The sequence below is a fragment of the Streptomyces sp. NPDC033270 genome, from assembly GCF_055576575.1.
This window is the reverse complement of sequence record NZ_JBVIRA010000001.1, coordinates 108,545-220,252: the sequence shown is the minus strand read 5'-3', so window position 1 is coordinate 220,252 and position 111,708 is coordinate 108,545. Positions and strand designations below refer to the sequence as shown.

The following is a 111,708-nucleotide window of genomic DNA, read 5'->3' as shown; positions in this document are numbered from 1 at the left end:
TCTTCCCCAGCAACGCCAATCGGGAGGGGTTTTGCTGCTCCCCCGGGGGTCGGACCGGGTCCGGACCAAAGGCCCCGCGGGGGGGACCGGCGGGTGTTCCCCGGCCGTCCCGCCGCTCTCACCGGGTGGTCCCGTTCTTCAGGCTCACCGGCCGGTCGTCGTTGAGCTCGCTGAACAGCCGTGCCGCCCGGGTCCGGTCCCAGAGCACGGCGCTGCCCTTGGAGGTGGGGATGCCGACGGCGGACACGGGGACGTTGACCTGTTTGCCGCGGCCGGCCGTGACCCCGCGGACGGCCTGGAACAGCGAGGCGAGGTCCAGCAGGCCGGTGTTCCGGTCGACGACCAGGGTGTCCAACCCCGCGTCCAGCGCGGGAAAGACGGCGAACGGGTTGAGCACGGTCCCCGGCGTCCCGGCCCGATGGGCGAGGGCGGACAGGAACTTCTGCTGGTTGCGGGTACGGCCCAGATCGCCCTGGGCCTCCTGGTGGCGCTGGCGGACGAAGGCGAGCGCGGCGGTGCCGTCGAGGGTCTGGCAGCCCTTCCGCAGGTCGGCGCCGGACTTGTCGTCCTTCAGGTCCCGCTCCAGGCACATCGGGACGCCGCCGACCGCGTCGACGAGGTTCACAAAGCCCGCGAAGCCGACCTCCACGTAGTGGTCGATCGTCAGGCCGGTGTTGTGCTCGATCGTGCGCACCAGCATTTTGGGGCCGCCGAGCGCGAACGCCGCGTTGAGTTTGTTCTTCGCGGGGGCGTGGCGCTTGCCCGTCATGGGGCTGGTGTAGGCGGGGACGGTCAGCCACGAGTCGCGTGGCAGGCTCACCATCGTGGTGCCGCCCGCGCCGGTGTGCAGCAGGATCATCGAGTCCGTGCGACGGCCGCCGGCCGATCCGGTGTGCAGGTCCCGTTTCTCCCGGTCGGTCAGGCCGCTGCGGCTGTCGGACCCGACGAGGAGGTAGTTGGTGCCCTTGCCGGTGTGCCGGCGGGCTTCCGGTGCGCCGAGGTCGATCTGACTGTTGAGCTTGCCGCCGGCCCAGGCCAGGGCGCCGGCGGGGACGGCCAGGAGGATCACGAGCAGCGCGAGGGCCGCCCGCAGCAGGGGCCGCCGGCGCCGGGAGCGGTGGGACCGGGGCCTTGGGGGCGGCTGCCCGGGCCCGTGGGGATACGGGCCGCCGCCGTCGGATATGCCGCTGCCGGCCCTGCGGCCTGGCGAGTCGCTCATTTCTCACTCTCCTCGGTCACTTCGGCACCACGCCGCTCAGATGCGGCACGGGCTCCGAGAGCAGGTGCTGGTTGGCGGTGCCGGTACGGTGCATGCGGTGCCACTTCAGCCGGGTGCCGAGCAGGGCGGTGACCACGGACTGGATGACCACGAGGTACAGCAACTGCCGGTAGAAGAACAGCTGGAGCGGTAGCGCCCACAGCGCGCTGAGCCGTTCGCGGTCCAGGTGCAGCGCGTACGCCGCGGTGATCAGCTGGACGACGAGGAAGCCGAGCCAGACCCCGACCGCCTGCGCGGTGTCGCCGAAGCACAGCCCGTACAGGGCGAAGACGTCGACGACCGGCGCGAACAGCGGCAGGACGATCTGGAACAGGGTGAGATAGGTCAGCCCGCGACGGCCGAAGCGCCCGGCCGGGCCGACCTCCAGGACGGCGTGGCGGTGCTTCCACATCGACTGCAGGGTGCCGTAGCACCAGCGGTAGCGCTGCCGCCACAACTGGCTGAAGGTACTGGGCACTTCGGTCCAGGCGATGGCCGTCTCCTCGTAGACCACGCGTCGGCCCACCCGCCACAGGGCCATGGTGAGGTCGGTGTCCTCGGCGAGGGTGTCGTCGCTGATCCCGCCGATGGCGCTCAGCGCGTCCCGGCGGAAGGCGCCGATGGCACCGGGCACGGTCGGCATGCATTCGAGCACCTCGAACATCCGCCGGTCCAGGTTGAACCCGAGGACGTATTCGAGGTGTTGCCAGCGGCCGAGCAGGCTGCGCCGGTTGCCCACCTTGGTGTTGCCGCTGACCGCCCCGATCGTCGGGTCGGCGAGCGGCTGGATGAGCCGGTGGAGGGCGTCCGGCTCGAAGACCGTATCCGCGTCGATCATGACGATGATGTCGCAACGCGCGTAGCTCAAGCCCGTGCTGAGCGCCCCGGGCTTACCGGAGTTGGGCTGTTGCACCACCGTCAGCCGGGGGTCGGCGATGCCCCGGGCGATCTCCGCGGTCCGGTCCGTCGACCCGTCATCGATGACGATGATCTGCAGGTCCCGGTGCGTGGACGCCAGGAGCGAGCGCACCGTGGCCTCGATGCCCGCTTCCTCGTTGTGCGCGGGGACCAGCACCGTCACCGGATCGGTCACCTCGCGCAGCCAGGGCGCACCGGACCGGTGCCGGCGTCGGCGCCGTACGTGCACGCGGGCGAGGAAGGCGAGCAGCAGCAGCCGGAGCACTCCCAGCCCGCCGGCGATCCCCAGCGCCCAGGTCATCGAGCGCGCGAAGGTGTGCCCGATGGACTGGATCCAGATCAGCGCCTCTCCCTGCACCTGCTCGGGCAGGGAGGCCGGAGTGGTGAGCGAGGGCCGTCCGAGCCCGCGCGTGACGGTGGTGAACCGTCCCACGTCCGGGTCGGCCAGCAGCTGCTTGGCCTCCTGGTACCCCAGGGCGGTGTGGCTGAACTGCCGCACCACGCCCTGCGGGGGCTTGCGGGACCGGTGTGTGGCGGCGACCAGGAGGTACCCCTGGTCCGAAGCGCGCCGTGCGGCCGTCCACTCCGCACCGCACATCGTGTCGGCGGTGGTGGTGTGCGGCAGCCGCAGCAGCCGGGTGTTGACGTCCGCGGCTCCCGCCAGCGCGGTCTGGGTGAGCGAGAGTTCCAGTTGGGAGCGGAGCCGCGAGGCACTGCCCAAGTCGCCGCCGGTGTAGGTGTACGACCCGATCTCGTGGCCCTCGTCGCGGATGCGCCGCACCAGTTCCGGGTGGCGGGCCGCCTGGGTTCCGTAGAGGAAGAAGGTCGCGTGCGCGTGCTGGGTGCGCAGCAGGTCGAGCAGTCGAGGTGTCCACACCGGGTCGGGTCCGCCGTCGAAGGTGAGCGCGGCGGTCCGGTGCGCCATCTGCGCGGTCTCGGCGGCGGAGCCGGTGACGCGCAGGACGGGGGCTCCGTTGTCCGCGGACTTCGGTATGGGGCTGGTGCACGCGCGCCTGGTGCGGGCACCGTCGACCTCGTGGGTGGTCCAGCCTTCGAAGAGCAGTGACGTAGCGACTATGGGGAGGATCAGCACCAGTAGTAACCAGTGCCAGCGTGGGGAGTGGCGCAGCGCGTGCCGCGCCTGCCCTGACAACGCCACAATGGGCCCTTTCCGTCGAGGAGACATGCCACGTGCGAGGCGTGCGTCCGCGCCGGCTCGCCGGGCGGCGAGCACGGATGGGGGGCGCGGACGGACACGCCTCGGGGTGGGACCGGTCGGGCGTCACACCCGGTGGGTGGCGCGCGCCGGTCCGGCGTTTCTCACGGGGCGGGTCTGGTCTCTAGGGGGGCCCGGGATGCGTGGTGGCCGACGGGTACCGCCGGCCCGGAGGTGTGGGTGGGCGCCGAAGGACGGGCGTCGTCCGGGACGCCGGGCTCGTGGTGGGCGGTGTGCCCCGGTAGCGGTCCGGCCTTTCCCGGCGCCGGCTTGGCGTCCGGTTGCTGGAGGCCGCCGAACACGACGGCGAGGAGCACGAGATATCCGGTGCACATGCACCCTGCGGTCAGCGCTGCATGTCCCAGGAGGCGTCGACGCCTGCCTGACGTGTCGACAAATACCGGACGATTGCGCGTCTTACCGGGGCGAATGCTGTGGGGGGTAGCGGTTCGCATGGAGCGTGAGTGTAACCAGATACCGCGAATGAGAATAGGAAAGGGCAGCCCCGAGAACCCATTAACGGGCCCTAACAGAGGGATTTGCACTGTGAAGTAACTCACGGCCTCGGGCGATAGCGCGACTAATTGAACTGCTTACTACGCAGGCCTTGTTCGGATTGGTCCGACTGGCCGGAAACGGGCCACTCCGAGGCGGCTTGTACACACGGAGACGCGGAACGTCAGGCCGGCGCCGGGAGGTCGCGCATCATGTCCGCCGCCTTCTCGGCGATCATGATGGTGGGGGCATTGGTGTTGCCCCGTACGACGGTGGGCATCACGGAGGCGTCCACCACCCGCAGCCCGCGCACACCGTGGACCCTGAGCCGGCCGTCGACCACCGGGCCGATGGCGCAGGTGCCCGCCGGGTGGTACAAGGTCTGCAACTCCCGCCGCGCGAAGTCCAGCAGGCCGTCGTCGGTCAGCGACTCGGGGACGCGGAAGTCGGCCCTGCGGTGCTTGCGCAGGCTCGGCTGGTCGGCGATGTCCAGCAGCAGCCGCACCGCCCGTACGATCGTCGCGCGATCGTCCTCGGTGGCCAGATAGTTGTGCAGCACGCGCGGTTGGGCGCTGGGCAGCGCCGAGCGCAGCGAGACCTTGCCCCGGCTGGTGGGGGTCAGCAGGACCGCGCCGCACATGAAGGCGTGGTCGAAGACCGCGCCGAGGCCCTCGTCGTGGAACATCACCGGGGTGGCGTGCACCTGGATGTCGGGGGCGTCGAGGTCTTCGCGGGTCCGGTGGAATCCCCCGGCCTCGCCGACGTTGGACGTGAGCGGGCCGCGGCGTTCGGTCTCCAGGAGGCGGACGTTGTCCGGTGACGCGGCGGTCAGCAGGGTTTCGGTGTCGGTGAGGTACGAGAGCCCGACGTGCGGGTGATCTTGCAGGTTCTCCCCCACCGGGAGGTCCACGCGGGGTGTGATGCCGTGCGCGGTCAGCTCGTCGGCCACGCCGATGCCGGACAGCATGAGCAGCTGCGGGGAGTTGTACGCACCGGCGCAGAGCACCACCTCGCGTCCGGCGCGCACCTGCCGCAGCTCGCCGCCGCGGTCCAGCTCGACGCCGCTCGCGCGGTCGCCGTCGAACAGCACGCGCGTGCAGGTGGCGCCGGTGAGCACCTCCAGGTGGGGCCGGGTCAGGGCGGGTCGCAGATAGGCATCCGCGGTGCTGCAGCGCATGCCCTCGCGCTGGGTGAGGTGGTAGTAGCCGACGCCGTCCTGTTCTGGGCCGTTGAAGTCGGCGGTGTACGGGTGGCCGGCCTCCTGGGCGGCCGCCACGTAGGCGGCCATCAGGGGATGCCGGGAGCGGCCCTCGCTGACCGTGAGCGGTCCCCCGGTCCCGTGCCAGGGCGATCTGCGCCCCTGGAAGTCCTCGGCGCGCAGGAAGTACGGCAGGACGTCGTCCCAGCTCCACTCCTCGGCGCCGGCGGCGGCCCAGCCGTCGTAGTCGTGGCGGTGGCCGCGGATGTAGATCATCGCGTTCATCGACGACGAGCCGCCGAGCATCCGGCCCCGGGGCAGGAACGTGCGGCGGCCGCCCAGCCCCGGTTCGCGCTCGCCCAGGTAGCTCCAGTCGTACTTCGTGCGGAACAGCTTGCTGAAGGCGGCGGGGATATGGATCTCCGGCGCGTCGTCCGCCGGCCCGGCCTCGACGAGCAGCACCCGGACGTCCGGGTCCTCGGTCAGCCGGGACGCCAGCACGCACCCGGCCGAGCCGGCACCCACGATGATGTAGTCGTACACCCGTCCCCCTCATGCGGCCTGCACACGGACCCCTCCAGCCAAGCCGTATCGGCACCTCCGCTCACACCGGGAAACCGGCCATTGTCGATGTCCCGTCCGCTGCCACTGCTGTTGCCGGAGATGCGGCTGCCGGCCACGGCGGTCAGCGCGCGCGAGGCGGCCGCCAATGGTCCGCCGCCAGGGCGGCCTCCTGCCATGGCAGGACCAGACGGCGACGCACCAGACCGTTGACGTGGCCGGTCTGCTCGCGGGTGAGGTGGTCGCGATAGCCCCCGACGACGCCGCGGCGGGCCCTGCGGGAGTCCGGGCCGTCGGGCACGGCCGGCCGCAGCCGCTCCGAGCCCGGCGCGTCGACGGGTTCCATGGCGCGCAGGGAGGGGAAGCCCCCGAAGTCCACCGCCCTGCGCAGCGCCTCCGGCCCGGCCGGCGGCAGCCCGCAGAAGCGCAGTACGCGGGCGAGCTCTCCGGCGGTGTCGGCGGCCAGCCGCTCGTAGGAGGTGAGCAGGAACGCCGCCGGTACGTCCTGACGGGCGTGCCAGATGTTCCAGAAGGTCAGGCAGGTGCGCACGCTGCCTTCCGCCTCGGTCAGGAACGTGCCGAGCCCACCGGAGTAGGGATGGTCCCTCCGACGGGTTCGCTGGAAGTAGCAGGAGACGACGGTGTCCCGGACATCGCGAACGAGGAGGACGACCTTCCGGCCGCGGTAGAAGCTCTTGTCCCAGGACAGCTGTTCCGGGGCCCGCCGGCCGACCCGGTCGTCGTGCCGGAAGACGATGCGCGGAACGGCGGAATCGACCGCGCTGAATTCCGTGAGTTCCAGATCGCGGCAGATTTCCATCGGCAGTCCCCGGGCCTCGGAAATGGCCTTGGCCATCACGACACGCAGCCAGGTCCGGCCGCACTGGGGGAACGAAATGACATAGACGTCGCCGTCCGCATCAACCGCTCCCGCGGTGGTCCGCGGTGCGGCAGAAGAAGCGGAAACAGCGGGAAAAGGGGACATCACAGCGTTGCATTGTGTTCGTCGCCGACGGTCCTGGCAATGAATCCGGGAAATCCGTCGGTGGCACCGAGAGCGCACGGGGCGCACGGGGCGCACGGATAAGCGCACATCCCGCCGGGAACGCGAGAAAACCGGCCACGTATACGTGCCGTGAACGGGGCGGCCGTGGCACCCGCCTGAGCTCAGTGGAAGTGGGCCTGCGGCCCCGGACTCACAGGTGTAACGGCTAAACTTTCGCATCAGGTCAACCATGGCGGGTAGGGTGGGCGCCATGACCGAGACGACGGGGCGCCGCGAGCGCAAGAAGGCGCGAACGCGCCAGGCCCTGGCGGACGCCGCCCTGCGGCTCTTCCTGGAGCACGGCTACGACAACGTCGGCGTCAGGGACGTGGCGGAAGCGGCGGACGTGTCGGTGACCACCCTGTTCAAGCACTTCCCCAGCAAGGAGGCGCTCGTCTTCGACGAGGACGAGGACCATGAGGCCGCCCTGGTCGCCGCCGTGCGCGACCGGGCCCCGGGCCGGCCCGTCCTGCACGCCCTGCGCGACCACGTGGCGCGCACCCGCCTGTCCCTCCCCGACGGCGCCGCGGACGCGACCGCCTTCATCCGGCTGGTGAACGCCACCCCCGCACTCCAGGACTACGTCGACCGCATGTGGCTGCGGCACGAGACCGCCCTGGCCGCCGCCATCGCCGAGGCGACGGGCGCCCCCGAAGGCGATATCGGCGCCGCGGCGCTGGCCCACTTCGTCATGGAGAGCCCGCGCCTGGTCCGCGGGCACGACGACCCCCGACGCGCCCTGCACGAGGTGTTCACCCTGCTGGAACAGGGCTGGGGAGACGGCTCGCCCTGAGGCCTCGCGCGGCGCACCCCGGCCGGCCGGTCGCGTCGGCCGAAGGGGCACCGGCCACGGCCGCGTCCCGGCGCGCGCGGGCGCCCGGCGCCTCATAGATTGGTCGGGTGAGCGGGTCCGTGGGCTGCGGGAAGACGGGCGGGCGCGCGTGAGGAGACCGGATCTCGATCACGCGGCGCTGTTCGCCGCGACCCCGAGCGCATGCCTCGTCCTCGATCCGGAGCTGGTGATCGTGGACGTCAACCGGGCCTACCTCCAGGCGACCGACCGCACCCGGGACGAGCTGATCGGGCAGTACGTCTTCGACGCCTTCCCGGACAACCCCGCCGATCCCGAGGCCGCGGGCGTGCAGGAGCTGACCGAATCGCTGCGCCAGGTTCTGGTCTCCCGGGAGCCGGACCCCATAGCGGTCCAGAGGTACGACATCTCCGTCCGCGACCGGCCGGGGGTGTTCGAGGAGCGGTGGTGGTCCACGATCAACACTCCGGTCCTGGGGCCGGACGGCACGGTGGCGTGGATCATCCACCGGGTGGAGGACGTGACCGCCTTCGTCCACTCCCGCCGGGCCCGGCAGTTGCCCGGTGGGCAGCTGAGCGAACGCGAGGAGGCGATGGAGGCCGAGCTGTACGTCCGGGCGCGTGAGCTGCAGCGGCTCAACGAGGAACTCCGCCGGGCACACGCCCGCGAACGCCAGGTCGCCCTCACCCTGCAGGAGGCCATGCTGCACTCCCCGGACCTCGCCCGGCACCATGACATCGCGGTGCGCTACCTCCCCGCCATCGGCTCACTGAACGTCTGCGGCGACTGGTACGACATCATCGACCTCCCCGAGAACGGATTCGCCGTCGCGGTCGGCGATGTCGTCGGGCACGGCCTGGAGGCCGCCGCCGTCATGGGCATGCTCCGCAGCGCCCTCAGCGCCGCCGCGCGCTCCGTGCACGACCCCGCCCGGGCACTGACGGTGCTGGGCCTGTACGCGCGCTCCATCGAGGGTGCCCTGGCCACGACCGCGGTCCAGGCACTGGTCGACACCGTCGGCCACCGGATCGTCTACAGCAGCGCCGGTCACCCACCGCCCGTCCTGCTGCACCCCGACGGCACCCACGACATCCTCGACGGGGCCACCGACCCGCCGCTGGGCGCCCGCCCCGAACACGTGCTCCGCCCCCAGGCCCAGCTGCCCTACACCCCCGGCGACTCCCTCATCCTCTACACCGACGGGCTCATCGAACGCCGCGACGAGGACATCGACGCCAGCCTGGCCCGCCTCACCGACGCCCTCGCCCCCTGCAGCAGACTCAGCCCGGAGCGCCTCGCCGACGCGCTGCTGGCCCGCCTCGGCGTCAGCGCCGGCGCACGCGACGACATCGCCCTGGTCGCCGTACGCCTCTGAGCAGCCGTCCGAGGGGGTCATGGACGCCGAACCGGCGCACACGGCGGGGGGGCCGACTCCCGTCATAGGCTGCCTCTCGCACATGAGGACGGGAGGCCGAGGTGGCCGAGACGGCACGGACCGGGACGACGGTCGCCGAGGTGATGGCCGAGCTGGCCGGGCTCGACGACCCCAGGACACGCAAGGTCAACGAGAAGCACGGTGACGATCACGGTGTGAACCTCGGCAAGCTGCGCGCGCTCGCGAAGCGGTTGAAGACGCAGGCGGAACTCGCGCGGCAGCTCTGGGCGACGGACGACAGCGCGGCGAGGCTGCTGGCGATCCTGATCTGCCGCCCGAAGGCCTTCGAGCGCGACGAGTTGGACGCCATGCTGCGCGAGGCCCGCACACCCAAGGTGCACGACTGGCTCGTGAACTACGTGGTGAAGAAGCACCCGCACGCCGAGGAGCTGCGCCTTTCCTGGTCCGCCGATCCGGATCCGGCGGTCGCGAGTGCCGGCTGGGCGCTGACCGCCGAACGCGTGGCGAAGAAGCCCGAGGGACTAGGTCGTGTCCGCGAAGTCCCGTCGTCCGCCCGTAGGGCGGGGCCTGCGGCGTCTGGTGCGTACGATCGCAAGGCGGAGGGTCGTCCTCGTAGTGGGTCTACGTGGACGATCCCGACAACGCAGCGAGCGTGCGTGCCAGGCGTCGCAGGCCAGGCGGGACTTTGCGGACACGACCTAGACCTCGCAGGGCTGCTGGACGTCATCGAGGCGGAGATGAAGGACGCCCCGGACCGCCTGCAGTGGGCGATGAACCACTGCCTGGCGCAGATCGGGATCGAGCACGCCGAGTACCGCGCCCGTGCGATCGCCATCGGTGAGCGCCTGGAGGTGCTCAAGGACTACCCGACCTCCCCGGGCTGCACGTCGCCGTTCGCGCCCGTCTGGATCACCGAGATCGTGCGCCGGCAGGACGACAAGCCGGTGGCTTGATCGGCGGTGGCCGGCCGTCGCGGGCAGGGGGACGGTCGAGCGGATGGGGCCCCAACCCCGGGCTCTAGAAGCCGAGTTGGGACGAGGTGGGCCGACCGACCCCGTAGCGCGCTGGGGACACCGCCGTGTCAGCGCGCGCCGCGCGCCACTGCCACGTCGGTGAGCAGCGCCGTTCGCGGCGCGGCCGCCGGCCAGGCGCCCTGCTGGGTGAGCACGGCGATCGCGCAGGTCGGGAACTTCTCCCGGGTGCGTTCGAGGGCGTCACCGAGCGCCTCCGCGGCGAGCAGCAGGACCAGGTCCTGGACCCCGGGACTGTGGCCGACCAGCAGCAAGGTGCGCACGCTGTCCGGGGTTTCGCGGACGACGGCGAGCAGCTCGGCGGCCTCCGCGCCGTAGAGCCGGGCGTCGTGACGGACCGGGGGCGACGCGTCGAGCTGCGCGGCGGCCAGTTCCCAGGTCTGCCGGGTGCGTTCGGCGGTGGAGCAGACGACCAGGTCCGGGACGCAGTCGGCGGCCCGCAGCCAGCGGCCCGCGGCGGGGGCGTCGCGCCGTCCGCGCTTGCCGAGCGGCCGCTCGTGGTCTGCCACGTCCGGCGGCCAGGCGGACTTGGCATGTCGCAGGACGACCAGTCGGCGCAGTTCCGCCACGGGGCCTCCTCACAGGGTCCGCGCCCGGCCGGAGGGCGTGCTGACGGCACCCCACACGGTCAGCGGTCGACTCGACGATACCGCGCGCGAAGTGGAGAACGGCTGAGCACCGCAACGCCGCCCCTCCGCGTGGCGAACCCCCTGGCAGCACATGCAAAGGACGGGCCGGGACGGCGGCCGGGCGTCAAGGTCGCGTAAGGCCGGGCCGGTTTTCCGGACCGGGCCGTAAGGGAGCCGCAAATTCCCTACGGGGCAGGGCTCGTGGCGCCCCGCGTCACCGTAGGTTCGAATCCCGGCTGACGGATGCGCGAAGCGGCCACGCTCCGCCCACCGGCCCGCCGTCCTCGGCCACCGTCCCCAGGCCGTCCGGCCGCCCGCCCAGGCAGGAGGCCGCGCTCCCAGAAAGTCTTCCCATGGTTCCCGCCCCACCCCACGCCCCGACCACACCGACGTCCTCGGCCACCGGGACGGGCTCCCACCCCCCGCAAGGCGCCCCGGCGCAGGGCGGCCGCCGGCGGCGACGACGGGAGCCGGGCGGGCTCCTGGACCCCAAGGTGCTGCTGACGTCCCTGCCCGAGGCGCTGCGCAAGATGCACCCTCGGGCGCTGGCCACCAACCCCGTGCTGTTCGTAGTGGCCTGCGGCTCCGGCCTGACCACGCTCTCGGCGCTGAGCGACCCGTCCGTCTTCACCTGGGTCATCAGCGGCTGGCTCTGGCTGACCGTCGTCTTCGCCAACCTGGCGGAGGCGGTCGCCGAGGGCCGCGGCCGGGCCCAGGCCGCGTCGCTGCGCAAGGCGCGTACGGACATCTCCGCACGGCGGCTGCGGGACAACTGGCGGGTCGGCATCGACCTGCGGGGCGCCGTGACCGAACCGGTCGCCGCCGCCGATCTGCAGCCCTTCGACTTCGTACTGGTCGAGGCGGGCGAGGTGATCCCGGCGGACGGCGAGGTGGTCGACGGCGTGGCCGCGGTCGACGAATCGGCGGTCACCGGCGAATCGGCGCCCGTCATCCGCGAGTCCGGAGGCGACCGCTCCGGCGTCACCGGCGGCACCACCGTCCTGTCCGACCGGCTGGTCGTCCGCGTCACCTCCCGCCCCGGGCACTCCTTCCTGGACCGGATGATCGCCCTGGTCGAGGGCGCGACCCGGCAGCGCACTCCGAACGAGATCGCGCTGCACATCCTGCTCGCCGCGCTCACCATCGTCTTCGTCCTCGTCGTGGTCACGGTGCAGCCGATGGCCTCCTACGCCGGCGCCGCCCAGCAGACCGCGGTGCTCGTCGCGCTGCTCGTCACCCTGATCCCGACGACGATCGGCGCGCTGCTCTCCGCGATCGGCATCGCCGGGATGGACCGGCTCGTCCAGCGCAACGTCCTGGCCATGTCGGGGCGCGCGGTCGAGGCCGCCGGCGACATCAACACCCTGCTGCTCGACAAGACCGGCACCCTCACCCTCGGCAACCGCGAGGCGGTCGCCTTCGTCCCGCTGCCCGGCATCGACGAACTCCGGCTCGCGGACGCGGCCCAGCTCTCCTCCCTCGCCGACGCAACGCCCGAGGGCCGCTCCGTCGTCGTCCTCGCGAAGGACGGGTACGAGCTGCGGGCGCCTGCCGAAGGGGAGCTGCAGCACGCCGAGTACGTCGACTTCAGCGCGCAGACCCGGATGAGCGGCGTCGATCTGCGCTGGGCGGACGGGTCCGGTTGCCGGGTCCGCAAGGGCGCGACGGCTCAGGTCGTCGCGTGGGTGACCGCTCTGGGCGGCCAAGTGCCCGCCGAAGCCCGGATGTTCGCCGACGCGATCGCGGCGTCCGGCGGCACTCCCCTGCTGGTCGCGGTGCACGACCAGTACGGGGCACGGGTACTCGGCGTCATCCACCTCAAGGACATCGTCAAGGACGGCATCCGTGAACGCTTCGCCGAGCTGCGGCGGATGGGCATCAGGACGGTCATGATCACGGGCGACAACCCGCTCACGGCCAGGGCCATCGCCCAGGAGGCGGGCGTCGACGACTACCTCGCCGAGGCCACCCCCGAGGACAAGCTCGCCCTGATCGCCCAGGAACAGGAGGGCGGCAAGCTGGTCGCGATGACCGGTGATGGCACCAACGACGCCCCCGCGCTGGCCCAGGCGGACGTCGGTGTGGCCATGAACACCGGGACCTCGGCCGCCAAGGAGGCCGGGAACATGGTGGACCTGGACTCCAACCCGACCAAGCTCATCGAGATCGTCGAGATCGGCAAGCAGCTCCTGATCACCCGGGGCGCGCTGACGACCTTCTCGATCACCAACGACGTCGCCAAGTACTTCGCGATCATCCCGGCGATGTTCGCCGGCGCCTACCCGGGCCTGTCGGCCCTGAACATCATGGGCCTGCACAGCCCGACCTCCGCCATCACCTCCGCGATCATTTTCAACGCGCTCATCATCGTCGCCCTGATCCCCCTCGCCCTGCGCGGCGTCCGCTACACCCCCGCCTCCGCCCACGACCTGCTGCGCCGCAACCTCACCCGCTACGGACTCGGCGGCCTGATCGCCCCGTTCGTCGGCATCAAACTCATCGACCTGCTGGTCTCCCAGATCCCCGGGCTCGGCTGAGCACCACCAGGGGGCCGGCGGTCGCCCGTCCCTCCCCCGCCCCGTCCGCTGCCGGCGTACGGGGCGGGCGGCGTCCCACGGTCTTGCCAGGATGGCGACGGGGAGGAGCGTCCCGAGAAAGCCGACGACCTGAGCGGAGGAAGGCACCAATGAGGAACGCACCGATGGGGAAGAACACGCCAGTACGCCGACTCGATCTGGGCTACTTCATCCGACCGGCATCGGAGGCCGGCGGCCCGCACCCCCTGCACTTCGACCACCGGGCAGGCCCATGACTTCGCGTCCGAATTCGGCTCCGACCATCTGGCCCGCTACGCCGAACTGGCGGGCGACGAGCAGCCCCTTCCCTCCTACCGGCCGTGGCTGGACCGGCTCACCGCATTCGACCCGCGCCGCGTGCTCTTCGCCCACGACTGCTCGGTCTGAGAACCGCCGCGCGGCGCGGGTGGATAGGGGAATTCCGCAGCGGCCCGCCGACTTCCGCACCGGACCGCCGACTTCACTGAGGGCTGTCCCGTAACCCCTGCGGAAATTCCTGCCGACGACTGGCGGTCGATCCTGCCGTGTTCCCGGTGCGATTCTCAGTACATTACGCACCAGGGGGTGCCTCCAGCACCATCCGGTGAAAGCAACCAGATAGCGGCCAGTCGACGCGTGAGGAGCGCGGTGCATGGTTTTCCGGAAACGCACGGAACGGCTCGGGCGCAGGCTGCAAGGCGCGGCTGAACAAAGCTTCCACCGCCTCGACGAGCGGCTGCCGGCGGCATCGGCGGGCAAACTCCTGCGCAAGGCGTTTCCGGACCACTGGGCCTTTCTGCTCGGCGAGCTGGCGCTCTACAGCCTTTTGGTGCTGGTGCTCACCGGCGTCTTCCTGGCGTTCTTCTTCGACCCGGACATGGCCGAGATCACCTACCACGGCTCCTACACCCCCTTGCACGGCACGCGGATGACCCGGGCGTACGCCTCCACCCTCCACATCAGCTTCGATGTGCGCGGCGGACTGCTCATCCGCCAGGTGCACCACTGGGCGGCCCTCACGTTCCTGGCCAGTATCGGCGTGCACATGCTGCGGATCTTCTTCACCGGCGCCTTCCGCCGGCCCCGCGAGGGCAACTGGCTGATCGGTGTGACGCTCTTTCTGCTGGCCCTGCTGGAGGGATTCTGCGGATATTCCCTGCCGGACGATCTGCTGTCCGGCACCGGTCTGCGTACCGCCGACACCATCATCGGATCCATTCCGGTCGTGGGGACCTACCTCTCCTTCTTCTCCTTCGGCGGCGAGTTCCCCGGGAACGACATCATTCCGCGTCTGTACGCCCTTCACATTCTCCTGGTACCCGGTCTCCTCATCGGGCTCGTCACGGTGCATCTCATTCTTGTGGTGTATCTCAAACACACACAGTGGCGCGGCCCGGGGAGAACCAACAGGAATGTGCTCGGCCAGCCCATGTTTCCGCAGTGGCTCACGAAGTCCACCGGGCTCCTGCTCATCCTGTCGGCGGTCTTCGCCGTCCTCGGGGCGGTCGGCCAGATCAACCCGGTCTGGGACTACGGCCCCTTCCAGGCGGACCAGGTGTCCACCAACGCGCAACCCGACTGGTACGTGGGATTCCTGGAAGGTGCGCTGCGGTTGATGCCTCCTTGGGAGACCAACCTCTGGGGCCACACCATCATGTGGAACGTCTTCATCCCCGCGGTGGCGCTTCCCGGAGTGCTCTTCGGTGTGCTGTACGCCTACCCCTTCTTCGAGAGGTGGGTGACCGCCGACCGCGGTGAACGGCATGTGTGCGACCGCCCGCGCGAGCAGCACACCCGTACCGCTTTCGGAGTCGCGGCGATCTGCTTCTACGCGGTGCTCCAACTGGCGGGCGGGAACGATGTCATCGCCTTCGTCTTCGGCCTGTCGATCAATGCCCTGACCTGGGTGCTGCGCGCGGCGGTGGTGATCGTTCCGGTGCTCGGGTTCCTGGTGACCAAGTGGCTGTGCCTGGCGCTGCAGCATCGCGATCGGGAGCGGCTGGCCGAGGGCGAGGAGACCGGGCAGGTCCACCAGTCCGTGTACGGCGGCCTCTACGAGGAGCACCGGCCGCTGCCCGCCGCGCAGCGCTACACGGTCCTCGCACGGCCGGCGTCGAGGGCTCTGGAGGCGCCCCCCGCAGAGGTCGCCGCGACCCTTCCCCGGCGGCAACGGCTGCGCCTCGCGCTGAGCCGCTGGTACTACCGCGACCAGGTCGCCCTGCCGTCCGTGCGGCAACAGAAGCAGCAGGCCGCGGCGGTCCCCGGCGGGCCGGGAGCCGACGGCTCGTAGCGTCCGGTTCGCGGTCCTGAAGGGATGTCAGGGTTCGCGATTCCCGTATTCGTAGAGGAAGCCGAAGATACCGCCCGCCAGGAGACCCAGGCCGATGAGGAACAGCCACAGCCCGTAGACCACACCCAGCGCGGCCACGGCGTATCCGACGGCGGTCATGAAGGGGCAGATGCTGCGCGGCGGGAAGAAGTCCACCCGCCCGGACCGCTGCTTGATCTCGGCGTCCTTGTGGTCTTCGGGGCGGGAGCCGTGCTTGCGCTGCTGCACGTAGAGGAAGAGGGACACCAGGGCGCTCATGAGGAAGGACACGGTGAGCGCGGTCGAGCCGGCCGGTTCGGCGTCCGACCACCAGGTATAGCCGATCGCCGTCACGGCGAAGAACAGTGTGACGCCGGCGAAGAGACAGGTTTCCATCTTCATCGTCGATCACTCGGCCGGGGTGTCGGGGGGACGGGGGGATTCCTGGTCGGTCGACGACCAGGAACCGGCAGCGGGCACGGGTAGGCGTTCGCCGACTTCCGGATGGTGCAGATCGAAGGCCGGCGAATCGGAGCGGACGCGCGGCATCGTATGGAAGTTGTGACGGGGCGGCGGGCAGGAGGTCGCCCACTCCAGCGATCTGCCGAAGCCCCAGGGGTCGTCCATACCCACGTGCGGGGCGTAACGGGCGGTGTGCCAGACGTTGTACAGGAACGGCAGTGTGGAAGCGCCGAGCAGGAAGGAGCCGGCCGAGGAGACCGAGTTCAAGACGGTGAAGCCGTCGGCGGCCAGGTAGTCCGCGTATCGGCGGGGCATCCCCATCTCGCCCAGCCAGTGCTGCACCAGGAACGTGCCCTGGAAGCCGAGGAACAGCGTCCAGAAGTGGATCTTCCCGAGCCGCTCGTTCAGCATCTTCCCGGTCCATTTGGGCCACCAGAAATAGAATCCGCCGAACATCGCGAAGACGACCGTGCCGAACAGTACGTAATGCAGGTGCGCCACGATGAAGTAGCTGTCGGTGACGTGGAAGTCCAGGGGCGGGGACGCGATGAGCACACCGCTGAGCCCCCCGAGAAGAAAGGAGACAAGGAATCCGATGCTCCACAGCATCGGGGTCTCGAACGACAGGCTCCCGTGCCACATGGTGCCGATCCAGTTGAAGAACTTCACACCGGTCGGCACCGCGATCAGGAAGGAAAGTACGGCGAAGAACGGCAGCAGCACCGCCCCGGTCGCGAACATGTGATGGGCCCACACCGAGGCGGACAGCATGGTGATGGCGATCGTGGCACCGACCATTCCGACGTACCCGAAAATCGGTTTGCGGCTGAACACCGGGATGATTTCGGAGATCACGCCGAAGAACGGCAGCGCGACGATATAGACCTCCGGGTGACCGAAGAACCAGAACAGGTGCTGCCACAGGATCGCGCCCCCGTTCGCGGCGTCGAAGACATGCGCGCCGAACTTCCGGTCCGCCTCCAGCACCAGGAGCGTGGCCGCCAGCACCGGGAACGCCAGCAGAGCCAGGATGGAGGTGAACAGCACGTTCCAGCTGAAGATCGGCATCCGGAACATCGTCATGCCGGGGGCGCGCAGGCACACGATCGTGGCGATGAAGTTCACCGCGCCCAGGATCGTGCTCAGACCGGCCACGACGAGCCCCATGATCCACAGATCGCCGCCGGGTCCGGGCGAGAACACCGGGCCGTTCAGGGGCGCGTAGGCGAACCAGCCGAACGACGCGGCCCCACCGGGAACGATGAATCCCGATACCACCATGAGGCCGCCGAGCAGAAACAGCCAGTACGTAAAGGCGTTCAGCCGCGGGAAGGCGACGTCCGGCGAACCGATCTGGAGCGGCATCACCGCGTTGGCGAAGCCCGCGAACATGGGGGTGGCGAAGAGCAGCATCATGATCGTGCCATGAATGGTGAAGAGCTGGTTGTACTGCTCGTGGGAGACCAGTTGGAGTCCGGGCGCGGCGAGCTCGGCCCGCATCAGCATGGCCAGCGTTCCGGCGAAGAGGAAGAATCCGAAGGCGGTGACCATGTACAGGTTGCCGATGACCTTGTGATCGGTCGTCGTGAGCCATCCCAGTACGACCCGGCCCGGCCTCGACCGGTCCTTTTCCGGTGCCGACCGCTCGGCCTCCTCGACCTCCGCCACCTACGCCCCTTCCACCCTCAACAATCCCACCGCGGAAAACCCTCTCCGCCATAATGGCCGCTCCCCGGCGGCCCATCGCGCGTGTATGGGGGGCCGTAGGGGTGAAAAGCGCGAAACGCGCGGCGGGACGGCGGCGGGTCTTCGTTGCGCCACCCGGCTGATTGTGGCCGCTGAGCGTTTCGGCTCCAGCGGGTTGCCGACGTCACGGACCGCCGGCGGCAGGACGATACCTCCGGCATCACAAAGGAAACGGCAAGGAGCATCGTGAGAAGCGTTGTGCGGGCGGGAAGTATCGCCGGGGCCTGCGGCCTCGTTCTGCTGAGCGCCGGAATCGCCCGGGCCCAGCCCATTCCGGATCTGCTGGACGCCGCGGTCGGCGCCGACCTCGTCTCCCTTACGGGTGCGCCTCAGGGGGTGGCGTGCAACAACCGGTTCGGCAACATCAACTACCACGCGCCCGCGTACAGGGACTCCCGCGCCTGTCTGAACGGACCCGTGCACAGCGGAAACAGCCTGCACGGCGGGAACTTCCACAACCACGGGAATCCGAACGACAGCGGCAACGTCACCAGCACCAACGGATCCACCACCAGCGGCAATTTCGTCAACGGTGCCGCGCAAGGGAGCAAGAACAACATCCAGCGCGTCGCCAAGCGGCGCTGAGCCCGCATCGGCCGCCACGCCTCCGCCGGCCCGTGCCCCGGGCCGGCGGGGATCGTCACAGGTCGACCGTGACCTCGACCTGCTCGGGGGCCGCACCGGCGGCGGTGACGATGAAGACCGCGACGCCGTCGGAATCGCCGGCCACGAGCGGCGACGTCCGCGCATAGCCGTCGTCGTCCGTCCGTACCGTGATGGTCTGCCGGTCCCCTTCGAAGAGGGCTTGCTCGCTCGTGGACACCCAGGAGAACGTCACCTCGGCGTCGGACACCGGACGGCGGGAGCCGCTGTCGACAAGCCGGGCCGTCAGCGGCTGAGCGAAGGTGTCACGGCGGCCGGCGTGCTGCCCCGTGCCCCCGGTCGGCTGGATGACGAGTGTCTGCGCCGAACCCGATTCCGCACTCATGCCGCCTCCTGACGGAAAGACCTTGTTCATGGCGAGGTGCCCGGCTGCGTTTCCCGGGGATGCCGGTGATGGTAAGCAGGGCACCGTGCCGGACTCGTGTGCGACCTCCGCATTTGCCCGGAGTTCCTGCGTTGGGGTGACGGAAGGAGCCGGGTCGGTCCTGGCGGGCCGTGCGCTCCAATTCGCTTGTCTGGTCCTGGTACGGCGATGAGGATGGCGCCATGCCCACTCTCACCGCTGTCGACGGCACCGAACTCGCCTACCACGAGGTGGGCGAGGGCGAGCCGCTGCTCTGCCTGCCCGGTGGCCCGATGCGCGCCTCCGCCTACCTCGGCGATCTCGGTGGACTGTCGAAGCGGCGCCGCCTGGTCCTGCTCGATCTGCGCGGCACCGGTGACTCCGGCATCCCCCTCGACCCGGCCACGTACCGCTGCGACCGGCAGGTCGCCGATGTCGAGGCGCTCCGCGCGCACCTCGGTCTGGACCGGATCGACCTTCTCACGCACTCCGCGGGCGGTGACCTCGCCCTGCTGTACGCGGCTCGGCACCCGGAGCGCGTCCGCACCCTCACTCTGATCACCGCCCGTGCGCGCGCCCTCGGCGTCGACTTCACCGAGGAGCACCGGCGCGAGGCGGCCGCCCTGCGCGCCCCGGAGCCCTGGTTCCCGGCCGCGTACGCCGCCTACGAAGCCATCTGGGCCGGCTCCACGAACGACGCCGACTGGGACGCCGTCGCCCCGTTCTTCTACGGCCGTTGGGACGCGGCCGCACAGGCGCACGCGGCATCCGAGGTGGCCCAGTGCAACGACGAGGCCGGGGAGCGGTACGCAGCCTCCGGCGCGTTCGAACCGGCCGCGGCGCGGGCCGCCCTCGCCGGGTGGGACGCGCGGGCCCTGGTCCTCGCCGGTGAACTGGACAGCGGCCCGCTCCCCCGCGTCGCCGCCGACATCGCGCGGCTGCTGCCCCGGAGTGAGCTGACCGTCCAGCCGGAAGCCGGCCACTACCCCTGGCTGGACGACCCGCAGCGGTTCGTCCAGACCGTCGCGACCTTCCTCGACCAGCAGTAGACCGACGGGCGCGACCGCGAAACCCACCGCCCGCGGAGCGGGAGCGGCAGGTGGCTCGATGGCACCGGCCCGGCGAGGGTGACGGCGACGCCGCGGACGGGGAGGTCAGTTGCGCGCGAGCAGAACGGAGTTGTACGGGGTGTAGTCGTAGTCGGCGTACGTACCGGCGCTCTGGATGCCCTGGCAGCCGGTGCCGTGGTAACCGGTGCAGTTGCGGGCGATGGCGCCGCCGGTCTGGTTGTTGAAGAGCCTCTTGACGCCGAACTGGTTGCTGAGGTTGTGGGCGCCGTAGGTGTACCACTTGTAGGTGGGGTGGCCGCCGTTCCACCCCGCGTTCGGGTAGAGGCACACATACCCGGACGGGCATCCCTGGTACTCCCCCGCCGCGCCGGCCGCGTGCGCGGCGTCCGCGCTCACACCGAGCGTCAACAGCGCCCCGCCAGCGAGCGCGGCGGCCGCCGCCACCGTCTTCCTGATCGTGCCACGGACCTGACGCATGGAGCATTCCCCCTGTCGATGACCCGGCCGCGCACCGGACCGCGGCCGCTTCCGCATCTGAATCCTGCACGTGCTCCGGGAGCCCGACCAACCGAAAATTCGGCCATTCCGGGCCAATCACACAACCACCACGCACCACGCGAATGTCGTGTTCTCCACTTGGTGTCGCGAGGGCGGTCGGCCGGCCCCACGGAGCATCAGCCGGTGCGGCGGGGGATCACCGCACGGTGAGGACGAGCTTGCCGGTGGTGCGGTTCGTCTCGCCCAGCGCATGCGCCTTGGCGGCTTCCGAGAGCGGCAGTGCCGCGTCGACGTGGACACGCAGCGTGCCGGCTTCGACGAGGTCGGCGACCGCCCGCATGCCGGCCTGGTCGGCCTCGACGATCATCGTCTCCAACCGGACTCCCAACTCGGCCGCCTTCTTGGCCTCTTCCTCCGTAACGGGAGGCACGATCGAGACGACGATGCCGCCCGGGCGCAGCACGTCGAGGGAGCGGGTGCGGATGTCGCCGCCGAGGGTGTCCAGGACAATGTCGACATCGCTGACGACGTCGGCGAAGTCGGTGGTGCGGTAGTCGATGAGCTCGTCCGCGCCCAGCTCCCGCAGCAGGTCGTGCTTGGCGGCGCTGGCCGTTCCGATGACGTGGGCGCCCCGGGCCTTGGCGATCTGTACGGCGAGGTGGCCGACGCCGCCGGCGGCCGCGTGGATCAGCACCCGCTGCCCGGGCCGGATGTCCGCGGTGTCGACCAGCACCTGATGGGCCGTGAGGGCGGCGAGCGGGATGGCGCCCGCCTCGGTGTGGCCGATGCCGGACGGCTTGCGGACGAAGGCCCGCGCGGGGCCGATGGCGTACTCGGCGTACGCGCCGACACCGGAGGGGTAGGGCAGCATCCCGAAGACTTCGTCACCCGGCTTGAAGAGGGTGACACCAAGACCGACGGCCTCGACGACGCCGGAGACGTCCCAGCCGAGGACGAACGGCGGCGGCCCCACGGACAGGGCGCCCGCGCGGTGCTTCCAGTCGGTGGGGTTGACGCCGGCCGCGTGGACGGCGACGAGGATCTCGCCGATGCCGGGTGTGGGTCGCGGAAGCTCGACCTCGGTGAGGACCTCGGGGCCGCCGTGGGCGTTCTGGCTGATGGCACGCATGGTGGGAGATGTGGCGCGGTGCGCCGTCGAGTCGGTCATATCCCCAGACTGGCAGCGCCCGCGTCACGCGACAATGGCAAGATGGACAGCATTCGATGGGATCGTGCCACGCGTGCCGGGCCGCGTCCACGTGCCGCTCATGCGCCACCGGTCATGCGTCACTGGTCGCCTGGAACGCCCGTCGATAGGCCAGCGGGGAGACCCCGATCACCGAGTGCAGATGCTGACGGAGCGAGATGGCACCGCCGAAGCCGACTTCGTGGGCGATCCGCTCGACGGACAGATCGGTGGTCTCCAGCAGCCGGCGGGCCTGATGGACGCGCTGCTGGATCACCCAGCGGCCCGGGCTGGTGCCGGCCTCCTCGGTGAAGCGGCGCGCGAAAGTACGGGGGCTCATCTCTGCGTGCGCCGCGAGGTCGGCGAGGGTGAGGGGCTGGTCGAGGCGCTCCAGGGCCCACTCGCGAGTGGCGGCGGTCCCGGTCGCGCCCGGGCCGGGCAGCGGCTGTTCGATGTACTGGGCCTGACCGCCGTCCCGCCAGGGCGGTATGACGCAGCGGCGCGCGATGTGGTTGGCGACCTCACTGCCGTGGTCCTTGCGGACGAGGTGGAGGCAGAGATCCACGCCCGAGACGGCTCCGGCCGAGGTGAGGATGTCCCCGTCGTCGATGAACAGCACGTCGGGGTCGAGGGTGACGTGCGGGAACAGTCGGCGGAAGGTGTCCGCGAGGACCCAGTGGGTGGTGGCGGTCCGTCCGTCGAGCAGCCCGGCCGCCCCGAACAGGAACGCGCCCGTGCAGATCGACACCAGCCGGGTACCGGGGCGGATGCGGGCCATGGCAGCGGCCATGGCCGGCGTGAGCCGGTCGGAGAGCAGGCTGTGGTCATAGGGCGGGACGACGACCGTGTCGGCGTCCTCCAGGGCCTCGGGGCCGTGGTCGGGGGTGACCGAGAAGTCCGCACCGGTCCGCACCGGGAGGCCGTCGACGGTGCAGGTGACCACCTCGTACAGGTGCTTCGCCTCGCCGAAGACGCGGTTCGCTATGCCCAGCTCGAACGGGTACACACCGTCGAGGGCCAGCACGACGACGCGGTGGACGGCCGGCCGCGACGGCTGCCGCGACGGCCTCATGGCAGCAACCTCATGACACTCATGGCATCATTCTATCGAACAGCCATTATCGTGCCATTTCCGCCGACGTCAGCGGGGGCGCCCGCGGCCGTCACCGATCGACGCACCCGCCGCACCCGCCGCGGCCGCCGCCGGCCGAACCAGGTCCGCACTGCGTACCCGGCCCGGCCACGGGGTGACGGCCGCCCGTCTCAGGTCAGCGGGAGCAGGGCGCGCCCCGCCCGGGTGTGTGCGCCGCCGTCCAGTCCAGGATCTGCACCGCCGCGCCGGCGGCCTCCCGCCCCTGGCAACGCGCATGGTGCCGGCGGGCGATGCCGTCCAGGTCGAGGTGGGAGCCGAAGGCGGGCAGGGCGGCCAGCCGGCGCGCATACGACCACAGCCGGCGATGGCCGGCGATGCGGTGTACCGCCGCGGCGTCCAGATGCCAGCGGTGCACGGTGTCGAGCTGCACCAGCGTCACCCACAACTGGACGTCCGCGGCGGTGAGTTCACCGCCCAGTACGTACTCCCGCCCGGCCAGCAGCTGATCCAGTGAGTCCAGTGCCCTCAGCAGGGTCCCCAGCGCGACCCCGTAGGCCGGGCTGCCGACGCCGACCCGGCCGGCACGCTGCGCGGCCTCGTTGACGTCCTGCGCGCAGAGCCGCCCGACCGCCTCGATGCCGCTGCGGGCCTCGCACGGATACAGCACGGGCCCCTGGGCTCCGAACCGTTCGGCCAGGTCCCGCAGGATGTCGGGGGTGTGCGTGCTGACGATCCGCCCCGTCCATCCGTCGCTGAGCACCGGCGCCGCGGCCGGCCCGGGGTGCTGGTGCGAACTGGCCTCGTACAACGGGCGCAGCGTGGCGTATCCGCCGTCCGGGGCGTCGGGGACGGCGGGCAGCAGCGTCACCGGGAGGGTGTCGCCGAGGTCCAGCAGGCTGTGGGTGATGGCGATGCTCAGACAGTGCGGACAGGACAGCGTCAGGTACAGGCGGTAGCGGTGCGGCACGGCGTAGTGGCCGCTGCGCGCATCGCCGCCGATCCTGCCGCGCAGGGGCGGTACGGCGTCGGGGGAGGTGGTGGAGTTCTGGGTTGTGGCGGAATTCTGGGTTGCGGCGGACACAGCAGACGTGGCGGACATGCGGCTCCCTGGGGTCCAGGGCCGGCGCGCGGACATACGAGGAGGTGCGGGCGCGCGGACCGGCGGAGGTACGGATGGAGGTACGGGCGGAGGTACGGGCGGATGCGCCTCGGGCGGCGGGCAGCGGGCGCCGTCGGCGCGGGTCCGGCTGCGGAGGGGATGCGGCGGGGATGCGGCGGGGAACGAGGACGGCGCGGCGCGGCCGCGACCGCCTCAGCGAGGCAGACTGGCCGCGCTGCAGACGCGCAGGAGATCGATGTGCCGGCGCGAGGTCAGCGGGGGAAGCGGCCGAAAGGCGCGGACCGCGCGGTCACCGGCCGACCCTGCACGCCCCATGATTTCCCACCCGTTCGCTAGGGTTCCCGCCCCCGAGTGTCGAGCCGCCGTCGAGCCGCGTCAAGGGGACTGCGGTGCCGGGCCTGCGACCGGGGGGCGGCCGCGGCGCGAGCCCGCACCGCCGCTGCGGAATAATGCAGGCATGCGGATTTCAGCCAGAGCGGACTATGCGGTGCGCGCCGCGCTGCAACTCGCTGACGCCCGGGACGCGGGGCCGCTCAAGGCGGAGGCCATCGCCGACGCCCAGGACATTCCGCACAAGTTCCTCGAAGGCATCCTGAACGACATGCGCCGGGGCGGACTGGTCCTCAGTCAGCGCGGCGGCAACGGGGGCTATCGGCTGGCCAGGTCCGCGGAGACCATCAGCATCGCGGACGTGATCCGCGTCGTGGACGGACCGCTGGTGTCCGTACGCGGGGTCCGCCCGCCGGAGTTGTCCTACACCGGCCCGGCCGAGTCGCTGCTGCCACTGTGGATCGCCCTGCGCGCCAACGTCCGCCAGATCCTGGACGGGGTGTCCCTGGCCGACGTCGCCTCGGCCGAACTGCCCCACCCGGTCTCGGCGCTGGCCGAGGACCCCGACTCCTGGACGAATCCCTAGGGGGTGTCCGGGCCGACCGACCATCCAGGCTGTCCGTACTTCAAGACGCCACTGTCCAACCCTTGAACGGCCCTTGCTGTGCACGGAGTCCGGACGCATTCTTTCCCTATCAATCCAGTGGGAAAACTAGGGAAACTGGATCGGAGAGGGGACGGTGAACGGCGTCATGTCGAAGAGGTCCGCAGCGTGTCCCGCCGCCCCGCAGGCCAACGGCCCTTCGGAGGACGGGATATGGCCGCTGGTCGCCCGTGAGGTCGCGGACGATCTCGCCGTCGACGCGCTCCTCCGCGACCGTGCGGGCAAGCCGCCGTTCGACGAGATCCAACGGGTGCGCGAAGCCGGCCTGCCGGCCCTGCTGATGCCGCCCGGCCCCTCTCCACGGGGCACCGACCTGCGGACCGCCTGCGCGGTCATCCGGGAGATCGCGGCGGCCGACAGCTCCATCGGCGAACTCCTCGGCCGGCACTACGCCCTGTCGTGGAGCGCCCGGTTCTTCGGCACCCCGGAGCGGGCCGCCGCACTAGAGCTCCGGGCGGCCGAGGAGCAGTGGCTCTGGGGCGGGGACACCGGCGTTCCGGGGACGGAGGCGGACGCGGGGACGGAGACCGGCCCGGAGCTGACGCTGACACCGACGTCCGACGGGTATCTCCTCAACGGCCGCCGGGCGTTCTCCGCGGGTGTCGCCGTCGCCGACCGGCTGGTGCTCGGCGCGGTGTGCACCGAGACCGGTGAGTCGCTGATGGTGCTCGTGGACCCCGACCACCCCGGAGTGACGGCCGATCCGTCGCACGACCGTCTGGGGCAGCGGCTCACCGGGGCGGGCAGCATCGGCTTCGACAGCGTCCCGGTGTCGTCCCCGGACCAGGTGCTGGGTGCCGTCCCGCGCGACGAGCACGATGTCTCCCCCTTCGCCGCGCTCGCCCCACTGGCGCTCCGGCTCGCCCTCGTCCACGTCGGCCTGGGGATCGCCGAAGGAGCGCTGGCCGAGGCGCGGGACTTCAGTCGCGCCGCGCCGCGCACCTGGCCGCCCTCGGGTCCCGACAGCGGCACGTACGAGGGGCTGCCGGACGGGGATCCGTACCTCCTGCTCGCCTACGGGGAGCTGGTGGCCGCCGCGCACACCGCCGCGGCGGTGGTGGAACCGGCGACGGAGGCCCTGGCCAGGGGCCTTGTGGCCGGGCGCGAACTCGGCGTCGAAGCGCGCGCCGACATCGCCGTCCTGGTCGCCGCGGCGGAGGCCGTCACCAGCCGGTCCGCCATGCGCATCACCACCCGGATCCTGGAACTCACCGATGGCGCCGACTCCCCCGCCGACGGCCCCGGGTTCGACAGGTTCTGGCGCAACGCGCGCGTCCTGACGGCGCAGGGCTCTCCGACGCACCGCCTCCGCGACATCGGCGATCACTTCCTGAACGGCACGCACCCGCCGCTGACCCTGCACATCTGATCCCCCGTCCCGGGCGGCGGGGACGCCGGTCGGGGAGAGAGGGTGCGTGCCTCAGGCGGGCCGGAGCGTCAGCGTGCCCCCGGGTTCGGATGCGGCGCACGCCTGGAAGCCGGTGGCGATCCGGTCGAGGAGCCTTCGCAGCCAGCGGGAGTCCTCGTAGGAGATGTGCCGCAGCCTCATCTGGTGGGCTTGGAGCGGGGTGATCCGTACGTCCTGGAGCCGGCCGGTGTCCGGTTCCACCGAGACCAGGTAGAGCAACCTCAGATCGTCCCGGTAGTGCTCGTAGCCGGTGATGCCCTCGTAGTCGTCGATGAAATCGCCGCACCCGTGGATCAGGAGCTTGCCCCGGTGCACCTCCAGGCCGCGGGGGTGGTGCGCGGAGTGCCCGTGCACGATGTCCACTCCGCCGTCGAGGAGTGTGTGGGCGAAGGCGGTCTCGGCGCGGGAGACGCCGTAGCTCCAGTTGGGGCCCCAGTGGACCGAGGCCACCACGATGTCCCCCGGTCGCTTCGTCTGCTGGACGCGGACGGCCCACTCCTGGGCGGCGGCCTGGGAGGGCCCGGCCACGAACGCGACCCCGCTCCGGTCCTCGCCCGCGGCCCAGGTCCGGGGGATGCCGCTGGAGGGCAGGCCGAAGGAGAAGACCAGGACGCGCCGGCCGTCTTCGACGGGGACGACGGCCGGCCGCCGGGCCGCGTCGGCGTCCATGCCCGCGCCCGCCGTCCGCAGTCCGCCGCCCGCCAGCGTGTCGAGCGTCTCCCGCAGTCCGCTGCGGTCGAAGTCCAGGACGTGGTTGTTGGCCAGTACGCAGACATCGGGGCGGGCTGCGGTCAGGCAGGGGAGGTTCGCGGGGTTCATCCGGTAGTGGACTTCCTTGCCGGGGGCGAAGGCGTCGCTTCGCGTGACGCTGGTCTCCAGGTTGATCACGCGCGCGGCGGGCGCGGCCTCGTCCAGCACCCCCAGCGCCTCCCCCCACGGCCAGGAGAAGTCGACCGGGCGGGGAATGGGGCCGTTCAGCGCCTCGGCCAGCGCGACATAGTCGCGGGCATCGCGGGCATACCCCTCCCGCAGCGCGGGGTCGCCCGGGTGCGGCAGGATCTGGTCGACACCGCGACCGAGCATCACGTCCCCGCAGAGGAACACCGTGAGCACGTCGCCGCCCATTCCTCCAGGCTAAGGGCTGTCCGCCGGGGCCGGGCCGGGCCGGCCCGGGTTGCTCGAACCGATGGGCGTGCACCCGGAACATCGCCGTCACGGCTACGGCGGGGCGATCGTCGTCGCCGCGGCGGCCGCACTCCAGGAGCTGGGCTCGTCGAGCGCGATCGTCTGCACCCCGAGCTCCCATGTCGGCGTCGTCGCCACCTACAAGTCAGCCGGCTTCCGGCAACGCCCCGAGGTGCGGATCACCACCGGGACGCCCCGCTGGATCACCACCGGTGATCACGCCACCGGCCGCACCGGTCGTTGCTCCCTGACACAGGAGCGCGGGCGTCAACCCAGGACACGCGGAGGGACACGTTCCGGGCATTCCCCTCCCCACGATGGTCACGGATAGTAGTCATTGATTACGCAGAGCTGCCGTTCGAGGTGGTCGTACGGCGCCATCGCTCCATCGCAGGGAGAGCACATGACCGTTTACCAGACCAAGGCCGGGACCGAGTGCGGTACGGAGGTGGGACCGGGCGACGCCCGCTACGCGGCCCTGCGACGAGGCTTCAACCAACGCTTCATCGCAAGCCCTGACTATGTGTCGGTGATCAGCTCGACGGACGAGGCCGTCGCCGCGCTCAACAAGTATCTGGCGAGCCACCGCCCCGACGAGAGCCTCGACCGGCGCATCACGGTCCGTTCGGGCGGCCACTGCTACGAGAACTTCGTCTGCGGCGACGATGTCGGCGTGATCCTGGACCTCGGGCAGATGGACCGGGCCTATCTCGACCAGGAGATGGGGGCGTACTGCGTCGAGGCCGGCGCGAACAACTGGCATCTCGCCACCCACCTCTACGCGCCGTTCGGCGTCGCCCTCCCCGGCGGGTCGTGCTACTCGGTCGGGGCCGGCGGCCATGTGTCGGGCGGCGGATACGGGCTGCTGTCCCGGCAGCACGGCCTGACGGTGGACTACCTCTACGCGGTGGAGGTCGTCGTCGTCCGCGACGGCCAGCACGCGGAGGTCGTGGTGGCCCGCCGGGACTCCCCCGACGAGCGGCTGCGGGACCTGTGGTGGGCGCACACCGGCGGGGGCGGCGGCAACTTCGGCGTGGTCACCCGCTACTGGTTCAAGGGGCTTCCCAAGCCTCCGGGCGAAGTCCTGCTGCACGCGGTCGCCTGGCCCTGGGAGAAGCTCAGGAAGAAGCCGGAGCGCTTCAAGTCGCTGGTGCGCAATTACGGGCTGTTCTTCGAGTACGAGAACACCCGGCAGCTGCCGAAGTCCCTCCGCGGCGACTTCACCGACATGTTCACGCTGCTGAAGCTGACCCACCACTCCAACGGCAAGATCGGTCTGATCACCCAGCTCGACGCCACCCGGCCGGACAGCGTCGCGCGGCTGAACGCCTTCCTCGACTGGATCACCAAGGACCTGGGCGTCGACCCCACCCCGCTGGACCGGCGGATGGGCGAGCACGCCCCCATGGGCGGGCTGCACGTGCCGACCCGGCTGCCCTGGCTCACGGCCACTCAGACCCTCAACGGCTCCGGTGACAACCAGTGCGGCAAGTACAAGTCGGCGTATATGACACGGGGTTTCACCGAGGCGCAGCTCACCGCCATCTTCGGCGCGCTGACCCGCGACGACGGCTACAAGAATCCGCAGGCGCTGCTCCAGGTCGACTCCTACGGTGGCGCGATCAACCTCCCCGACAGCCGGGACACCGCGGTCTACCAGCGCAGCTCCGTTTTGAAGCTGCAGTACCAGACCTACTGGAGCTGGCAGCGGGACTCCAACAAGGACGGTGTCGCCGACCACCAAGACGCCGAGATCGACCCCTCGATCGCCGCACCGCACCTGCGCTGGATCCGGGAGTTCTACCGCGATGTCTACAAGGACACCGGCGGTGTGCCGATTCTGGCGCCGACCGAGCCCCCGGCCGACGGGAAGCCGGCGCCGGTGACGGACGGGTGCTACATCAACTACCCCGACACCGACCTCGACGACACCGATTGGAACACCTCGGGCCAGCCCTCGCACCGCCTGTACTACGGCGACGACAACTACCGGCGGCTGCAGGAGGCCAAGGAGTTCTGGGACCCGCGCAACGTCTTCCGGCACGCCCAGTCCGTCCAGCCGTTCACCCGGTGATCCGGTGACCGGGACCGCCGTGCGCGCGGGCTCGCGCTCAGCCGACGTGGACGCGTGGGCGGCGGGAGCGGTCGGGTTCGGCTTCGCGGAGGACCTCGCGGGTGACGGGCGCGACCTCGCCCTGGCCGAAGAGGAAGAACCGCAGCAGCTGGGCGAAGGGGTTGCCTTCGGTCCACTCGAAGTAGATGTGCGGCCGCTGCCCGGTTTCGTCGCGTACGTGCAGCAGCAGCGCGGCCAGGGCGTTGGAGACGGTGGAGCTCTCCAGGCAGAGCACGCGGTAGCGGCCGTGCAGCACTTCCCCGCGCACCCGCAGTTCGCTCTCGAATTCGGAAGGGTCGCCGATGGTGACCTCGACGAAGACGAAGTCGTCGTCGGCCGGCAGGTCGTTGTCGGTGCGGATCTGCTGGAGCTTGTCGCGGTATTCGGCCAGATCGCGCTGGTCGGGTTCGTTGGCGATGAGGCGGATCTTGCGGTGGGCGATGTCGCGGACGAACCGCTCGGCCATCTCGTCGAGCAGGACGCTGGTCACCCGCAGTTCGAAGGCCCGGGCGAGGCGGGAGAGGAACGAGATGAGCATGATGCCGGCGATGAAACAGGCACCAATCTTCACACCGTCCGGCCGCTCGATGACGTTGTCCACGGTGGTGTAGAGGAACACCACGGAGATGACGGCGAAGCCGATCGTCCAGCCGCGCTCGCGGGCCCGCCGCGCGGCGATGGTCACGGCGATCGCCGCGGAGCTGATCAGGACCAGGACGCCGGTGGCGTAGGCGCCGCCCTGGGCATCGACATCGGCGTTGAAGATCCAGGTCACCAGGAACGCCACGAGGGTGAACACCAGCACCATCGGGCGTACGGCTCGCGCCCAGTGGGGCGCCATGCCGTAGCGGGGCAGGTACTGCGGCATCAGGTTCAGCAGTCCCGCCATGGCCGAGGCACCGGCGAACCACAGGATCGCGATGGTGGAGATGTCATAGACGGTGCCGAAGGCCGAGCCCAGGTACTCATGGGCCAGGTAGGCCAGCGCGCGTCCATTGGCCTCTCCACCGGGCTGGAAGGCCTCCGCGGGGATGAGCAGGGTGGTGATGAAGCTGGTGAGGATCAGGAAGACACTCATGATCACGGCGGCGGTGGTGAGCAGCTTCCTCGCGCCCCGGATCCGCCCGGTGGGCCGGGCCTCGGTGTCGCCTGGCTCGCCCTCGATGTGCGGCATCACCGCCACACCGGTCTCGAAGCCGGACAGGCCCAGCGCCAGCTTCGGAAAGACCAGCAGCGCCACCCCGACCATGGCCAGCGCGTTGCCGTGCTCGGTGGTCAGCAGATGGGACCAGTCGGGAATGACATGCGCCGCGGTGACCACGTGCCACAGCCCGGCGACGACCACGACGACGTTGAGGCCGAGGTAGAGGCCGACCAACACGACCGCCACCCCGATCGCCTCCAGGAACCCCTTGAGGAAGACCGCGCCCAGCAGGGCCACCAGGACCAGCGTGATGACCATCTGCTGGTTGTGCAGGGCGCTGCTGACGTGCGGGTTCTCCACGAGGTGGGTGGCGGCGTCGGCCGCCGACAGGGTGATGGTGATCAGGAAGTCGGTGGCGGCGAACCCCAGGAGCGTCAGCACGAACAGCTTGCCCTTCCAGAAGGACAGCAGCCGCTCCAGCATCGCGATCGAGCCCTGGCCGTGCGGGCTCTCCTTCGCCACCCGCCGGTAGACGGGCAGCGCGCCGGCGAGCGTGACGACGACCAGGACGATGGTGGCGATCGGCGACAGCGCCCCGGCGGCCAGGGCGGCGATGCCCGGCTGATAGCCGAGGGTGGAGAAGTAGTCCACACCGGTCAGGCACATCACCCGCCACCACCGCTGCCCCTTGTGGGCGCTCTGCGGCCCGGCGTGCGGACCAGGGTGGCGCTTGGCCATGTCGACCAGGCCTTCCAGCATCCATGCGCGAAAGCGGTGGCGCACCCCGGCAAGGGGAGAAGAGCCCGCGGGGGCGGAAGTGGCCATCATGCGCTCCTGTCGTACCGCTGCCGTCCGTCATCGACGAGACAGCCACGTCGGCGTGGGGATGCCGGGCACCGTCGCCGTGGCCTTCCTCCGTATGCCGCTCAGATGTCACCGACACGCGGGCGCACCTGGCGGAGGCGTGCCCGGGCGGCCGGCTCGCTCACATCGGCGTCGCCGTGTGTAACAGTGAAGAGAGGACTCGACGGCGCGGTCGGCGAATGCCAGAGAGGGCGGCCTGCGATGTCCATACCGTCGGACCGCCTCGAAGCGGTCACTGCGCGGTCCACGACCGCGTACACGCGGACCGAGGAGTACGAGGACCTGTTCGACCAGGCCCCGGTGATCTTCGCTGCGCTGTGCGGCCCGCGGCATGTGCTGGAAGCGGCGAATCCGGCGTTCTTCGAGGTGTTCGGCGGCGAGCGCACTCGGACCGGCGAGCCGGTCGGCGAGCTCTATCCGGAGCTGGGGCCCCAGGGCGTTCTGGACCGTCTCGACGCCGTGTACGCCACCGGTACCGCATACCGGGCCCGCGGCGGGCGGCTGGTGCTCGGTGCGCCAGGGGCGGAGCGGGAGGGGTTCTTCGACTTCACCTACGAGCCCCGGCGGGACGCGGTCGGCCAGGTCGACGGGGTGATCGTGATCGCGGTGGAGACCACCGCGTACCACCACACACAGTTGCTCGCCGCCGAGCAGCGCATCCTGCTGGAGCAGATCGCACGTGACGCCCCGCTCCGCGAAATCCTCACGGACATGGCGCGGGCGATCGAGGACCTCTCCCCGGAGCTGATCGTCTCGGTGCTCCTCGCCGACCCCGACGGCCGGCATCTGCGGCACGGCACCGGCCCCAGCCTGCCCGACTTCTACAACGAGGCGATCGACGGAGTGGCCACCGGCCCGAACGTGGGCTCGTGCGGCACGGCCGCCTACCTGCGCGCCCCGGTGATCGTCAGCGATATCGCCACCGACCCCCGGTGGGAGGGCTACCAGGACCTGGCGCGCCGGGCCGGGCTCGCGGCGTGCTGGTCCACCCCGATCCTGGGCGCGGACGACGAGCTGCTGGGCACCTTCGCGATGTACCACCGCACCCCCAAGGCCCCCGAGGACAAGGACGTGGCGCTCAGCGCCGCGTTCGCCCGGATCACCGCGCTGGCCATCCAGCGTCACCGCGCCATGGAGGCCGGCCGCGCCGCCCAGGAGCGGGAGAAGGCCGCCCGCGAGGACCTGGCCTTCGTGCTCGACGCCAGCACCGCGATCACGCGCGAGCCGCACTACTTCGACTGCCTGCAGTGCATGGCCCGGCTGACCGTGCCCGCGCTGGCGCCGCTGTGCACCGTCCATGTCGTCGAGGACGGCCGGACCCGGCGGATCGCCGTGGCCTCCGCATGCCGGGCCGCGGAGGAGTACCTCACCTCTCCGGGCATCGCCGACGAGATCGACCACACGATCGCCCGGGTCCTCGCCTCGGGCACCACCGAGACCGACCACCACCCCGCCGGCGCCCCTCCCACGGAGCCCGATCAATCGGAGGCCCCCCTCGCGGAGTTCGATCACTCCGACGCACCCGTCACGGATCTCGACAGCCTCGACGCACCCGCCTCGGAGCCCGACGTCACCCGGTACGTCTGCGTGCCGCTGACCACCCGCGGCCGCACCTTCGGCGTGCTGACCCTGGTGGCCACCGACCGGCCCCTGGACTGCCATGTCATCGCCCTGGCCGAGGAGCTCGCCCGCCGGGCGGCCTCCAGCGCCGACAACGCCCACCAGTTCACCGACCGTGTCCGGCTCGCCCGCGATCTGCAGGCCGGTCTGCTGCCGCCCGCGCTGCCCCGGATACCCGGCGCCGATCTCGCGGCGTCCTACCACCCGGCCGGCGAGGGGCTCGACGTGGGCGGCGACTTCTATGACGTCTTCCCGCTGCCCGACGACCGCTGGGCGTTCATGATCGGCGATGTCTGCGGGCGCGGGGCGGCGGCGGCCACCACCACGGGCATGGTCCGCCACACCGCACGTGCCGCCGCCCGGCTGCTCACCGACCCGGCCGCCGTGGTCGCCGCCATCAACGACGCGCTCGCCCAGAGCACCACCGAGGACAACTTCGTCTCACTCGTCTACGGCGAACTGCGGCACTGCGACTCCCGTCTGACGCTGGATCTGATACGCGCCGGCCATGTCCCCCCGCTCGTACGCCGTGCCGACGGCAGCGTCGAGGAGATCGCCGAGCCGGGCCTGCTGCTGGGCATCGCCCCGGACTTCGACGGGTCCCCCTGCCGGGTCGACCTCTTTCCGGGAGACAGCCTGGTGCTGGTCACCGACGGCATCACCGAAGCCCGCGCCGCCGACGGGGACTTCTTCGACGAACACCGCCTCGCCGACGCCCTCGCCGCGGTCCGCTGCCGCACGGCACTCCGCGGCCGCACCTCCCCCACGGCCGCCACCCTCATCGCGGCCGTCACGGCCGCGGTCACCGCGTTCGCGGGCGACTCCACACCCGACGACCAGGCCGCGCTGGTTCTCACGGCCACCTGAACTCCGCACGCCGAACTCCGCACGGTCGGCCGCACCAGCCGGACAAGGCCACATGGCCCGACCAGCCGCGCACGCCTATTTTGGCCTTATGGGGCGAAGCGCGCCGACACCACCCGACGACCCGGACCACACCGATCCGCTGCGCCGACTCTCCCTCGACGAGCTGCGTCGGCGTACGAGCCTGAAGTGGCGCACCCATCCGGACGACGTGCTCCCCCTGTGGGTGGCGGAGATGGATGTCCCGTTGGCCGCGCCGGTCGTGCGGGCGATCACGGACGCGGTCGGGCTCGGCGACACCGGCTACCCGGCGGGAACGGCGTACGCCGAGGCACTGGCCGGCTTCGCCCGCCGGCGCTGGGGTTGGCACGGGCTCGCCGTGCCGCGGACGACGATCGTGCCCGACGTCATGCTGGGCATCGTCGAAGTCCTGAAGGTGGTGACCCGCGCCGGCGATCCGGTGATCGTCAACTGCCCGGTGTATCCGCCGTTCTACCAGTTCGTGGCGCATATGGACCGGCGCGTGGTGGAGGCGCCGCTGGGGCCGGATCTGCGGATCGACTTCGCCGCGCTGGAGGGCGCGTTCCGGCAGGCCGCCGCGGATGGGTGCCGGGCCGCGTATCTGCTGTGCAGCCCGCACAACCCGACAGGCACCGTGCACAGCGCCGAGGAACTGGCCGCCGTCGCGGCACTGGCGGACAGGTACGGCGTGCGGGTCGTCGCCGACGAGATCCACGCCCCCGTGGTGGCGCCGGGCACCGCCTTCATCCCCTACCTGAGCGTGCCCGGGGCGGAGAACGGACTGTCGTTGATGTCGGCGACCAAGGCCTGGAACCTGGCCGGCCTCAAGGCCGCGCTCGCCATCGCCGGGCCCGCCGCCGCCGAGGACCTGGCACGCGTACCCGAAGAGGTCGGCCACGGCCCCAGCCATCTCGGCGTCATCGCCCACACCGCCGCCCTGCGGGACGGCGGCGGCTGGCTCGACGCGTTGTGCGCCGGCCTCGACGACAACCGGCGGCTGCTGGCCGAACTGCTGGCAGAGCATCTGCCCGCGGTCCGCTACCGCCCCGCCCCCGGAACCTGTCTCGCCTGGCTCGACTGCCGCCCGCTGGGCCTGGGCGACGACCCCGCCGCGGTGTTCCTCGCCCGCGGCAGAGTGGCCCTGAGCCCCGGCCCGGATTTCGGCACCGGCGGCACCGGCCACGTACGACTCAATCTGGCGACCTCCCCCGAGGTGCTCACGGAGGCGGTACGGCGGATGGCCGCCACCTCGGCCTGACACCACGGCGACGGAGCCGACGCCGGACCCGCACGCCGCATACGCCCCGCCTCGGCATAGGAGCTGACCGGTCCTCAAGAGCGGTTTCGGGGCCGTTTTGGAGCGAGGTGGTTTTCTCCATACGATCCAGCGATGATCACAAGAAAACGGTTGGCGGTCGGGGTGTGCGGGCTGCTTGCCGCGATGGCCGCCGCCCTTGCGCCCACACCCGCCGTCGCCGATGAGCCGTCCGCGAAGCCGGTCCCCAAAGTCGAGTTGACGCTCGATGTCAGCGGCTCGATGCGGGCCCGCGACATCGACGGGCAGAGCCGGATGGCCGCGGCGAAGCAGGCGTTCAACGAGGTGCTGGACGCGGTGCCCGAGGACGTACAGCTCGGCATACGGACCCTCGGCGCCGACTACCGCGGCGAGGACCGCAAGGTCGGCTGCAAGGACACCCGCCAGCTCTACCCGGTCGGTCCGCTGGACCGGACCGAGGCCAAGACGGCGGTGGCGACCCTCACCCCCACCGGCTGGACCCCGATCGGCCCCGCGCTGCTGGGTGCGGCCCAGGACCTCAAGGGCGGTGACGGGACGCGCAGGATCGTGCTCATCACGGACGGCGAGGACACCTGCGCCCCGCTCGACCCCTGCCAGGTGGCCCGTGACATCGCCGCCGAGGGCATCCACCTCACCGTCGACACTCTCGGGCTGCTGCCGGACGCCAAGACCCGTCAGCAGCTGAGCTGCATCGCGGAGGCCACCGGCGGCACCTACACCTCCGTGCAGCACACCAAGGAACTCCGCGACCGTGTGCACCAGTTGGTGGACCGGGCCGCCGATCCGGTGGTCACCCCGGTGCCCACGGAAGGTGCCCGGCAGTGCGCCACCGCGCCGAAGCTCAAGGCCGGTCTCTACAGCGACCGCGAGAAGTTCGCCGAGCACCGCTGGTACCGGGTGGACGTCCGGCCCGGCCAGGAGCTGCGCGCGTCGGTGAGCATCGGCGCCGACCGCGCCGTCAACAACGACTACGGGGTCCTGCTGCGGGCCTCGACCGTGCACGGCCGGGAGATCGTCCGCGGCGCGGAGGCCGGCGACGGCCGTACGGACGTGATCTCGTCCGGGCTGCGCTACCCCAAGTCGCCGCTCACCGACGGCGACGACGACAAGCCGGCGGCGGAGACGGTCTGTCTGCAGGTCAGCAACTCCTTCTCGGCGCCCGCCTCGGTCAAGACCGACCCCGGCCTGCCGATGGAGCTGTCCATCGACCTGGTGGACGGTCCCAGTGACGCCTCCGACGCGGCCTCCTTCGGCCTCGGCCACGGCTGGTGGCTGCTGGTCTCACTGGCCCTCGCCGGGCTGCTGGCCGGGCTGCTGTGGGGCTGGATCTCCCGTTGGCGCGTGACCGTCTGGAGGACCAACTGATGCGCACCGTACGCCTACTGACCAGCGCCGCGCTGGCCGGCGCGAGCCTCCTCGGCCTGGCGGGAGCCGCCGTGGCCGACAGCCCCACGCCGAGTCCGAGCGCGAGCGGGGAGACGGCCGGTCCGACCGAGGCGGGCACCTCGTTCCGCACGGCGACCGCCGTCAAGCCGGACCAGCCGGCGACGGCCGACGCCTCCACCGGCGACTACCTCTACTGGGTGCTGCCCGTGGACGCCGAACAGCGCGCCACGGTCAAGGCCAAGGTGACGCTGCCGGCGGCCGCCGCCCGGCACGGCTCGGCCACCTGGCAGCTCGATGTGTACGACGGGCTGCGGCGCCGCCAGGCGTGTGTGTACGGCGCCCAAACCAGGGCGGCGGCCAAGGACGCCGGATCGGTGGAGCTGTCCTGCACGCTGCGTACGGTGCGCGGCTGGGCGGAGCCCTGGGCGAACGATCCGCTGCCGGGCAGCTACTACGTACGCCTGACGGTCGTCGATCTTCCACAGGAGGACCTGGGGCTTCCGGTGCACGCCGAGGTCGAGGCGTCCGTTGCCGACCAGGGCGGCGCGCACGCGGTGGACGGCAGGCTCGCGGCGCCCCTGGTGCCGGGTGCCGCGGCCGCGGCGTCGAAGGACGAGGACGCCTCGTCCCCGCGGCCCGCTGCCCTGCGTGAACCGGAGGGCGGCTGGTCCTCCGGACGCTGGTCCGACCGCTGGATCTGGACCGCCGCGGGCGGAGCGCTGGCCGCGCTCGCGGGCATCGCCGGCTATCGCGCCACCCGGGGACGGGGCCGCCCGTCACGGGTGCCGCCGGGCGCCTGACCTGCCGAAAGCCCCAGGGGCGGCCATGGCCCGGTGCCGTGGCCGCCCCTTCGGCTTCCGTCCCGGGGCGGAGCGGGCACATGCCTGGCGCGGCGTCAGGAAGCGGACGCGGCGCCAGAAAGCGGTGCCCTCACGCCTCGGGGTCGGTCTCCGGCCCGGGGTGCCGGCGCAGCCGTGCGGCGAGGACGGCGACATCGTCCTCGGCGTGCAGTCCGTCGAGGCGGAGCAGGACCTCGTCGAGCAGCTCCGCCACACCGGCCCGTGCGGGCATCCGCAGCCGGGCCAGCCGGGCCAGGGAGTCGTCGATGTCCTCACCGCGGCGCTCGATGAGGCCGTCGGTGAACATCAGCAGGGTGTCGTCCGGTGTGAGGGTGCGGGTGATCAGCTCATAGCCGCCCACGCCCGTGCCCAGGGGCGGGCCGACGGGGACGCGCACCAGGTCGGCGCCGCCGTCGCCGCGGAAGACCACCGGGGGAAGATGGCCGGCGCTGGCGAAGCCGGCGAGTCCGCGCGCCGGATCCACCCGGGCGAGCAGACAGGTCGCCGGACGGCGGGCCTCGTCCTCGGACACGGCGGCGTCGAGCTGGCGCAGTACGCGGTGCGGCGGCAGGTCCGTCGAGGCGACATAGCGCAGGTGGGAGCGGTAGGCGTTCATGTCGACGGCGGCATCGAGGCCATGTCCCATGACGTCCCCCATGACGAGCAGGGTGCGCCCGTAGTGGAGCCGCACCGTTTCGAACCAGTCGCCGCCGACCAGGGCGCTGGTGCCGGACGGGAGGTAGCGGGTGGCGAGCTCCAGGTTGGGGTGCGGCCGGCCCGGCTCGGCGAGCAGCGCCCGTTGCAGGTCCATCGCGGTGCGCTGCGCCGAGGCGTACCGGCGGGCGTGCGCGAGATGGACGGCCGCCAGGCGAGCCGCGTACTGCATGGCGGCGGTCTCGTGATCGGTGAAGCCGCCGCCCGCGCGGAGGGCGAGCAGCACGCCGTAGCGGCGGCCCTGCGCCAGCAGCGGCACCGACACGGCCTCGGCGGACCTGCCCTTCCCCAGGACGGCGGTGGCGGTGATCGGGCGCCCCTCCTCCAGTGCCCGCGAGGCGGGTGAGCCACCACCGGGCCCGCCGCCGCCGTCGTCCGACGGCTGCGCCTGGAGCACGCTCACCAGACCCGCCGACGCCACCCGACGCAGCGCCGGCTCCCGGGACGGGGGCCGGGCCGCCGCGGCGTTCTCGGGGAGGAGGTCCACCGCGGCGGCGTCACACAGATGCCGGCACACGAACCGCGACAGCTCGGCGCAGATCGTCTGCTCGTCCAAGGTGGTGCCGACGTGCTCGGCGGCTTCCTCCATCACCCGTAGACGGGCCAGTAGGCGTGCGTGATCGGCGTCTGGGCCCGCATCCGAGCCGTCCCGGTTCGACAAGGCCACCTCCAGGGCGCGGCGCCCGCGTCGGGCGGGTGCGTCGGTGATGCACCCATACCACCGGCGAGGCCGCATCCCGGTCCGGCGCGGCGGCCGTCAGTGCAGTACGCCCATGCCCAGCAGCCCGAACAGCAGCGCGCCGACGACGATCCGGTAGAGCACGAAGGAGTTGAAGGAGTGCTTGGCCACGAACTTCAGCAGCCAGGCGATCGAGCCGTAGGCGACGAGGAAGGAGACGACGGTGCCGATGGCCAGCGGAGCGACGGCCGCGCCGCTGCCGACCGCGTCCTTCAGCTCGTAGATGCCCGCTCCCGTGAGGGCCGGGATGCCGAGGAAGAAGGACAGGCGGGTGGCCGCGACGCGCTCCAGGTCGAGGAGGAGGGCGGTGGACATGGTGGCGCCGGAGCGGGAGAAGCCGGGGAAGAGGAGGGCGAGGATCTGCGAGCAGCCGACCCACATGGCGTCCTTGAGGGAGGTGTCGTCCTCTCCGCGCTTGTGCCGGCCCATCTGGTCCGCCGCCCACATCACCCCGCTGCCGGCGATCAGTGACCCGGCCACCACCCACAGGGAGGCGAGCGGGCCCTCGATCAGGGGCTTGGCGGCCAGGCCGACGACGACGATCGGGAGGGTGGCGAAGATGACCCACCAGGCGAACTTGTAGTCGTGGTGGTAGCGCTCCTCGCGGTCGCGCAGCCCGCGGAACCACGCGCCCACGATGCGCACGATGTCCTTGCCGAAGTAGACCAGTGCCGCGGCGATCGCGCCGACCTGGATGACGGCGGAGAAGCCGACGACGGTCCGGTCGTCGACGGGGATCCCCATCAGCCCCTCGGCGATCTTGAGGTGACCGGTGGAGGAGATGGGAAGGAACTCCGTCACCCCCTCGATGGCTCCGAGGACGACGGCTTGGCCGATGCTGATCGCGCTCATGGGATCCGTTTCTGGCGACGGGTGGACGGGGGTGCAGCCACACCTCGGGGCGGAGCGGCGTCCACCGCGCCCCAGACGGTCTACAACACTGTAGACGAGGGAGAGCGGTGCGCGGACACCTCCGGACCCGGCGGAACGCCCACGGTCCGGCGGGTACGCCCACGGCGGGGGCGGCCGCGATCGTCCCGGCGGATAGCATCAGTACTGTTGGCGTGGCTCGTTCGCGCGGTTGCGACTCAGCCTTTGGCCGATCGGCTGCTTGGCATGAGCTATCGAGACCGTATGCGCGAGGGCCGGCAGTGAAGTGAGCCCACGCCACCCGAACCCAGCAGAGGCGCCGATCATGGATCCAGCCGCCGCGGCACCCTCATCCCCCACGGGCATCAGCCTGCGCCAGCTGCTCATGGCGCTGGGCGACCCCCTGGTCGAGCTGCAGGCCGCGCCCGCCGGGCTGGACGTCGAGATCCGCAGCGTCGCCCTGCTCGACCCCGAGGACCCGCCGATGGCCCGCCCCGGCGAGCTGGTCCTCGCCATCGGTGCCCGGGGCCGCGCCGCGTTCCCTGCGCTGCGGGCCGGCGGGCGGGACGGGGCCGGCGCCGTCGCGGTCAAAATGGACACCCCCGGCCAGGCCGCCGCACTGAGCGAAACCGCCGTCGATGCCGGCGTCGCGCTGCTGTCCGTACGCACCGAGGCGCGCTGGGAGCAGGTGGACGCGCTGGCCCGGGCGGCCCTGGAGAGCGCGCCCTCGGGGCGCCCCGGCGAGGAGGCCCAGGAAGGGGACCTCTTCGCGCTCGCCCAGACCACCGCCGTCCTCACCGGCGGCATCGTCAGCATCGAGGACACCGCCAACCGCGTGCTGGCCTACTCGCGGTCCACCGACTCCGACGAGGTCGACGACCTGCGGCGGTTGTCCATCCTGGGCTGGCACGGCCCGGAGCAGTACCTTTCGCGGCTGCGCGAGTGGGGCGTCTTCCAGCGGCTGCGCGCCTCCGACGACGTGATCAACATCGACGGCCACCCCGAGCTGGGCATCCGCCGCCGGCTCGCGGTGTCCATCCGGTCCGGGGAGCGGCAACTGGGCATCATCTGGGTCCAGGAGGGGTCGACGCCGCTGACCGAGCAGTCGGACCAGGCGCTGGTGGGCGCGGCCCGGGTCGCCGCGCACCATCTCGTACGCCGCCGCCGGGAGCTGTCGGCGGACCTGACGCTGACCCACACCCTGGCGGCCGGGCTGCTGGAGGGCACGACGGGGCCGCAGCCACTGGCTTCCCATCTGGGGCTGGACCCGGCCCGGCCGGCCGCCGTCCTGGGCTTCGCGTACGGCTCCACCGAGGCCACCCCGCCGGAGCTGGCCCGCGCCGAGGTCAGCAACCTCGTCTCGGTCCACACCGCGGCCCGGCACCGCAGCGCGCTGGTCACCCAGGCCGATTCGCGGATCTATGTGCTGCTGCCCCAGCTGCCGCGCAGCATCGACCTCGGCATACTGCGGGGCTGGGGGCAGGAGATCACCGACGCCGCGCGCCGCCACCTGGGACTGTCGCTGCGCGGCTCGGTCGGCCGCATCGTGCCGGCGCTCGGGGAGGTCCCCGCGTCGCGCCGGGAGGCGGACCGGATACTCGACGCGATGGTGAGCGTCGGCTTCGCCACCACCGTCGCCGCACTGCCCGACATCCAGGCGGAGGTGCTCGTCAGCGAGGTGCTGGCGCTGCTCTCCGCGCACCCCGCCATGCGGGACCCCCGGTTGACCGCTCTGGTCACCCACGACACCCGCCACCAGGGGCAGTTGGCGGAGACCGTCCTGGCCTACCTGAACGCCTTCGGCGATGTGCGGGCCGCGGCCACCGAGCTGCATGTGCACCCCAACACCCTGCGTTACCGCATCCGCCGGGCCGAGGAGCTGACCGGTCTCGACCTGAGCCGGCCGGACCAGCGGCTGCTGGCCATGCTTCAGCTGCGACTGCCGCCCGCCACCTGATCTGCCGGCGGCCGCTCCGTCGATCAGCGCCCTAGGGCCTGTCCGATGGGTCAGGGCCGAGTCCGCGGCGTCTGGCACGGCACCTCGCGGCGTTGCCGGAGCGTCCCGATAGCTCCGCTATCGAGACGCTCCGGCGCCTCGCGATGCACCGCACCAGACGCCGCGGACTTTCCGACCCTGACCCATCGGACAGGCCCTAGTCCGAGATTCTCCTAAACTGAGCGATATGCCCCATTGAGCTGACGGGCTGGCGATCATGACCTCGGAGAATGCGCTGCCGGGCGGGTCCGGCCGGGCGTGTGCCATCGCGAAGGCAGCCACCGCCGAGCTGGACGCGCGGGGTCGGGTCGTCTCCTGGACCCGGGCGGCGGAGCGGCTGCTCGGCTACCCGGCCGCGGAGGTCCTGAACCACCCGGCGACGCGCCTGCTGGCGTTCCCCGGCGACGAGGAGCGGGTGGCCGCCGTGGTCCGCTGGTGCCGGGCAGGGGACGGCTGGGGCGGCTCCGTGGCGGTGCGCCACCGGGACGGCCGGGAGCTGCAGCTGGCGGTGCAGGTCACCCCCGTGCTCGACGGGGGCGACCGCGAGCGGTGGTCGGTCCTCGCCCTGGAGGAGTGGCGGCTGCCGGGCGGCGGGGTGAATCAGCTGATGCTCGAACCGTTCCTGGCGCATGCGCCGGTCGGCATGGCCGTACTGGACAACGAACTGCGCTACGTCTGGGTGAACGAGGTACTGGAGCGCCTGATCCCCCTGGAGCGCCGGCTGGGGAGAACGGTGGACCAGGTGCTGCCGAGGCTGGAGGCGGAGGCGTTCGAGGAGCGGATGCGGCGGGTCCTGGCCACCGGCTCACCGGAGATGGACTACGAGTTCCGCAGCCCCACCTACGCCGACCCCACCCAGGAGCGCGCCTACTCGGCGTCCTTCTTCGGGCTGGCGGACCCCCGGGGCGGGCGCATCGGCATCTGGTACATGGTCATCGACGTCACCGAGCGCTGGCGGGCGCAGGACCGGCTCGCGCTGCTGAACGACGCCAGCGTCCGGATCGGCAGCACGCTGGACGTCACCCGGACCGCACAGGAGCTGGCCGATGTCGCGGTGCCGGCGCTCGCCGACTTCGTCGCCGTCGATCTGCTGGACTCCGTCCTCCATGGGGAGGAGCCGCATCCCGGGCCGGTCGACGACGTTCCCACCATGCGCCGCTCCGGGCAGCAGTCGGTCAACGAGGGCTGCCCGGAAGCGGGCCTGGCCGTCGGCGAAGCCGTCCAGCGCTCCCCCTCCTCACCGATCGCCCGCTGTCTGCTCGCGGGCGAGCCCCTGGTGGAACCGGAGCTGGACTTCGTCCACAGCGCCTGGGTCACCGAGGACCCGGCGCGGGCCGCGGCGATCCGCAGGTTCGGGTTCCGCTCGGTGATGGTGGCGCCGGTGCAGGCCCGCGGCGTCACACTGGGCGCCGCCACCTTCTTCCGCACCCGGCGCCTGGGCCCTTTCGTGCCCGACGACGTACGGCTCGCCGAGGAGCTGGTGGCCCGGGCCGCGGTCTGCGTCGACAACGCGCGGCGTTTCACCCGCGAACGCACCGCGGCCCGGGTGATGCAGCAGAACCTGCTGCCGCACGAGCTGTCCGGAGGCTCCGCGCTGGAGGTGGCGTCGTGGTACTTCCCGGCGGACGCGCCGAGCGGGGTGGGCGGTGACTGGTTCGATGTGATCTTGCTGTCCGGGGCCCGGGTCGCCCTGGTCGTCGGGGACGTGGTCGGGCACGGCATCAACGCCGCGGCGACGATGGGCCGGCTGCGCACCGCCGTCCGCACGCTGGCCAATTTGGACCTGCCGCCCGACGAGCTGCTGGCCCGGCTGGACGACCTGGTCATCGGGCTGGCCAAGACGCACGGCGCCGACCCGGCGGCGGACACCGAGAACGCGAACGTGGCCGCGACCTTCATGGGGGCGACCTGTCTGTACGCCGTGTACGACCCGGTCAGCAGGCGGTGCGGCATGGCGCGTGCCGGGCACATCCCGCCCGCGATCGTGGCGCCCGACGGCGCCGTCGACCTCCCCGACCTGCCCGCCGGGCCCCCGCTCGGCCTGGGGACGCTGCCCTTCGAGTCCAGGGAGCTGGAGCTGGCCGAGGGCAGTCTGATCGCCCTCTTCACCAACGGGCTCATCGAGGCCTGCGACCCGGACATCGGCGTCGGGATGGACCGGCTGAGCACCGCGCTCACCTCGTCCGGACCGGCGCTGGCGGAGATCGGCCGGACGGTGGTCGAGGCGCTGCTGACCGGACCCCCGTCCGACGACGCCGCGCTGCTCCTGGCCCGGACCCGCGCGCTGGGCGGGCACCAGGTCGCGTCCTGGGATCTGGCCACCGATCCGGCCGAGGTCGGCAGGGCGCGGTCGCTGGCCGGCCGGCAGCTGTCGGGGTGGGGCCTGGAGGAGCTGGAGTTCACCACCGAGCTGATCGTCAGCGAGCTGGTCACCAACGCCATCCGGCACGGCACCGGGCCGATCACCCTGCGGCTCATCCGGCAGGACGTCCTGATCTGCGAGGTCTTCGACGCCGGCAGCACGGCACCGCATCTGCGCCACGCCCGGACCACCGACGAGGGCGGGCGCGGGCTGTTCATCATCGCGCAGCTCGCCGGGCGCTGGGGCACCCGCTACACCCCGACCGGCAAGGTCATCTGGACCGAGCAGAGCATGCCGGCCGGCCTCCCGCGGTGAGGCACAGGCCCGGTCCGCCGGCGTCGTGGCCCCGATCACCACGATCGCGTCGGATTCCGCGTCCCGTTCACCGGGCCTTCCGTCCCCCGTCCCGCTGTGGTCGCACAGCACTGGTGGTGTGGGCCCAACTCGCCCCAGGGCGCGGGCCGTCGGAGGCGTCTGTCCGGTCGGCCAAGGCCTCGCGGGCGCTGTGGTCCGGCCGGATCAGCGGCCCGCACCAGGTCGCGAGTCCACACAACGGGCACTGCGCATTGGCCGCTCGCACAGCCATCGGGGACGAATTTGTCGAGCCTCACAAATACGCCGCCGCACACCGCCACATACGCTGACGCAAATCCATATCCGGACGTGATGCGGCTCACCTCTCATAAGGAGGCCGGGCAACAGCGCGGAGGCGCGACCAGCGCTCCCCCACCCGCGCGGGCATCCGAAGACCGCGGCCCCGTGCCGCCGCTTTCGAATCCGTCAGGGCCTTGATCGCCACCTGCCAGCACCCGGCCCTTTCGTGCGTCCACACCGAGGCGATCCCAGCAGGCACCCCGTGCATGACCCCTCCAACCCTCAACGGATGTCGAGATGACTACACCTCCTCCCAGCCACGTGGCCGCTCCGCCCGCTCCCCCGGGCAACGGTGAGGCTCCGCGGCAATCAGGACTGCACTCCGGCCTCAAGAACCGCCATCTGTCCATGATCGCCGTCGGTGGGGTCATCGGCGCCGGTCTCTTCGTGGGATCCGCCTCCGGCATCACCGCGGCCGGCCCCGGCATTCTGCTGTCGTACGCCCTGGTCGGCGCGCTGGTCGTCTTCGTGATGCGGATGCTCGGCGAGATGGCGGCCGCCAACCCGACCTCCGGCTCGTTCTCCGCCTACGCGGACCGGGCGCTGGGCCGCTGGGCGGGCTTCTCCATCGGCTGGCTGTACTGGTTCTTCTGGGTCGTGGTGCTCGCCGTGGAGGCGACCGCCGGCGCGGCGATCCTCACCAGCTGGGTCCCGGCCGTCCCGCAGTGGGCCTGGGCGCTGATCGTGATGGTCGTGCTCACCGCCACCAACCTGGCCTCGGTGGCCTCGTTCGGTGAGTTCGAGTTCTGGTTCGCAGGCATCAAGGTCGTCGCCATCGTCGCGTTCATCGCCCTCGGTGGCCTGGCGATGTTCGGCCTCCTGCCGGGCTCCGACAACCCCGCCTCCGGCTTCGCGAACCTCACCGCGCACGGCGGCTTCCTGCCGAACGGGCCCAGCGCGATCCTCACCGGCGTCCTGATGGTCGTCTTCTCCTTCATGGGCAGCGAGATCGTCACCCTCGCCGCCGGTGAGTCCGAGGACCCGCAGCGCGCGGTCACCAAGGCCACCAAGAGCGTCATCTGGCGGGTCGGCGTCTTCTACCTCGGCTCGATCCTGGTCGTGGTCTCCCTGCTGCCCTGGAACGACCCCTCGATCACCAAGAAGGGCTCCTACGTCGCGGCCCTGGACTCCATCGGCATCCCGCACGCCGGCCAGTTCATGAACGTCATCGTGCTGACCGCGGTGCTCTCCTGCCTCAACTCCGGCCTCTACACCGCCTCCCGGATGGCGTTCTCGCTCGGACAGCGCGGCGACGCCCCGAAGAGCTTCGCCCGGACCAACACCCGGGGCGTCCCCCAGGCCGCGATCCTGGTCTCCGTCGTCTTCGGCTTCGTCGCGGTCGGCTTCAACTACCTGTGGCCGGACACGGTCTTCCAGTTCCTGCTGAACTCGTCGGGTGCGGTCGCGCTCTTCGTGTGGCTGGTCATCTGCTTCTCCCAGCTGCGGATGCGCGGCATCATCCTGCGCGAGAACCCGGACAAGCTGGTCGTCCGCATGTGGCTCTTCCCCTACCTGACCTGGGCGACCATCGCGATGATCTCCTTCGTGCTGGTCTACATGCTCACGGACGACAGCCCGGGCGGCGGCCGCATCCAGGTGCTGCTGTCGGTGCTGCTGGCCGTGGTGGTGGTCGCGATCTCCCTGCTCCGCGACCGGCTCGGCCGCAACACCGAGCGGGCGTCCGTGACCTCCCGCTGACCGGACGAGACGCCTCTTACGGGCGGCGGCGTGCCAGGCACGCCGCCGCCCTTCGCGGGCCGTCGCGCCCCTACCTCCACCCACGACAACCACCCCGGAAGGGCCACCGCGGACATGCCCGCCTTCAGACGCCGCAAAGGCAGCCGTCCCCATCTGGTCCCCGAACTCGACGACCTCGCGCTGGGCAAGGTCCGTCGGCGCGTCGAGACCTGCTGGTCCCGCGGCTCACTCGACACCGCCGTCATGGCCATGATGGCGGGCGTGCTCGACGACGCCGGCGAGGACTGGGACCGCAAGGCCCACCGCCTGCGGGTGCTGGCCGGTGCCGCGGGGCGGGCGCTGCCCGGCATCTGGCGGCAGCACAATCCGCACCACCAGGGCGCTTTGCTGCTGCACGCCTGGTCGGAGCTGCTCCAGGCCCAGCAGCAGGGCTCCGCCGCCGGTCTGGACGAGGTCCGCGAGACGCTGCTGCTGGCAGCCGAGCTGCTCCCCGCCGACCCCACTCCCTGGACCCTGCACCTGGCCACGCTCCGCCTGGAGCGGCGCCCCTCCCGCGAGATGTCGGCGATCTGGCGCGAGATCAAGGCGCGCGACCCCTGGAACCGGGAGGCCCACCTCCAGGCCCTGGGCTACCTCTCGCCGGACGAGTGCGGCTCCAGCGCCCTGGTGCTGGACCTGCTCGACGGCGTCCGCTCCGTCATGCCGCCCGACGCCCCCGCCGCCGGTCTGGAGCTCACCGCGCTGGTCCGTACGCATCTGCGGTCGGTCGCCCCCGGCGGCCTGACGGCCCTCGGCGCCGGCGAGATCTGGCGCCGTCCCGACGCCACCCGGGCGCTCGACCAGGCCGCGCACTACTGGCCGCGCCCGGGGTTCCTGCACCACGCGGCGGCGCTGGCCGATCTGAACCTGCTGGCCTATGCGCTGATCAAGTCCGTCCGGATCGCCGACGCGGCATCCGCGCTGCGCGCCACCGGGGGCGTGGGGACGCCCTGGCCGTGGAGCTCGGACGGCGATCCGCTGGAGCGGTTCTCGCACTACTTCGGCCGTGCCACCGCCACGAACTGACGGAGACTTATCCGATTTAAGGCGTATACGCCCAATTCTTAGCCACATCGGGTGGAATTACGGCCTCTTTCCGTTCTCTCCCGAGTGCCCCGACGCCTTCCAGGGAACCCCATCCTGGAAGAGCGTTGGGAGACCCGCATGCGCGACACCGTCAGCACCGGCCGCTCCGCGGCGACTGGCGGCTGGCGCGTGCTGCTGCTCCTCGTACTGCTGGCGCTGGTGCACACCGCGCTCACCGCCGACTCCTCCGAGGCGCAGGCCGCCGAGGCCGGCCGCTGCCTCGCCCGCGCCGGCGCTCTTGCCGCGCCCGGTCCGGCCGAGCGGTCCTGTGTCGCCCCGGCGCCGCTGCTGGCGTCGCACGGAGCCGTCGACAAGCATCCGGGCAGCGGATTCCGGCGTATGTGCGAGGCCTCGGTCTGCCATCTGCGCCACCCCGTCCCGAACGGGCCCGGCGGCAAGGCGATCCGGGAGTCCGCCGTGGCGGAGAGCGTCTGCGCACCGAGCGACGCCTCGTCCTGGGCCGTCACCACGGCCGCCGCTGCCGCCGCTCCGACGCGGGTGACCGTCCTGCGCTGCTGAGCCGACCCCGGCCGCACGCCCGCCCCACCCCGCAACGGGGCCGACGGGGCGATCGCGGCCTGCCGTCGTCAGCTCCCAGGACTCTCGCACCGCAGGAGATTCGGCATGCCCATCGACATCTTCGCCGCCCTTGGCGCGCTCGTACGTGCCGAGGCCGCACGCACCGCGCCCAAGACGAAGCCCCCCACGCCGACCACGCACACCGACCCGGACCGGGGCACGCACACCGACCGGGACCGGGCACAGAACCCGGGCAACCCGGAACCCCCGCCGGCCCGGTCGGCGGGCGGATCGCCGCCCGCCGCGTCCGACGCCGTCCCCGCGGCCGCGTCCACGCCCGAGCGCCCCCGCCCGGCGCTGCTGCGGAAACTGTCCGCGCTCACCTCGATCGTGCAGAAGGGCCGCCCCGGCTCCCCCAGCGGCCGCAGGGCCTCCGACTCCTGACCTGAGCGGCACCCGCCGCCGCTTGTCCGCCTCCAGGGCAGCGGCGATCCTGGGTACATGGCCGGCCACGCGGCTGATCACAGGTCGGCCGGGGACACCGCGGCGGCCGTCGGCGCCGACACCGTCTCCGGCTGGGCCGTACGGCGGCCCGGCCCGATCTCCTCCGGTCCGCTGGCCTGCGTCCGACGCCCCGTACCCGTGCCCGGCCCCGGCGACCTGCTGCTGGGGGTGGAGGCCTGCGGGGTGTGCCGTACGGATCTGCATCTCGCGGAGGGCGATCTGACCCCGCGCCGCCCGGCGACGGTACCCGGCCACGAGATCGTCGGGCGGGTGGTCGCCGTCGGCGACACGGTCACCGGCTTCCGCGTCGGCGACCGGGCCGGCGGCGCCTGGCTGCGCGGTACCTGCGGCGACTGCCGGTACTGCCGCGCCGGCCGGGAGAACCTCTGCCCGGCCTCCCGCTACACCGGCTGGGACGCCGACGGCGGCTTCGCCGAGGCCGCCCTCGTCCCCGCCGACTACGCCTATCCGCTGCCCGACGACCACAGCGCCACGGAGCTGGCGCCGCTGCTGTGCGCCGGGATCATCGGCTACCGGGCGCTGCGCCGCAGTGCGCTGCCGCCGGGCGGGCGGCTGGGCGTCTACGGGTTCGGCGCCTCGGCGCATCTGGCCGCGCAGGTCGCGCTGTCCGAGGGGGCGAGGGTCCATGTGCTGACCCGGTCGGCGCAGGCCCGGGAACTCGCCGTCGCCCTGGGCGCGTCCTCGGCCGCCGGCGCCTACGAGCGCCCGCCCGAGCCGCTGGACTCCGCGATCCTCTTCGCGCCGGTCGGCGATCTGGTGCCGGTGGCTCTCGAGGCGCTGGACCGGTCGGGCACCCTGGCCATCGCCGGGATCCATCTCACGGATGTCCCCACACTCACCTACGAGCGGCATCTGTTCTACGAGCGGAGCCTGTGCAGCGTGACCTCCAACACCCGCGAGGACGGCCGCGAGTTCCTCCGGGCCGCCGCCCGGATAGGCCTCCAGGTCACCGTCAGCCCCTACCCCTTGAGCCGCGCCCCCGAGGCGCTCGCCGACCTGGCCGCCGACCGGGTTCACGGGGCGGCGGTGCTGCTCCCCGGCTGACGAAGGGCGAGTGGGCCCGCTTCTCGCCGACTGGCTCCCCCGTGCTTGAATGCCGCACCATGGGGTGAAGAGGGTAAATTACGACATATCCGATGAGGCGGTGGCGGGGTCGACGCCCTGGCCCCGAGGGCGGATACGGCGACCGTGGCTTACGACGACGGCTTCCCGTGTACGGAGGCGGTACAAGCAGTGACCGCGCGCGTCCTTGGGTCTTCCGGGGCCGAGCTGACCGCCGTCTATGTGCCGGCCGAAGGGGACGGCGATCTTCAGCTGGCCGAGATGGTCGGTGGCTCCGGTGTCCCCTACACACTGCCGACGAGCTACCCCCTGTCCGGCGACTCCCCGGTCGCGGCGGCCTTCCGCACCGGCCTCCCCCAGTGGCTGAGCCCGGCGGAGCTCACCGAGCACGGCGTACCCGGCTCCGCGGGCGGCGCCGACGCGGAGCCGGGCAACGGCACCGGGCCCCTGCCCGCCACCGTCTCGCTCGGGGTGCTGCCGCTGGGCGGGGACGCCAGACGGCTGGGCTGCCTGGTCGTCGTCGACCAGGCGGCGGACGCCTTCGACGCCGACCGCCGCCACCTGCTGGAGCTGCACGCCGACCAGGTGGCCGCGGGTCTGGAGGCGATCGAGGCGCGGGTGCTGGCCAGGACGGAGCGGCGTTCGCTGCTCGGCCCGGGGCTGGACACCCTTCGGGGCGGCGCCTTCACGCTGGTCCTGCACACCGGGCGGATCGAGGCGGACACCCAGGTCCTGGAGCTGTTCGGCATCGGTCCCACGGAGTTCGACCGGCGGGTGGAGACGCTCCTGGAGCGCACCGTGCCGGACGACGTACCGGCGCTGATGTCGATCGTGGAGCCCGGCGGGGTGCCGGTCGCCGGCCAGCAGCTGTCGTTCCGGATCCGCCGGCCCAACGGCGAACTGCGCTGGCTGACGCTGCGCTGCCGGGTGCTGACCGGCGCCGACGGGGTGCCGGAGCGGATGCTGGGGGTGGTCGCCGACGCCTCGTACCTGCGCCCCAGCGCCGACGAGGTCTCCATCGTGCAGCGGCTGTCGGCCGCACTGGCCGGCGCGACGACCATACGGGACGTCAGCCGAGCGGTCATCGCGACGCTGCGTGCGCCGCTGGCCACGAGCCGGATGGCGGTCGCCGAGCTGGAGGCCGACCGGCTGGTGGTCACCGCCCTCGACCCGCCGGAAGCCGAATCCTGGCCCGCGTCCTGGCAGTCCGAATGGCGCTCCGAGTGGCCCGACGCCTCGTGCCACTCGCTGCCCACCCTGGAGGGCGTGCTGCGCGGCGGACATGTCGCCCTGTGGCCCCCGGGCGCGGCGCTCGAACCGGGCCTGGCGGGTATCGGCCCCGGTGGCCTGGCCGTGCTGCCGCTGCCGGCCGAGGGCCGGATCGTGGGGGTGTGCCTGCTCGGGTGGGAGACGGAGCACCGCTTCGGACCGGAGGAGCGCTCCCTGCTGACCGCGACCGCGGGTCTGGTGGGGCAGGCCCTGGTCCGCGCCCATGCGCTGGACGCCGGGCACGAGCTCGCCACGATGCTGCAGCGCAGTCTGCTGCCCCGCAAGCTGCCGGAGCTGGCCGGCGGGGTGGCCGCGGTCCGCTATCTGCCCGCCACGATGGGGCTGGAGGTGGGCGGCGACTGGTACGACGTCATTCCGCTCTCCGACAGCCATGTGGCGCTGGTCATCGGCGACGTGGAGGGGCACAGCGCGGGGGCCGCGACGATCATGGGCCAGATGCGCACGGCCATCCGGGCCTACGCGGTCGAGGGACATCCGCCCGACGTGGTGATCTCCCATGCCAACCGCCTGCTCCTCGGCATGGAGACCGACCTCTTCGCCACCTGCTGCTACGTGGACCTGGACATGGAGGAGGGCATCGCCTGGTTCGTGCGGGCCGGGCATCTGCCGCCGCTGCTGCGGTACCCCGACGGCAGCACCGAGGCCATGTCGGTCGAGGGCGGGCCGCCGCTGGGTGTCGCCGAGGAAGCCGAGTATCCGCTGACGGAGGTCGGGCTGGCTCCCGGCACCGTCGTGGTCCTGCTCACGGACGGGCTGGCCGAGTCCTCCACGCTCGCCCTGGAGGACGGCATCCGCCGCGTACGGGAGGTGCTCGGTGCCGCCGATCCGGCCGATGCCGGGCGGCTCGCCGACGACCTGCTGGGCGGCTCGAAGCGGCGCGACGACGATGTGGCGGTGCTGGTCCTCCGCTACGACGGGATGCGCGTCCGCCCGACCCGGGCCCGCTGGGCGGTGTGGCGGCTGCCCGACGCCGTCATGCACGCCCGCCGCTTCACCGGGCGCACGCTGCGCTCGTGGGGCGTGACCCAGGAGCTGGACGTGGCGCTGCTGGTGGTGTCCGAGCTGGTCACCAACGCCATCGCGCATACCCAGGGCGAGGTGCAGCTGGATCTGACGCTGGCCGCCGACCGGCTGCGGATCGCCGTGAACGACACCTCGCCGCGGGCGCCGGTCAAGCCGGTGAGCGTGAACTGGGAGTCCACCGGCGGCCGCGGACTGCTCCTGGTTTCGGCGATGTCGCTGTCCTGGGGCTCGGTGCCGCTCAGCGGCGGCAAGCAGGTGTGGAGCGAGATCAGCCTGCAGACGGACGACCGGCTCGGCGCGGCGGAAGGTGAGGAGGTGCCCTGAGGTGAACACCCGTCTGCGCAAGGCCGTCGTCGTTCTGGCCGGAGTGTGCCTGCTGGCCGGGCCGGTGGCCTGCGGCGAGGCCCGTGAGGTCGACAGGCCGTCCGGGCCGGCGTCCGGTGAACCGCCGCGGATCGGCGTGCTGCTCCCGGACAACAACTGGCGCTTCTACCACTTCGACAAGCCGCTGATGGCGAAGAAGATCCACCAGCTGTGCCCCGAGTGCCAGGTGGACATCGTCAGCGCCGATCACGACATCGCCACCCAGCAGGCGCAGATGGCGGCGATGATCACCAAGCGGGCCAACGTCCTGATCCTCGACGCGGTCGACTCCCGGTCGCTGCGCGCACCCATCGAGCGGGCCCGCCGGGCCGGCGTCCACGTGGTCGCCTACGACCGGCTCGCCGAAGGGCCGATCTCGTCCTATGTCTCCTTCGACGGCGCGCAGGTCGGCCGGCTCCAGGCCCAGGCGCTGCTGCGGGCGCTCGGCGACAAGGCCCGCACCGGCCAGATCGTGATGATGAACGGCGCGGAGACGGACCCCAACTCCGCCTGGTTCAAGCAGGGCGCGCTGGAGGTCCTGCGGGGCAAGGTGCGGATCGGCAAGGCGTACGACACCGCCGGCTGGCGTCAGGAGGCCGCGAACGCCAACATGACCGCCGCCCTGGCCTCCCTCGGCCCCGGGCGCGTCAACGGCGTCTACTCCGCCAACGACATGCTCGCCACCGGCATCATCGCCGCGCTCAAGGCCGCGAAGGTCACCCCGCTGCCCCCGATCACCGGGCAGGACGCCCAACTCGACGCGGTGCAGCGGATCCTCGCGGGCGAACAGATCATGACCGTCCTCAAGCCCTTCCGGCCCGAAGCCGACAACGCCGCCACCATGGCCGTCGCACTGGCCCACGGCAAGAGCCTCAAGGACATCGCCCCCCGACGCGTCAACAGCCCCACCACCCGCGACATCCCGGCCGTGCTGCTCACCCCCATCCCGGTGACCGCCAAGAACATCAAGGAGACCGTGGTCAAGCACCGCTTGTACACGATCGACCAGATCTGCACCCCCAAATACGCGTCCGCCTGCGCCAAGGCTGGTCTCACACAGCCTCCACATGGCGCGGGACAATCCCCTCGGTGAGCGACAACGGGGCACTGGTACGTCCTGCACCAACAACCTGACCAGCGAAAAGGACCCGAAAGCGGACACGTCGGGTTCGGGCTCCGGGGCGGGTTCCACGAGGTGAAGGGGTGCCCGTCGTACGGAGCGTGGCCAGCACCTGGGCGAACGTGGACAGGTGGTCCATGACCGCGTACCCGTCGCCGACACTGCGCCGCGGGGCCTTCACCATGGCCACGCCATACGGTTAACCAGCGTGCGCCGCCGCGCGGTTGGCCCGACGGACATAGTCAGCCAGGCGGCTGCTCTTCTCTGCTCTCTGCCTTGCACTCCAGAACGAACGGGCGGGCGTGGAGGTCCCCACGTCCTTGGATCCGGTCTGGTCGGGCCGGGTCACGCCGTCCGGGTCGTGTGGGCCGCGCCAGGGATAGGCCGCGTCCTTCCAGTGCTCCACGTACTGGCCGAGCACCTGATGCGCCCCTTGTACTGCTCGGTGTACGTGCGCTGGACGGTCCGGTCGCCTCCACCATCCGCACGCCGTTACCCCGACGCGCCGCTAGACCAGGACGTCTCCCTCGCGGATCTCCTGGCCGGTGAACTCGTGTATGTGGCCGCGCTCGGCCATGCCGTCACCTCGTGTACTTGGGACGGGTAGGACGATGCCCGTTGCACTGGCCACCCCCTCGATCAGCCCTACAGCGAAATGCGTGACATGCCCGGCCGTGTCACCGTGATTCAGGACCCCCGCCCCTTCACCCCGGAGGAATGACCCTGATGGGCATCAAGGACGAAATGCAGAGCAAGGCTCAGCAGGCCAAGGAGAAGTTGCAGGGCAAGCAGGACGAGGCGAAGCAGCGCAGCCAGAGCGAGGAAGACCGGTTGCGCCAGCGCGCGGATGAGGCCAGGCAGCAGGGCCAGAGGTCGTTCGACGACATCCAGGACGAGATGGACGATCGCACCTGACATCGCGCGCTGCGCGCCCTGGCCTGCACCACAAGCGTGGCGGTGCAGGCCAAGGCAATGAGTCGCCGCAATACCAAGCCGACCCGGTAGCGACCCGGGCGGCGCCGGTCACGCTGTGCTCACCGCCGGCCTAGCGGTGATTGATCAGAACGGGACGGGGTCCGCGATGGCCTGGGAGAGCGACGGAGCACCGCGTGCACGTCGTCGGCCGGGACGCGACCGTGGACCTTCCGCACCGGCTTTCGATAGCTCACTTCCACGCCGGACTTGGTGGTGAACTCCTCCAGCTCCAGGGCGAGGGAGCACAGAGCCGGGCCGCCGACGGCCTCCAACTCCCGCCAGACGGCCTCGATGGACTTTATGAAATGAACTCCCAGGAGCCGGTCATGACCCGGAAACGTCCCAGCTCCGGGTCATCGGCCAGGCGGTTTTTCGGCCCCAGATATCCGACAGGGCCCCGCTCCGTGATGGAACGGGGTCCTGTCGAGCGGGCATCGTGGCGTTACTCGTCCAGGCTCTCCAGCTCCCGTAGGAGCGCGTCCGCCTGGTCCCGGGCCGCCTTCACCTCATTTCGGAACGCGGTGCGCTGCTTCGGGGTCATCACTCGCAAGGAGGCCGTGGAGAACACGGCCATGCCCGCGTCAATGCGCTTGGCGAGCGTCACGAGCTGGTGACCGGTCGCCTTGCCCTTGGCGGCCTGGCCCGCCAGGGCCTTGGACGTGCTGCCCACCTCTTCAACGGCCTGGCCCGCCTTCTTGCCCAACTGGTTGCGCTGCCCCCGCGTGAGCGCGGACACGGCGAACTTGTCCCACAGCGCTTGCGGGATGCGCTCGCGCTTCAGGTCCTCCAGGTGGTGGAGGACGGCCCGACGCTGGGGAGGCTCCACGCCCAGATCCTGGTACAGCAACGAGGCAACGGCCTGGTACTCCCGAGAGTCCCCACTCCAGTCCGGGTGTCCGTTGTGCTGGAACAGCTCCCGCATATCCATCAGCTTGGCCGCCAGGGCCTTCTTCGCCTCGGTGGCACGGCCCTCCGACTCCAGCCACGCACGACCCAGCTCCTTGCCCTCCTGGAACGCCTGGGCCACCTCTTCGCGGTTCAGCGCTCGTTGCGCGTCGGGGTCCACGTGTTCGGTGACCACACGGCCCTCCAGGACGCGCGGCGCGTCAGGCTGGACCAAATCCTTCCCCGTGGCGTTCCCTGCGGGGCCCTCCACCGACTCCGCCGTGTCACCGCCGGCCGACCTCTCGGTGTCGGCAGGGAACAGTCCCTCCGCCACGTTCCAGGTTTCGCCGTCCCTCACCAGCACCCCGTCCCCGGCCAAGTACTCCAAGGCCTTGGTGACGGTCTGGTGGTTCGCCTCGTAGGTCTTGGCCAGCTCCTGAGCGCTGGGCATCGTGCCCCTCGGGGCGCCCTGCCGAACGGCTTCCCGGATCTGTTCGGCTACCTCTCGGTACTTGGGCGTCTTGGCCATGTCGTTCTCCCCTGTTCGACGGGCAGGATCACCGTATCGCCGGTGGCCCCGGCCTGGGCTACTTACCAGAAAAGGGTTCGGACAGAACATGTTCCGTCCGAGCCCTGCCAGTTCATCGGCCGGTGCCGTCACGTCGCGGACGTAGTGGCCCACCAGGACCAGGAGCGCGCCGAGCGCGGTCCGGACCCGGACCGGACTGCCCCGGATGGCCTGGCGGACGGGGTCAATCATTCAGTCCCCCAACTGTGTAAGCAACGCACGGACGTTGGGGGCCCGGGCCGCTCCACGCGGACGACCAGACCCCCTCCTCCGCGTGGAACGCCTGAACGTCGTACCGCCCCATGGCGTTGCGGACCGCGTCGTCCACCGCCTGGCGGTCCGCCTCCCAGCCATCCCCGGCCGGGCCGTCGGGCTTCTCCACAAGCCCAGGGGAACGATCAGGCGACCCCGCACGCGCACGGCCACCAAGGCTGTAGCGTCGTCGATTCGCCCACCGCCGAATCCCATGGTGATGGCGTCGCCGTCACCATCCTCCAACCGGTCAGCCGTCGCACACTCGCCCCAATCCTCCGGGCTCATCAACTAAACTTCTGCCGCCACCAGTTGGTCGAGGAACATGCGCTGGGACCGGCTCCGTGGCATGTGGCCGGAGTAGATGGTGGAGACGATCCACTCCACTGCGGGCATAGATGATCTCCTTGCCCGGGTCGATGCCGTATTCCGCGATGTACTCCGGCGAGAACATCCCGGGGAACAGACGCATCGTGTTTCTGCTCTGGTCCTTGGACACGGCGCAGACCTGGACCCACGGGGCCGGGTGCGGCACTGCCCTGGGCGTCCCCCGGCCCTTCAGGCGCCGGATGGCGCCTTGTCGGCGGGTGAAATCCCCGGCGTCGTTGATCTCGAACCAGCGGAGCAGGATACGTACTTGCTCCGGGGTGAACCGCCAGGGTCGGCCGGCCTCGGGGCCGTCCGGCTGGAGAAGGTACGGGAGGTCCACAGAAGCACGTCCCAGCCCAGAGTCCGCGTCGGGCCCGGCACCATGTCCGGCCACGTACGGACGGGGTCAAGCGTCTCGCGGGCCGCCGCAAGAGCTGGGCGGAGAACTTGGACTGACCCAGGTTCCGGCTCATGGCCTCCGCCACGTACACGGCCGTGAGCCAGTCCGACTGTTCGTAGAACTGCGCCTGGCCGGAGTCCTTCAGGCTCTGGGGTGCGCCTCCGGCGCTGGTCACTGCGCTTCGGGACGGGGCCCGGCACAGTGTCACCTCCAACTGAGCAGAGCCGAGAGTGCAGCGCTACTAGTCGCACACCCCTAGTCGTGTTCACCGACGCGGTAGACGATGCGGTGGTCATCGAGGGCGGCCAACGACGACACCATCGCAGGCGCACACATCGTCTGGGACTGGAACGGCACGCTGCTGCAATACAGAAGGAGAGCGGCACCCGGCCTTGATGGATCACGTCCAAAAAATGGAGTGTGGACCGCTTTGCCGAATGCCCCCATGGCCTGCACGGAGGGCACTGCGCTGTACAGAGCGTCAAAGTGTGACCCGCGATTTTGTACGCATACGGCTCATGACGACACAGGAGGTAAGTCTGATTAACTTCCTTTATGAATCAGCGAGTTGAGAGCAACGGGAAACATCCACAGTTCGAACTCCGCTGCGGTGGGATCCACTTGACCATCCAGCGCATCCCCATCTGGTTGGTCACGCTGGTCACCACAGCCAGCGGCATGGGGGCCGCATGGTGGACGAGTCGCTAGCAGGCGGACGGCCTGGCGACCTTGGAACCCGTACAGAAGCAGAGCCGCCATCACGCTTCGGTCTTCCGGCACGGCTGGAGGGGGCACCCCCAGGGCCAGAGAAGGCAACACAGCAGCCCCACACGAGTGACACCACGCATACCGACACGAAGCCATGGGAAGTCCTCGTAGGACTCAACTCGGCTGAGCTGACTTGGTAGTTGAGCTTGACTCAGCCATTCGTTGGTCCGGGTATGCCGTTGCCTGACGGGCCGTTTTTCGAGCAGTTGGAGAAAGCAGATGCGCAAATTCATTGGCGTTGCCGTTGCGTCGGCAGCCCTCGCCGTTGTCCCGCTTGCAGGAGTGGCCTTGGCGCAGTCGCCCTCCGAGACCCAAACGGCCCGGCAGACCGCCGCGGACCGTTGCTGGCACCACCACGGCGGCTGGTACTGCAACGGCTGGGGGCACGGGCACGGCTGGGGGCACGGCTGGGGCAGGGACCACCTCGTGGACCTCGACGCGGGCCTCCTCTAGGCCGATACGCTGGATCAGCCGAACTTCGGTGTGGCATCCACGGATGCAACCCTGAGCACGGATCGAGAGTTCCCCAGGGTGCGGCTCCTCCAGCCGCTTCCGCGACGGACGCCGCACCCTGGCCGCAGCCCCCTCCGCACTGGACTTCCGTGCGTGACGCCAACGGCACAGAGCCTGAAGGTTCGCCGGGTCGTGATCGTCGCCAGGGACGACGTGGTCCACGTCCGTGGCCGGCGCCGTGCACCGCTCGCCCGCGTCCCGCAGCATCGCCACGTATTGGAAGCCGTCCCGCGTCAGGACAGACAGTCGCAACACCGACCAGTTTCTGGGGAGTCGGGAGCGTCGGTTGCTGTCGTGCCAGGCCATCTTCTTCTCCGGATTGGATTGGCCACCCATACGATTGCCGCCGCGCGTATCCTGCATCGATCTGGGCAGGCACCGCGCAACTCGAACCAGTCGCCGTGTTCAGCGCCGGCGCGCCACACGCCACGACTCAACTCCCCAGGGGTGATGGGAACAATGATCGGTGATTCACTGTCCGCCAACCGTTTCGCCGTCGAACTGGGAAAATTCCAGGTGGCGACGTTCCAAAGCATCTCCGGCCTCTCTTACGGCATTGACGTCATCGAGACCAAGCAGGTGACGGCGGACGGCCAGCCCATCACCCGCAAACAGCCGGGCGCCGACCAAGTACAGGACATCACCCTGTCGCGCGCCATGGACGTGGACAAGTCGTTCCTGGACTGGGTCAAGACGTCAAAAACGAAGCTTGATGAAGCTCGGCAGCCGGTCTCTATCTCAATGCTGGACGGTGAAAACAATGTCGTTCATCGAATCAACCTCACCAACGCATGGGCCAGCAGTTGGCAAGCGCCGGACCTCAACGCCACCAACGCCGATGCAGCCATTGAACAAGTGACCATCAGTTTCGACGAGTCCGTGGTCGAGTAGTGGGAACGCCCTGCCTGACACGGCGCCGACGCGATTCGGGCAGGGCGACCCACCGATTTTTTCGATCCCGGCCGGAATCGAACCGGCGCCCACCCGATCGACAATCGTGCGCTCTCCCACTGAGCTACGGGACCAGGGATCAACTCTCAACTCCCGTGCGTCATCCCGGAAGACACCGGGGTGCGCGGGAGGGGCCAACAGCGAGGTCGCATCCACCTCCACGTCCAACGCTGGAGAGTGAAGCTGCACCCCGCCTTCATATGCATTAACGGGGGGGGCGGGACAAGCAACCGTCCACCGCGCGCTCCGCACCGGACTTCCGCGCGTGATGCCAGCGGCACAGGGACTGAAGGTTCGCCGGGTCGTGGTCGTCGCCGGGGACGATGTGGTCCACGTTCGTGGTCGACGCCGTGCACCGCGCTCCCGTGTCCCGCAGGATGGCCATGCCCTGGAAGCCGTCCCGCTTCAGCACGATCGCTCTCGCCTTGGGCCACCCGCCTGGGTGACGAGAACGTCGGTCGCTGCCATGCCAGCCCAACGTGCCACTCCCTTACCTGTCGATGGGACGGAACATGTTCTGTCTGGAGACGAAGTGCCGCTTCGCCGGCCACCCAGGTAGAACTTCTTGCTGAACGTGAGCGCGCGCGACTTCTCAACGTCCTTCTTGCCTGCCTGACAGAAGGTCACCGTGGGAGGCAGGGAGCGGCTTTCCACGGGCCCGAGCATAGGCGCCCACCATTCGGCGTAAGGTCGGGCGCGTGGGTTTGCCTGAGATGCCTCTCGGTTCCCTGCCGGACCACCAGCCATCCTCTCCGCACACGCGGGAGTGGCCCCCGTCGAGCCGGGACGCCCATCGTCGCCCCGTGGGCGCGATAATCAATCGATGAACGGCGTCCTCGCCGACTGGGCGCCACGTGTCAAGCATTCAGCCAGGGTGGTACCACCCTCAGAAAGAGGGCCAAGGTCTCAGCCACCGCGTGCGATCGCACTTGCGATCGCCGAGACGGACCTAGTTGCGTACGCAGCTGCGTACGCAACAACCCCGACCGATGCACGGCGTTCGACGGCACGTGACCACGCTCGGAGCGTTCCGCTGCGTGGGGCATCCGTACGCTCATTGACTCACGTAAGGCACAGCCCGACCGAACTCTCCTCTTAAGAGGAGAGTCCGGCGACCTGACATGTCAGGTCGCCAACGTCTGCCGCCGCCAAGATTTGGCGGCGCTACCACCAGCAGGTTTGCAACTCCCATACGCACAGGGGAAGATCCTGGTCACGCGACGCACTCCGCCATGGGGTACGCCTAGAAGGGTCATGCCGTGAATGACACAACTCCGCCTGCCCAACCGTGGTTTGAGTTCCGCATGGGCAACTTTCGAATGACCGCCGGCAAGGCGCCCGCTCGGTTCTTCGCAGGCACGGTAGGCACCGCGATAGGGGTCCTGATCACGTGGTGGATGAACACCCACTAGAGCCGCACCCGCAAGCGGCCCCGGCCGGAATCGAACTGGCGCCCCTCCGATCAACAATCGGACGCTCTAGCCGCTGAGGTTTTCTCAGTGAAATGATCTTATAGGCGGGACGAAATCGGTGGGGCAGGATGGATCGGACACGGGCCTTGACTGCAGACGTAAAGCCCCTGGTAGGACAGGTCTGCCAAGATCATGTCCGTAACCACCAGAGGCTTCACGTTGGTCACCTACGTTGCCACGCCCGACGTCCCGCGCCACGTCGTCGAGTTCCTCGCCCGGCTGCTGGCCACCCGCCGGCGGCCATCGGGACGCCGAAGGGCTCTCGGGCGCTGGGCCCGTTCCGGCAGGCGGTGCTGGTGCTGTGCTGGTTCCGCGGGCGCAGCTGCGTGCACTGCCTGGCCCGCGACGCTGGCGTCTCCCAAGACACGGGCTATCGCTACCTCCATGAAGGCATCGACGTCCTCGCCGACCAAGCCCCGGACTTGCATGGAGTCCTGACCTGATGTCAGCGCGAAGGCATGACGCACGTGATCCTCGACGGAACGCTGATCCAGTGCGATCGCCTCGCGGGCGTACGCGAGAACGGCAACGACCTGTGGTTCAGCCAGAAGCACAAGGAATGCGGCGGCAACATCCAGTTCTTGTCGGCCCCGGACGGCACACCGCTATGGGTCTCCGACGTCGAGCCCGGCAGCGTCCCTGACATCACCGCTGCTCGCATCCACGCCCTCCCCGCGCTGCACAAGGCGGCCGCCGACGGCCTGCCGACCTTGGCGGACAAGGGCTACATCGGAGCCGGCATCGGCATTCGCATCCCCGTCCGGCGCCCAAAGGGCAAGTCCGAACAGGCACTTCACGTCGACACTCGGATGTTCAATACCCTGTTGCGGCACGTCCGGGCCCTTGGCGAGCGCACCGCCGAGCTCGAGCAGCGGTGGCGCACGCTGCAGTACGTCACGCTCAGCCCCAGCAGGATCGGCGACATCGCCCGAGCGGCCTCGTCCTCAACGGAATCTGGGAGTGATCACCGCTGAGAAAAACCTCACTGAGCTACCGGGCTCGATCGTGGTGTTCTTGCGCAACGGTCCCCGGCTCGTTTTGCCGGTAGCGGTCAAGTTCGACCGGATCATGGGCGGAGAAGATTTCGATCTGATTGCCATGGCCTTGGGCCAGCTCGCGCAGCCGGGCCTGGTTGCGGTGGCGGGCTGGGCCGTCGACTTGGACCAGGGTCTGGAAGAGGGCCAGCCCTGGCGTGGAGCGTGGAGCGAGTGGGTCGATCTCGCCATGGGAGAAGTAGGCGTCCCCGGCATGCAGCAGCCAGTGGGGGCCGGTTGTGCTTCCCGCTTCCTCGTGGCGGCGCACCGCCACACCGGTGTGGCCGCGGGTGTGCCCAGGCAGCGGTATCAGCGCGATGTCGGCTGAGATTCCCTGGAGTTGCCGTACAGCCTCGAAGCCGAACCAGTCGTCTCCGCTGATGGGGTTGTAGGTGACCCAGTCGGGCCCATGGGCCCATTGGCCGGCTCGGTATCGAAAACGTTCACCCCGTGTGGCGGCCTTCATCGCGGCTTGGTGCTCGGTCGCGTGGAGGTGAACCTTTGCCTTGGGGAAGTCGGGCAGCCCGCCGGCGTGGTCGAGGTCGAGGTGGGTCAAGACGATGTGCCTGACGTCGTCGACTGCGTATCCCAACCCGGTCACCTGGCGTACCGCTGTCTCGGCGAGGTCCAGGCGCGGACGGGTGAGGAACAGGAATTCGCGGCCCAGGGATTGCCTGGGGTTGGCGATGTCGCGTAGGCCGAGTCCGGTGTCCACCAGCACCAAACCTTTGTCGGTCTCGATCAACAGGCAGTGGCAGACCATCCGGGCCGACTGGAACGGCAGTCGGTTGCCGTTGATGAGCCGGCCGCCGACCGGCTGCATCGTGCCGCAGTTCAGGTGATGGACGCGCATCATGTTCCCCTTCCAGGTATGCGGTGTGAAATCGGTGCCGGGCAGACAGTGCGCGTCGAGGTGAGCCGCCTGGTCCACCAGGTGGGTCACGCGCTGGGCAGCCGAGCGCACAACGGTGGTGTCGTGTTGGACAGCTACGCTTCACGCTAAACAGTGGAGTACGCTCCAAGGTCAAGCCGTGGACCGGGGGAGGGGCATGCGCATCGGAGAGCTGGCCGCACAAGCGGGCATCACGAAGGACACCATTCGGTTCTACGAGAAACTCGGCCTCGTCACAGGTCGACGGTTGACCAACGGCTATCGCGATTTCCCGCCCGAGACAGTGACCTGGCTGCACTACATCCGCACCGCGCAGACGCTCGGATTCTCACTGGCGGAGATCGCACGGCACGGCGAGGAACTGCGCGACACGCCGGATACCGCGGAAGCACTGTCTGCGTTGCTCGAGGAGAAGATCCGAGTCATCGACGCGCGCATGGACGAGCTCGCCGCCCTGAGAGCCGACCTTGAGGAGCGTGTCGGCACCGGATGCCCGTTGCAGGCGGCTCATTGAGAAAACCTCACTGAGCTACGGGACCAGGGCTCAACTCCCGTGCGTCATCACGGAGGAGAGAACGGGGCGCGCAGGCGGAGCCAACAGCGAGGTCGCACCCACCTCCACGTCCAGCGCTGGAGAGTGAGGCCGTGGCCCCGCCTTCATATGCATTAACTGGTGAGCTGACAGGCCGCCAGAGAGGCCCGGCTCCGCGCCCCAGAACCTGCCCACCGACCACTCTCCGTTCAGCCCGCCCTAGCTCAACGTGAGAGGGAGTCGGACCCGTGGCGGGACCGACTGCCCTGTTGCGACGCCCGCCACTCGGCGTCTACGCGCAAGCAATGCGCACGGTCCTCGCGCGGCACGTGATTCTGTTCGGTTTCGCCGTTCGGGCCGTCGAGGTCCCGTTGCCCGTCGTGCCCGTACGTCAGCAGCGTGAGCTCCTGGTCACGCATCATGTATCCGGATGTATCCGGTGTTGAGGCAGTCCACGATGGTGGGGCGGGGCATTGGGGTGGTGCGGCCGGATACTTCCCAGCCGTCGGCCCGCGCGAGGATGTGGCCGCCGGACTGGCGGCGCCGTACTCCTTCGTCACCGCTGGGGCGTGGTCGCGCCGGCGCTCGGGGGATGTGGTGGCGTCGGTCTTGTGGGAGAGGCGGCGGAGCCCGGCGAGGCGCTTACCGCGCCCGTCATACGGCCTTTTCATACGGCCTTTCGATCATGTTCTGGGGCCTTCTGTCTGGTTTGCTGCCTTATCGACAGTAACGTGGAATGTGTGTGTCCTCAGACAGCCTTGCTGTGCGCCAAGGCCGGGCTCACCAGGTAAGGCAGGTACCCCATGACAGCACCGCCCCTGCTGGCGCTGCGCGGAGTCTTCAAACGGTACGGCGCGGTCCAGGCACTGGCCGATGTCGAGCTGGAGATACGCGCCGGCGAAGTGGTCGCCCTGGTCGGGGACAACGGGGCGGGCAAGTCCACGCTGATCAGGGTGATCGCCGGGGTCGACCCGGCCGATTCCGGCACCGTGGAGTGGGAGGGCCGGCCGGTCCGGATCACCCGGCCCCATGAGGCCCAGGACCTGGGCATCGCCACCGTCTTCCAGGACCTCTCGCTCTGCGACAACCTCGACGTGGTGGGCAATGTCTTCCTCGGCCGGGAGATCCACCGGGCCGGGATCCTCAACGAGGTGGAGATGGAGCGGCGCACGCTGGAGCTGCTCGACACCCTCGCCATCCGGATTCCCGACGTACGCATCCCGGTGGCCTCACTGTCCGGGGGCCAGCGGCAGACCGTCGCGATCTCCCGGTCGATGCTGGGCGAGCCCCGCCTCGTCCTGCTGGACGAGCCCACCGCGTCCCTGGGAATCGAGCAGACCGCGCAGGTCCTCGACCTGGTCGAGCAGCTCCGTGAGCGCCGTCTCGGGGTGCTGCTGATCAGCCACAACCTGGGGGACGTCAAGGCCGTCGCGGACTCGATCGCGGTGCTGCGGCTCGGCCGCAACAACGGCTTCTTCGACGTGGGCACGACGTCCCACGAGCAGATCATCTCCTCCATCACCGGGGCCACCGACAACGCGGTGACCCGGCGCAAGACGCCGGGCTGGGAGGTGGAGCGGTGAGCCGCCTCTGGGAGGCGGCGCGACGCGGGAACCGGGCCGCGCGCCCGGACGGCGGTCCGCCCGACCGGGGCCGCGGACCGAACCCGCTGCAGATCCTCCGGCGCCGGTTCCACGCCGGTGAGCTGGGCTCGGTCCCCGTCGTCCTCGGGCTGCTCGTGGTGTGGATCATCTTCGAGAGCCTCAACAAGAACTTCCTCTCGCCGCGCAACCTGTCCAACCTGAGCGTGGACATCGTGGGCATCGGGATGATCTCGATCGGCGTCGTCTTCGTGCTGCTGCTCGGTGAGATCGACCTGTCCGTCGGTTCGGTGAGCGGGCTGGCGGCGGCCGCGTTCGCGGTGCTGAACGTGCGGCACGGCGTGCCGGAACCGCTCGCGCTGCTGGTCGCGGTGTTCGCGGGCACGATGATCGGGGCCGTGCAGGGGTTCTTCTTCGCCAAGGTCGGCGTGCCCGCGTTCGTGGTCACCCTCGCGGGCCTGCTGGGCTGGAACGGGCTGATGCTCTACATCCTGGGCTACAGCGGCACCGTCAACCTCGACGACAAGGGTCTGGTCGCCATGCTGACCAGCTTCTACTTCACCCATGTCGCCGCCGCGTACGGCCTGGCGGTGATCGGCACCGCGGGGTACTTCCTCGCCTCCTACCAGGACGTACGGCGTCGCAGGGCCGCCGGGGTGCCGGTCAGGCCGCTGAGCGAGATCGCGGTGCGCACCGGTGTGCTGGCGGTGATGTCCCTGGCCGCGGCCTGGGTGCTCAACCAGTACCAGGGGCTGCCGCTGGCGCTGCTGATCTTCCTGGTCTTCCTGGTCGGTCTCGACCAGGTGCTGCGCCGGACCCGCTACGGACGGATGATCTTCGCGCTCGGCGGCAGCGTCGAAGCCTCCCGCCGCACCGGACTCAATGTGGACCTGGTGCGGATCTCGGTGTTCATGGTGTCCGGGACGATGGCCGCGATCGGCGGGCTGTTCCTGGCCTCGCGCGTCACCTCGGCCACCCAGACCTCGGGCACGGGCATCTTGCTGATGGACGCGATCGCCGCGGCGGTCATCGGCGGCACCAGCATGTTCGGCGGCCGGGGCCGGACCTGGTCCGCGCTGCTCGGCGTCCTGGTCATCCAGTCGATCGCCTCCGGGGTGGCGCTGATGGGCATCCAGGCCGCCGTCCAGTTCATGATCACGGGTGGGGTGCTGCTGCTGGCCGTGGTCATCGACTCGCTGTCCCGGCGGGCGCAGCGGGCGCACGGACGGGTGTGAGCGGTGCCCGGCCCGGCGCCCCGGCGGCCCGCGCTCCCCGGTCGCCGTGCGCGGGGGGTGGATCCGGGCGGACGCTGGAGGTGTAGCGACGCGCATCGGCCAGGCCGCGGTCGCCGCAGGAGAGGAGCGAGCCGATGAAGGACGTCATCACCGCCGGCGTGGACGGTACGCCGGAGTCCTTGTCCGCCGTCCAGTGGGCGGCGCAGGAGGCACACACCCGGCAGGCGCGGCTGCGGCTGCTGCACGCCTGGGTGCTGCTCGCCCCGGAACCGGTGTCCCACCCCCTCACGGAGGACGACCAGAACTACTGGCCCCACCGGATGATGGACGAGGCCGAGGCGGCCGCCCGGGCCCGCTACCCGGATCTGCGGGTGACGCGGGACCTGGAGGCCAAGGACCCGTACGAGGCCCTCAAGGAAGCCGCCGGGCAGTCCGACCTGCTGGTCCTCGGTTCCCGGAACCTGGGCCCGGTGACCCGCTATGTCCTCGGCGAGCTCGGCCTGCAGCTGGTGGCGCACACCGACTGCCCCACGGTGCTGGTGCGCACCCGGCAGGGCGGCTCGACGGCCGGGCCGGCGGGTCCGGTGGTGGTCGGCGTCGGCCTGCGCAAGCCCTCCGAGGCGGTGCTCGCCTTCGCCTTCGACAGCGCGGTGCGACGCGGTGTCCCGCTGCGCGCCGTACACGGCCGGCATCTGCCGTCGTTCGCGTACAACCGCGGGGGCGGCGTGGAGCCGTACGCCGCCGAGGAAGCCGCGCAGCTGGCCCGGGACGAGCTGGCCAAGACGCTGCAGCCGTGGCGGGAGAAGTATCCGGATCTGCGGGTGGACGCGCGGGTGGAGATGGAGAGCGCGGCGCCGGCGCTGCTGCGCGACACGGCCGGTGCGGCGCTGCTGGTCGTCGGGCGACGGCACCGGCGGGTGCTGCCGGCGCCGCGCGTCGGCCATGTCGTGCAGGCGGTGGTCCATCACGCTCCGTGCCCGGTGGCGGTGGTGCCGTACGAGTGAGGAGGCGGATGATGACGACAGGGGGCACGAGGAAGTTGGGGTAAGCCATGGCGAACACAGTCGAGTGGCCCGTCCGTCTGACCCTCGTCGAGGAGGACGGCACGACCACGGCGCGGGCGGTGCTCACCACCGCGACCACCACCTTCAGCGGGCACGGCACGGCCCGGTGCAGCCCCGAGGACCGCGACATCCCCGAGATCGGCGACGAGATCGCGGCCGGCCGGGCCCTGCGGGACCTCGCCGGGCAGCTGCTGCGGGTGGCGGACGAGGAACTCGAAGGCGTGGGTGCCGCACCACCGCGGCGGCAGACCCGCGTCGCCTACGGCTGGACGGATGCGATGGCGTGAGCCAGGGCCGTGGCGGACGGCGTCACGGCCGTGGAAGGAGTCGGCCATGTCGGATGCGACGATCACCGACCTGTACGAGGTGACCATGGCCCTGTCGTTCCTCCGCGAGGGCATGGAGCAGCCGGCTACCTTCAGCTGCTTCGTACGGGAACTGCCGCCGGAGCGGGGCTTCCTGGTCGCCGCGGGCGCGGAGTCGGTCCTGGACTACCTCGCGGGGTTCCATGTGGGCCGCGAGGACGTCGAGGTGTTCGCCGAGGCCCTGCAGCGGCCGTCGGCGGACCTGGCCCCGCTGCTGGACCTGCGCTTCACCGGCGAGGCCCGACTGGTGCCGGAGGGCCGGGTGGTGCTGGCCAACGAACCCCTGCTGGAGATCACCGCGCCGCTCCCCGAGGCGCAGCTCATCGAGACGTTCGTGCTCAATCAGCTCAGCCATCAGACGGCTCTCGCGAGCAAGTGCGCCCGTTGTGTGATCGCCGCTCGGGGGCACCCGGTCGTGGACTTCTCGCTGCGGCGCACCCATGGCACCGCGGTCGCGCACCAGGTCGCCCGGCTGGGCGCCATGGCCGGTTTCGCGGGCACCAGCAATGTCGCGGCGGCGCACGCCGAGGATCTGCCCGCGGTCGGCACGATGGCGCACTCCTACATCGAGGCGTTCGAGGACGAGGAGACCGCGTTCACCACGTTCGCGCTCTGCCATCCGGGGCCCGTGACGTTCCTGGTGGACACCTACGACACCGCGTCCGGGGTCGCGGCGGCGGCCCGCGTGCTGGCCGCGCTGGGCCGCGGGGACGGCTCGGCGATCCGGCTGGACAGCGGTGACCTGGCACAACTGTCCCGCCACGCACGGGCGATGCTCGACAACGCGGGCCTTCCGCAGGTGCGGATCATCGCCAGCGGCGGACTGGACGAGTACGGGGTGCACGACCTGACGTCCTCGGGGGCGCCGATCGACGTCTTCGCCGTCGGCACCCGGGTCGGGGTGAGCGCCGACGCGCCCTACCTGGATTCCGCGTACAAGCTCGTCGCCTACGACGGCCGGCCGGTGATGAAGCTGTCGGCGGCGAAGGCCACGTCCCCGGGGCGCAAGCAGGTCTTCCGCCGCCCCGGCTGCCTCGACGTGATCGGCCTGGCCGACGAGCCGGCCCCGGCGGACAGCACACCGCTGCTGGAGACGATGATGCGCGGGGGCGAGCGCAGCACCCCGCGCGGCCGGCTGGAGGACGCCCACCGGCGGCTCACCGAGGACCTCGCCGAACTGCCCGCGACGGCCCGGCGCATCCGGTCGCCGCAGCCGGTACGGGCGATGGTCTCGCACCGGCTGTCGGTCCTGACGGACCGGGTACGGCGGCGCACCGAGCGGGAGATGCTCGCCCCGTTCCGTATCCACGCCTGAGCTACGCCGCGTCAGGCGCGCCGTGTCGGGCGGGCTGCTTCAGGCGTGCTGCGGCACGATCGCCACGGGGCAGGCCGCGTGGCACAGCGCGGTGTGCGCGACCCTCCCGAGCGGCAGCCCGAAGTGGCCGTGGCGGTGCCCCGCGCCGATGACGAGCAGGTCCGCGGCCGCGGCGCGGTGCACCAGCGCTTTGTGGGTGGGGCCCTCGACGGTGGTGCGGCGCACCTGCACGGACGGGTGGTCGCCGGCCGCCGCTCCCAGGGCGTCGTCCAGCTGCGCCGCCGCCTGCTTTTCGTGGTGGCTGCGGGCCTGGTCGGCGAGCAGCGGCGGATCGGCCTTCTCGTGTGCGGGGCAGCGCCAGGTGCGTACGGCCTTCAGCAGGCAGCCGCGGGCCTCGGCCTCCTGGAAGGCGAAGCGGACGGCCGTCGCCCCCTTCTCCGGATCGCCGACACCCAGGAGCACGCACCGGTGCGTCCCGGCCACCCCGGCCGCGTCCCCGCGCACCACGATCACCGGGCACCGGGCGCGCGCCGCCACCGCCAGGCCGACCGAGCCGAGCAGCAGACCGGCGATCTCGCCGCGCCCCCGCGAGCCCAGGACCAGCACCGACGCATAGTGACCGGCCCGCAGCAGGGCCGTGACCGCGTCGTCCGCCACCACCTGCGCAGCGACCTGGAGGTCCGGGTTGCGGCAGCGGGCCTGTTCGGCGGCGGACTGCGCGATGGCCTCCGCGAGGACCTGCTCACCGGGGCGTTCGGGGCCCTGCGCCGTTCCCTCGAAGCGCTCCCAGGTCGAGGCGTGCAGCACGTCCAGCGGGAGCTTGCGGCGGGCCGCCTCGTCCACCGCCCAGTCGAGCGCCCGCAGGGCGGCGTCCGAACCGTCGACGCCCACGACCAGGGACCGCTCCATCGCCGCCACCGCCTTCCTCCCGGTCGCCGGTCTCGGTGGTGCGCACCATCCGCCACGCGGGTGTCGTCGATCGTGACGGTGGTGTCTTCCATCGTCGCGCCACGGCGCTGTGCTCGCCAGGTCCGCGGCCGCGCCCCGGGCCATCAGCCGTGGTGCCATGGAATGGACACACCGACGAACGGAACCGTCACCATGACCGGTGCGCCGTCCCTGGCCGCGTGCCTGCGCTCGCTGCGGGCCGTGGTCTTCGACACCGACGGGGTCATCACCGACTCCGCGGGCCTCCATGCCGCGGCCTGGAAGGACGCCTTCGACCCCTGTCTGGCGGCCGCGGGCGGGCAGCGCCCCTTCGACCCGGTGGAGGAGTATCTGCGCCTGGTCGACGGCCGGTCACGGCAGGACGGCGCGGCCGCTTTCCTGGCGTCCAGGGGCCTTGACCTGCCGCTCGGCGACCCGGACGACGGGCCGGGGACGGACACCGTCCGTGCCGTCGCGGCCCGTAAGGACGAGCTGTTCACCGCGCGGCTGCGGGCCAGCGGCGTCGCCGTCTGGCCCGGCACCGTGCGGCTGCTGCATGTGCTGCGGGACGAGCGGGTGCCGTGTGCCGCCGCCTCGGCGTCCCGGCATGCGACCGAGCTGCTGTCGGCGGCCGGGCTGCTCGGGCTGTTCGCGGCCGTGGTGGACGGCAGGGAGGCGGGCCGGCTCGGGCTGCCGGGCAAGCCGGATCCGGCGCTCTTCCTGGAAGCGGCGCACCGCCTCGGTGTCCGGCCCCGGGAGGCCGCCGTGGTGGAGGACGCGCTGGCCGGTGTGGAGGCCGGCCGGCGCGGCGGGTTCGGCCTGGTGGTGGGCGTGCACCGGTCGGCCGGCCCGGCCGGCGCCGACGCGCTGCGCCGCCAGGGCGCCGATGTGGTGGTCTCCGATCCCGGCGAGCTGCTGACCTGCGGGGAGGGCTGATGCCGACCGGCGGCAACGCGTGGACCTGGTCGTACGAGGGGTACGACGCGGGCGGGGAACGGCTGCGCGAGACGCTCTGCGCCCTGGGCAACGGCTACTTCGTCACCCGCGGCGCGGCCGCCGAGGTGCTCTCGGGGCCCGCGCACTACCCCGGCACCTACGCGGCCGGTTGCTACAACCGGCTCACCTCCACCGTGGCGGGCCAGCCCGTCGAGAACGAGGACATGGTCAACCTGCCCAACTGGCTGCCGCTGCGCTACCGGATCTGCCCCGCCGACGCGCCTCCCGGGCCGTGGCTCGCGCCCGGCCACCCGCAGCTGACGGAGCACCGGCAGACCCTGGACCTGCGGCACGGCACCCTGACCCGCTGGTCGGTGTACGAGGACGAGGCCGGCCGCCGCCTGTGCGTGGAGCAGCGCCGCCTGGTGCACATGGGCGAGCCCCATCTGGCCGCGATGCGCACCTCGTTCACCGCCGACGGCTGGGCGGGCGCGGTGGAGGTGGAGTCGGGCCTCGACGGCGCGGTCCGCAACACCGGCGTCGAGCGCTACCGCGGGCTGGCCGACCAGCATCTGAGGGGCTGGGAGACCGGTGCCGAGCGGACCGACACGGTGTGGCTGAGCTGCCGCACCATCGACTCGGACATCCAGATCGCACTGGCCGCGCGCATCCGGGCCACCCCCGGGCGGGGCGGGACACCGCGCACCCGGATCGCGGTACTGCGGGCCTTTCACGCCCTGACGCTGCCGGTGACCTCCGGGGCGACGGTGGTCGTCGACAAGACGGTGGCGCTGTACACCTCCCGTGACCCGGCGATCGAGAGCCCCCGGCACGCGGCCGTCGACTGTGTGGAGCGGGCCCCGCACTTCCGGCAGCTGATGGCCTCGCACCGGCGCGCCTGGGAGGACCTGTGGCGGCAGGCGAAGCTGGAGGTGCCCGGGGACTCGGGCCGCATCCTGCGGCTGCACCTCTTCCATGTGCTGCAGACCCTCTCGCCGCACACCGCCGAGCTCGATGTGGGGGTGCCGGCGAGGGGCCTGCACGGCGAGGCGTACCGGGGGCATGTCTTCTGGGACGAGCTGTTCGTGCTGCCGTTCTTGAACCTGCACCTTCCCCAGGTCTCCCGGGCGCTGCTCGACTACCGCTACCGGCGGCTGCCCGCCGCCTGCCGCGCGGCGCAGGAAGCGGGCCGGGAGGGGGCGATGTATCCGTGGCAGAGCGCCGGCGACGGCCGGGAGGAGACCCAGCAGCTCCATCTCAACCCGCGCTCCGGCCGCTGGCTGCCCGACCACTCGCGCCTGCAGCACCACGTCGGATCGGCGATCGCCTACAACGTCTGGCAGTACGGACAGGCCAGCGGCGACACGGAGTTCCTGCACACCAAGGGTGCCGAGATGCTGCTGCAGGTCGCCCGCTTCTGGGCGGCCGCCGCGGCCTGGGACCCCGACCTCGGCCGCTACCGCATCCGGGGCGTGGTCGGCCCCGACGAGTACCACGACGGCTATCCGGGGGCCGCCGAGCCGGGCGTCGACGACAACGCCTACACCAACGTCACCGCGGCCTGGGTGCTGCTGCGCGCCCTGGAGCTGTGCCGGTCCCTCCCCGAGGCGCATCAGCGGCAGCTCTACGAGCGCATCCAGCTCACCCCCGACGAGCCGGAGCGCTGGGAGGACGTCGCGCGGCTGCTCCATGTGCCCTTCCACCGGGGTGTGATCAGCCAGTTCGCCGGCTATGCGGACCTGGCCGAGCTCGACTGGGACGGCTACCGGCAGCGGTACGGCGACATCCGCCGGCTGGACCGGATCCTGGAGGCCGAGGGCGACACCGTCAACCACTACCAGGCCTCCAAGCAGGCCGATGTGCTGATGCTCGGATACCTCTTCGCGCCGTCCGAACTCGCCTCGGTCTTCCGCCACATGGGCTACCCCCTCGACGACGACACCTGGCACGCCACCGTCGACTACTACCTGCACCGCACCACCCACGGCTCCACCCTCAGCGCCCTGGTCCACGCCTGGGTCCTGGCCCGCGTACAGCGCCCCGACGCCTGGACGTACTGCGAGGAGGCGCTGACCGGGGACGTCGCGGACCTCCACGGCGGCAGCACCGCCGAGGGCATCCATCTGGGCGCGATGGCCGGCACGCTGGACCTGGTCCAGCGCGGCCTGACGGGTCTGGAGACCCGGGACCAGGCCCTCTGGCTCGACCCTGCCCCCCTGCCCGAACTCTCGAAGTTCAACGTACGCATCCGCTACCGCCGCCACTGGGACATCGACCTCCGCATCAGCGCCGAACAGGTGCGGATCGCGGTGCCGGAGTCCGAGCAGGCGGCGGTGCAGGTGCGGCTGCGGGAGCGGTCGTTCAGTGTCGCGCCGGGTACGACCCGGCGGCTCGACCTGCCCGACGGCTGATCCGCGTCATGGCGGCCGCGTCGTGCGTCACCGCCGCAGCGGTCCCTCACAGGTGTAGTCCGCGGTGCCGGACCCGCCCCGCGAGCGGACGGTGACCGCGCCGAAGGAGCAGTTCATGTCGGCGAAGTTGTTGGCGGCGGACGCGGAGCGGTCCAGGAGGGTGGCGTCGACGGCCTCGGACATGTCCTTGAAGACCTGGTCGGGGCTGCCCGGGGCGGTGAGGTCGGCGCTGATCCGGCCGGTGCAGACGAAGCGGCCGTACGCCGGGTCGCCGTTGTCCTTGCACTTGGGGGTGTGGGAGGTGGCCGCGGCGAACGCCCTGCGGACCTGTGCGGCGTCGGCGAGCTTCAGTGAGCCGACGGGAGTGTGGGCGGTGTCCGGGACGAAGAGGTCGTCGACGTGGGCGATCTGCTCGTCGAGGAAGGCGTCGTACGCGCGCTGCAGGGCGGCGTCCTTGCCCATACGGTTCCGCCAGGCGTCGAAGCGTGCGGGGTCGTTGGCGCGCTCGTAGCCGTACATCTCCCGTAGCAGGGCGGGGCGTTGGGCCCACAGGAACTCGAAGAACGTGCCGGCGTAGTTATAGAAGCGGAAGCCGTCACCGGCGTAGGTGGCGTGCAGCAGCTGGTCGACGGTCATGCGCGGGCCGCCGCCCGAGGTGTCGTTGATGATGCCCCGGACCAGGGACCTGCGGACCTTGATGCCGTCGTCGCGGGTGGCGCCGTCGAAGAACTCGGCCGTGCCCTCGTCCATCGCGGTGGTCCGGTCGCCCTCGTACCACGGGCCCTGGCCGAAGAGCCCCGGAACCGCCCAGCGGCCGTTCAGGTAGTGCGTGTACTCATGGCGGAAGAGCTCCTCCAGGGTGAGGGTGGAGTCCTGGGGGACCCGGCGCTGGTAGGTGTAGAAGGTCGCGCCCTGCTCGATGTACATACCGCCGTTGTCGGTGCTCAGGCCGGTGAGGACCGGCTGGTAGGTCCGGTAGTCGGAGCGGGAGGCGTACAGCACGATGTGGAGCGTGGTGTTGGTGTCGCCGTCCAGCGGCCGGTCGGTGCCGAGCACCCGGTGGAACTGCGCCTTGACCTGCTTGCCGGCGTAGTACAGCTGGTCGACGGTGGCCCGGTCGAGGGCGGTGCGGACCTCCACCGTGCCGTTGTCGTAGCGGTAGGTGTGCGGGAAGAGGCGACGCTCGATGTCCTCCTTGCACACCTTGTACGGCCGGCAGGCGTCGAACGCGATCAGCCAGGTGACGAGCTTCCCCCAGGGCTCGCTGCCGTCGCCGAAGTTACGCGTGACGAGGTCCAGCAGCTGACCGAGGGCCGGCACGACCTCGCCCTTGAGGGCTTCGATCTGGCCGAACCGTCCGTACTCGCTGAGCGCGTCGCGCACCGCCCACGCGTTGTCGGTGTCCTTGAGGTGGGTGTAGTGCGCGAAGGCCTTGAAGGCGGCGCGGTAGCCGGGGTCGGCGGTGACCGCCTGCTGGAAGGCGGTGTCCTGGTTGCCGGGGTAGACGCCCAGGTAGCTCAGGGTGAGCGCGGCGAGGGCGGCGTTGCCCCAGGACCGGTCCTTGTGGGTGGCGGTGTGATCCGCGTCCATGGTGGCCAGGACCTTTTGGATCAGGCCGAGTTGGTGCTGCCGGCCGCCCGGGCCGACGCCGTACAGGGCTTCGCGCAGGGTAGCGGCGTTCTCCCGGGTGGCGTCGAAGGTGTGGGCGGCGGCGCCGAACTTGTCGACCGCGCCGCGCACCGCGTTGACGGTCGGCGCGTCGGTGGTGTCGATCTCGTCGTGCGAGAAGTCGTGGTAGGCCACCGCGTGCAGGTAGGTGAACATCTCGTACAGGTGGCCGGTGTTCTTGCCGTCGTGGGCGGCGGCGAGACGGGCGATGCGCCCGGCGACGGCCTGGACATGGGCGTCGGACATCACGGGGGTGAGCCGGGGGTCCCACTTCCATATGAGGTCGCGTAGGCAGCCGTCCGCGGTGACGGCGGGGTCGGCGAGGAAGTCCGCGAGCTGTTCGGGGCCCAGCCGGGTGATCCCGTCGAGGGTGCAGGGAGCGACGGCGGGGCGCGCGTGGCGGGTCGTCACGGGCTTGGTCTGCGGGCCCGGTACGCGGCCCTTGTCGGTGACGGTCCGGGGTGCCGGTATGGGGGTCGCGCCCGGCTTGGGCGCCCGGGCGAGGTGGGGGACCCGGTCGTGGGGGTTGTCGGTGGCCGACGGCCGGGGCTCGGCCTGCCGGGTGGGGGTGGCGGGTGCGGAGCGCCCGGGTGCGGCCTGCGCGGTCTGGACGGCCGGCAGGACGAGGGTGGTGGCGAGGGTCGCGGCCAGCAGGATTCTGCGTGGCAGGCGTGGGTGTGACACCTGAACCTCCGTGAAGGACTGAGGGGTTGGGTGGGGTTCGAGGCGAGGCCCTTCACTCCACGAGGTGCGACCCGTAACATAGTAATGTGAAATTGCACTGACAAGGCTTCAGGAAAAAGCCGTCCCAGGTTTCCCCTTCGGAGGTGTCCGTGACCGCGCGTGCCGCCCAACCCCACACCGGCAGCCATGACTTGCCGGTGTCGAACGCCCTCGCCCGCTTCATGACGGACCGGTGGGCCGCGACCCCGCCGCCCACCGACTCCCGCGTCCCGGGCTTCGAGCAACTCGCCCGACGCCGCGACCGGCTGGCCGCACGCTTCCCCGGCGAGCGACTGCTCGTCCCCGCCGGCGAGTTGACCGTCCGTTCGCACGACTGCGACCACCGCTTCCGTCCGCACAGCGCCTACGCCTGGCTGACCGGGCTGACGGGCGAGGACCAGCCGGGGCACGTCCTGGTGCTGGAACCGGACGGTGAGGCCGTGCTGTATCTGCGGCCGCGGTCACCGCGGGACTTCGACGGCGCGTTCTACCGGGACCGCAAGTACGGCGAGTTCTGGGTGGGCCGCCGCCCCGACCTCGCCGAGGCCGCCCGGATGACCGGCCTGCGCTGCGCCGACCTGGACGCCCTCCCCCACCTCCCGGCCGGCCGGAACGCCGCCCATGACGCCGAACTCGCCACCGCGCTGAGCGAGTTGCGGCTGATCAAGGACGCCTGGGAAGTGGACCGCCTCCAGGAGGCCGTCGACCACACCGTCACCGGCTTCGAGGACGTCGTCCGCTCGCTGCCCACCGCCCTGCGCCACCCGCGCGGCGAACGCTGGATCGAGGGCGTGTTCAATCTGCGGGCCCGCGCTGAGGGCAACGGCACCGGCTACGAGACCATCGCGGCCGCCGGCGCCCACGCCTGCGTGCTGCACTGGATCCGCAACGACGGCCCGCTCGACCCCGACCAACTGCTGCTGCTCGACGCCGGCGTGGAGACCGACGCGCTGTACACCGCCGACATCACCCGCACCCTGCCGCTGTCCGGCCGCTTCTCCCCCGTCCAGCGCCGGGTCTACGACCTGGTCCTCGCCGCGCAGAACGCCGGTATCGCCGCCCTGAAACCGGGGGCGTGCTTCCGGGACTTCCACCAGGCCTGTATGTCCGTCCTGGCGGAGGGCCTGGCCGACTGGGGCGTGCTGCGCGTCCCGGTCGAGGAGGCGCTCAGCGCCGGCAGCGGCCTCTACCGGCGCTACACCCTGTGCAGTTCGGGCCATATGCTCGGGCTCGACGTCCACGACTGCGCCCGCGCCCGGGCGGAGCAGTACCTGGACGGCGTCCTGGAGGAGGGGCAGGTGCTCACCGTCGAACCGGGCCTGTACCTCCAGCCCGACGACGAGACCCTGCCGAGGGAGCTGCGCGGCATCGGGGTCCGCATCGAGGACGACCTGGTGATCACGGCGGACGGCGCCCGGCTGATGTCGTCGGCGCTGCCCCGTACCGCCGACGCGGTGGAGGAGTGGATGGACGGGCTGCTGTCCGGGCCCGCCGGGGGCTGATCGAACGGCCGTCAGCCGTGCTGCGCGGACCGACCGCGCTGCGGGTGCGGTACCCGCGGTTCCTCGCGGCCCTGGGCCCACAGGGAGCGGACGTGGCCGAGGTGGCGGGCCATGCAGGCCTCGGCCGCCTCGGCGTCGCCCGTCAGCATCACCTCGAGCAGTTCCATGTGCTCCTCGGCGGAGGGCAGCAGCTGGTTCGACTCGTCGAGGCGGGGCAGGCCGTAGAGGCGGGAGCGTTTACGCAGCTCGCCGACCGTCTCGACGAGGCGGTCGTTGCCGCCCAGGCCCAGCAGTTCGAGGTGGAAGCGGCGGTCGGCCTCCAGATAGCCGATGAGGTCGTGGGCGCGGGCGGCGGCGACGATCTCCGCGGCGATCGGGCGCAGCGCCGCCAGCTGCTCGCGGGTGGCGGTCCGGGTGATCCGGCCGACGACCGGGACTTCGATCAGGGCACGGATCTCGGTGTACTGGTCGAGGTCGCGCTCGCTGACCTCGGTGATCCTGAAGCCCTTGTTCCGTACCGGCTCGACCAGACCCTCCCGGGCCAGGTCGAGCATCGCCTCGCGCACCGGCGTGGCCGAGACCCCGAAGTCCGCGGCGAGGCCCGGGGCCGAGTAGACCGAACCCGGGCGGAGCTCCCCCGCGATCAGCGCGGCGCGCAGTTGATGGGCGACCTGATCGCGCAGCCGCTCCTGAGCGGTGATCAGGCTGCGATGCTTGAGCTCACCCATCTGGCCCTCCGAGTTGACGCGGAGTGCCAGCGTACAATGTCACGTTACGCAAACCGCCTGGCGGTGAGGGCTTTTGTACCGGGCCGTGTTGTTGTAGGCGACGCGGACTTGGGTCCTTCACCGGACCGCCCGCTCAGCGCTCGCCGTGACCGCAGCTCCTGTCCAGCGGAAATGCGCAGCTCAAGGGGGTGGCGGAGTATTCGCGCAGGGATATCCAGCGGTAGTCGCGCCAGCGGCCCGAGCGGGCGCCCGGTGGTACGTCGATGGTCCATGGGCGGTCGGCGAACCCCGCCCCGGTGGCCTTGACGCACGCCTCCTGGGCGGTCCACACCCAGGCGACCTCCTCGGCGGCCCGCGCCGACGGCAGTGCGGCGATCCGCTCGGCGTGCCCGCCCAGCAACCGGCGGGCGAACGACGCGGTGACGCGGGCGCCGGGGCGCTGGAGGTCCACGCCGAGGGCGCACCCGACGGCGACTCCGGCGGCGAGGGCGCCGTGGCTGTGCGAGACGCTGATGCCGATGTCGGGATGCCCCCGCAACCAGGGCTTGCCGCGCCGGTCCGCGACCACGTCCGTACCGGACAGGGCCGGCCGTACGGTGGCGAGCAGCTCCCTCAGCAGCGCGCGGCCGGTGAGGAACTCCCGGGCGCGCCACCCGGGCATCCGCTGCGCCCGGCGCAGATCGTCGCGGTGGGTGCTGGGCGCCACCCGGTCCGCGGTGGCGGTGGCCACCCAGAGCCGGTCCGCCACCTCGATCGGTGCGGTCACGGCGGGGTGCCCGGCCGCACGAGGCCGTCCAGTACGCTCTCGGCGGCGTCCGCGAGGGCACCCAGCACCACCTCGTTCGCGCCACCGCCGATGCCGAACAGCGCGGCCTGGGCGCGCAGTTCCTGGATCCCGCCGGCGGCGAAGCCGGCCGCGCCCCACAGCTGGCCGCACTCCGTCAGCACGTGCTGGACCGTCGCACCGGCGGCCGCCTTGAGCGTGGCGGCGGCCGTCGCGTCGTGGTGCACCGCCACCGCGTCCTCGAACTCCGTGACCAGCGCCCGGAGTTCGCAGGCCCGCAGCAGGCAGGACGCGAAGCGCTGGCGCACCACCTCCAGGTCCCACAGGGTGCCCTCGCCGTGTGCGCGGCCGGACAGCCGGTGACGGGTGTCGGCGAGGACGCGACGGCACAGCGCGACACCCCACTGGGCGCCGGCGAGCCGCTCGGTGCCGATGTGCCGGGCGAACAGCGGCAGTCCGAAGCCGGCCCGGCCCAGCACATGGTCCCGGCCCAGCCGTACGCCGTCGAGGGTGAGGTGGCCGACGCCGGAGTCGGCGAAGAGGGCGGAGTCGGCGGGCCGCACGTCGACGCCCGGGGTATCGGCGGGCACCAGGACCCAGGTGAAGTCGGTGAAGTGCCGGCCGGGCCGGTGCCGGGCGAGTACGAGGAAGGACGCGGCGGTGGTGGTGTTGGCGATCCAGTTCTTCTCGCCGGACAGCTCCAGGCCGTCGTCCCCGATCCGCACCCGGGTGCGCAGCGCGGTGAGGTCGGTGCCGGCGGTGACGTCGGTGGCCGCCAGGGCGACGGTGGCCCGACCGGAGAGCGCCTGGTCCAGTGCCCGCCGCGCCACCGGCGTCCGGCCCGCCGCGAGTACGGGCAGCGCGGTGGCCAGCTGGACGCTGACCGACAGGGTGGCGGCGATCGAGAAGCGGGCGTCGACGGCGGTGAGCAGGCCTTCGAGTCCCGCGGGGTCGACTCCCGCCCCGACCGTGCCGTCGCGATAGGCCCGGGTGATCAGGCCCGCCCGGCCGAGCGCGGCCCACACCTGCTCGCCGCGGGCGGTGCGCGGCAGGGCGTCGAGCGCGGCGCCGGCGGACTGCTGACCGGTCGGGTGAGGGGCCGCGGCGCGCGGGGCCTCGGTGCTCACGGGGTCTCCTGGTCGTCGACGCGGTCGCCGGACCCCTCGGGCAGCTGTGCGTGGATCGCTCGCCACAGGCTGCCGGCGGTGGCGAAGGTGGCGTCGTTGAGCTCGTCGTCCGGCAGCGAGATCCCGAAGGTGTCCTCGATGACGAAGAGCAGCTCGATGGCCTGCATGGAGTCGACACCGAGCCTGCGCAGGTCGGTGTCGGGGGTGATGACGGGCTCCTCGGGGCCGGCGAGCTTGAGGAAGGGGCTGAGCAGTGTGGTGAATCGGGCGTCCATGGTGAGGGTGGCCTTTCCGGTGGTGGGCGGGTGGTCAGCGGTCCTGGTCGGGGGACGGGGAGACGGCGGGCGTGGTGGGCGCGGTGCCGAAGACCGTGCGGTCGGCCGCGAGGACCGCCCGCAGGCGGTCCACGACTCCCGGGGGCTCGGCGCGGCCCCGGGACACCCGGCGGTGGGCGAGGGAGGTCCACTCGACGACCTCGTCCCAGGCGCGCAGCTGGGCGTGCTCGGCCTCGGTCGCGCCGGTCCGGCGGGCCGACGCGCGGTAGGCCGCGTGCAGTTTGCGGGCCCGCACCAGCAACCAGGTCTCGCCGGTGAGCCGTTCGACTGCCCGGGCGCGGTCGGCGCAGGCGTCGTACGCGGCGAGGTACGCCGTCACCACGGCCTCGTCGACCGCCTGGGTGGGCGGCAGCTCGGTGACGGGGCGTACGTCGGCCGGCGCCAGCTCGATGACCTCGGCCGACTCGATGCCCGCCAGCTCCTCGGCGGACAGCACCCAGTGGCCGGGCGCCGCCGTCCCCCACGGCGTCTCGCTGAGGTAGGCGTCCGTGACGTGCCAGCCGTCGGGCCCCGCGGCGAGCAGGAAGCCGTACGCCATGTGGGCCCGGCCGTAGTAGGGCAGCCAGGGCAGCTGGAAGGCGTCGGCGACGATGTAGCGCACGCCGACGGCGGCGCGGATCGCCCCGCGCAATCCGCCGCGGGCCGGCCGTTCCTGCCGGACCACCCGCAGTCCCAGGAGTTTCGGCGCCACGGCCAGTCGTTCCGGCAGCGGCGGGTCGACCGTCGGCAGACCGTCCGCCCCGTCCCAGGTACGGAACCTCAGGGGCGCGCCGAGGCGGAGGTGTGCTCCGGGGCCGTGGTGGTGGTCCGCGAGCACCGCGAGGTTGACCTGGATGCAGTCCAGCAGAGCGCTGCGGACCGAACCGAGGTCGAACCGCTCCGGTTCGACGGTGACTGCCATTGCCCTTCGTCTTCCTCTCGGGGTGGGGCCGCCGGTCACAGCCACGCGGGCAGTGCGGGCAGCTCCGCCGTCGACTCCAGTGCCGCGCCGGCGGATCTCCCCGCCAGCCAGGCGAGCAGGTCGGCGGGTTCGCCGGAGACGACCGGGCCGCCGGTGCCGAAGCGGCCGACCAGCGCGCCTTCGCGGTCGCTGAGCGTGCAGTCGGGTACGCCCTCGGCGGCGGCGTAGTAGCCGAGTACGTCGTCGAGGATGATCTGCCGCGCCGGTTCGGGGATGTCGGCGAAGCCGTATCCGAGGCCCAGGTCGACGTGGTGCAGTTCGAGTTCGCGGAGCCGGATCACCAGTACCCGCCGGGGCGTGCACAGTTCACCGGTGAAGGGCCGGATGGTGGCCCCCCATGCCGGCTCGGGCAGCTGCTCGGCCGTGCGCTGGAAGTGCGCGGCGCTCGCCCGGACGTCGGCCACCAGCGCCGCGGCCGGCCGGCGGGCGCCCGCTTCGATCTCGGCGTCCCGGGCCTCGCGGCCGGCGTACTGGGGTGTCTCGATGCCGGTACGTGCCCACTGAAGCAGCCGTTCCAGTGCGGGGGCCTGGCACGCGAGGTGGCGCAGGACGTGTCCGCGCGTCCAGCCGGGGAGCCGCGACGGCGCCGCGACGTCCTGGTCGTCGAGCCCCGCGAGAGCGGCCAGCAGCCGGTCGGTCGCCGCGGCGAGCTGCGCGAAGGACGCGGCGGTGGGGGGTATCTCCTTCATCGTCATGCTCCTTTCAGACGGGCGAAGCCCCGGGCGATCCGGGAGAGTTCGCGGGCGAGGTGCGGCAGGCGGGTGGGGTCGTCGGCCCGCAGCGCCTGGTGCTGTTGCTGTTCGTCGCCGTACAGCAGGCTGGTGGCGGCCTTGAAGCGCAGGGCCTGTGGGTCGTCGCCCAGCAGGTGGCCGGCGAGCACGACGATCCCGGAGTCGTCCAGGAGCCGGCCGGCGAGCGAGGCCGCGTCGGTGACGCCGCGTGCGGCCAGTCGGTCGCGCAGCGGCGCGAAGTCCGGGTAGACGTAGAACCCTCCGGTGGGCGGGCGGCATACCGCGCCCGCTTCGAGGGCGATGCGGTGCACCGCCCGGGCCACCGCGCCGTGCAGCCGGGCGCTCGCCCGCATCCGCGCGACGACCTCCGGCGGCTCGGCGTAGGCGTACTCCGCGACCTGCTGCATGGGTCCGGCGAGAGTGGACCACAGCTCGCTGGCGACCGCGGTCACGGCGTCGCGCAGCAGCGCGCCGGTCTCGCCCGCCGGGAAGCGCGCCACGCCGATCCGCCATCCGCCGAGGCCGAGCGTCTTGGACAGTCCGCTGGTGACGACGGTGCGCTCGGGGGCGGCCTCGGCGGGGCTGAGGAAGGGGGTGGACTCGGGATCGTGGACGACGTCGCGGTAGATCTCGTCGGAGACGATCAGCAGGTCCTCGGCCCGGGCCAGTGCGCACAGTTCGCGGATCAGCGCGGGCGGCGCGAGGGTCCCGGTGGGGTTGTCGGGCAGGGTGAGGACCATGAGCCGGGGGTCGGCGCCGGCCGCCCGGGCCCGTTGGATCGTCTCGCGCAGCGCGGCCGGTTCGGGGACGCCGCCGCACTCCGCGGGAACGGGTACGCCGTAGACCTTCTTGCCGGCGTAGCGGGCCTGCGGGGCGTAGGTGTTCCAGGCGGGGCGCGGCAGCAGCACATCGCCGGGGACGACCAGCTGCAGCGCCATCAGCAGGGGCTTGCTGCCGGGCGCGACGATCACCCGGTCGGCCTCGGTGGGCAGCCGGCGGCGGGTGAAGTAGCCGGCCACCGCCTCGCGTACGCCCTCGGCGCCGGCCACCGGTCCGTAGGCGGCACGCGCCGCGCCGAGCGCCAGCTGCTCGGCCAGCTGCGGCAGCACCGGCAGCCGGGCCTCGCCGAAGGCGAGATGGACCAGCGACGCCCCCTCGGCACGGCGCCGGTCGACCAGCTGGTTGAGCGCCAGGTTCGGGGAGGGCGGGGCGACGGTCACGGCGGTCATCTCGAAGTCCTTTGCGTGCGGTGGTCCCCGCGGGCCGTGCCGACGTGCCGGCCGGGCGCCGTTGCGGGGACACCGAGGAGCGGGGTCATGGGTCGGTCTCTCTTCGTCGGCCGGTGCGGATCAGTGGAGCGGGGCCAGGGAGTGCCGTACCCGGCGCTGGGCGCGGTCGAGCGCGGCGGCGCACTCCTCGGGGGTGTCGCCGACGGCGATCAGGGCGGCGAGCCGGGGCACGATCCCCCGGGGCGGCAGCAGCAGTTCGGTGCCCGGCGCGGCGAGCGGGACGGCCTCGACGATGCCGGGCGTGGCCGCGGCGGCGGTCAGGTCCAGGGAGCGCACGGTGCCGTCGCGCTCGGGGTAGACGAAGCGCACCTCCGCGCAGCGGTCGCGGACCGGGGTGAGGCGGGGCGCGCGGCCGAGCGCGAGGTCGGCGGCGGCCTCGACCGGGTCGACGCCGGTGGCGAGGGTGCCCAGCAGCGGGATGAAGTCGCCGCCGAGGCGGCCGTTGACCTCGACGACGCGGGGTCCGGTGGGTGTGCGGCGGATCTCGGTGTGGGTGAGTCCGGTTCGGATTCCCAGTGCGGTGTGGGCGGCGGTGACGACGGCCCGTACCTCGTCGGCCCAGGGCTCGTCCCGCCAGGGCGCGACGAGGTGTCCGACCTCCTCGAAGTGCGGCGCGAAGGCCAGCCGCTTGTGCGCCACGTTCACGATCCGTACGGCGCCGTCGGACACCGCGCAGTCCACGCTGATCTCGGGGCCGGGCAGATACTCCTCCACGATCGCGCCGGCCGGTGCGCGGATGCCGGGGAAGGAGGCGCCGAGCGCCTGGTCGTAGGCCCGCGCCAGCTGGCCGGGGTCGTCGGCGCGGGTGACGCCGATGCTGCCGGCCAGTGCACGGGGTTTGACCACGACGGGCCAGCCGAGCGCCGCTGCCGCGGCCAGCGCCTCGGCGTGCGTGCGCACCTGCCGGAAGCCGGCCGAGGGCACCCCGGCGGCGGCGAGCAGCCGGCGGGTGGCCAGCTTGTCGCGGCAGCGGCGCGCGGCCTCGGGGCTCATATGCAGCAGTCCCAGCCGGCGGGCTACCTCCGCGGTGGTCTCCAGGAGCGTCTCGTCCCAGGTCAGGACGGCTCCCGGGCCTGGATGGCCGGCCAGCAGGGCGGCGACGGCGCGGGTGGTACCGGCCGCGTCACAGGTATCGGTGACCTGGAACCGGTCGGCGACATACCGCCGTTGCCAGTCGACGGCGGTGCGCTGTACGAGGGCGGTGCGCACCCGCCCGGCGACGGTGCGCAGCGCGTACTCGCGGTAGGGCGGATTGCCGCAGCCGATCAGGACGAGCCGGCCGGGTGCCCGCGGATCGACCGGCTCGCACTCCAGCGAGGCCTCGCGCATCGCGCGGCGGACGGCGGCCGTCACCTCCGCGCTGCCGCTCCCCCGGAAGCGGAACCTCGCCCCGGCGTGCTCGTATCCGCCGCCGGTCAGCAACGCGCCGGTCTCCGGCAGGACTTCGGCGTACGGTCCGGTGCGGGGGCCGTCCGCCCGGGGTGGGGTGAGCGCGCGCACCCGGCAGGGCGGTGGTACGGACGGCGGCAGCAGCATCCAGCCCGCCACCTGCGCGGGCTCGGCGAGGCGGCGGGGGGTGGGGTCGGGGGTGCCCGTCTGGTGGGCGAACGCCGCGGCCATCAGGTCGATGCCGTGCACCTCGCGCCAGATGAAGGGCACTTCGGCCCCGCCCGGCCGGGCACCGATTTCCAGTACGGTCAGCGCGCCGCCGTCGCCCGCGAAGAGTTCCAGGTGGAAGACCGAAGGCCCGGTGAACAGCGCGCCGACGGCGGCGGTGGTGATCTCCTCGATGCGGGCCAGGAGTGTGGTGTCGTCGATCTCGACCGAGCCGAGGACGCTGCCGGCGGTGAACTCCAGGCAGGTGTTGAGGTAGCGCGACGCCCGCCAGGGGCCGAGTTCCGCGCCGTCGAAGACGCCGTCGACGTGCAGGACCTGGTCGGGCAGCCACTGCTGGACGAGCAGGTCGGTGTCGTGCGGGAAGGTGTACGCCCTCAGTTGCCCGGGGGACGCCAGCCGGGTGATGCCCGCGCTGGCGGTGCCGCGCCGGGGTTTGACCAGTACCGGCCAGCCGTGCCGGGCGGCGAAGGCGGCCACGGCCTCGTGGTCCGGTGCCGCGGCCGTCGCCGGCACCGCGACGCCCGCCGCCGCGAGCCGCTGCGCCATCAGCAGTTTGTCGCGCAGCGGCAGCAGGTCTCCGGTGCGCTGCCCGGGCAGGTCGAACTCGTCGCGCAGCTCGGCAGCCAGGTCGAGGTCCGTCTCCTGCAGCGCGACGATCCGGGTCGGCGGTCCGCTCCGCTCGACCAGCGCCTCGACGGCCTCGCGCACCGCTTTGACGTCCTCGGTGCTGTCCACCAGCCGTACGCCGGCGGCCTGTTCGGCGGGCAGGTGGCGGGCGGCCCGGTCGGTGGTGAGGTAGCTGACGCGGTGGGCGCGGTGGTCGAGGTAGGCCGCGTAGTCGGCGTAGCGGTCGGTCCAGCGGTGGATGATCATCACGTGTTCGGGCACGGCGGCCTCCTGGGGCAGGAACGAGCGCGGGAAGGAAGGGGCGGCAGGGGGCGGCCGGTTGGTGCGGCGGCGCGGCGCCGGGCGGGGCGGGCGGCGTGGTCCGGCACCCGGGATCGCCGGGGGCGGACGGCGCCGCAGTGCGCCGGCCCGCTCGGCCGTGCGGCGGTTCGGGAGCCGGCGGGGCGGCCTTGCGTCAGGGGCGCCCGGCGGCGGTCAGCAGGCTCTCGTGCAGCTCCCACAGCAGTTCGGCGCACTGGGCGCGGTCGAGGTCCTTGGCGGTGAGCCGGAGGGTGAGCGCGTCCTCGCTCTCCACGGCGCGGGCGTAACATCGCGGGCCGATGGTGGTGAAGGGCTCCTCCCAGGTGAGCGTGGGCGAAGCGGCGGTCCGCGGCCCCCGGGGCGGCAGCGCGTCCGGCGCCGCGTCGTCGGGCACGGTCACGTAGTTGAAGGCGCAGGCCGGTTCGGCGGCTTCGGGCATACGGGCGCGCAGCGCGGCGACGGCGGTGACATCGTGCATCCCGTGCCGGAAGGCGCCGAGGCCGCTCCAGTGCACCGCGTCGGCGAGCTTGACCAGGTCGTCGTTGCGGGCGTCCTCGATCAGCGCCGGCACCCACTGGTTCATCGACGTCACCACGCTCCGCCAGCGACCGGCGAACCGGTTGGCGCTCATCAGCTGCACCAGCAGGGCGTCGACGCCGCATCTGCGGGCCACGCCGCGGGCGTAGGCGGCCAGCACGACGCTGGCGACGGAGACCCGCGCGCGTTCGGCGACGGTGTGCGCGGCCGGGCGGGCGGGTGCGGAGCGCAGCGTGCACTGGACGACGCCGCCCGCCGGGTCGGCACCGCGCGGCAGCGCGGCCGAGGGGGAGTGGGCCAGCGTCTGCGTCCAGTGGTCGAGGGCCGCGGCCTGCCGGCGCAGTCCGGCGGCGCCGTACTGCTCGGCGGCGAGGTCGGCGGGGCCCGGCGGGGTGGGGCCGAGGCCTGCGGGGTCGGTGAGCGCCCGCCGGAACTCCTGGTGCAGCAGCTCCTGCGCCCAGGCGTCCGCGGCGATGTGGTGCTTGACGAACAGCAGCTGGGCGGGGGTGCCCGCGCGGGTCAGCAGCCGGGCCCGCCAGGCGTGTTCGCGGCCGAGGTCGAAGGGTTCGGTGGCCAGTTCGGCGGCGAGCCGCGCGGGCTCGGCAGCTGCGCTCTCGGTGCTCCGCAGTTGCTCGTCGATGTCCGTGTCGGGCGGCAACTGCCCTGGTGCGTCGGCGTTCTGGAGGTCGTAGCGGGTGCGCAGCGAGGGGTGCCGGGCGGCGAGTGCGCGCAGCGCGCGACGCACCTGGTCCGCCGTGACGCCCGGTGGAAGGGGCCAGGCCGCCGCGTTGTTCGGCTCGTGCCGGCGGTGCGCGGGCAGTTCCCGGATGTCGTGCCATACCGAGAGCTGGCCCAGCGATAGCGGTCCTGCCCCGGACATACGCTCCCCCATCAACACACTTCCACAATGCGAAAAATGAATTCCATGCAGAGGGGACGCTGCCACAACTCGCCGCAAGCTGTCCAGGTTTCACCGACCCCAGGCACCCCCGAAAGTGAGCCACCTCACATCCCACCCCTGTCGCGAACGTGAGAGCCTGACCACCGCTCTACGGAATCCAACTTCCATTCCACGGAAGCTTGATGGGGAGTGCGGCGGTCACGGAACGGCTGAGCCGACCACCGGCCGGACGCCGCCGGACCGGCCGTCCGGCGGCACCGGGCACCGCCCACTCCGCCCGGCCCGCCCCGGGTCACCGTTCCCGACCACCACGAGGGGGCTTCGCCACGTGAGTCAGCAACCACCGGCCCCGGCCGGCACCGCCGGGGAGTTCCTCCATGACTTCCTGCTCGCCGCCGGCCGGCACACCCCCGACGCCCCCGCCGTCGTCGAGTCCGCCCGGCCCGGCCCGACCACCGTCACCACCTACGCGCAACTGGGCGCCCTCGCGGACACGTACACGGACGGCCTGCACACCCTGGGCCTGGAGACCGGTGCCCGGGTGATCCTGGAGGCCGACACCACCGCACACTCCCTCGCGATACTGCTCGCCGCCTCCCGGACGGGCCTCGCCTTCGTCCCGGTGAGCCCGAAGACACCCGAGCAGCGGCTGCGTTCGATCATCAGCACCGCCCGGCCCGCCCTCCACCTCCAGGCATCCGACGGCGAGCGCACAGACCTCCCCCGGGCCCTGGCCACCGCTCGGTTCGGCCCGGGCGGACTGACCGTGGAGCACGCCCCCGAGCAGCGCCGGCCGAGGCGCCGGGAGCCCTGTGTCACCGACCCCGCGTACATCATCTTCACCTCGGGCACCACGGGACGGCCCAAGGGCGTGGTGATGAGCCACCGGGCGGTGGTCGCGTTCTACCGGGGCATGCTGGCGCACGGCATCGCCACACCCGAGGACCGCATCGCCAGCACCTCGCCCCTGCAGTTCGACTTCTCGCTGCTCAACATCGGCCTGGCGCTGGGCAGCGGCGCCAGTGTGGTGCCGGTACCGCCGGACCTGGTGCGCTGGCCCCGGCATCTGCTGCGGGTGCTGCGGGAGACCGAAGCCACCCAGGTCAACGGCGTACCGTCGATCTGGCGGCAGCCGCTGCGCCACGAGCCCCGGCGGCTGGCCGCCCTCGACCGGCTGCGCTCCGTCCTCTTCTGCGGCGAGGAGTTCCCGCTGCCCGAACTGCGCCGGCTCCAGCAGCTGCTGCCGAAGGTGCGGGTCATCAACTGCTACGGCGCCACCGAGTCGATGGCCTGCTCCTTCGAAGAGGTCCCCAACCCCCTCCCGGAGGACACGCACCGGCTCTCCATCGGCGTCGCGCATCCCGGAGCGGAGATGCTCCTCGTCGACGAGGACGGCGAGATCGTGGCGGAGCCCGGCGTACCCGGCGAGATCCATCTGCGCAGCCCCGCGCTCTTCTCCGGCTACTGGGACGATCCACAGGCCACCCGCCGGGCGCTGGTCCCCGACCCGCTGTGCCCGCAGTCCGGTCAGGTGGTGCTGCGCACCGGAGACCTGGCCGTGCGGGGAGCGGGCGGCGAGTTCTACTTCTGCGGCCGGACCGACTCCCAGGTCCAGATCAACGGCAACCGCGTCGAACTTGCCGAGGTGGAACGCCGGTTGACGCAGTACCCGGGCGTCGCCGCGGCGAGCGCGATGGCCCTGCCGCAGCCCGGGAGCGGCGGGCTCCAACTGACCGCCTTCGTCGTCCTGACGGCGGGTCGGCCCACGGTGGACACCGCGGACCTGGGCGCCTTCTGTGCCCGGGCGCTGCCCCCGTACATGGTTCCGCAGGAGATCCGGCTGCTGGACGCTCTGCCCACGACCCCGAACGGCAAGGTCGACCGCGCGGCCCTGGCACAGGGCACACAGCAGACAACAGCGGACGGCACCGGGACGGCCCCGGCGCCACCCCCCGCCCGGCACACCCCCGCTCCCCCGGCCCCCGCCGTGCTCCCCGGCCGCGGACACTGACGACCCCCACGCCCCGGAGAAGAGAGCCAAGGAGGGGACCATGAGCAGAATCGACGCGTCCGGCCCGACGGTCGGCGAGCCCCGCCCAGGGCGGCTGCGCGCCTACGTACGGGTGCGGGCGGGCGGGCTGCCCGCCGCGTTCTGGGTGCTGTGGGGCGGGTCCCTGGTCAACCGCCTGGGCTCGATGGTCAATCCGTTCCTGAGCCTGTATCTGACCGGCGTCAGGGGCCTGTCCGTCGCCGGCACCGGCATCGTCCTCGCCGTCGTCGGCATCGGCTCGGTCGTCTCCCAGCCGCTCGGCGGATTCCTCGCGGACCGCTTCGGCCGCCGGGTGGCGCTGACCGGCGGCATGCTGGCCAACGGCGCGACCCTGCTCACGCTCGGCTACGCCCGCAGCCTCACGGTGCTGGTGGTCTGCTGCTTCGTCCTCGGCGTCACGATCGACCTGTTCCGCCCCGCGGCCCAGGCCCTGGTCGCCGACGCGGTGCCGGCCGCCGACCGCACCCGCGCCTACGGCCTGCTGCTGTGGGCCGTCAACCTCGGCTTCTCGGTCGCCATGGTGCTCGGCGGCTACCTCGCCTCGCACGGCGGCCGACTGCTCTTCTGGCTCGACGCGGGAGCCTGTGCGTTCTTCGGACTGCTGGTCTGGCTCGCCATTCCCGAAACCCACCCGGCCGCCCGGGAACGTACCGCCGGCAGCTACCGCGCCGTCCTGCGCGACCGCGCGATGCTGGCCTTCGCCGGTCTCGTCGTCGGCTATGCGATCGTCTTCCAACAGGCCTTCGCCACCCTGCCGCTGGCGATGACCGGCACCGCGCTGTCCAGCAGCGCCTACGGCCTCGTCATGGGGATCAACGGCATCGTCGTCATCGTGATACAGCCGCTGATCGGCCACCGGCTGGCCGCCTACGACAAGAGCCGGGTGCTGGCCACCGGCTTCACGATCGCGGCCGGTGGCAACGCCGTGGCGGCCGCGGCCTCGGCGACCGCCGGCTACGCACTGGCCGTCGCGGTCTCCACCCTCGGCGAGATCCTGGTCTTCGCCGTCACCGCGGCCGTCGTCGCCGACCTCGCGCCCGCCCACCTCCGCGGCCGGTACAACGGCCTGATCGGCATGGCCTGGGGCACCGGATTCCTGATCGCGCCGATCGTCGGCACCCGACTCCTCGTCATCGGCCCCACCACCCTCTGGCTGACCTGCACCGCCCTGTGCCTGGCCGCGGCGCTGGGGCAGTTGGCGCTGGCCCCGTCGCTGCGCCGCCGCGCCGAGGCCGCCGCCGGAAGATGAGCGGCGGCGCCGCGTACGCGGTGGCCTACCTTGGGGGCATGGAGGAGACGGGGGCGGCGCAGTCGCCGCCGGACAGCGGCGAGGCCGGCTACCCGGCCTACTACGCGGCGCGCTGCGCCAGCCCGGCGGAGCTGGATGCGCATCTGGTGCGCTGCCGGGCCTGCCCCCGGCTGGTGCGCTGGCGGGAAGAGGTCGGGGCGCAGCCGCGGGCGGCGTTCCGGGACCAGGAGTACTGGGCGCGGCCGGTACCGGGATTCGGTCCCGCGGACGCGGCGCTGGCCGTCGTCGGACTGGCGCCCGCCGCGCACGGCGGCAACCGGACCGGCCGGATGTTCACCGGGGACGCGTCGGGCGACTTCCTGTTCGCCGCGCTGCACGAGGTGGGTCTCGCCTCCCTGCCCACCTCGACGCATCAGGGCGACGGGCTGGAGCTGTACGGGGTGCGGGTCACCGCTCCCGTGCACTGCGCCCCGCCGGCGAACAAGCCGACGCCGGCCGAGCGGCATACCTGCCGGCCCTGGCTGACGGCGGAGTTCGAGCTGCTCGCCCCCGGTCTCCGCGCGGTCGTCGTGCTGGGTGCCTTCGGCTGGCAGGCGCTGCTGCCGGTGCTCGGCGACGCGGGGTGGGAGCTGCCCCGGCCCCGGCCCGCCTTCGGCCACGGCGTGGAACTGACCCTGCCCGCCACCGGACGGCGGCAGCCGCTGCACGTCCTGGGGAGCTACCACCCCAGCCAGCGCAATGTGTTCACCGGCCGGCTCACCTCGGGCATGCTCGTCGAGGTGCTCACCCGGGCGGCGGCTCTCGCGGGGCTGCGTGCCGGACCGCGGTGAGGTAGCGCCCGGCGCGCCACCACGCGGAAGCTGAGCGTCGTGGGCGGCCGGGCCCGTGCGCCGCAAGCGGGTGGGACACCGACCGCCCCGCTCCGGGGCCCGCGTCACCGCGCCCCGTACACCGGGTGCGGATCCCCGGCCGCCGCCAGCAGCTCGCGGGCGTGCTCGCCCGCCTCCGCCGGGGTCCAGCGGCCGCCCTTGTCGGCGGTGGGGCCGCGGCGCCAGCCCTCCATGACGGTGATCCGGCCCGCTTCGGCCTCGAAGACGCGGCCGGTGACGCCGTCGCTGGCGGCGGAGGCGAGCCAGACCACCAGCGGGGAGACGTTGCCGGGGGCCATCGCGTCGAACTCCCCCTCGGCCGGCGCCGCCATCGTCTCGGCGAAGGTCTGCTCGGTCATGCGGGTGCGGGCGGAGGGGGCGATGGCGTTGATCTGTACGCCGTAGCGGCCCAGCTCGGCGGCGGCGACGAGGGTGAGGCCGAGGATGCCCGCCTTGGCGGCGGAGTAGTTGCCCTGGCCGACGCTGCCGAGCAGCCCGGCGCCCGAACTGGTGTTGATCACCCGGGCGTTGGGCGTGCGGCCGGCCCTGGCCTCGGCCCGCCAGTGGGCGGCGGCGTGCCGCAGCGGCAGGAAGTGGCCCTTGAGGTGGACGCGGACGACGGCGTCCCAGTCGTCCTCGTCGAGGTTGACCAGCATCCGGTCGCGCAGGAACCCGGCGTTGTTGACGAGGGCGTCGAGGCGGCCGAAGGAGTCCAGGGCGGCGGCGACGAGCGAGGCGGCGCCGTCGGCGGTGGTGATGTCGCCGGTGTGCGCGACGGCCCGGCCGCCGCTGGCCCGGATCTCCTCGACGACCTGCTGGGCCGGGCCGCGCGAGGCCCCGGCGCCGTCCGCGGTCACCCCCAGGTCGTTGACGACGACGGCGGCCCCTTCGGCGGCGAGGGCGAGTGCGTGGGCGCGGCCGAGGCCGCGGCCGGCCCCCGTGACGGCGACGGCGCGGCCGGCGCAGATTCCGGTCATCTCAGCTCTCCTCGGTGGAAGGGGGTGTGGCGGGGCGGTTGACGGTGGCGGCGTCGAGGAAGGCGGGGCGCTCCCCTCCGCCGTGGACGAGCAGGCTCGCACCGGTGAGGTACGCCGCCCGGTCGGAGGCGAGGAAGACCGCGGCGTCGCCGATCTCGGCGGGTTCGGCGAGCCGGCCGAGCGGTACGGTGGCGCCGACGGCGGCGACGCCCGCCTCGTCGCCGTAGTGCAGGGCGGTCAGTTCGGTGCGGACCATGCCCAGGACGAGGGTGTTGACCCGGACCTGTGGGGCCCATTCGACGGCCATGGTGCGGGCGAGGCTGTCCAGGCCCGCCTTGGCCGCGCCGTAGGCGGCGGTGCCGGGCGAGGGGCGGGTGCCACTGACACTGCCGATCATGATGATCGAGCCGCCGGCCGGCCGGCCGCGCATGACCTCGTACGCGGCGAGGGAGGCGGTCATCGGGGCGGTGAGGTTGAGTTCCAGGACGCGTGCGTGCCGTTCCGGGCCGGCCGCGCCGAGCAGGCGGTAGGGCGTCCCGCCGGCGTTGTTGACCAGGCAGTCGAGGCGGCCGTACTCCGTCGCGACCCGGGTGAAGAACTCCCCTACGGCGGGCGGATCGCGCAGGTCCAGCGGGCGGAAGCGGGCGGTGCGGCCGGCCGCGGTGACGGGGGTGTCCGGGGGCCGCCGGGCGCAGACCACGACCTCGGCCCCGGCGGTGAGGAACGAGCGGGCGATCCCCGCGCCGACGCCCCGGGTACCGCCGGTGACGACGGCGACCTGCCCGGACAGATCGAGAGTCAGGCTCACCCGGCACCCCTCCCGCAGCGCGCGATCCGCTGCTAACTTCGCTACCTAACAAACGCTTGGTGGAAAGGTAGCTGATCCGCTCATGGGTGTCTCCACCTCCAGGCCCGAGCCGGGCGTCGCGGTCGTCACCGTGGACTTCCCACCGGTCAACGCGCTTCCCGTGCACGGCTGGTACGACCTCGCCGACGCCGTGCGCGCCGCCGGCCGGGACCCCGGCATCCGCTGCGTGGTGCTCGCCGCCGAGGGGCGCGGCTTCAACGCGGGCGTCGACATCAAGGAGCTGCAGCGGGACACCGCCGAGGGCGGCCACGGTGCGCTGATCGACGCCAACCGCGGCTGTGCCGAGGCGTTCTCGGCGGTCTACGAGTGCGAGGTGCCGGTCGTCGCGGCGGTGCACGGGTTCTGCCTCGGCGGCGGCATCGGTCTCGCCGGGAACGCCGACGCGATCGTGGCGAGCGACGACGCGTCCTTCGGCCTGCCGGAGCTGGACCGCGGGGCGCTCGGCGCGGCCACGCATCTGGCCCGGCTGGTCCCCCAGCATCTGATGCGTACGCTCTACTACACCTCGCGCACCGCCACCGCCGCCGAACTGCGGGCGCACGGCTCCGTCTGGAAGGTCGTCCCGGGCGCCCGACTCCGGGACACGGCAGTGGAGTTGGCGTGCGAGATCGCGCGCAAGGACGGCGCTCTGCTGCGGCTCGCCAAGGCCGCCATCAACGGCATCGACCCCGTCGACGTGCGCCGCAGCTACCGCTTCGAGCAGGGGTTCACCTTCGAGGCGAACCTCGGCGGAGTCGCCGACCGGATCCGCGACACCTTCGGCACCGAGACCGGGCAGGGGGCCCAGAAGCCGTGACCGACAAGACCATGACCCCCGACGAGGCGGTCTCCCACCTGCGCAGCGGCATGACCGTCGGCATCGGCGGCTGGGGTTCGCGCCGCAAGCCGATGGCGCTGGTACGGGCGCTGCTCCGCTCCCCGGTCACCGATCTGACCGTCGTCGCCTACGGCGGGCCCGATGTCGGCCTGCTCGCCGCCGCGGGCCGGATCCGCAGGCTGATCGCCCCGTTCGCGACCCTGGACTCCATCCCGCTCGAACCGCACTTCCGCGCGGCCCGCCAGCGCGGGGAGTTCGAGCTGACGGAGGTCGACGAGGCGATGTTCATGTGGGGCCTGCGGGCCGCCGCCAACCGGCTGCCGTTCCTGCCCGTACGGGCCGGTATCGGCTCGGACGTGATGCGCGTCAACCCGGGCCTGCGGACGGTCACTTCGCCCTACGACGACGCGGAGACGTTCGTGGCCATGCCCGCGCTGCGGCTGGATGCGGCGCTGGTCCACGTCAACCGCGCCGACCGGCGCGGCAACGGCCAGTACCTGGGCCCCGACCCGTACTTCGACGACCTGTTCTGCGAGGCCGCGGACCGCGCCTACGTCGCGTGCGAGCGGCTGGTGGACGGCTTCGCGACGGCCGTCCCGCAGACCCTGCTCGTCAAGCGGCACTCGGTCACCGGAGTCGTCGAGACCCCCAACGGCGCCCACTTCACCTCCTGCGCCCCCGACTACGGCCGCGACGAACCCTTCCAGAAGCTCTACGCGACCACGCCCTGGCCACAGTTCGCCGAGCGGTTCCTGCACGGGGACGAGAAGAGCTACCAGTGCGCGGTCCGGACCTGGCACGAGGAGCAGCGATGAGGACGACCTCCACGGCAACCCGCGCCGAGTACTGCGTGATCGCCTGCGCCGACGCCTGGCGCGGCAACGGCGAGGTGCTCGCCAGCCCGATGGGGCTGATCCCGTCCGTCGGCGCCCGGCTCGCCAAGCACACCTTCTCGCCGGACCTGCTGCTCACCGACGGCGAGGCGAGGCTGGTGGGCCTCGACGGGGAGACCGAGGGCTGGCTGCCCTACCGCCAGCACCTGGCCATGGTCACCGGCGGCAGGCGGCACGTCATGATGGGCGCCAGTCAGCTGGACCGCTTCGGCAACCAGAACATTTCCTGCATCGGTGACTGGCGGCGGCCGGCCCGCCAGCTGCTGGGCGTGCGCGGGGCACCCGTCAACACCCTCAACAATCCGGTCAGTTACTGGGTGCCCAGGCACTCCACCCGGGTCTTCGTCGAGAAGGTCGACATGATCAGCGGGGTGGGCTACGACAGCGCGGCCGCCGCCGGGCCGTCCGCGACCCGCTACCATCACCTCCCCCGCGTGGTCTCCAACCTGGGGGTCTTCGACTTCGCGACGGCGGACCACGCGATGCGGCTCGCCTCGGTCCACCCCGGTGTCACCGTCGAGGAGGTCCGGCGGGCCACCGGATTCCCGCTCGTACTGCCCGACGAGGTGCCCCGCACCCGGGAGCCCTCCGAGGCGGAGCTGCGGCTGATCCGCGAGGTCATCGACCCCGAGGGGCTGCGCGAACGCGAGGTGCCGACGGTATGACGACCCCCCGGATCGCCACTGCGCTGACCGAGCTCGTCGGGGTGCGGCACCCGCTCGTACAGACCGGCATGGGGTGGGTGGCGGGACCCCGGCTGGTCTCGGCCGCCGCCGACGCCGGGGCCCTGGGCATCCTCGCCTCGGCCACCATGACCGTCGAGCAGCTGCGTTCGGCGGTCCGCGAGGTCAAGTCCCGTACGGATGCGCCCTTCGGTGTCAATCTGCGGGCCGACGCCGGCGACGCGGGCGAGCGCGTCGGGGTCATCGTGGCGGAGGGCGTACGGGTCGCCTCCTTCGCGCTGGCCCCGTCCCGTGAGCTGATCGCCCGGCTCAAGGAGGCGGGAGTGATCGTCATTCCGTCCGTCGGGGCCCGCCGGCACGCCGAGAAGGTCGCCGCCTGGGGCGCGGACGCGGTCGTCGTGCAGGGCGGTGAGGGCGGCGGCCACACCGGGAACGTGGCCACGAGCGTGCTGCTGCCCCAGGTCGTGGACGCGGTCGGGATCCCGGTGATCGCCGCGGGCGGCTTCTTCGACGGCCGGGGCCTGGTCGCGGCGCTCGCCTACGGCGCGGCCGGAATCGCCATGGGCACCCGCTTCCTGCTGACGTCGGACAGCACGGTGCCGCCGGCGGTACAGGCCCGCTATCTGCAGGCGGCGGTGCAGGACATCACCGTCACCACGAAGGTCGACGGGCTGCCGCACCGGATGCTGCGCAGCGAACTGGTCGCGGCGCTGGAGCGGTCCGGGCGCACCGCGGCGCTACTGAGGGCGGTGCGCCATGCCGCGTCGTTCCGGAAGCTGTCCGGGCTGAGCTGGACCCGGATGGTCCGGGACGGCCTGGCGATGAAGCACGGCAAGGAACTGTCCTGGAGCCAGGTCCTGCTCGCGGCCAACACCCCGATGCTGCTGCGGGCGTCGATGGTGGAGGGCCGCACCGACCTCGGGGTGATGGCCGCGGGCCAGGTCGCCGGTCTGATCGAGGATCTGCCGTCCTGCGCGGAACTCGTCGACCGGATCATGACCGAGGCGCACGGCACGCTCGCCGCCCTGCCGCGCTGAGTCACCCGCCGGCGCGGCCGGTCACAGCCGCTCGATGATGGTGACGTTGGCCTGCCCGCCCCCCTCGCACATGGTCTGCAGCCCGAACCGGCCGCCGGTGCGCTCCAGTTCGTGCAGCAGCGTCGTCATCAGCCGTACGCCGGTCGCGCCCAGCGGGTGGCCCAGGGCGATGGCGCCGCCGTTGACGTTGACCCGCTCGGGGTCGGCGCCGGTCTCCTTGAGCCAGGCCAGCACCACGGGCGCGAACGCCTCGTTGATCTCGACCAGGTCGATGTCGTCGATCGTCATGCCCGCCTTCTTCAGCGCGTACGCCGTCGCGGGGATGGGTGCGGTCAGCATCCGGATGGGGTCCTCGCCCCGTACCGACAGATGGTGGATGCGGGCCCGCGGGGTCAGGCCGTGTTCGGCCACCGCGCGCTCGGAGGCGAGCAGCATGGCGGCCGCGCCGTCGGAGACCTGCGAGGAGACCGCGGCGGTCAGCCGGCCGCCCTCGACGACGGGCGCCAGCTCGGCCATCCTCTCCAGCGAGGTGGTGCGGCGCGGGCCCTCGTCGACGGTGACGACCCCGAACGGGACGATCTCGCGGTCGAAGCGGCCCTCGTCGATGGCGCGCAGGGCCCGCCGATGGGAGCGGAGCGCGAACTCCTCCATGTCCGTGCGGGTGAGGTGCCACTTCGTGGCGATCAGTTCGGCGCCGTGGAACTGGTTGACGGGCTGCTCGCCGTAACGGGCCCGCCACCCCGCGGAACCGGCGAACGGGCCCTCGGTGAGTCCCAGCGGTTCGGCGGCCTGCCGGCTGGCGAAGGCGATCGGGATCTGCGACATGTTCTGCACTCCGCCCGCGACGACCAGGTCCTGGGTACCGGAGAGCACCCCCTGGGCGGCGAAGTGGACGGCCTGCTGGGAGGAGCCGCACTGGCGGTCGACGGTGACGCCGGGCACCTCCTCGGGCAGCCCGGCGGCCAGCCAGCAGGTGCGGGCGATGTCCCCGGCCTGCGGCCCCACGGCGTCCAGGCAGCCGAAGACGACGTCCTCGACGGCGGCCGGGTCGGCGCCGGTGCGCGCCATCAGCGCGCTCAGCACATGGGCGCCGAGGTCGGCGGGGTGGACGCCGGACAGACCGCCGCCCCTCTTGCCGACCGGGGTGCGGACCGCCTCGACGATGTAGGCCTCGGACATGGTGGTCTCCTTGGTCAGATTCTGCGGATCGGCCGGTCAGTTCCGCAAGGCGATGCCGTCCAGCACCATCGACAGGTACTGGCGGGCGATCTCCTCGGGGCGGTGCCGTGCGCCCGGCCGGTACCAGGAGGCGGCCACCCAGACGGTGTCGCGGACGAACCGGTACGTCAGCCGGATGTCGAGGTCGGCGCGGAAGACCCCGTCGGCCACTCCCCGCTCCAGCGTGCCCAGCCAGGCCTTTTCGAATTTCCGCTGGGAGTCGGCGAGGTAGCCGAAGCGGGGCTGGTGGGCGGCGAGGTGCCTGGCCTCCTTCTGGTAGATCGCGACGGCCGCGCGGTGCCGGTCGATCTCCCGGAAGGACTCGGTGACCAGCGCCTCGATCGTCTCCCGCGGCCCGAGCGACGCGGCGAGCACCGCGTCATAGCCGTCCCACAGCTCCTCCAGGAACGTGGACAGGATCTCGTCCAGCATCGATTCCTTGGAATCGAAGTGGTAGTAGAGGCTGCCCGCGAGCATCCCGACCGCGTCCGCGATCTGCCGGACCGTGGTCGCGTCGTAGCCCTGGACGGCGAACACCTCCGCGGCGGCGGCGAGGAGTTCGCGGCGGCGCTCCTCAGGCATGCTGGGAGCTGACGGACACGGTTTCGCCGGTCATGTACGAGGCGTAGTCGCCGGCCAGGAAGACGATGACGTTGGCGACCTCCCAGGGTTCGGCGTGGCGTCCGAACGCCTCCCGCTCGGTGAGTTCGGCGAGCAGCTCGGGGGTGGTCACCTTCACCAGGTGCGGGTGCATCGCGAGGCTGGGCGAGACCGCGTTGATCCGTACGCCGTACGCGGCGGCTTCCACGGCGGCGCAGCGGGTCAGTGCCATCACCCCGGCCTTGGCGGCGGCGTAGTGGGCCTGGCCGCGCTGGGCGCGCCAGCCGACGACGGAGGCGTTGTTGACGATCACGCCGCCGCGGCCGGCGCGCCGCATCCGGCGCAGCGCGGCCCGGGTGCAGCGGAAGGTGCCGTTCAGGGTCACGTCGAGGACCTTGCTCCACTGCGCGTCGGTCATCTCGACGAGGTCGGCGGTGCCGCCGAGCCCGGCGTTGTTGACCACGATGTCGAGCCGGCCGTGGCGCTGTTCGGCCAGCTCCAGCAGGGCGCCCACCTGCTCTTCGTCGGTGACGTCGCAGGGCAGGGCCGCGACCTTGTCCGCGCCGAACTCGGCGGCGAGCGCCTCGGCGCTCTCCGTCAGCCGCCGCGCGTGGCTGTCGCCGACGACGATCCGGGCGCCCTCCTCCAAGAAGCGCCGGGCGGTGGCGCCGCCGATGCCGGCCCCGGCGGCCGCGGTGATGACGGCGCTGCGGCCGGCGAGCAGAGCGTGGCCGGGCACATAGGGGGGCGGTGTCATACGCGAGCCTCCTTGGGCCTCGACGCTGCTCCTGGCCGTACGTTAACCTACCAAACACTTGTTAGGGAAGGAGGGGCGGATGCCCGCTGCCCACGACGACGAGCCCGTGCGCTACGCACGCCAGGGCCCGGTCGCGACCGTCACCATGAACCGCCCGGACTACCGCAACGCCCAGAACTCCGCGATGACCTACGCCCTGGACCGCGCCTTGTACCGCGCCGCGGACGACGACGAGGTCAAGGTCGTCGTCCTCGCCGGCGAGGGCCGGCACTTCTCCGCGGGCCATGACATCGGCACCCCCGGGCGCGATGCGCACCTTCCCTTCGACCGCACGGCCGGGCTGTGGTGGGACCACTCGGACAAGGCGGGCGCGGAGAGCCGGTTCGCCCGTGAGTCGGAGGTCTATCTCGGCATGTGCCGCCGCTGGCGGGAGCTGCCCAAGCCGGTGCTCGCCGCGGTCCAAGGGGCCTGTGTGGCGGGCGGATTGATGCTCGCCTGGGTCTGCGATCTGATCGTCGCCGCCGATGACGCCTTCTTCGCCGATCCGGTCGTACGGATGGGGATACCCGGCGTCGAGTACTTCGCCCACCCGTGGGTGATGCCGCCGCGGATCGCCAAGGAGTTCCTGTACACCGGGGACCGGATGAGCGCTCGGCGGGCGTACGAGGTGGGCATGGTCAACCGTGTGGTGCCGCGCGCCGAACTGGCCGACCGTACACAGGAACTGGCGCTGCGCATCGCGGAGATGCCCCGGCTGGGCCTGGCGCTGACCAAGCGCGCCGTCAACCAGGCCGAGGACCTCCAGGGGCTGCACGGCGGCCTGGACTCGGTCTTCGGCCTGCACCATCTCGCGCACGCCCACAACGCCGAGACGGCCGCGGACCCGCTGGGCGGCATGGACATCCACGCGATGCGGCGGCACGCCGCGCAGCGGCAGCCGTCCTCCCCGGAGGCCGGAGCCTGATGGACCTCGCCTTCACCGCCGCGGAGGACGCCTTCCGGGCCGAGGCCCGGGCCTGGCTCGCGGAGCACGTACCCGCAGCCCCGCTGCCGTCGCTGGAGACCGCACGGGGCTTCGCCGCCCACCGGGAGTGGGAGCGCCGGCTCTTCGCGGACCGCTGGTCGGCGGTCTCCTGGCCCGAGGAGTACGGCGGCCGGGGCGCCTCGATCCTGCAGTGGCTGATCTTCGAGGAGGAGTACTACGCCGCGGGCGCCCCCGGCCGGGTCGGCCAGAACGGCATCAACCTCCTGGCCCCCACCCTCTTCGAGCACGGCACCGAGGAGCAGCGCGCCCGGGTCCTGGGCCCCATGGCGAGCGGCGAGGTGATCTGGGCCCAGGCCTGGTCGGAGCCGGAGTCGGGCTCGGACCTGGCGTCGCTGCGCTCGACGGCCGTACGCACCGACGGCGGCTGGCTGCTGAACGGTCTGAAGACCTGGTCGTCGCGGGCCGCCTTCGCCGACCGCGCCTTCGGCCTGTTCCGCAGCGACCCGGACACCGCCCGGCCGCACCAGGGCCTGACCTATCTGATGTTCCCGCTGGACGCGCCCGGAGTGACGGTGCGCCCCATCGGCCGCCTCGACGGCAAGCCCGCCTTCGCCGAACTCTCCCTGGACGGGGTGTTCGTGCCCGACGCGGAGGTCATCGGCGAGCCGGGGCAGGGCTGGCGGGTGGCGATGAGCACCGCGGGCAACGAGCGCGGTCTGACGCTGCGCAGTCCGGGCCGCTTCACGGCGGCCGCCGAGCGACTGGCCGCGCTGTGGCGCCGGTCTCCCGAGGCCGCCGGCTCCCTCGGCGACCGGGTGGCCGACGCGCTGATCGGCGCCCGTGCGTACCAGCTCCACACCTACGCCCAGGCCTCCCGGCTCACGGCCGGCGACGGGGACGCCCCCGGCCGGGCGCGACCGGGCGGGGCGGACCTCGGCGCCGCCTCGAGCCTGACCAAGGTCTTCTGGTCCGAACTGGACCTCGCGCTGCATGAGACGGCGCTGGACCTGCTCGGCCCGTACGGCGCGCTCGCCGACGACGCCGACGAGGCGCCCGCGCACGGGCGGTGGGCCGAGGGCTACACCTTCTCGCTCGCCGGGCCGATCTACGCCGGCACCAATGAGATCCAGCGCGACATCATCGCCGAGCGGTTGCTCGGCCTGCCGAAGGGACGCCGGTGATGCGCTTCCTGACGACCGAGGAGCAGCGGGAGTTCGCCCGTACGCTGGACGGCATGCTGGCGGCGTCCGGCACCGCGGCGGCGGCACGGGCCTGGGCGCGCGGGGACACCGGGCCCGGCCGGGCGCTGTGGGCGCGGATCGCGGCGGCGGGGGTGTTCGGGCTCGCCGTATCGGAGAAGCACGGCGGGATGGGCTGGCTGCCGATCGAACTGGTCGTCGCCTTCCAGGAGTTGGGGCGTCACGCGGTGCCGGGTCCCCTAGTGGAGACGGTGGCGGCGGCGGTGCTGTGGGACCGGCTCGGCGAGGACGCCGGGGCCGAGGTCCAGGCCGGCGAATGGCTGCCGCGGATCGCCTCCGGCGACGCCGTGGTCAGCCTGTGCGCCGACACGCCGTACGCCCTGGACGCGGCGGCCGCCGACGCCGTCCTCGCCGTCCAGGGCGACACGGTCCGCCGTGCGGCAACGCACGGCCCCGTTCAGCCCTGTCTCGATCCGGCCCGGCGGCCGGCCCGCCCGCGCGGCGGCACCGTCCTGGCCGACGGGCCGGCGGCGGGTGCGGCCGCCGCGCACGCCGTCGACGTGGCACGGCTGCTCACCGCCGCGCAGTCGCTGGGCCTCGGCCGCGCCCTGCTGGCCGAGACGGTCGCCTACGTCAAGCAACGCACCCAGTTCGGGGTGGCCATCGGCTCGTTCCAGGCGGTCAAGCACCGGCTGGCGGACGCCCTCATCGGGCTGGAGTTCGCGCAGCCGCTGGTGTACGCGGCGGCGCTGGCGGTGGCGGCGGACGCGCCGTCGGCCCGCCGGGAGGTGGCGGCGGCGAAGGTCGCCGCGGGCGAGGCCGGATACGCCGCGGCCCGTACCGCGCTCCAGCTGCACGGCGCCCTGGGGTACACCGAGGAGCTGGACCTCTCCCTGTGGATCCGCAAGGCGCGCCCGCTGCGGGACGCCTGGGGGACGCCGTCGGAATGCCGGGCGCTGGTCCTCGCACGTACCTGAGTTCACGTCATATCTGATCCGACGTCACAGTTCCCCCCCCCAGGAGGGGAGTTCATCCAGGACGGGACTCTGCCGACGCAGCTCCCAGGCGGGACTGTGCGGGCACCCTCTAGGGCCTTTCCGACCCCGACCCATCGGACAGGCCCTAGCGCCGCCCGCCGTCCATCTCGTCCAGGTCGGCCAGCATCGCGTCCGCCAGGTCCCGCTCGGCGGTGTAGAACCGCTCGGACCACTTCAGGACGAGCGAGGGGTAGGCCCAGGCCTCCTCGGCGCGGGCGCTCTCGACGTCCACCTCGGCGCGCTGCCGCATCGCCTCCGCGTACTCCCGGTGCCGGCCGAGCACTTCACGCATCCGGTCGGCCTCCAGCAGATGGCCGAGCCACAGCCGCAGCATCACCCCGTGCTTGAGGACCGGGGGCTCCACCGGCGCCTCGCGCGCCCAGTGCCGGACCGCCGCCATCCCCTCGTCGGTGATCACATAGACCCGCTTGTCGCGGTTGCCGGTCTCCTGGGCGACCATCCGCGAGCTGACATAGCCGACGTTCTCCAGGCGCTTGAGCTCGCCGTAGATCTGGCTGAAGGACGGGCTCCAGTAGAAGAAGCGCAGCGAGCCGTCCGACCACTTCTTCAGGTCGTAGCCGGACAGCTCCTCGCCGAAGGAGAGCAGCCCCAGCACCGCCCAGCTGGTCGCCGGCAGTGCCGGCCGCTCCGCATCGCCGGCGTTCGCCGCGCCCGCCCTCGTCTCCGTCACGTGCCGCAGTCTACGGTCCGCGTCCGCCCGCACCCCGGCTGCAGCCGGGCCGGAGGGCGGGCGGCGCGAGGGGCGGGCGGGTCAACTCCCTTCCGATGTCCAGGTGTTACTGCTAGACATATTTCTATTCGAAATACCCTGAAGGGAGTTTCGTGAAATTCTCGATGATCTTCGAGGCGCAACTCGCCGACCCCGCCCCCGAGCACGAGCGCCGGGTCCTCCACGACTGCGTCGAACAGGCCGTGCACGCCGAGGCGATGGGCTTCGACCGGATCTGGGCGGTCGAGCACCACGCCCTCCGCCAGTACGCGCACATGAGCGCGTCCGAGATCTTTCTGACCTGGGTCGCCGCGCGGACCGCACGGATCCGCATCGGCCATGGCGTGGTGACCATGCCCTTCGGCTACCAGCACCCCGTCCGGGTCGCCGAGCGCGCCGCGATGCTCGACGTACTCTCCGGCGGACGCGTCGACATCGGCGCCGGCCGGGGCGCCACCCGGCAGGAGATGGCCATGTTCGGGGTGCGGCCCGAGGACACCCAGCCGCAGCTGGAGGAGGCGCTGCGGATCCTCGCCGGCGCCTGGCGCAGCGAGACCTTCGAGTGGCACGGGTCGATCGACATCGGTCCCGGCGCGGTCCTCCCCCGGCCCGTTCAGGCCCCGCACCCGCCGCTGTTCATGGCCTGCAGCAGGCACGAGAGCCTCCGGCGCGCCGCCGAACTGGGCGTCGGCGCACTGGTGATGGGCTTCGCGGGCGCCGACGACGTACGGGCCATGCGCACGATCTACGACGAGGCGATCGCCGCCCGCAGCGGCGCGCACTTCGTCGGCGAGCGGCCCCACGACCATCTGTCCGCGCTGTGTCCCACGATCGTGCTGGACGACGCCGCCGCCGCGTACCAGATCGGGACCCGCGGTCAGCGGTTCTTCGCCGAGGCGATCGCCCACTGGTACGGCGACGGGCCCGCGCCGAGGGCCTACGCGCAGGACGAGGACCATGTCGAGGCGCTGGCGCGGCGCCGGGCACAGCTCGTCGCCCGGCTCGACGAGGCGAACATCCCGGCGCGGCCGGTCGACACCGGTCCCTACAACGCCCGGCACGCGTACGGCTGTGCCGAGGACGCCATCGCCTACGTCGAGCGGCTGCGGGCGATCGGGGTGGACGAGGTGATGTGCCTGATCCAGATGGGCACCGTGCCGCAGGAGGTGTGTCTGGAGACCATCCGGCAGTGGGGCGAGCGGGTCATCCCGCACTTCCGTGCGCTCGGGGAGCGGGCATGAGCGCCGGCGGGGAGCGGCTGGACGGCAAGGTGGCGGTGATCACCGGTGCCGGGCGGGGCCAGGGCGCGGCCGAGGCGCGGCTGTTCGTCGCGTCCGGGGCGCGGGTGGTGCTCGGCGACGTACGGGTGGCGGAGGGCCGGGCGGTCGCCGCGGAACTGGGGGACGCCGCGGTGTTCGTCCCGCACGACGTGACCGACGCGGGCGGCTGGCAGCGTGTGACCGAGGCCGCGGTCGCGTCCTTCGGGCGGCTCGACATCCTGGTCAACAACGCGGCGGTGTGGCACGCCGCGCCCGTCGACAAGGAGACCGAGGAGGACTTCGCGCGGGTGCTGCGGGTGAACCTGACCGGCTCCTTCCTCGGCATCAAGGCGGTGGTCCCGGAGCTGCGCAGGGCCGGCGGCGGGTCGATCATCACCATCTCCTCGACGGCCGGGCTCAGGGGGATCGCGGGGCACGCGGCCTACGGGGCGAGCAAGTTCGGGCTGCGCGGGCTGACCAGGTCCGCCGCGCTCGATCTGGCCGGCGACCGGATCCGGGTCAACTCCGTACACCCCGGAGTGATCGACACCCCCATGGTGGCGCATGCGCTGGGCACGGCTCCCGGGGACCGGGAGTGGCCGCGGGTGCCGTGGCGCCGCGTCGGCCGGCCGGACGAGGTGGCCCACCTGGTCCGCTTCCTGGCCTGCGACGCCTCCTCGTACATCACCGGTGCCGAGTTCGCGGTGGACGGCGGGCTGACCACAGGATGAGCCGGCCGACCGCCTCGCCCGATCCGCTCCCGCCCCTCGCGCGCCGGATCGCCGACGCGATGTCGGCGCGGTTCCCCGACCCCGCCCGCGGGCCGCTGGACATCGCGTCGTTGCGCCGTGCCTCCGGCACCGGGGCCGGGCCCCGTCCCGGCCCGGCGGACGGTGTGGACACCCTCGACCGCCGGGTCCCCGGACCGCCCGGCGCGCCCGCCGTCCCCGTACGCCTCTACCGCCCGCGGGCCCAAGCCACCGGGCCCGGCCCGCTCCTGGTGTTCTTCCACGGCGGCGGATGGGTGATGTGCGACCTCGACACCCATGACGCGACCTGCCGTCAACTCGCCCTGCGCAGTGGCGCGTCGGTGGTCTCGGTGGCCTATCGGACGGCTCCCGAGGCGCGCTTCCCGGCAGCCGTGGAGGACGCCTACGCGGCCACGGTATGGGCCGTCGCGCAGGCGGACCGGCTGGGGTGCGACCCGGCGCGGGTGGCCGTCGGGGGCGACTCCAGCGGGGGCGGGCTCGCCGCCGCGGTCACGCTGATGGCCCGCGACCGCGGCGGCCCCCCGCTCGCGGCCCAGCTCCTGCTCTACCCGGCCCTCGACCACCGCCTGACCAGCGCGTCCGCGGCCGACTACGCGACCGGCTTCTTCCACACCACGGCCCATATGCGCTGGTACTGGCGGCAGTATCTGGGCCCGGACGGCGACGGCTGTCATCCGTACGCCTCCCCCGGCCTGGCTCCGGACCTGACCGGGCTGCCGCCCGCGCTGCTGGTCCTGCCCGAGTGCGATCCGCTGCGGGACGAAGGACGGGCCTACGGCCGCGCGCTACGACAGGCGGGCGTGCCGGCCCGGGTCGAGGAGCACCGCGGGACCTTCCACGGGTTCCTGGGTGCGCTCGGGGCGCTGCCGGCCGCGGAGCGTGCGTGCGACGCGGCCGGCGGCTGGCTCGGCGGCGTGGGCTGCGGGCCCCGGGCCGCCGGCCAATAGTGGAGAGGTGAGGCCGCGGCAGGAAGTCTCCGCACGGCATGGCCCGGGGCGTGCGGCCGGCGGGCCCGGCGCGGCGGTGCCGCGCGCGCACCGGTCGGTGGTCGGCAACGCGCTGCGGGTTACCGCCGCGTCCTGCGTCGCCTTCTACGTCTGCCGCTACGGGCTCGACCTGGCCGTGATGTCGGTGTACGCGACGTTCACCGTGGTCGCGCTCGGGGCGCTCGCCCGCATCCCGGGATCCGGGCGGCAGCGCGCCGCGACCGTCCTGACCGCGCTCCCCGCGGGCCTGGCGCTGCTGACGCTCGGCACCCTGCTGGCCGTCGCGACCTGGGCAGCCGTCCTGGGCATGCTCGTCATCGGCTTCCTAGTCGCCTACGCGGGCACCACCGGGCCGCGGATCGCCGGCGCGGCTCCCGGGATGCAGCTGCTGTACATCCTCCCGTGCTTCCCGCCGTACGCCCCGGACACCCTGGGCCAGCGGCTGTCCGGCTTCGTGCTGGGCGCCGTGCTGCTCGCGCTGGCCGAGCGCCTCGTGCTGCCCGAACCGGACACCCCCTCCTTCCGGCGGCTGCTGGCCGAGGCCGCCGACGCCGCCGCGGGCCTGGCGGACCACCACGGCGGGGTGGTCCCCGAGCCGGCCCTGGCGCGGGCGCGCACGGCCGCCGACGCCCTGCGGCCCGCCCGCGTACCGCCGGCCGACCTGCCCTCCTCCCCCACCCTCGCCCACAAGGCGATGGCACACGCCGCCGAGGCGGTCCGCACCCTGCTGGCCCGGCTGGCGGCCCTGCACGCCGTGGCCGGGGGCCGGCATGCCTACCGCCCGGAGACGGTCGCGCTGCTCCAGGGCATCAGCGAAGCGGCCCGTGCGGCGGCCGTGGCGCTGCGGCGGGGCGGGCGGCTGCGGCCCGGCGAGGGGCCGTCGCCCGAGGCGCTGCAGCGCGAGCTGGCGCCGGCCCGCGCCCACCGGGCACTGGACTCCCTGGAGCTGCTGAGCGGCGACGACCGGCTGGTCTTCCTGCGCCGCAGGTCCCAGGTCGTCCAGGCCGCCGACGCCGCGGTCGTCCTGGTGCTGGCCACCCGGCTGCTGCTCGGTGACCGCGGCGTGGACCGCGACCGCGCCGGACACGCCTTCGGTTACGCCCGGGCGCACGCCCCCGAGCTGTGGTGGCGGCGGCTGACCACCCACCTCACCCCCCGCTCGGTGATCTTCCAGAACGCCTGCCGGTTCGCGCTCGGCCTGGCGGCGGCCCGTGCCGTCGCCGGACTCCTCGACCTGCAGCACGGCTTCTGGGTCCTGCTCGCGACGCTGACGCTGACCCGTACGACGAGCCTGGAGACCCGCTCCGCGGTCCGGCAGGCGCTGATCGGCACGCTGGTCGGCGCACTGCTGGCCGGCGGGCTGCTCGCCGCGGTCCACGACCGGGCGGCGGTGTACGCGGTGCTGCTGCCGCTGGTGATGCTGCCGGCCTTCATCGCGGGACCGCTGCGCGGGCTGGCCTGGGCCCAGGGCGGCTTCACCCTGGTCGTCGCCACGCTGTTCGCGCAGGTCTCCCCCGTCACCTGGCAGCTCGCCCCGGTGCGGCTGTTGGACGTGCTGGCCGGCAGCCTCATCGGGCTGGCCTGCGGGCTGGTGGCCTGGCCGCGGGGCGCGGGGCGGGAGGTCAGCCGCAGTATGGCCGGCGTGTGCTCGGCCGTCGCCGACGCCGTCGGGCGGACCGTCGCCCACATCGTGGCGCCCACCAGGACGGCCGACGCTCCGGGCACCACGTCCCCGGCCGGGGCCACCGGCGCGGCCGACATCGGCGGCATCGTCGCGATCAACCGTGCGCTGGCGCTGGCGCAGGAGAGCCTGGCCCAGTACCAGAGCGAGCCGCGGCAGGAGACCGCCCGGCAGCCGGACTGGCCCGCGGTGCTGGTCGCCGGGGCGGACGCCCGGCGCGGCGAACGGCTGCTGCCCGGCCGCCCCGGCAGGATCACCCACCACGAGGTCGGCGCCTGGCTGCAACGGGCGGCCGGCGACACCGCGGCCGACTACCGCGCCCTGGCCCATCGCCTGTGCGCCGACGACGCCGGCACCGGGGACCAGCGGCCCCCGCCGCGCCCCACGCTCGACATCCGCGCCCTGCTGGCCGTCGCCCCGCCCATCCCGCGCGACAGCCCCGACCGGGAGGCCCGTGCGCTCTCCGCCGCCCTCCTGCTCGACTCGGTCATCTGGCTGGACGCGCTCACCGCCGATCTGACCCGCATCCACCAGGAGATGTGACAGGACGCCGTGCGGTGGCTCCCGGCCCGCCCGGGTGCGGATGGGGCTGTGGGAGCCGATCCTGAAGCAGAGCAGTGGCGGGTGACGTGTGACGCCTCGTCCCCCGGGCACCCGCCAGGCAGGAGCCCGAAGGCAACCCAAGGAACCCGGCAAGGCAGCATGTCGCGGTACCGCCGTGACAGCGGAACGGACACACATGAGCAATGGATTCATGGGTCCGGAGGGTTACGGCCCGGACCCGTTCAGTGAATTCCTCGCGCGCTTCCTCGGCGGTGGCGCGACGTCCGGGAGCGGCGAGCCGGGGCAGCCCGTACCCCGCCAGGCCGACATCGCACGCCTGATGAGCGGGCCCGCCCGGGACCTGGTGACCTCCGCGGCCAACTACGCCGCCGAGCACGGCAGCCCCGAGCTCGGTACCGAGCACCTGCTGCGGGCGGCGCTGTCCGCCGAACCGACCCGCACACTGCTGCGGCAGGCCGGCGCGGACCCCGACGCGCTCGCGGCGGAGATCGACCGCAGCGCCGGCGAGGGCCCCAAGCAGTCCAGCGTCGCGGTCACCCCCGCGGTCAAACGGGCGCTGCTGGGCGCGCACGAGCTGGCGCGGGACAACGGGGCGTCGTACATCGGGCCCGAGCATGTGCTCGACGCGCTGGCGGCCAACCCCGACTCGGCGGCCGGACGCATCCTGAACCTCGCCCACTTCGACCCGCAGGCCGCCGCCCAGAGCGGTCACGGGCCCCAGCACGGAGGAGCCGAGCACGGCGCCGCGCCCAAGCACGACACCCCCACCCTCGACAAGTACAGCCGCGATCTGACCGATCTCGCCCGGGCCGGCCGGATCGACCCGGTCATCGGCCGCGAGGAGCAGATCGAGCAGACCATCGAGGTGCTCTCCCGCCGGGGGAAGAACAACCCGGTGCTGGTCGGCGACGCGGGTGTCGGCAAGACCGCGATCGTGGAGGGCCTGGCGCAGCGGCTCGCCGACGGGGACGTGCCGGACACCCTGGCGGGCCGGCGCGTGGTCGCCCTGGACCTGACCGCGGTCCTCGCCGGCACGCGCTACCGCGGCGACTTCGAGGAGCGGATGAACGGGATCATGGAGGAGGTCCGCACCCACCCCGAATCGCTGATCGTCTTCATCGACGAGCTGCACACGGTCGTCGGGGCCGGCGGCGGCAGCGGCGACGGCGGTTCGCTGGAGGCGAGCAACATGCTCAAGCCCGCTCTGGCCCGCGGCGAGATGCATGTCATCGGCGCCACCACGCTGGAGGAGTACCGGCGGCACATCGAGAAGGACCCCGCCCTGGCCCGCCGCTTCCAGCCGATCCTGGTGCCCGAGCCGTCGGTCGCCGACACGGTGCAGATCCTGCGCGGGCTGCAGGACCGCTACGAGGCGCACCACCAGGTGCGCTACACCAACGAGGCGCTGCTCGCGGCGGTCGAGCTCTCCGACCGCTACATCCCGCACCGCTTCCTGCCGGACAAGGCCATCGACCTGATCGACCAGGCGGGCGCCCGGGTCCGACTGCGTTCGGGCGCCAAGACCACCGACGTACGGGCGCTGGAGCGGGAGGTGGAGCAGCTGGCCGTGGACAAGGACCAGGCGGTCGCCGCGGAGCAGTACGAGCGGGCCACCGAGCTGCGGGACCGGATCACTGCGCTCACCACGCGGATCGAGGCGGCCCAGGGCGCGGCGCCGAGCGGTGACGGCCGGATCGTGATGGTCACCGCGGAGGACATCGCCGAGATCGTGTCGCGGCAGACCGGTGTGCCGGTGAGCAGTCTGACGCAGGAGGAGAAGGAGCTGCTGCTCGGCCTGGAGGACCGGCTGCACACCCGCGTCATCGGGCAGGACGACGCGGTCACTGCGGTCTCCGAGGCGATCCTGCGGTCGCGGGCCGGGCTCGCCGACCCCAACCGCCCGATCGGCAGCTTCCTCTTCCTCGGCCCCACTGGCGTGGGCAAGACCGAACTGGCCCGGGCACTCGCCGAGGCCCTGTTCGGCAGCGAGGAGCGCATGGTGCGGCTGGACATGAGCGAGTTCCAGGAGCGGCACACCGTCAGCCGGCTGGTGGGCGCCCCTCCGGGATACGTCGGGCATGAGGACGCCGGCCAGTTGACCGAGGCGGTGCGTCACCACCCGTACTCGCTGCTGCTGCTCGACGAGGTGGAGAAGGCCCACCCGGACATCTTCAACATGCTGCTGCAGGTGCTCGACGACGGGCATCTGACCGACTCCCAGGGCCGTACGGTCGACTTCAAGAACACCGTGATCGTGATGACCAGCAACCTCGGCTCGGACGCGCTCAGCGGCGGTCGCGGGGTGCTCGGCTTCGGCGCGGAGATCTCGGGGACGCCGGGCGGCGACGGGGCCCGGCAGCGAGCGCTGGCCAGCCTGCGCGAGCACTTCCGCCCGGAGTTCCTCAACCGGCTCGACGAGATCATCGTCTTCCACCGGCTCAGCGACGCCCAGTTGCAGCAGATCACCGGTCTGCTGCTGGGGGGCACCAGGCGCCGGCTGGAGGCCCAGGACATCTCCGTGGAGTTCGCCCCCGAGGCCGTGGACTGGCTCACCCACCGCGGTCACCAGCCCGAGTACGGGGCACGGCCGCTGCGCCGCATCATCCAGCGCGAGGTCGACAACGCGCTCTCGCGGCTGCTGCTGGACGGTGCGCTGTCGGCCGGGGACGAGGTGCGGGTGGAGGTGCGGGACAACGAGCTGGCGTTTCGCACCACCGAGAAGAGCGAGCGGGCGTAGCCGCGCGGCCGGGCGGATGCAAAGGCAGGTGAGGCCGGGGTGAAATCGGAGCCGCTGGGGCCGCGCCAGACGGCCGACGGCCGTCATGAGACGCCGGAGGAGCGCGCCGACCGACGGTGGATCGAACTGCTGCAGGAGGTGCGGGTCATCCAGACCGGCGTGCAGATCCTCTTCGGCTTCCTGCTCACCGTCGTGTTCACGCCGCGCTTCGTCACGCTCGGGCAGACCGACAAGGCCATCTACGTGGTGACGGTGCTGCTGGGCGCGGCCACCACCGGCGCGTTGGTCGGCACGGTGACGTTCCACCGGTTCGTCACCGGGCACCGGCTCAAGCCCGAGACGGTGGTCTGGGCGTCGCGGCTGGCCCTGGTCGGGATCGTCCTTCTGCTGGCGACGGTCGCCTCGGCGCTGCTGCTGATCCTGCGCATGGCGATGGACGACACCGCCGTCCCGTGGATCGTCGCGGGACTCGCCGCCTGGTTCATGGTGTGCTGGTTCGCGCTGCCCGCCTGGGCCCTGCGCCGCTACACCCGCACCACACCGAAGAAGTGAGAGGAGAGGTGTCGCTGTGACGGACAGCATCTGGCGTTACCAGGACTCGGTGGAGCGCCGGGCCGGGACCGATCTCACCGGCTACTCGGTCGAGGCGATCGACGGCACCGTCGGGACGGTCGAGGCGTACGTCGACGAGGCCGGCGCCGCGTGTCTGGTCGTCGACACCCATGTGTGGATCTTCGGCCGGCACGTCCTGCTGCCGGCCGGCGTGGTCTCCTCGATCGACCACGACCGGGGCACGGTCTATCTCGCCCGTACGAAGAAGGACATCGAGGACGCACCGGAGTTCGACCGGGAGAAGCACATCGGCGACGACGAGTACCACCGGCTGCTCGCCGGGTACTACGGCGCTCCGCACGCCTGAGGCGCCGCGCCCGTCCACCGGGCCGGCGAAGGGGGGGGGGGGGGGGGGGGGGGGGGGGGGGGGGGGGGGGGGGGGGGGGGGGCGTGGGGGGGGGGGGGGGGGGGGGGGGAGCGCCCAACTCGCTGACGCCA

89 protein-coding genes, 2 tRNA genes and 3 pseudogenes are annotated in these 111,708 nt (G+C 72.1%); 55 read left to right on the top strand and 39 right to left on the bottom strand.

Features of this window, described 5'->3' with window-relative positions:
* Nucleotides 1-118: 118 nt before the first annotated feature.
* From ACZ5XZ_RS00965 to ACZ5XZ_RS00945, 5 genes are all read right to left on the bottom strand, one after another.
* A complete protein-coding gene (locus ACZ5XZ_RS00965; protein ID WP_468973166.1) occupies nt 119-1,219 on the bottom strand; it encodes an LCP family protein in 1,101 nt (366 codons plus the stop codon).
* Nucleotides 1,220-1,235: 16 nt separating this feature from the next.
* A complete protein-coding gene (locus ACZ5XZ_RS00960) occupies nt 1,236-3,335 on the bottom strand; it encodes a bifunctional polysaccharide deacetylase/glycosyltransferase family 2 protein (protein ID WP_468973163.1) in 2,100 nt (699 codons plus the stop codon).
* Nucleotides 3,336-3,496: 161 nt separating this feature from the next.
* Nucleotides 3,497-3,727 (bottom strand): hypothetical protein, encoded by a 231-nt coding sequence (locus ACZ5XZ_RS00955; protein WP_468973160.1) that lies wholly within the window; start codon nt 3,725-3,727, stop codon nt 3,497-3,499.
* A 344-nt stretch (nt 3,728-4,071) separates the two neighbouring features.
* Complete coding sequence (locus ACZ5XZ_RS00950; RefSeq protein WP_468973157.1) at nt 4,072-5,628, bottom strand: GMC family oxidoreductase; 1,557 nt, start codon at nt 5,626-5,628, stop codon at nt 4,072-4,074.
* 142 nt (nt 5,629-5,770) lie between these two features.
* On the bottom strand, nt 5,771-6,631 hold the full coding sequence (locus tag ACZ5XZ_RS00945; protein WP_468973154.1) for a sulfotransferase domain-containing protein: 861 nt from the start codon (nt 6,629-6,631) through the stop codon (nt 5,771-5,773).
* 271 nt (nt 6,632-6,902) lie between these two features.
* On the opposite strand from ACZ5XZ_RS00945, the gene ACZ5XZ_RS00940 reads away from it, so the two are divergent.
* From ACZ5XZ_RS00940 to ACZ5XZ_RS00930, 3 genes are all read left to right on the top strand, one after another.
* Nucleotides 6,903-7,484: a TetR/AcrR family transcriptional regulator gene (locus ACZ5XZ_RS00940; RefSeq protein ID WP_468973151.1), complete on the top strand. Its 582-nt coding sequence runs from the start codon at nt 6,903-6,905 to the stop codon at nt 7,482-7,484.
* 148 nt (nt 7,485-7,632) lie between these two features.
* The gene (locus ACZ5XZ_RS00935; protein ID WP_468973148.1) at nt 7,633-8,877 is read left to right on the top strand and encodes a PP2C family protein-serine/threonine phosphatase; all 1,245 of its coding nucleotides are present in this window, start codon (nt 7,633-7,635) and stop codon (nt 8,875-8,877) included.
* Between the two features lie 101 nt (nt 8,878-8,978).
* Entirely contained in the window at nt 8,979-9,851 is an 873-nt protein-coding gene (locus ACZ5XZ_RS00930) for a DNA alkylation repair protein (protein ID WP_468973145.1), read from the top strand.
* Nucleotides 9,852-9,979: 128 nt separating this feature from the next.
* On the opposite strand, the gene ACZ5XZ_RS00925 is transcribed toward ACZ5XZ_RS00930, so the two are convergent.
* Nucleotides 9,980-10,489 (bottom strand): SixA phosphatase family protein, encoded by a 510-nt coding sequence (locus ACZ5XZ_RS00925; protein ID WP_468974139.1) that lies wholly within the window; start codon nt 10,487-10,489, stop codon nt 9,980-9,982.
* A 422-nt stretch (nt 10,490-10,911) separates the two neighbouring features.
* Here ACZ5XZ_RS00925 and kdpB point away from each other — a divergent pair, with 422 nt between their 5' ends.
* The 3 genes and pseudogenes from kdpB to qcrB all read left to right on the top strand — a co-directional run bounded on the left by kdpB (nt 10,912) and on the right by qcrB (nt 15,403).
* Complete coding sequence (gene kdpB / locus ACZ5XZ_RS00920; protein ID WP_468973142.1) at nt 10,912-13,095, top strand: potassium-transporting ATPase subunit KdpB; 2,184 nt, start codon at nt 10,912-10,914, stop codon at nt 13,093-13,095.
* A gap of 261 nt (nt 13,096-13,356) precedes the next feature.
* Nucleotides 13,357-13,521 (top strand): annotated as a pseudogene (locus ACZ5XZ_RS00915) (N-acyl homoserine lactonase family protein); the annotation flags it as partial.
* A 244-nt stretch (nt 13,522-13,765) separates the two neighbouring features.
* Nucleotides 13,766-15,403, top strand: coding sequence for a cytochrome bc1 complex cytochrome b subunit (gene qcrB, locus ACZ5XZ_RS00910; protein ID WP_468973139.1), 1,638 nt, complete (start codon nt 13,766-13,768; stop codon nt 15,401-15,403).
* A gap of 27 nt (nt 15,404-15,430) precedes the next feature.
* Here the strand turns inward: qcrB and ctaF are convergent, their stop codons facing one another.
* Nucleotides 15,431-15,817 (bottom strand): aa3-type cytochrome oxidase subunit IV, encoded by a 387-nt coding sequence (gene ctaF / locus ACZ5XZ_RS00905; RefSeq protein ID WP_468973136.1) that lies wholly within the window; start codon nt 15,815-15,817, stop codon nt 15,431-15,433.
* Nucleotides 15,818-15,829: 12 nt separating this feature from the next.
* Nucleotides 15,830-17,551, bottom strand: coding sequence for an aa3-type cytochrome oxidase subunit I (ctaD, locus tag ACZ5XZ_RS00900; RefSeq protein WP_468973133.1), 1,722 nt, complete (start codon nt 17,549-17,551; stop codon nt 15,830-15,832).
* 264 nt (nt 17,552-17,815) lie between these two features.
* Here ctaD and ACZ5XZ_RS00895 point away from each other — a divergent pair, with 264 nt between their 5' ends.
* Nucleotides 17,816-18,214, top strand: a complete 399-nt coding sequence (locus ACZ5XZ_RS00895) for a hypothetical protein (RefSeq protein ID WP_468973130.1) — start codon at nt 17,816-17,818, stop codon at nt 18,212-18,214.
* A gap of 55 nt (nt 18,215-18,269) precedes the next feature.
* Here ACZ5XZ_RS00895 and ACZ5XZ_RS00890 read toward each other — a convergent pair whose 3' ends face one another.
* Nucleotides 18,270-18,617 (bottom strand): Ig domain-containing protein, encoded by a 348-nt coding sequence (locus tag ACZ5XZ_RS00890; RefSeq protein WP_468973127.1) that lies wholly within the window; start codon nt 18,615-18,617, stop codon nt 18,270-18,272.
* Nucleotides 18,618-18,838: 221 nt separating this feature from the next.
* Here ACZ5XZ_RS00890 and ACZ5XZ_RS00885 point away from each other — a divergent pair, with 221 nt between their 5' ends.
* Complete coding sequence (locus tag ACZ5XZ_RS00885) at nt 18,839-19,684, top strand: alpha/beta fold hydrolase (protein ID WP_468973124.1); 846 nt, start codon at nt 18,839-18,841, stop codon at nt 19,682-19,684.
* 105 nt (nt 19,685-19,789) lie between these two features.
* Here ACZ5XZ_RS00885 and ACZ5XZ_RS00880 read toward each other — a convergent pair whose 3' ends face one another.
* From ACZ5XZ_RS00880 to ACZ5XZ_RS00865, 4 genes are all read right to left on the bottom strand, one after another.
* Nucleotides 19,790-20,182 (bottom strand): hypothetical protein, encoded by a 393-nt coding sequence (locus ACZ5XZ_RS00880; protein ID WP_468973121.1) that lies wholly within the window; start codon nt 20,180-20,182, stop codon nt 19,790-19,792.
* A 217-nt stretch (nt 20,183-20,399) separates the two neighbouring features.
* On the bottom strand, nt 20,400-21,332 hold the full coding sequence (locus ACZ5XZ_RS00875; protein ID WP_468974137.1) for an NADP-dependent oxidoreductase: 933 nt from the start codon (nt 21,330-21,332) through the stop codon (nt 20,400-20,402).
* Between the two features lie 151 nt (nt 21,333-21,483).
* Complete coding sequence (locus ACZ5XZ_RS00870; protein ID WP_468973119.1) at nt 21,484-22,461, bottom strand: GlxA family transcriptional regulator; 978 nt, start codon at nt 22,459-22,461, stop codon at nt 21,484-21,486.
* A 196-nt stretch (nt 22,462-22,657) separates the two neighbouring features.
* The gene (locus ACZ5XZ_RS00865; RefSeq protein WP_468973116.1) at nt 22,658-23,581 is read right to left on the bottom strand and encodes a glutathione S-transferase C-terminal domain-containing protein; all 924 of its coding nucleotides are present in this window, start codon (nt 23,579-23,581) and stop codon (nt 22,658-22,660) included.
* A gap of 478 nt (nt 23,582-24,059) precedes the next feature.
* Between ACZ5XZ_RS00865 and ACZ5XZ_RS00860 the strand changes: the two genes are divergently transcribed.
* Together ACZ5XZ_RS00860 and ACZ5XZ_RS00855 are read left to right on the top strand one after the other, a co-directional pair.
* Nucleotides 24,060-24,518 (top strand): RrF2 family transcriptional regulator, encoded by a 459-nt coding sequence (locus tag ACZ5XZ_RS00860; protein ID WP_468973113.1) that lies wholly within the window; start codon nt 24,060-24,062, stop codon nt 24,516-24,518.
* 166 nt (nt 24,519-24,684) lie between these two features.
* On the top strand, nt 24,685-25,965 hold the full coding sequence (locus tag ACZ5XZ_RS00855) for an acyl-CoA dehydrogenase family protein (RefSeq protein WP_468973109.1): 1,281 nt from the start codon (nt 24,685-24,687) through the stop codon (nt 25,963-25,965).
* Between the two features lie 51 nt (nt 25,966-26,016).
* Here ACZ5XZ_RS00855 and ACZ5XZ_RS00850 read toward each other — a convergent pair whose 3' ends face one another.
* The gene (locus ACZ5XZ_RS00850; protein ID WP_468973104.1) at nt 26,017-27,129 is read right to left on the bottom strand and encodes a CapA family protein; all 1,113 of its coding nucleotides are present in this window, start codon (nt 27,127-27,129) and stop codon (nt 26,017-26,019) included.
* 28 nt (nt 27,130-27,157) lie between these two features.
* Between ACZ5XZ_RS00850 and ACZ5XZ_RS00845 the strand changes: the two are divergent.
* A pseudogene (locus ACZ5XZ_RS00845) lies at nt 27,158-27,367 on the top strand (GNAT family N-acetyltransferase); the annotation flags it as partial.
* 225 nt (nt 27,368-27,592) lie between these two features.
* Nucleotides 27,593-29,263 (top strand): FAD-binding oxidoreductase, encoded by a 1,671-nt coding sequence (locus ACZ5XZ_RS00840; protein WP_468973100.1) that lies wholly within the window; start codon nt 27,593-27,595, stop codon nt 29,261-29,263.
* 37 nt (nt 29,264-29,300) lie between these two features.
* Here the strand turns inward: ACZ5XZ_RS00840 and ACZ5XZ_RS00835 are convergent, their stop codons facing one another.
* Complete coding sequence (locus ACZ5XZ_RS00835) at nt 29,301-31,271, bottom strand: APC family permease (RefSeq protein WP_468974135.1); 1,971 nt, start codon at nt 31,269-31,271, stop codon at nt 29,301-29,303.
* Between the two features lie 240 nt (nt 31,272-31,511).
* Between ACZ5XZ_RS00835 and ACZ5XZ_RS00830 the strand changes: the two genes are divergently transcribed.
* From ACZ5XZ_RS00830 to ACZ5XZ_RS00815, 4 genes are all read left to right on the top strand, one after another.
* On the top strand, nt 31,512-33,797 hold the full coding sequence (locus ACZ5XZ_RS00830; RefSeq protein WP_468973097.1) for a SpoIIE family protein phosphatase: 2,286 nt from the start codon (nt 31,512-31,514) through the stop codon (nt 33,795-33,797).
* 88 nt (nt 33,798-33,885) lie between these two features.
* Nucleotides 33,886-35,073 (top strand): MalY/PatB family protein, encoded by a 1,188-nt coding sequence (locus ACZ5XZ_RS00825; protein WP_468973094.1) that lies wholly within the window; start codon nt 33,886-33,888, stop codon nt 35,071-35,073.
* A 132-nt stretch (nt 35,074-35,205) separates the two neighbouring features.
* Nucleotides 35,206-36,477: a VWA domain-containing protein gene (locus ACZ5XZ_RS00820; RefSeq protein WP_468973091.1), complete on the top strand. Its 1,272-nt coding sequence runs from the start codon at nt 35,206-35,208 to the stop codon at nt 36,475-36,477.
* Nucleotides 36,477-37,298, top strand: a complete 822-nt coding sequence (locus ACZ5XZ_RS00815; RefSeq protein ID WP_468973088.1) for a hypothetical protein — start codon at nt 36,477-36,479, stop codon at nt 37,296-37,298. Before ACZ5XZ_RS00820 ends, ACZ5XZ_RS00815 begins: the two co-directional genes overlap by 1 nt.
* A 130-nt stretch (nt 37,299-37,428) precedes the next feature.
* Here ACZ5XZ_RS00815 and ACZ5XZ_RS00810 read toward each other — a convergent pair whose 3' ends face one another.
* Nucleotides 37,429-38,640, bottom strand: a complete 1,212-nt coding sequence (locus tag ACZ5XZ_RS00810) for a PP2C family protein-serine/threonine phosphatase (RefSeq protein WP_468974133.1) — start codon at nt 38,638-38,640, stop codon at nt 37,429-37,431.
* A 168-nt stretch (nt 38,641-38,808) separates the two neighbouring features.
* Nucleotides 38,809-39,642, bottom strand: coding sequence for an undecaprenyl-diphosphate phosphatase (locus ACZ5XZ_RS00805; protein WP_468973085.1), 834 nt, complete (start codon nt 39,640-39,642; stop codon nt 38,809-38,811).
* A gap of 343 nt (nt 39,643-39,985) precedes the next feature.
* Between ACZ5XZ_RS00805 and ACZ5XZ_RS00800 the strand changes: the two genes are divergently transcribed.
* The 9 genes from ACZ5XZ_RS00800 (at nt 39,986) to ACZ5XZ_RS00760 (ending at nt 53,370) form a co-directional block, all read left to right on the top strand.
* Nucleotides 39,986-41,617 carry a PucR family transcriptional regulator gene (locus tag ACZ5XZ_RS00800; RefSeq protein ID WP_468973082.1) on the top strand — a complete coding sequence of 544 codons (1,632 nt, stop codon included), beginning with the start codon at nt 39,986-39,988 and terminating at the stop codon, nt 41,615-41,617.
* 256 nt (nt 41,618-41,873) lie between these two features.
* Nucleotides 41,874-44,333: a SpoIIE family protein phosphatase gene (locus ACZ5XZ_RS00795; RefSeq protein WP_468973079.1), complete on the top strand. Its 2,460-nt coding sequence runs from the start codon at nt 41,874-41,876 to the stop codon at nt 44,331-44,333.
* Between the two features lie 576 nt (nt 44,334-44,909).
* Nucleotides 44,910-46,370: an amino acid permease gene (locus ACZ5XZ_RS00790; protein WP_468973076.1), complete on the top strand. Its 1,461-nt coding sequence runs from the start codon at nt 44,910-44,912 to the stop codon at nt 46,368-46,370.
* A gap of 114 nt (nt 46,371-46,484) precedes the next feature.
* A complete protein-coding gene (locus ACZ5XZ_RS00785) occupies nt 46,485-47,435 on the top strand; it encodes a hypothetical protein (RefSeq protein ID WP_468973074.1) in 951 nt (316 codons plus the stop codon).
* Between the two features lie 138 nt (nt 47,436-47,573).
* Nucleotides 47,574-48,014, top strand: a complete 441-nt coding sequence (locus tag ACZ5XZ_RS00780; RefSeq protein WP_468973071.1) for a hypothetical protein — start codon at nt 47,574-47,576, stop codon at nt 48,012-48,014.
* A gap of 105 nt (nt 48,015-48,119) precedes the next feature.
* Nucleotides 48,120-48,458, top strand: coding sequence for a hypothetical protein (locus ACZ5XZ_RS00775; RefSeq protein WP_468973069.1), 339 nt, complete (start codon nt 48,120-48,122; stop codon nt 48,456-48,458).
* A gap of 57 nt (nt 48,459-48,515) precedes the next feature.
* Complete coding sequence (locus ACZ5XZ_RS00770) at nt 48,516-49,583, top strand: zinc-dependent alcohol dehydrogenase family protein (RefSeq protein WP_468973066.1); 1,068 nt, start codon at nt 48,516-48,518, stop codon at nt 49,581-49,583.
* Between the two features lie 189 nt (nt 49,584-49,772).
* Entirely contained in the window at nt 49,773-52,238 is a 2,466-nt protein-coding gene (locus ACZ5XZ_RS00765) for a SpoIIE family protein phosphatase (protein WP_468974131.1), read from the top strand.
* Nucleotide 52,239: 1 nt separating this feature from the next.
* Nucleotides 52,240-53,370: a sugar ABC transporter substrate-binding protein gene (locus ACZ5XZ_RS00760; RefSeq protein WP_468973063.1), complete on the top strand. Its 1,131-nt coding sequence runs from the start codon at nt 52,240-52,242 to the stop codon at nt 53,368-53,370.
* Nucleotides 53,371-53,905: 535 nt separating this feature from the next.
* On the opposite strand, the gene ACZ5XZ_RS00755 is transcribed toward ACZ5XZ_RS00760, so the two are convergent.
* Nucleotides 53,906-54,028 (bottom strand): hypothetical protein, encoded by a 123-nt coding sequence (locus ACZ5XZ_RS00755; RefSeq protein WP_468973060.1) that lies wholly within the window; start codon nt 54,026-54,028, stop codon nt 53,906-53,908.
* 95 nt (nt 54,029-54,123) lie between these two features.
* Here ACZ5XZ_RS00755 and ACZ5XZ_RS00750 point away from each other — a divergent pair, with 95 nt between their 5' ends.
* Complete coding sequence (locus ACZ5XZ_RS00750; protein ID WP_468973057.1) at nt 54,124-54,312, top strand: hypothetical protein; 189 nt, start codon at nt 54,124-54,126, stop codon at nt 54,310-54,312.
* 502 nt (nt 54,313-54,814) lie between these two features.
* Here ACZ5XZ_RS00750 and ACZ5XZ_RS00745 read toward each other — a convergent pair.
* On the bottom strand, nt 54,815-55,786 hold the full coding sequence (locus ACZ5XZ_RS00745; RefSeq protein WP_468973054.1) for a GntR family transcriptional regulator: 972 nt from the start codon (nt 55,784-55,786) through the stop codon (nt 54,815-54,817).
* Between the two features lie 2,116 nt (nt 55,787-57,902).
* Between ACZ5XZ_RS00745 and ACZ5XZ_RS00740 the strand changes: the two genes are divergently transcribed.
* Together ACZ5XZ_RS00740 and ACZ5XZ_RS00735 are read left to right on the top strand one after the other, a co-directional pair.
* Nucleotides 57,903-58,067 carry a hypothetical protein gene (locus tag ACZ5XZ_RS00740; protein WP_468973051.1) on the top strand — a complete coding sequence of 55 codons (165 nt, stop codon included), beginning with the start codon at nt 57,903-57,905 and terminating at the stop codon, nt 58,065-58,067.
* A 153-nt stretch (nt 58,068-58,220) separates the two neighbouring features.
* Complete coding sequence (locus ACZ5XZ_RS00735; protein ID WP_468973048.1) at nt 58,221-59,018, top strand: phage tail protein; 798 nt, start codon at nt 58,221-58,223, stop codon at nt 59,016-59,018.
* 62 nt (nt 59,019-59,080) lie between these two features.
* Here the strand turns inward: ACZ5XZ_RS00735 and ACZ5XZ_RS00730 are convergent.
* A tRNA-Asp gene (locus ACZ5XZ_RS00730) sits at nt 59,081-59,152 on the bottom strand.
* 1,356 nt (nt 59,153-60,508) lie between these two features.
* Nucleotides 60,509-60,570 (bottom strand) — tRNA-Asn (locus ACZ5XZ_RS00725).
* A gap of 139 nt (nt 60,571-60,709) precedes the next feature.
* Between ACZ5XZ_RS00725 and ACZ5XZ_RS00720 the strand changes: the two are divergent.
* Nucleotides 60,710-61,524 (top strand): annotated as a pseudogene (locus tag ACZ5XZ_RS00720) (transposase family protein).
* 16 nt (nt 61,525-61,540) lie between these two features.
* Here the strand turns inward: ACZ5XZ_RS00720 and ACZ5XZ_RS00715 are convergent.
* The gene (locus tag ACZ5XZ_RS00715; protein ID WP_468973045.1) at nt 61,541-62,527 is read right to left on the bottom strand and encodes an MBL fold metallo-hydrolase; all 987 of its coding nucleotides are present in this window, start codon (nt 62,525-62,527) and stop codon (nt 61,541-61,543) included.
* A 106-nt stretch (nt 62,528-62,633) separates the two neighbouring features.
* Between ACZ5XZ_RS00715 and ACZ5XZ_RS00710 the strand changes: the two genes are divergently transcribed.
* The 6 genes from ACZ5XZ_RS00710 to ACZ5XZ_RS00685 all read left to right on the top strand — a co-directional run bounded on the left by ACZ5XZ_RS00710 (nt 62,634) and on the right by ACZ5XZ_RS00685 (nt 68,588).
* Nucleotides 62,634-62,990 (top strand): MerR family transcriptional regulator, encoded by a 357-nt coding sequence (locus ACZ5XZ_RS00710; RefSeq protein ID WP_468973042.1) that lies wholly within the window; start codon nt 62,634-62,636, stop codon nt 62,988-62,990.
* Between the two features lie 821 nt (nt 62,991-63,811).
* Nucleotides 63,812-64,591 carry an ATP-binding cassette domain-containing protein gene (locus ACZ5XZ_RS00705; RefSeq protein WP_468973039.1) on the top strand — a complete coding sequence of 260 codons (780 nt, stop codon included), beginning with the start codon at nt 63,812-63,814 and terminating at the stop codon, nt 64,589-64,591.
* Nucleotides 64,588-65,844, top strand: a complete 1,257-nt coding sequence (locus tag ACZ5XZ_RS00700; RefSeq protein ID WP_468973036.1) for a sugar ABC transporter permease — start codon at nt 64,588-64,590, stop codon at nt 65,842-65,844. Before ACZ5XZ_RS00705 ends, ACZ5XZ_RS00700 begins: the two co-directional genes overlap by 4 nt.
* 134 nt (nt 65,845-65,978) lie before the next feature.
* Nucleotides 65,979-66,848: a universal stress protein gene (locus tag ACZ5XZ_RS00695; protein ID WP_468973033.1), complete on the top strand. Its 870-nt coding sequence runs from the start codon at nt 65,979-65,981 to the stop codon at nt 66,846-66,848.
* Between the two features lie 47 nt (nt 66,849-66,895).
* Nucleotides 66,896-67,195, top strand: a complete 300-nt coding sequence (locus ACZ5XZ_RS00690; protein ID WP_468973030.1) for a DUF1876 domain-containing protein — start codon at nt 66,896-66,898, stop codon at nt 67,193-67,195.
* A 46-nt stretch (nt 67,196-67,241) separates the two neighbouring features.
* Complete coding sequence (locus ACZ5XZ_RS00685) at nt 67,242-68,588, top strand: nicotinate phosphoribosyltransferase (protein WP_468973028.1); 1,347 nt, start codon at nt 67,242-67,244, stop codon at nt 68,586-68,588.
* Between the two features lie 39 nt (nt 68,589-68,627).
* Here ACZ5XZ_RS00685 and ACZ5XZ_RS00680 read toward each other — a convergent pair whose 3' ends face one another.
* Nucleotides 68,628-69,497 (bottom strand): universal stress protein, encoded by an 870-nt coding sequence (locus ACZ5XZ_RS00680; RefSeq protein ID WP_468973025.1) that lies wholly within the window; start codon nt 69,495-69,497, stop codon nt 68,628-68,630.
* A 192-nt stretch (nt 69,498-69,689) separates the two neighbouring features.
* Here ACZ5XZ_RS00680 and ACZ5XZ_RS00675 point away from each other — a divergent pair, with 192 nt between their 5' ends.
* Together ACZ5XZ_RS00675 and ACZ5XZ_RS00670 are read left to right on the top strand one after the other, a co-directional pair.
* Complete coding sequence (locus ACZ5XZ_RS00675; protein WP_468974130.1) at nt 69,690-70,451, top strand: HAD family hydrolase; 762 nt, start codon at nt 69,690-69,692, stop codon at nt 70,449-70,451.
* Nucleotides 70,451-72,862 carry a glycoside hydrolase family 65 protein gene (locus ACZ5XZ_RS00670; RefSeq protein ID WP_468973022.1) on the top strand — a complete coding sequence of 804 codons (2,412 nt, stop codon included), beginning with the start codon at nt 70,451-70,453 and terminating at the stop codon, nt 72,860-72,862. The genes ACZ5XZ_RS00675 and ACZ5XZ_RS00670 overlap by 1 nt, the downstream gene beginning before the upstream one ends.
* Nucleotides 72,863-72,889: 27 nt before the next feature.
* Here the strand turns inward: ACZ5XZ_RS00670 and ACZ5XZ_RS00665 are convergent, their stop codons facing one another.
* Nucleotides 72,890-75,214, bottom strand: a complete 2,325-nt coding sequence (locus ACZ5XZ_RS00665; RefSeq protein ID WP_468973019.1) for a collagenase — start codon at nt 75,212-75,214, stop codon at nt 72,890-72,892.
* A 149-nt stretch (nt 75,215-75,363) separates the two neighbouring features.
* Between ACZ5XZ_RS00665 and ACZ5XZ_RS00660 the strand changes: the two genes are divergently transcribed.
* On the top strand, nt 75,364-76,755 hold the full coding sequence (locus tag ACZ5XZ_RS00660; protein ID WP_468973016.1) for an aminopeptidase P family protein: 1,392 nt from the start codon (nt 75,364-75,366) through the stop codon (nt 76,753-76,755).
* A gap of 11 nt (nt 76,756-76,766) precedes the next feature.
* Here ACZ5XZ_RS00660 and ACZ5XZ_RS00655 read toward each other — a convergent pair whose 3' ends face one another.
* The 9 genes from ACZ5XZ_RS00655 to ACZ5XZ_RS00615 form a co-directional block, all read right to left on the bottom strand.
* Nucleotides 76,767-77,483, bottom strand: coding sequence for a GntR family transcriptional regulator (locus ACZ5XZ_RS00655; RefSeq protein ID WP_468973014.1), 717 nt, complete (start codon nt 77,481-77,483; stop codon nt 76,767-76,769).
* Between the two features lie 133 nt (nt 77,484-77,616).
* Nucleotides 77,617-78,249 carry a 4'-phosphopantetheinyl transferase family protein gene (locus ACZ5XZ_RS00650; protein WP_468973011.1) on the bottom strand — a complete coding sequence of 211 codons (633 nt, stop codon included), beginning with the start codon at nt 78,247-78,249 and terminating at the stop codon, nt 77,617-77,619.
* Nucleotides 78,246-79,394: an acyl-CoA dehydrogenase family protein gene (locus ACZ5XZ_RS00645; protein ID WP_468973008.1), complete on the bottom strand. Its 1,149-nt coding sequence runs from the start codon at nt 79,392-79,394 to the stop codon at nt 78,246-78,248. Before ACZ5XZ_RS00645 ends, ACZ5XZ_RS00650 begins: the two co-directional genes overlap by 4 nt.
* The gene (locus tag ACZ5XZ_RS00640) at nt 79,391-79,669 is read right to left on the bottom strand and encodes an acyl carrier protein (RefSeq protein ID WP_468973005.1); all 279 of its coding nucleotides are present in this window, start codon (nt 79,667-79,669) and stop codon (nt 79,391-79,393) included. Before ACZ5XZ_RS00640 ends, ACZ5XZ_RS00645 begins: the two co-directional genes overlap by 4 nt.
* Nucleotides 79,670-79,703: 34 nt before the next feature.
* Complete coding sequence (locus ACZ5XZ_RS00635; RefSeq protein WP_468973002.1) at nt 79,704-80,630, bottom strand: hypothetical protein; 927 nt, start codon at nt 80,628-80,630, stop codon at nt 79,704-79,706.
* 35 nt (nt 80,631-80,665) lie between these two features.
* Entirely contained in the window at nt 80,666-81,379 is a 714-nt protein-coding gene (locus tag ACZ5XZ_RS00630) for a maleylpyruvate isomerase family mycothiol-dependent enzyme (protein ID WP_468972999.1), read from the bottom strand.
* 2 nt (nt 81,380-81,381) lie between these two features.
* Entirely contained in the window at nt 81,382-82,650 is a 1,269-nt protein-coding gene (locus ACZ5XZ_RS00625; protein ID WP_468972996.1) for a pyridoxal phosphate-dependent aminotransferase, read from the bottom strand.
* Between the two features lie 120 nt (nt 82,651-82,770).
* Nucleotides 82,771-85,215, bottom strand: coding sequence for an ATP-grasp domain-containing protein (locus tag ACZ5XZ_RS00620; protein ID WP_468972993.1), 2,445 nt, complete (start codon nt 85,213-85,215; stop codon nt 82,771-82,773).
* A 193-nt stretch (nt 85,216-85,408) separates the two neighbouring features.
* Entirely contained in the window at nt 85,409-86,671 is a 1,263-nt protein-coding gene (locus ACZ5XZ_RS00615) for a condensation domain-containing protein (protein WP_468972990.1), read from the bottom strand.
* 349 nt (nt 86,672-87,020) lie between these two features.
* Here ACZ5XZ_RS00615 and ACZ5XZ_RS00610 point away from each other — a divergent pair, with 349 nt between their 5' ends.
* From ACZ5XZ_RS00610 to ACZ5XZ_RS00600, 3 genes are read left to right on the top strand one after another with little or no spacing between them, the layout of a single operon-like run.
* Entirely contained in the window at nt 87,021-88,703 is a 1,683-nt protein-coding gene (locus ACZ5XZ_RS00610; protein ID WP_468972987.1) for an AMP-binding protein, read from the top strand.
* 40 nt (nt 88,704-88,743) lie between these two features.
* Entirely contained in the window at nt 88,744-89,991 is a 1,248-nt protein-coding gene (locus tag ACZ5XZ_RS00605; protein ID WP_468972984.1) for an MFS transporter, read from the top strand.
* A 38-nt stretch (nt 89,992-90,029) separates the two neighbouring features.
* Nucleotides 90,030-90,821: a uracil-DNA glycosylase gene (locus tag ACZ5XZ_RS00600; protein ID WP_468972981.1), complete on the top strand. Its 792-nt coding sequence runs from the start codon at nt 90,030-90,032 to the stop codon at nt 90,819-90,821.
* Nucleotides 90,822-90,925: 104 nt separating this feature from the next.
* Here ACZ5XZ_RS00600 and ACZ5XZ_RS00595 read toward each other — a convergent pair whose 3' ends face one another.
* Complete coding sequence (locus tag ACZ5XZ_RS00595) at nt 90,926-91,837, bottom strand: SDR family oxidoreductase (protein ID WP_468972978.1); 912 nt, start codon at nt 91,835-91,837, stop codon at nt 90,926-90,928.
* A 1-nt stretch (nt 91,838) separates the two neighbouring features.
* Nucleotides 91,839-92,645: an SDR family oxidoreductase gene (locus tag ACZ5XZ_RS00590; protein ID WP_468972974.1), complete on the bottom strand. Its 807-nt coding sequence runs from the start codon at nt 92,643-92,645 to the stop codon at nt 91,839-91,841.
* An 82-nt stretch (nt 92,646-92,727) separates the two neighbouring features.
* Between ACZ5XZ_RS00590 and ACZ5XZ_RS00585 the strand changes: the two genes are divergently transcribed.
* From ACZ5XZ_RS00585 to ACZ5XZ_RS00570, 4 genes are read left to right on the top strand one after another with little or no spacing between them, the layout of a single operon-like run.
* Nucleotides 92,728-93,501 carry an enoyl-CoA hydratase family protein gene (locus tag ACZ5XZ_RS00585; RefSeq protein ID WP_468972971.1) on the top strand — a complete coding sequence of 258 codons (774 nt, stop codon included), beginning with the start codon at nt 92,728-92,730 and terminating at the stop codon, nt 93,499-93,501.
* Nucleotides 93,498-94,337: a CoA transferase subunit A gene (locus ACZ5XZ_RS00580; protein ID WP_468972968.1), complete on the top strand. Its 840-nt coding sequence runs from the start codon at nt 93,498-93,500 to the stop codon at nt 94,335-94,337. The genes ACZ5XZ_RS00585 and ACZ5XZ_RS00580 overlap by 4 nt, the downstream gene beginning before the upstream one ends.
* Nucleotides 94,334-95,080, top strand: a complete 747-nt coding sequence (locus tag ACZ5XZ_RS00575) for a CoA-transferase subunit beta (protein WP_468972964.1) — start codon at nt 94,334-94,336, stop codon at nt 95,078-95,080. The genes ACZ5XZ_RS00580 and ACZ5XZ_RS00575 overlap by 4 nt, the downstream gene beginning before the upstream one ends.
* Nucleotides 95,077-96,135, top strand: coding sequence for an NAD(P)H-dependent flavin oxidoreductase (locus ACZ5XZ_RS00570; protein WP_468972961.1), 1,059 nt, complete (start codon nt 95,077-95,079; stop codon nt 96,133-96,135). Before ACZ5XZ_RS00575 ends, ACZ5XZ_RS00570 begins: the two co-directional genes overlap by 4 nt.
* A gap of 21 nt (nt 96,136-96,156) precedes the next feature.
* Here ACZ5XZ_RS00570 and ACZ5XZ_RS00565 read toward each other — a convergent pair whose 3' ends face one another.
* From ACZ5XZ_RS00565 to ACZ5XZ_RS00555, 3 genes are read right to left on the bottom strand one after another with little or no spacing between them, the layout of a single operon-like run.
* Entirely contained in the window at nt 96,157-97,314 is a 1,158-nt protein-coding gene (locus ACZ5XZ_RS00565) for an acetyl-CoA C-acetyltransferase (RefSeq protein WP_468972956.1), read from the bottom strand.
* A gap of 36 nt (nt 97,315-97,350) precedes the next feature.
* A complete protein-coding gene (locus ACZ5XZ_RS00560) occupies nt 97,351-97,935 on the bottom strand; it encodes a TetR/AcrR family transcriptional regulator (protein WP_468972953.1) in 585 nt (194 codons plus the stop codon).
* Nucleotides 97,928-98,710, bottom strand: coding sequence for an SDR family oxidoreductase (locus ACZ5XZ_RS00555; RefSeq protein ID WP_468972950.1), 783 nt, complete (start codon nt 98,708-98,710; stop codon nt 97,928-97,930). The genes ACZ5XZ_RS00560 and ACZ5XZ_RS00555 overlap by 8 nt, the downstream gene beginning before the upstream one ends.
* 79 nt (nt 98,711-98,789) lie before the next feature.
* Between ACZ5XZ_RS00555 and ACZ5XZ_RS00550 the strand changes: the two genes are divergently transcribed.
* The 3 genes from ACZ5XZ_RS00550 to ACZ5XZ_RS00540 are packed head-to-tail and all read left to right on the top strand — an operon-like array spanning nt 98,790 to nt 101,871.
* The gene (locus ACZ5XZ_RS00550) at nt 98,790-99,674 is read left to right on the top strand and encodes an enoyl-CoA hydratase (RefSeq protein ID WP_468972947.1); all 885 of its coding nucleotides are present in this window, start codon (nt 98,790-98,792) and stop codon (nt 99,672-99,674) included.
* A complete protein-coding gene (locus tag ACZ5XZ_RS00545) occupies nt 99,674-100,876 on the top strand; it encodes an acyl-CoA dehydrogenase family protein (RefSeq protein ID WP_468972944.1) in 1,203 nt (400 codons plus the stop codon). Before ACZ5XZ_RS00550 ends, ACZ5XZ_RS00545 begins: the two co-directional genes overlap by 1 nt.
* Entirely contained in the window at nt 100,876-101,871 is a 996-nt protein-coding gene (locus ACZ5XZ_RS00540; RefSeq protein ID WP_468972942.1) for an acyl-CoA dehydrogenase family protein, read from the top strand. The genes ACZ5XZ_RS00545 and ACZ5XZ_RS00540 overlap by 1 nt, the downstream gene beginning before the upstream one ends.
* Before the next feature lie 145 nt (nt 101,872-102,016).
* Here the strand turns inward: ACZ5XZ_RS00540 and ACZ5XZ_RS00535 are convergent, their stop codons facing one another.
* Nucleotides 102,017-102,622: a PadR family transcriptional regulator gene (locus ACZ5XZ_RS00535; protein WP_468972939.1), complete on the bottom strand. Its 606-nt coding sequence runs from the start codon at nt 102,620-102,622 to the stop codon at nt 102,017-102,019.
* Nucleotides 102,623-102,774: 152 nt separating this feature from the next.
* Between ACZ5XZ_RS00535 and ACZ5XZ_RS00530 the strand changes: the two genes are divergently transcribed.
* The 7 genes from ACZ5XZ_RS00530 (at nt 102,775) to ACZ5XZ_RS00500 (ending at nt 111,577) form a co-directional block, all read left to right on the top strand.
* The gene (locus tag ACZ5XZ_RS00530) at nt 102,775-103,902 is read left to right on the top strand and encodes an LLM class flavin-dependent oxidoreductase (protein WP_468972936.1); all 1,128 of its coding nucleotides are present in this window, start codon (nt 102,775-102,777) and stop codon (nt 103,900-103,902) included.
* Nucleotides 103,899-104,651 carry a glucose 1-dehydrogenase gene (locus ACZ5XZ_RS00525; RefSeq protein WP_468972933.1) on the top strand — a complete coding sequence of 251 codons (753 nt, stop codon included), beginning with the start codon at nt 103,899-103,901 and terminating at the stop codon, nt 104,649-104,651. The genes ACZ5XZ_RS00530 and ACZ5XZ_RS00525 overlap by 4 nt, the downstream gene beginning before the upstream one ends.
* Nucleotides 104,648-105,637 carry an alpha/beta hydrolase gene (locus ACZ5XZ_RS00520; protein ID WP_468972930.1) on the top strand — a complete coding sequence of 330 codons (990 nt, stop codon included), beginning with the start codon at nt 104,648-104,650 and terminating at the stop codon, nt 105,635-105,637. Before ACZ5XZ_RS00525 ends, ACZ5XZ_RS00520 begins: the two co-directional genes overlap by 4 nt.
* Before the next feature lie 7 nt (nt 105,638-105,644).
* Nucleotides 105,645-107,900, top strand: a complete 2,256-nt coding sequence (locus ACZ5XZ_RS00515; RefSeq protein WP_468972927.1) for an FUSC family protein — start codon at nt 105,645-105,647, stop codon at nt 107,898-107,900.
* A 196-nt stretch (nt 107,901-108,096) separates the two neighbouring features.
* Complete coding sequence (locus tag ACZ5XZ_RS00510) at nt 108,097-110,658, top strand: ATP-dependent Clp protease ATP-binding subunit (protein WP_468972924.1); 2,562 nt, start codon at nt 108,097-108,099, stop codon at nt 110,656-110,658.
* A gap of 39 nt (nt 110,659-110,697) precedes the next feature.
* On the top strand, nt 110,698-111,210 hold the full coding sequence (locus ACZ5XZ_RS00505; protein WP_468972921.1) for a DUF6328 family protein: 513 nt from the start codon (nt 110,698-110,700) through the stop codon (nt 111,208-111,210).
* 16 nt (nt 111,211-111,226) lie between these two features.
* Complete coding sequence (locus ACZ5XZ_RS00500) at nt 111,227-111,577, top strand: PRC-barrel domain containing protein (RefSeq protein ID WP_468972918.1); 351 nt, start codon at nt 111,227-111,229, stop codon at nt 111,575-111,577.
* The last annotated feature ends 131 nt before the right edge of the window (nt 111,578-111,708 follow it).

Coding starts and splice junctions, on each gene's coding strand:
- ACZ5XZ_RS00965 (WP_468973166.1), bottom strand. CDS start 1,219: ATGAGCGACTCGCCAGGCCGCAGGGCCGGCAGCGGCATATCCGACGGC.
- ACZ5XZ_RS00955 (WP_468973160.1), bottom strand. CDS start 3,727: ATGTGCACCGGATATCTCGTGCTCCTCGCCGTCGTGTTCGGCGGCCTC.
- ACZ5XZ_RS00945 (WP_468973154.1), bottom strand. CDS start 6,631: ATGTCCCCTTTTCCCGCTGTTTCCGCTTCTTCTGCCGCACCGCGGACC.
- ACZ5XZ_RS00940 (WP_468973151.1), top strand. CDS start 6,903: ATGACCGAGACGACGGGGCGCCGCGAGCGCAAGAAGGCGCGAACGCGC.
- kdpB (WP_468973142.1), top strand. CDS start 10,912: ATGGTTCCCGCCCCACCCCACGCCCCGACCACACCGACGTCCTCGGCC.
- qcrB (WP_468973139.1), top strand. CDS start 13,766: ATGGTTTTCCGGAAACGCACGGAACGGCTCGGGCGCAGGCTGCAAGGC.
- ctaF (WP_468973136.1), bottom strand. CDS start 15,817: ATGGAAACCTGTCTCTTCGCCGGCGTCACACTGTTCTTCGCCGTGACG.
- ACZ5XZ_RS00890 (WP_468973127.1), bottom strand. CDS start 18,617: ATGAGTGCGGAATCGGGTTCGGCGCAGACACTCGTCATCCAGCCGACC.
- ACZ5XZ_RS00885 (WP_468973124.1), top strand. CDS start 18,839: ATGCCCACTCTCACCGCTGTCGACGGCACCGAACTCGCCTACCACGAG.
- ACZ5XZ_RS00880 (WP_468973121.1), bottom strand. CDS start 20,182: ATGCGTCAGGTCCGTGGCACGATCAGGAAGACGGTGGCGGCGGCCGCC.
- ACZ5XZ_RS00875 (WP_468974137.1), bottom strand. CDS start 21,332: ATGCGTGCCATCAGCCAGAACGCCCACGGCGGCCCCGAGGTCCTCACC.
- ACZ5XZ_RS00870 (WP_468973119.1), bottom strand. CDS start 22,461: ATGAGGCCGTCGCGGCAGCCGTCGCGGCCGGCCGTCCACCGCGTCGTC.
- ACZ5XZ_RS00865 (WP_468973116.1), bottom strand. CDS start 23,581: ATGTCCGCCACGTCTGCTGTGTCCGCCGCAACCCAGAATTCCGCCACA.
- ACZ5XZ_RS00860 (WP_468973113.1), top strand. CDS start 24,060: ATGCGGATTTCAGCCAGAGCGGACTATGCGGTGCGCGCCGCGCTGCAA.
- ACZ5XZ_RS00855 (WP_468973109.1), top strand. CDS start 24,685: ATGTCGAAGAGGTCCGCAGCGTGTCCCGCCGCCCCGCAGGCCAACGGC.
- ACZ5XZ_RS00850 (WP_468973104.1), bottom strand. CDS start 27,129: ATGGGCGGCGACGTGCTCACGGTGTTCCTCTGCGGGGACGTGATGCTC.
- ACZ5XZ_RS00840 (WP_468973100.1), top strand. CDS start 27,593: ATGACCGTTTACCAGACCAAGGCCGGGACCGAGTGCGGTACGGAGGTG.
- ACZ5XZ_RS00835 (WP_468974135.1), bottom strand. CDS start 31,271: ATGGCCACTTCCGCCCCCGCGGGCTCTTCTCCCCTTGCCGGGGTGCGC.
- ACZ5XZ_RS00830 (WP_468973097.1), top strand. CDS start 31,512: ATGTCCATACCGTCGGACCGCCTCGAAGCGGTCACTGCGCGGTCCACG.
- ACZ5XZ_RS00825 (WP_468973094.1), top strand. CDS start 33,886: ATGGGGCGAAGCGCGCCGACACCACCCGACGACCCGGACCACACCGAT.
- ACZ5XZ_RS00820 (WP_468973091.1), top strand. CDS start 35,206: ATGATCACAAGAAAACGGTTGGCGGTCGGGGTGTGCGGGCTGCTTGCC.
- ACZ5XZ_RS00815 (WP_468973088.1), top strand. CDS start 36,477: ATGCGCACCGTACGCCTACTGACCAGCGCCGCGCTGGCCGGCGCGAGC.
- ACZ5XZ_RS00810 (WP_468974133.1), bottom strand. CDS start 38,640: ATGGAGGAAGCCGCCGAGCACGTCGGCACCACCTTGGACGAGCAGACG.
- ACZ5XZ_RS00805 (WP_468973085.1), bottom strand. CDS start 39,642: ATGAGCGCGATCAGCATCGGCCAAGCCGTCGTCCTCGGAGCCATCGAG.
- ACZ5XZ_RS00800 (WP_468973082.1), top strand. CDS start 39,986: ATGGATCCAGCCGCCGCGGCACCCTCATCCCCCACGGGCATCAGCCTG.
- ACZ5XZ_RS00795 (WP_468973079.1), top strand. CDS start 41,874: ATGACCTCGGAGAATGCGCTGCCGGGCGGGTCCGGCCGGGCGTGTGCC.
- ACZ5XZ_RS00790 (WP_468973076.1), top strand. CDS start 44,910: ATGACTACACCTCCTCCCAGCCACGTGGCCGCTCCGCCCGCTCCCCCG.
- ACZ5XZ_RS00785 (WP_468973074.1), top strand. CDS start 46,485: ATGCCCGCCTTCAGACGCCGCAAAGGCAGCCGTCCCCATCTGGTCCCC.
- ACZ5XZ_RS00780 (WP_468973071.1), top strand. CDS start 47,574: ATGCGCGACACCGTCAGCACCGGCCGCTCCGCGGCGACTGGCGGCTGG.
- ACZ5XZ_RS00775 (WP_468973069.1), top strand. CDS start 48,120: ATGCCCATCGACATCTTCGCCGCCCTTGGCGCGCTCGTACGTGCCGAG.
- ACZ5XZ_RS00770 (WP_468973066.1), top strand. CDS start 48,516: ATGGCCGGCCACGCGGCTGATCACAGGTCGGCCGGGGACACCGCGGCG.
- ACZ5XZ_RS00750 (WP_468973057.1), top strand. CDS start 54,124: ATGGGCATCAAGGACGAAATGCAGAGCAAGGCTCAGCAGGCCAAGGAG.
- ACZ5XZ_RS00745 (WP_468973054.1), bottom strand. CDS start 55,786: ATGGCCAAGACGCCCAAGTACCGAGAGGTAGCCGAACAGATCCGGGAA.
- ACZ5XZ_RS00710 (WP_468973042.1), top strand. CDS start 62,634: ATGCGCATCGGAGAGCTGGCCGCACAAGCGGGCATCACGAAGGACACC.
- ACZ5XZ_RS00705 (WP_468973039.1), top strand. CDS start 63,812: ATGACAGCACCGCCCCTGCTGGCGCTGCGCGGAGTCTTCAAACGGTAC.
- ACZ5XZ_RS00695 (WP_468973033.1), top strand. CDS start 65,979: ATGAAGGACGTCATCACCGCCGGCGTGGACGGTACGCCGGAGTCCTTG.
- ACZ5XZ_RS00690 (WP_468973030.1), top strand. CDS start 66,896: ATGGCGAACACAGTCGAGTGGCCCGTCCGTCTGACCCTCGTCGAGGAG.
- ACZ5XZ_RS00685 (WP_468973028.1), top strand. CDS start 67,242: ATGTCGGATGCGACGATCACCGACCTGTACGAGGTGACCATGGCCCTG.
- ACZ5XZ_RS00680 (WP_468973025.1), bottom strand. CDS start 69,497: ATGGAGCGGTCCCTGGTCGTGGGCGTCGACGGTTCGGACGCCGCCCTG.
- ACZ5XZ_RS00675 (WP_468974130.1), top strand. CDS start 69,690: ATGACCGGTGCGCCGTCCCTGGCCGCGTGCCTGCGCTCGCTGCGGGCC.
- ACZ5XZ_RS00670 (WP_468973022.1), top strand. CDS start 70,451: ATGCCGACCGGCGGCAACGCGTGGACCTGGTCGTACGAGGGGTACGAC.
- ACZ5XZ_RS00655 (WP_468973014.1), bottom strand. CDS start 77,483: ATGGGTGAGCTCAAGCATCGCAGCCTGATCACCGCTCAGGAGCGGCTG.
- ACZ5XZ_RS00640 (WP_468973005.1), bottom strand. CDS start 79,669: ATGGACGCCCGATTCACCACACTGCTCAGCCCCTTCCTCAAGCTCGCC.
- ACZ5XZ_RS00635 (WP_468973002.1), bottom strand. CDS start 80,630: ATGGCAGTCACCGTCGAACCGGAGCGGTTCGACCTCGGTTCGGTCCGC.
- ACZ5XZ_RS00630 (WP_468972999.1), bottom strand. CDS start 81,379: ATGAAGGAGATACCCCCCACCGCCGCGTCCTTCGCGCAGCTCGCCGCG.
- ACZ5XZ_RS00625 (WP_468972996.1), bottom strand. CDS start 82,650: ATGACCGCCGTGACCGTCGCCCCGCCCTCCCCGAACCTGGCGCTCAAC.
- ACZ5XZ_RS00615 (WP_468972990.1), bottom strand. CDS start 86,671: ATGTCCGGGGCAGGACCGCTATCGCTGGGCCAGCTCTCGGTATGGCAC.
- ACZ5XZ_RS00605 (WP_468972984.1), top strand. CDS start 88,744: ATGAGCAGAATCGACGCGTCCGGCCCGACGGTCGGCGAGCCCCGCCCA.
- ACZ5XZ_RS00600 (WP_468972981.1), top strand. CDS start 90,030: ATGGAGGAGACGGGGGCGGCGCAGTCGCCGCCGGACAGCGGCGAGGCC.
- ACZ5XZ_RS00595 (WP_468972978.1), bottom strand. CDS start 91,837: ATGACCGGAATCTGCGCCGGCCGCGCCGTCGCCGTCACGGGGGCCGGC.
- ACZ5XZ_RS00585 (WP_468972971.1), top strand. CDS start 92,728: ATGGGTGTCTCCACCTCCAGGCCCGAGCCGGGCGTCGCGGTCGTCACC.
- ACZ5XZ_RS00575 (WP_468972964.1), top strand. CDS start 94,334: ATGAGGACGACCTCCACGGCAACCCGCGCCGAGTACTGCGTGATCGCC.
- ACZ5XZ_RS00570 (WP_468972961.1), top strand. CDS start 95,077: ATGACGACCCCCCGGATCGCCACTGCGCTGACCGAGCTCGTCGGGGTG.
- ACZ5XZ_RS00565 (WP_468972956.1), bottom strand. CDS start 97,314: ATGTCCGAGGCCTACATCGTCGAGGCGGTCCGCACCCCGGTCGGCAAG.
- ACZ5XZ_RS00560 (WP_468972953.1), bottom strand. CDS start 97,935: ATGCCTGAGGAGCGCCGCCGCGAACTCCTCGCCGCCGCCGCGGAGGTG.
- ACZ5XZ_RS00555 (WP_468972950.1), bottom strand. CDS start 98,710: ATGACACCGCCCCCCTATGTGCCCGGCCACGCTCTGCTCGCCGGCCGC.
- ACZ5XZ_RS00550 (WP_468972947.1), top strand. CDS start 98,790: ATGCCCGCTGCCCACGACGACGAGCCCGTGCGCTACGCACGCCAGGGC.
- ACZ5XZ_RS00545 (WP_468972944.1), top strand. CDS start 99,674: ATGGACCTCGCCTTCACCGCCGCGGAGGACGCCTTCCGGGCCGAGGCC.
- ACZ5XZ_RS00540 (WP_468972942.1), top strand. CDS start 100,876: ATGCGCTTCCTGACGACCGAGGAGCAGCGGGAGTTCGCCCGTACGCTG.
- ACZ5XZ_RS00525 (WP_468972933.1), top strand. CDS start 103,899: ATGAGCGCCGGCGGGGAGCGGCTGGACGGCAAGGTGGCGGTGATCACC.
- ACZ5XZ_RS00520 (WP_468972930.1), top strand. CDS start 104,648: ATGAGCCGGCCGACCGCCTCGCCCGATCCGCTCCCGCCCCTCGCGCGC.
- ACZ5XZ_RS00510 (WP_468972924.1), top strand. CDS start 108,097: ATGAGCAATGGATTCATGGGTCCGGAGGGTTACGGCCCGGACCCGTTC.